112 protein-coding genes, 1 tRNA gene and 3 pseudogenes (2 of these 116 cut by a window edge) are annotated in these 110623 nt (G+C 59.7%); 59 read left to right on the top strand and 57 right to left on the bottom strand.

Features of this window, described 5'->3' with window-relative positions; genetic code table 11:
- Positions 1-726, bottom strand: partial view of a site-specific tyrosine recombinase XerD gene (gene xerD, locus ACQY8Q_RS07865; protein WP_428426095.1) — the 5' portion only. It extends 231 nt beyond the left edge of the window; the window shows 726 of its 957 coding nt (coding positions 1-726); it begins with the start codon at positions 724-726; its stop codon lies off the left edge, out of view.
- On the bottom strand, positions 723-872 hold the full coding sequence (locus ACQY8Q_RS07860) for a hypothetical protein (protein ID WP_037163889.1): 150 nt from the start codon (positions 870-872) through the stop codon (positions 723-725). The genes xerD and ACQY8Q_RS07860 overlap by 4 nt, the downstream gene beginning before the upstream one ends.
- Before the next feature lie 157 nt (positions 873-1029).
- On the opposite strand from ACQY8Q_RS07860, the gene ACQY8Q_RS07855 reads away from it, so the two are divergent.
- From ACQY8Q_RS07855 to ACQY8Q_RS07845, 3 genes are read left to right on the top strand one after another with little or no spacing between them, the layout of a single operon-like run.
- Positions 1030-1608 (top strand): shikimate kinase, encoded by a 579-nt coding sequence (locus tag ACQY8Q_RS07855; RefSeq protein ID WP_428426094.1) that lies wholly within the window; start codon positions 1030-1032, stop codon positions 1606-1608.
- Positions 1609-1612: 4 nt separating this feature from the next.
- Positions 1613-2743 (top strand): 3-dehydroquinate synthase, encoded by a 1131-nt coding sequence (aroB, locus tag ACQY8Q_RS07850; protein ID WP_428426093.1) that lies wholly within the window; start codon positions 1613-1615, stop codon positions 2741-2743.
- Positions 2740-4074: an HlyC/CorC family transporter gene (locus tag ACQY8Q_RS07845; RefSeq protein ID WP_428426092.1), complete on the top strand. Its 1335-nt coding sequence runs from the start codon at positions 2740-2742 to the stop codon at positions 4072-4074. Before aroB ends, ACQY8Q_RS07845 begins: the two co-directional genes overlap by 4 nt.
- A gap of 25 nt (positions 4075-4099) precedes the next feature.
- Here ACQY8Q_RS07845 and ACQY8Q_RS07840 read toward each other — a convergent pair whose 3' ends face one another.
- Both ACQY8Q_RS07840 and ACQY8Q_RS07835 read right to left on the bottom strand, forming a co-directional pair.
- Positions 4100-5680, bottom strand: coding sequence for a caspase family protein (locus ACQY8Q_RS07840; protein ID WP_428426091.1), 1581 nt, complete (start codon positions 5678-5680; stop codon positions 4100-4102).
- Between the two features lie 217 nt (positions 5681-5897).
- Complete coding sequence (locus ACQY8Q_RS07835; protein WP_426229565.1) at positions 5898-6179, bottom strand: BolA family protein; 282 nt, start codon at positions 6177-6179, stop codon at positions 5898-5900.
- Positions 6180-6331: 152 nt separating this feature from the next.
- Here ACQY8Q_RS07835 and ACQY8Q_RS07830 point away from each other — a divergent pair, with 152 nt between their 5' ends.
- The 4 genes from ACQY8Q_RS07830 (at position 6332) to ACQY8Q_RS07815 (ending at position 11078) form a co-directional block, all read left to right on the top strand.
- Positions 6332-6967, top strand: coding sequence for a J domain-containing protein (locus ACQY8Q_RS07830; RefSeq protein ID WP_428429706.1), 636 nt, complete (start codon positions 6332-6334; stop codon positions 6965-6967).
- Between the two features lie 93 nt (positions 6968-7060).
- Positions 7061-8056: a cobaltochelatase subunit CobS gene (cobS, locus tag ACQY8Q_RS07825; RefSeq protein ID WP_428426090.1), complete on the top strand. Its 996-nt coding sequence runs from the start codon at positions 7061-7063 to the stop codon at positions 8054-8056.
- A 3-nt stretch (positions 8057-8059) separates the two neighbouring features.
- The gene (cobT, locus tag ACQY8Q_RS07820) at positions 8060-9964 is read left to right on the top strand and encodes a cobaltochelatase subunit CobT (RefSeq protein WP_428426089.1); all 1905 of its coding nucleotides are present in this window, start codon (positions 8060-8062) and stop codon (positions 9962-9964) included.
- A gap of 91 nt (positions 9965-10055) precedes the next feature.
- Positions 10056-11078: an esterase-like activity of phytase family protein gene (locus ACQY8Q_RS07815; protein ID WP_428426088.1), complete on the top strand. Its 1023-nt coding sequence runs from the start codon at positions 10056-10058 to the stop codon at positions 11076-11078.
- A 69-nt stretch (positions 11079-11147) separates the two neighbouring features.
- On the opposite strand, the gene ACQY8Q_RS07810 is transcribed toward ACQY8Q_RS07815, so the two are convergent.
- Together ACQY8Q_RS07810 and rpmB are read right to left on the bottom strand one after the other, a co-directional pair.
- Entirely contained in the window at positions 11148-11786 is a 639-nt protein-coding gene (locus ACQY8Q_RS07810) for a queuosine precursor transporter (RefSeq protein WP_428426087.1), read from the bottom strand.
- A gap of 162 nt (positions 11787-11948) precedes the next feature.
- The gene (gene rpmB / locus ACQY8Q_RS07805; protein WP_428426086.1) at positions 11949-12251 is read right to left on the bottom strand and encodes a 50S ribosomal protein L28; all 303 of its coding nucleotides are present in this window, start codon (positions 12249-12251) and stop codon (positions 11949-11951) included.
- Between the two features lie 370 nt (positions 12252-12621).
- Between rpmB and ACQY8Q_RS07800 the strand changes: the two genes are divergently transcribed.
- Together ACQY8Q_RS07800 and yddG are read left to right on the top strand one after the other, a co-directional pair.
- Positions 12622-13398, top strand: a complete 777-nt coding sequence (locus ACQY8Q_RS07800; RefSeq protein ID WP_428426085.1) for a DUF3108 domain-containing protein — start codon at positions 12622-12624, stop codon at positions 13396-13398.
- Positions 13399-13426: 28 nt separating this feature from the next.
- Positions 13427-14317, top strand: a complete 891-nt coding sequence (yddG, locus tag ACQY8Q_RS07795) for an aromatic amino acid exporter YddG (protein WP_428426084.1) — start codon at positions 13427-13429, stop codon at positions 14315-14317.
- Between the two features lie 2 nt (positions 14318-14319).
- Here the strand turns inward: yddG and ACQY8Q_RS07790 are convergent, their stop codons facing one another.
- Positions 14320-14763 carry a cupin domain-containing protein gene (locus tag ACQY8Q_RS07790; protein ID WP_428426083.1) on the bottom strand — a complete coding sequence of 148 codons (444 nt, stop codon included), beginning with the start codon at positions 14761-14763 and terminating at the stop codon, positions 14320-14322.
- Positions 14763-15533, bottom strand: coding sequence for a hydroxyacylglutathione hydrolase (gene gloB, locus ACQY8Q_RS07785; protein WP_428426082.1), 771 nt, complete (start codon positions 15531-15533; stop codon positions 14763-14765). The genes ACQY8Q_RS07790 and gloB overlap by 1 nt, the downstream gene beginning before the upstream one ends.
- A gap of 92 nt (positions 15534-15625) precedes the next feature.
- Between gloB and ACQY8Q_RS07780 the strand changes: the two genes are divergently transcribed.
- The 3 genes from ACQY8Q_RS07780 (at position 15626) to ACQY8Q_RS07770 (ending at position 18660) form a co-directional block, all read left to right on the top strand.
- Positions 15626-16369: a class I SAM-dependent methyltransferase gene (locus ACQY8Q_RS07780; RefSeq protein ID WP_428426081.1), complete on the top strand. Its 744-nt coding sequence runs from the start codon at positions 15626-15628 to the stop codon at positions 16367-16369.
- Between the two features lie 261 nt (positions 16370-16630).
- The gene (hisC, locus tag ACQY8Q_RS07775) at positions 16631-17737 is read left to right on the top strand and encodes a histidinol-phosphate transaminase (protein WP_428426080.1); all 1107 of its coding nucleotides are present in this window, start codon (positions 16631-16633) and stop codon (positions 17735-17737) included.
- Complete coding sequence (locus ACQY8Q_RS07770; RefSeq protein WP_428426079.1) at positions 17734-18660, top strand: prephenate/arogenate dehydrogenase family protein; 927 nt, start codon at positions 17734-17736, stop codon at positions 18658-18660. Before hisC ends, ACQY8Q_RS07770 begins: the two co-directional genes overlap by 4 nt.
- A gap of 111 nt (positions 18661-18771) precedes the next feature.
- Here ACQY8Q_RS07770 and ACQY8Q_RS07765 read toward each other — a convergent pair whose 3' ends face one another.
- Entirely contained in the window at positions 18772-19815 is a 1044-nt protein-coding gene (locus ACQY8Q_RS07765; RefSeq protein ID WP_428426078.1) for a DUF2125 domain-containing protein, read from the bottom strand.
- Positions 19816-20018: 203 nt separating this feature from the next.
- Here ACQY8Q_RS07765 and ACQY8Q_RS07760 point away from each other — a divergent pair, with 203 nt between their 5' ends.
- Positions 20019-20558, top strand: coding sequence for a gamma-glutamylcyclotransferase (locus ACQY8Q_RS07760; protein WP_428429704.1), 540 nt, complete (start codon positions 20019-20021; stop codon positions 20556-20558).
- Here ACQY8Q_RS07760 and ACQY8Q_RS07755 read toward each other — a convergent pair.
- The 4 genes from ACQY8Q_RS07755 to ftsE all read right to left on the bottom strand — a co-directional run bounded on the left by ACQY8Q_RS07755 (position 20555) and on the right by ftsE (position 23904).
- Positions 20555-21349, bottom strand: a complete 795-nt coding sequence (locus tag ACQY8Q_RS07755; RefSeq protein WP_428426077.1) for a lysophospholipid acyltransferase family protein — start codon at positions 21347-21349, stop codon at positions 20555-20557. The genes ACQY8Q_RS07760 and ACQY8Q_RS07755 overlap by 4 nt on opposite strands.
- Before the next feature lie 93 nt (positions 21350-21442).
- Complete coding sequence (locus tag ACQY8Q_RS07750; RefSeq protein WP_428426076.1) at positions 21443-22138, bottom strand: YdcF family protein; 696 nt, start codon at positions 22136-22138, stop codon at positions 21443-21445.
- 100 nt (positions 22139-22238) lie between these two features.
- Complete coding sequence (locus ACQY8Q_RS07745; protein ID WP_428426075.1) at positions 22239-23252, bottom strand: cell division protein FtsX; 1014 nt, start codon at positions 23250-23252, stop codon at positions 22239-22241.
- Positions 23245-23904, bottom strand: a complete 660-nt coding sequence (gene ftsE, locus ACQY8Q_RS07740) for a cell division ATP-binding protein FtsE (RefSeq protein WP_162745284.1) — start codon at positions 23902-23904, stop codon at positions 23245-23247. Before ftsE ends, ACQY8Q_RS07745 begins: the two co-directional genes overlap by 8 nt.
- A gap of 277 nt (positions 23905-24181) precedes the next feature.
- Here ftsE and ACQY8Q_RS07735 point away from each other — a divergent pair, with 277 nt between their 5' ends.
- The 3 genes from ACQY8Q_RS07735 to ACQY8Q_RS07725 all read left to right on the top strand — a co-directional run bounded on the left by ACQY8Q_RS07735 (position 24182) and on the right by ACQY8Q_RS07725 (position 25981).
- Positions 24182-24850 carry a hypothetical protein gene (locus ACQY8Q_RS07735; RefSeq protein ID WP_428426074.1) on the top strand — a complete coding sequence of 223 codons (669 nt, stop codon included), beginning with the start codon at positions 24182-24184 and terminating at the stop codon, positions 24848-24850.
- A 68-nt stretch (positions 24851-24918) separates the two neighbouring features.
- Positions 24919-25464 carry a hypoxanthine phosphoribosyltransferase gene (gene hpt / locus ACQY8Q_RS07730; protein WP_428426073.1) on the top strand — a complete coding sequence of 182 codons (546 nt, stop codon included), beginning with the start codon at positions 24919-24921 and terminating at the stop codon, positions 25462-25464.
- Between the two features lie 157 nt (positions 25465-25621).
- Positions 25622-25981, top strand: coding sequence for a response regulator (locus ACQY8Q_RS07725; RefSeq protein WP_113315346.1), 360 nt, complete (start codon positions 25622-25624; stop codon positions 25979-25981).
- Positions 25982-26171: 190 nt separating this feature from the next.
- Here ACQY8Q_RS07725 and ACQY8Q_RS07720 read toward each other — a convergent pair whose 3' ends face one another.
- The 4 genes from ACQY8Q_RS07720 to argH all read right to left on the bottom strand — a co-directional run bounded on the left by ACQY8Q_RS07720 (position 26172) and on the right by argH (position 31925).
- Positions 26172-28808 (bottom strand): TIGR02302 family protein, encoded by a 2637-nt coding sequence (locus ACQY8Q_RS07720; RefSeq protein ID WP_428426072.1) that lies wholly within the window; start codon positions 28806-28808, stop codon positions 26172-26174.
- A gap of 143 nt (positions 28809-28951) precedes the next feature.
- Positions 28952-30220, bottom strand: coding sequence for a diaminopimelate decarboxylase (gene lysA / locus ACQY8Q_RS07715; protein WP_428426071.1), 1269 nt, complete (start codon positions 30218-30220; stop codon positions 28952-28954).
- Positions 30221-30232: 12 nt separating this feature from the next.
- A complete protein-coding gene (gene lptM, locus ACQY8Q_RS07710; protein WP_428426070.1) occupies positions 30233-30427 on the bottom strand; it encodes an LPS translocon maturation chaperone LptM in 195 nt (64 codons plus the stop codon).
- A gap of 94 nt (positions 30428-30521) precedes the next feature.
- Positions 30522-31925, bottom strand: a complete 1404-nt coding sequence (gene argH / locus ACQY8Q_RS07705; RefSeq protein ID WP_428426069.1) for an argininosuccinate lyase — start codon at positions 31923-31925, stop codon at positions 30522-30524.
- Between the two features lie 30 nt (positions 31926-31955).
- On the opposite strand from argH, the gene tlpA reads away from it, so the two are divergent.
- Positions 31956-32636 (top strand): thiol:disulfide interchange protein TlpA, encoded by a 681-nt coding sequence (tlpA, locus tag ACQY8Q_RS07700; protein WP_428426068.1) that lies wholly within the window; start codon positions 31956-31958, stop codon positions 32634-32636.
- A gap of 6 nt (positions 32637-32642) precedes the next feature.
- On the opposite strand, the gene ACQY8Q_RS07695 is transcribed toward tlpA, so the two are convergent.
- Positions 32643-33680, bottom strand: a complete 1038-nt coding sequence (locus ACQY8Q_RS07695; protein ID WP_428426067.1) for a GlxA family transcriptional regulator — start codon at positions 33678-33680, stop codon at positions 32643-32645.
- A gap of 111 nt (positions 33681-33791) precedes the next feature.
- Here ACQY8Q_RS07695 and ACQY8Q_RS07690 point away from each other — a divergent pair, with 111 nt between their 5' ends.
- Together ACQY8Q_RS07690 and ACQY8Q_RS07685 are read left to right on the top strand one after the other, a co-directional pair.
- Positions 33792-34262, top strand: coding sequence for an SRPBCC domain-containing protein (locus ACQY8Q_RS07690; RefSeq protein WP_428426066.1), 471 nt, complete (start codon positions 33792-33794; stop codon positions 34260-34262).
- 54 nt (positions 34263-34316) lie between these two features.
- Positions 34317-34901: a glutathione S-transferase N-terminal domain-containing protein gene (locus ACQY8Q_RS07685; protein ID WP_428426065.1), complete on the top strand. Its 585-nt coding sequence runs from the start codon at positions 34317-34319 to the stop codon at positions 34899-34901.
- Between the two features lie 88 nt (positions 34902-34989).
- Here ACQY8Q_RS07685 and ACQY8Q_RS07680 read toward each other — a convergent pair whose 3' ends face one another.
- From ACQY8Q_RS07680 to ACQY8Q_RS07650, 7 genes are all read right to left on the bottom strand, one after another.
- A complete protein-coding gene (locus ACQY8Q_RS07680; protein ID WP_428426064.1) occupies positions 34990-35862 on the bottom strand; it encodes a 3-hydroxybutyryl-CoA dehydrogenase in 873 nt (290 codons plus the stop codon).
- Between the two features lie 229 nt (positions 35863-36091).
- Entirely contained in the window at positions 36092-37021 is a 930-nt protein-coding gene (locus tag ACQY8Q_RS07675; protein ID WP_428426063.1) for an electron transfer flavoprotein subunit alpha/FixB family protein, read from the bottom strand.
- A gap of 27 nt (positions 37022-37048) precedes the next feature.
- Positions 37049-37798 carry an electron transfer flavoprotein subunit beta/FixA family protein gene (locus ACQY8Q_RS07670; RefSeq protein ID WP_428426062.1) on the bottom strand — a complete coding sequence of 250 codons (750 nt, stop codon included), beginning with the start codon at positions 37796-37798 and terminating at the stop codon, positions 37049-37051.
- Between the two features lie 289 nt (positions 37799-38087).
- On the bottom strand, positions 38088-38882 hold the full coding sequence (locus ACQY8Q_RS07665; protein WP_428426061.1) for a rhomboid family intramembrane serine protease: 795 nt from the start codon (positions 38880-38882) through the stop codon (positions 38088-38090).
- 39 nt (positions 38883-38921) lie between these two features.
- Positions 38922-39500, bottom strand: coding sequence for a cob(I)yrinic acid a,c-diamide adenosyltransferase (locus tag ACQY8Q_RS07660; RefSeq protein WP_428426060.1), 579 nt, complete (start codon positions 39498-39500; stop codon positions 38922-38924).
- Between the two features lie 3 nt (positions 39501-39503).
- A complete protein-coding gene (locus ACQY8Q_RS07655) occupies positions 39504-39701 on the bottom strand; it encodes a twin transmembrane helix small protein (protein ID WP_113246998.1) in 198 nt (65 codons plus the stop codon).
- 24 nt (positions 39702-39725) lie between these two features.
- Entirely contained in the window at positions 39726-40559 is an 834-nt protein-coding gene (locus ACQY8Q_RS07650; protein ID WP_428426059.1) for an SDR family oxidoreductase, read from the bottom strand.
- Positions 40560-40652: 93 nt separating this feature from the next.
- Here ACQY8Q_RS07650 and ACQY8Q_RS07645 point away from each other — a divergent pair, with 93 nt between their 5' ends.
- The gene (locus ACQY8Q_RS07645; RefSeq protein ID WP_428426058.1) at positions 40653-41594 is read left to right on the top strand and encodes a YihY/virulence factor BrkB family protein; all 942 of its coding nucleotides are present in this window, start codon (positions 40653-40655) and stop codon (positions 41592-41594) included.
- Here ACQY8Q_RS07645 and gluQRS read toward each other — a convergent pair.
- On the bottom strand, positions 41589-42476 hold the full coding sequence (gluQRS, locus tag ACQY8Q_RS07640; protein ID WP_428426057.1) for a tRNA glutamyl-Q(34) synthetase GluQRS: 888 nt from the start codon (positions 42474-42476) through the stop codon (positions 41589-41591). The genes ACQY8Q_RS07645 and gluQRS overlap by 6 nt on opposite strands.
- Positions 42477-42564: 88 nt before the next feature.
- Between gluQRS and ACQY8Q_RS07635 the strand changes: the two genes are divergently transcribed.
- Complete coding sequence (locus ACQY8Q_RS07635; protein ID WP_428426056.1) at positions 42565-43212, top strand: DNA-3-methyladenine glycosylase family protein; 648 nt, start codon at positions 42565-42567, stop codon at positions 43210-43212.
- Between the two features lie 108 nt (positions 43213-43320).
- A complete protein-coding gene (locus ACQY8Q_RS07630; protein WP_113246994.1) occupies positions 43321-43878 on the top strand; it encodes an HNH endonuclease in 558 nt (185 codons plus the stop codon).
- A 215-nt stretch (positions 43879-44093) separates the two neighbouring features.
- On the opposite strand, the gene ACQY8Q_RS07625 is transcribed toward ACQY8Q_RS07630, so the two are convergent.
- Together ACQY8Q_RS07625 and ACQY8Q_RS07620 are read right to left on the bottom strand one after the other, a co-directional pair.
- Complete coding sequence (locus ACQY8Q_RS07625) at positions 44094-44603, bottom strand: disulfide bond formation protein B (protein ID WP_428426055.1); 510 nt, start codon at positions 44601-44603, stop codon at positions 44094-44096.
- 19 nt (positions 44604-44622) lie between these two features.
- A complete protein-coding gene (locus ACQY8Q_RS07620) occupies positions 44623-45210 on the bottom strand; it encodes a YqaA family protein (RefSeq protein ID WP_428426054.1) in 588 nt (195 codons plus the stop codon).
- A gap of 177 nt (positions 45211-45387) precedes the next feature.
- Between ACQY8Q_RS07620 and ACQY8Q_RS07615 the strand changes: the two genes are divergently transcribed.
- A tRNA-Leu gene (locus ACQY8Q_RS07615) sits at positions 45388-45472 on the top strand.
- A 323-nt stretch (positions 45473-45795) separates the two neighbouring features.
- A complete protein-coding gene (locus ACQY8Q_RS07610; protein WP_428426053.1) occupies positions 45796-46746 on the top strand; it encodes a DNA adenine methylase in 951 nt (316 codons plus the stop codon).
- A 268-nt stretch (positions 46747-47014) separates the two neighbouring features.
- Here ACQY8Q_RS07610 and istB read toward each other — a convergent pair whose 3' ends face one another.
- The 6 genes from istB to ACQY8Q_RS07580 all read right to left on the bottom strand — a co-directional run bounded on the left by istB (position 47015) and on the right by ACQY8Q_RS07580 (position 54768).
- Positions 47015-47809 carry an IS21-like element helper ATPase IstB gene (gene istB, locus ACQY8Q_RS07605; protein WP_428423465.1) on the bottom strand — a complete coding sequence of 265 codons (795 nt, stop codon included), beginning with the start codon at positions 47807-47809 and terminating at the stop codon, positions 47015-47017.
- Entirely contained in the window at positions 47799-49319 is a 1521-nt protein-coding gene (istA, locus tag ACQY8Q_RS07600) for an IS21 family transposase (protein WP_428423463.1), read from the bottom strand. The genes istB and istA overlap by 11 nt, the downstream gene beginning before the upstream one ends.
- A gap of 527 nt (positions 49320-49846) precedes the next feature.
- A complete protein-coding gene (locus tag ACQY8Q_RS07595) occupies positions 49847-50515 on the bottom strand; it encodes a hypothetical protein (protein ID WP_428426052.1) in 669 nt (222 codons plus the stop codon).
- A 532-nt stretch (positions 50516-51047) separates the two neighbouring features.
- On the bottom strand, positions 51048-52730 hold the full coding sequence (locus ACQY8Q_RS07590) for a DUF262 domain-containing protein (protein WP_428426051.1): 1683 nt from the start codon (positions 52728-52730) through the stop codon (positions 51048-51050).
- Between the two features lie 372 nt (positions 52731-53102).
- Entirely contained in the window at positions 53103-54413 is a 1311-nt protein-coding gene (locus ACQY8Q_RS07585; RefSeq protein ID WP_428426050.1) for an alpha/beta fold hydrolase, read from the bottom strand.
- Entirely contained in the window at positions 54403-54768 is a 366-nt protein-coding gene (locus ACQY8Q_RS07580; RefSeq protein ID WP_428426049.1) for a hypothetical protein, read from the bottom strand. The genes ACQY8Q_RS07585 and ACQY8Q_RS07580 overlap by 11 nt, the downstream gene beginning before the upstream one ends.
- A gap of 333 nt (positions 54769-55101) precedes the next feature.
- Between ACQY8Q_RS07580 and ACQY8Q_RS07575 the strand changes: the two are divergent.
- The 3 genes and pseudogenes from ACQY8Q_RS07575 to ACQY8Q_RS07565 form a co-directional block, all read left to right on the top strand.
- Positions 55102-55249, top strand: a pseudogene (locus ACQY8Q_RS07575) (IS5/IS1182 family transposase); the annotation flags it as partial.
- Between the two features lie 269 nt (positions 55250-55518).
- Complete coding sequence (locus ACQY8Q_RS07570) at positions 55519-55677, top strand: hypothetical protein (protein ID WP_428426048.1); 159 nt, start codon at positions 55519-55521, stop codon at positions 55675-55677.
- A 436-nt stretch (positions 55678-56113) separates the two neighbouring features.
- The gene (locus tag ACQY8Q_RS07565; RefSeq protein WP_428426047.1) at positions 56114-56338 is read left to right on the top strand and encodes a hypothetical protein; all 225 of its coding nucleotides are present in this window, start codon (positions 56114-56116) and stop codon (positions 56336-56338) included.
- A 36-nt stretch (positions 56339-56374) separates the two neighbouring features.
- Here ACQY8Q_RS07565 and ACQY8Q_RS07560 read toward each other — a convergent pair whose 3' ends face one another.
- Positions 56375-57691, bottom strand: coding sequence for a calcium-binding protein (locus tag ACQY8Q_RS07560; protein WP_428426046.1), 1317 nt, complete (start codon positions 57689-57691; stop codon positions 56375-56377).
- A gap of 142 nt (positions 57692-57833) precedes the next feature.
- On the opposite strand from ACQY8Q_RS07560, the gene ACQY8Q_RS07555 reads away from it, so the two are divergent.
- Positions 57834-59462, top strand: a complete 1629-nt coding sequence (locus ACQY8Q_RS07555) for an AMP-binding protein (RefSeq protein WP_428426045.1) — start codon at positions 57834-57836, stop codon at positions 59460-59462.
- Between the two features lie 24 nt (positions 59463-59486).
- Here ACQY8Q_RS07555 and ACQY8Q_RS07550 read toward each other — a convergent pair whose 3' ends face one another.
- From ACQY8Q_RS07550 to secA, 3 genes are all read right to left on the bottom strand, one after another.
- Positions 59487-60770, bottom strand: a complete 1284-nt coding sequence (locus tag ACQY8Q_RS07550; protein WP_428426044.1) for a GNAT family N-acetyltransferase — start codon at positions 60768-60770, stop codon at positions 59487-59489.
- Complete coding sequence (locus tag ACQY8Q_RS07545; RefSeq protein WP_428429703.1) at positions 60767-62161, bottom strand: lipopolysaccharide biosynthesis protein; 1395 nt, start codon at positions 62159-62161, stop codon at positions 60767-60769. Before ACQY8Q_RS07545 ends, ACQY8Q_RS07550 begins: the two co-directional genes overlap by 4 nt.
- Before the next feature lie 448 nt (positions 62162-62609).
- Positions 62610-65321 carry a preprotein translocase subunit SecA gene (gene secA, locus ACQY8Q_RS07540; protein WP_428426043.1) on the bottom strand — a complete coding sequence of 904 codons (2712 nt, stop codon included), beginning with the start codon at positions 65319-65321 and terminating at the stop codon, positions 62610-62612.
- Positions 65322-65550: 229 nt separating this feature from the next.
- Here secA and ACQY8Q_RS07535 point away from each other — a divergent pair, with 229 nt between their 5' ends.
- The 6 genes from ACQY8Q_RS07535 to ACQY8Q_RS07510 all read left to right on the top strand — a co-directional run bounded on the left by ACQY8Q_RS07535 (position 65551) and on the right by ACQY8Q_RS07510 (position 69941).
- Positions 65551-66417 (top strand): peptidylprolyl isomerase, encoded by an 867-nt coding sequence (locus tag ACQY8Q_RS07535; protein WP_428426042.1) that lies wholly within the window; start codon positions 65551-65553, stop codon positions 66415-66417.
- A 254-nt stretch (positions 66418-66671) separates the two neighbouring features.
- Positions 66672-67913 carry a bifunctional glutamate N-acetyltransferase/amino-acid acetyltransferase ArgJ gene (argJ, locus tag ACQY8Q_RS07530; protein ID WP_428426041.1) on the top strand — a complete coding sequence of 414 codons (1242 nt, stop codon included), beginning with the start codon at positions 66672-66674 and terminating at the stop codon, positions 67911-67913.
- A gap of 5 nt (positions 67914-67918) precedes the next feature.
- On the top strand, positions 67919-68695 hold the full coding sequence (locus ACQY8Q_RS07525) for a GNAT family N-acetyltransferase (protein WP_428426040.1): 777 nt from the start codon (positions 67919-67921) through the stop codon (positions 68693-68695).
- Positions 68695-69108 (top strand): 8-oxo-dGTP diphosphatase MutT, encoded by a 414-nt coding sequence (mutT, locus tag ACQY8Q_RS07520; protein WP_428429701.1) that lies wholly within the window; start codon positions 68695-68697, stop codon positions 69106-69108. Before ACQY8Q_RS07525 ends, mutT begins: the two co-directional genes overlap by 1 nt.
- Before the next feature lie 194 nt (positions 69109-69302).
- Positions 69303-69623: a hypothetical protein gene (locus ACQY8Q_RS07515; RefSeq protein ID WP_426229500.1), complete on the top strand. Its 321-nt coding sequence runs from the start codon at positions 69303-69305 to the stop codon at positions 69621-69623.
- A 141-nt stretch (positions 69624-69764) separates the two neighbouring features.
- Entirely contained in the window at positions 69765-69941 is a 177-nt protein-coding gene (locus tag ACQY8Q_RS07510) for a Flp family type IVb pilin (RefSeq protein ID WP_428426039.1), read from the top strand.
- Positions 69942-69952: 11 nt separating this feature from the next.
- On the opposite strand, the gene ACQY8Q_RS07505 is transcribed toward ACQY8Q_RS07510, so the two are convergent.
- A complete protein-coding gene (locus tag ACQY8Q_RS07505) occupies positions 69953-70843 on the bottom strand; it encodes a methyltransferase domain-containing protein (RefSeq protein ID WP_428426038.1) in 891 nt (296 codons plus the stop codon).
- Between the two features lie 68 nt (positions 70844-70911).
- On the opposite strand from ACQY8Q_RS07505, the gene ACQY8Q_RS07500 reads away from it, so the two are divergent.
- The 5 genes from ACQY8Q_RS07500 to ACQY8Q_RS07480 are packed head-to-tail and all read left to right on the top strand — an operon-like array spanning position 70912 to position 73884.
- Positions 70912-71700: a ComF family protein gene (locus ACQY8Q_RS07500; RefSeq protein ID WP_428426037.1), complete on the top strand. Its 789-nt coding sequence runs from the start codon at positions 70912-70914 to the stop codon at positions 71698-71700.
- 48 nt (positions 71701-71748) lie between these two features.
- On the top strand, positions 71749-72006 hold the full coding sequence (gene grxC, locus ACQY8Q_RS07495) for a glutaredoxin 3 (protein ID WP_428426036.1): 258 nt from the start codon (positions 71749-71751) through the stop codon (positions 72004-72006).
- Positions 72007-72018: 12 nt separating this feature from the next.
- Complete coding sequence (locus tag ACQY8Q_RS07490) at positions 72019-72873, top strand: carbon-nitrogen hydrolase family protein (RefSeq protein WP_428426035.1); 855 nt, start codon at positions 72019-72021, stop codon at positions 72871-72873.
- Complete coding sequence (locus tag ACQY8Q_RS07485) at positions 72870-73298, top strand: DUF1178 family protein (RefSeq protein ID WP_428426034.1); 429 nt, start codon at positions 72870-72872, stop codon at positions 73296-73298. The genes ACQY8Q_RS07490 and ACQY8Q_RS07485 overlap by 4 nt, the downstream gene beginning before the upstream one ends.
- Before the next feature lies 1 nt (position 73299).
- Positions 73300-73884: a DUF3291 domain-containing protein gene (locus ACQY8Q_RS07480; RefSeq protein ID WP_428426033.1), complete on the top strand. Its 585-nt coding sequence runs from the start codon at positions 73300-73302 to the stop codon at positions 73882-73884.
- 35 nt (positions 73885-73919) lie between these two features.
- On the opposite strand, the gene ACQY8Q_RS07475 is transcribed toward ACQY8Q_RS07480, so the two are convergent.
- Positions 73920-74270, bottom strand: a complete 351-nt coding sequence (locus ACQY8Q_RS07475) for a hypothetical protein (RefSeq protein ID WP_428426032.1) — start codon at positions 74268-74270, stop codon at positions 73920-73922.
- Between the two features lie 476 nt (positions 74271-74746).
- Between ACQY8Q_RS07475 and ACQY8Q_RS07470 the strand changes: the two genes are divergently transcribed.
- The 3 genes from ACQY8Q_RS07470 (at position 74747) to ACQY8Q_RS07460 (ending at position 76174) form a co-directional block, all read left to right on the top strand.
- Positions 74747-75028, top strand: coding sequence for a ribbon-helix-helix domain-containing protein (locus ACQY8Q_RS07470; protein ID WP_428426031.1), 282 nt, complete (start codon positions 74747-74749; stop codon positions 75026-75028).
- Positions 75018-75332 (top strand): type II toxin-antitoxin system RelE/ParE family toxin, encoded by a 315-nt coding sequence (locus ACQY8Q_RS07465; RefSeq protein ID WP_428426030.1) that lies wholly within the window; start codon positions 75018-75020, stop codon positions 75330-75332. The genes ACQY8Q_RS07470 and ACQY8Q_RS07465 overlap by 11 nt, the downstream gene beginning before the upstream one ends.
- A 275-nt stretch (positions 75333-75607) precedes the next feature.
- Complete coding sequence (locus ACQY8Q_RS07460; RefSeq protein ID WP_428426029.1) at positions 75608-76174, top strand: GNAT family N-acetyltransferase; 567 nt, start codon at positions 75608-75610, stop codon at positions 76172-76174.
- 60 nt (positions 76175-76234) lie between these two features.
- Here ACQY8Q_RS07460 and ubiG read toward each other — a convergent pair whose 3' ends face one another.
- The 7 genes and pseudogenes from ubiG to ACQY8Q_RS07425 form a co-directional block, all read right to left on the bottom strand.
- Positions 76235-76981: a bifunctional 2-polyprenyl-6-hydroxyphenol methylase/3-demethylubiquinol 3-O-methyltransferase UbiG gene (gene ubiG / locus ACQY8Q_RS07455; RefSeq protein ID WP_428426028.1), complete on the bottom strand. Its 747-nt coding sequence runs from the start codon at positions 76979-76981 to the stop codon at positions 76235-76237.
- Between the two features lie 54 nt (positions 76982-77035).
- On the bottom strand, positions 77036-77422 hold the full coding sequence (locus ACQY8Q_RS07450; RefSeq protein WP_428426027.1) for a hypothetical protein: 387 nt from the start codon (positions 77420-77422) through the stop codon (positions 77036-77038).
- A gap of 514 nt (positions 77423-77936) precedes the next feature.
- Positions 77937-78707: an SDR family oxidoreductase gene (locus tag ACQY8Q_RS07445; protein ID WP_428426026.1), complete on the bottom strand. Its 771-nt coding sequence runs from the start codon at positions 78705-78707 to the stop codon at positions 77937-77939.
- Between the two features lie 175 nt (positions 78708-78882).
- A complete protein-coding gene (locus ACQY8Q_RS07440; RefSeq protein WP_428426025.1) occupies positions 78883-79191 on the bottom strand; it encodes a hypothetical protein in 309 nt (102 codons plus the stop codon).
- 77 nt (positions 79192-79268) lie between these two features.
- Entirely contained in the window at positions 79269-79802 is a 534-nt protein-coding gene (locus ACQY8Q_RS07435; RefSeq protein WP_428429700.1) for a sensor histidine kinase, read from the bottom strand.
- Between the two features lie 108 nt (positions 79803-79910).
- Positions 79911-80177: pseudogene (locus tag ACQY8Q_RS07430) on the bottom strand (histidine kinase); the annotation flags it as partial.
- Between the two features lie 279 nt (positions 80178-80456).
- Positions 80457-80618, bottom strand: a complete 162-nt coding sequence (locus ACQY8Q_RS07425) for a hypothetical protein (RefSeq protein ID WP_428426024.1) — start codon at positions 80616-80618, stop codon at positions 80457-80459.
- Positions 80619-80857: 239 nt separating this feature from the next.
- On the opposite strand from ACQY8Q_RS07425, the gene ACQY8Q_RS07420 reads away from it, so the two are divergent.
- From ACQY8Q_RS07420 to ACQY8Q_RS07410, 3 genes are all read left to right on the top strand, one after another.
- On the top strand, positions 80858-82495 hold the full coding sequence (locus tag ACQY8Q_RS07420; RefSeq protein ID WP_428426023.1) for a phosphoethanolamine transferase: 1638 nt from the start codon (positions 80858-80860) through the stop codon (positions 82493-82495).
- A 144-nt stretch (positions 82496-82639) separates the two neighbouring features.
- Positions 82640-83302, top strand: coding sequence for a response regulator transcription factor (locus ACQY8Q_RS07415; protein WP_428426022.1), 663 nt, complete (start codon positions 82640-82642; stop codon positions 83300-83302).
- A 26-nt stretch (positions 83303-83328) separates the two neighbouring features.
- Entirely contained in the window at positions 83329-84657 is a 1329-nt protein-coding gene (locus ACQY8Q_RS07410; protein ID WP_428429699.1) for a sensor histidine kinase, read from the top strand.
- Between the two features lie 169 nt (positions 84658-84826).
- Here the strand turns inward: ACQY8Q_RS07410 and ACQY8Q_RS07405 are convergent, their stop codons facing one another.
- Positions 84827-85486, bottom strand: coding sequence for a glutathione S-transferase family protein (locus tag ACQY8Q_RS07405; protein ID WP_428426021.1), 660 nt, complete (start codon positions 85484-85486; stop codon positions 84827-84829).
- A 90-nt stretch (positions 85487-85576) separates the two neighbouring features.
- Between ACQY8Q_RS07405 and ACQY8Q_RS07400 the strand changes: the two genes are divergently transcribed.
- Positions 85577-86098, top strand: coding sequence for a winged helix-turn-helix transcriptional regulator (locus ACQY8Q_RS07400; RefSeq protein ID WP_428426020.1), 522 nt, complete (start codon positions 85577-85579; stop codon positions 86096-86098).
- Between the two features lie 49 nt (positions 86099-86147).
- Here the strand turns inward: ACQY8Q_RS07400 and ACQY8Q_RS07395 are convergent, their stop codons facing one another.
- The 5 genes from ACQY8Q_RS07395 to ACQY8Q_RS07375 form a co-directional block, all read right to left on the bottom strand.
- On the bottom strand, positions 86148-86564 hold the full coding sequence (locus ACQY8Q_RS07395; protein ID WP_428429698.1) for a type II toxin-antitoxin system VapC family toxin: 417 nt from the start codon (positions 86562-86564) through the stop codon (positions 86148-86150).
- A gap of 406 nt (positions 86565-86970) precedes the next feature.
- Positions 86971-87873 (bottom strand): polyphosphate kinase 2, encoded by a 903-nt coding sequence (gene ppk2 / locus ACQY8Q_RS07390; protein ID WP_428426019.1) that lies wholly within the window; start codon positions 87871-87873, stop codon positions 86971-86973.
- Between the two features lie 193 nt (positions 87874-88066).
- Positions 88067-88471 (bottom strand): host attachment protein, encoded by a 405-nt coding sequence (locus tag ACQY8Q_RS07385; protein WP_113314412.1) that lies wholly within the window; start codon positions 88469-88471, stop codon positions 88067-88069.
- Positions 88472-88725: 254 nt separating this feature from the next.
- Complete coding sequence (locus ACQY8Q_RS07380) at positions 88726-89286, bottom strand: TetR/AcrR family transcriptional regulator (RefSeq protein ID WP_428426018.1); 561 nt, start codon at positions 89284-89286, stop codon at positions 88726-88728.
- A 5-nt stretch (positions 89287-89291) separates the two neighbouring features.
- Positions 89292-89753, bottom strand: coding sequence for a DUF1348 family protein (locus tag ACQY8Q_RS07375; RefSeq protein WP_428426017.1), 462 nt, complete (start codon positions 89751-89753; stop codon positions 89292-89294).
- A 238-nt stretch (positions 89754-89991) separates the two neighbouring features.
- On the opposite strand from ACQY8Q_RS07375, the gene ACQY8Q_RS07370 reads away from it, so the two are divergent.
- The 6 genes from ACQY8Q_RS07370 (at position 89992) to ACQY8Q_RS07345 (ending at position 97890) form a co-directional block, all read left to right on the top strand.
- Complete coding sequence (locus ACQY8Q_RS07370) at positions 89992-91245, top strand: aspartate kinase (RefSeq protein ID WP_428426016.1); 1254 nt, start codon at positions 89992-89994, stop codon at positions 91243-91245.
- 89 nt (positions 91246-91334) lie between these two features.
- Entirely contained in the window at positions 91335-93602 is a 2268-nt protein-coding gene (gene ptsP / locus ACQY8Q_RS07365; protein WP_428426015.1) for a phosphoenolpyruvate--protein phosphotransferase, read from the top strand.
- A gap of 229 nt (positions 93603-93831) precedes the next feature.
- A complete protein-coding gene (gene prfA / locus ACQY8Q_RS07360) occupies positions 93832-94914 on the top strand; it encodes a peptide chain release factor 1 (protein WP_428426014.1) in 1083 nt (360 codons plus the stop codon).
- Positions 94911-95774: a peptide chain release factor N(5)-glutamine methyltransferase gene (prmC, locus tag ACQY8Q_RS07355; protein ID WP_428426013.1), complete on the top strand. Its 864-nt coding sequence runs from the start codon at positions 94911-94913 to the stop codon at positions 95772-95774. The genes prfA and prmC overlap by 4 nt, the downstream gene beginning before the upstream one ends.
- Before the next feature lie 354 nt (positions 95775-96128).
- Positions 96129-97091: a DUF4167 domain-containing protein gene (locus ACQY8Q_RS07350; protein ID WP_428426012.1), complete on the top strand. Its 963-nt coding sequence runs from the start codon at positions 96129-96131 to the stop codon at positions 97089-97091.
- Positions 97092-97224: 133 nt separating this feature from the next.
- A complete protein-coding gene (locus ACQY8Q_RS07345) occupies positions 97225-97890 on the top strand; it encodes a DUF2268 domain-containing putative Zn-dependent protease (protein WP_428426011.1) in 666 nt (221 codons plus the stop codon).
- Positions 97891-97913: 23 nt separating this feature from the next.
- Here ACQY8Q_RS07345 and ACQY8Q_RS07340 read toward each other — a convergent pair whose 3' ends face one another.
- Positions 97914-98498 (bottom strand): TetR/AcrR family transcriptional regulator, encoded by a 585-nt coding sequence (locus tag ACQY8Q_RS07340; RefSeq protein WP_428426010.1) that lies wholly within the window; start codon positions 98496-98498, stop codon positions 97914-97916.
- Positions 98499-98636: 138 nt separating this feature from the next.
- Here ACQY8Q_RS07340 and ACQY8Q_RS07335 point away from each other — a divergent pair, with 138 nt between their 5' ends.
- The 5 genes and pseudogenes from ACQY8Q_RS07335 to ACQY8Q_RS07315 all read left to right on the top strand — a co-directional run bounded on the left by ACQY8Q_RS07335 (position 98637) and on the right by ACQY8Q_RS07315 (position 105373).
- Positions 98637-99656: an NAD(P)-dependent oxidoreductase gene (locus ACQY8Q_RS07335; protein ID WP_428426009.1), complete on the top strand. Its 1020-nt coding sequence runs from the start codon at positions 98637-98639 to the stop codon at positions 99654-99656.
- A 325-nt stretch (positions 99657-99981) separates the two neighbouring features.
- A pseudogene (locus tag ACQY8Q_RS07330) lies at positions 99982-100868 on the top strand (aminoglycoside phosphotransferase family protein).
- Between the two features lie 178 nt (positions 100869-101046).
- On the top strand, positions 101047-103653 hold the full coding sequence (clpB, locus tag ACQY8Q_RS07325) for an ATP-dependent chaperone ClpB (protein ID WP_428426008.1): 2607 nt from the start codon (positions 101047-101049) through the stop codon (positions 103651-103653).
- A gap of 76 nt (positions 103654-103729) precedes the next feature.
- On the top strand, positions 103730-104368 hold the full coding sequence (locus ACQY8Q_RS07320) for a glutathione S-transferase family protein (protein ID WP_428426007.1): 639 nt from the start codon (positions 103730-103732) through the stop codon (positions 104366-104368).
- A 249-nt stretch (positions 104369-104617) separates the two neighbouring features.
- Positions 104618-105373 (top strand): alpha/beta hydrolase family protein, encoded by a 756-nt coding sequence (locus ACQY8Q_RS07315; protein WP_428426006.1) that lies wholly within the window; start codon positions 104618-104620, stop codon positions 105371-105373.
- Positions 105374-105554: 181 nt separating this feature from the next.
- Here the strand turns inward: ACQY8Q_RS07315 and ACQY8Q_RS07310 are convergent, their stop codons facing one another.
- The gene (locus tag ACQY8Q_RS07310; protein ID WP_428426005.1) at positions 105555-106034 is read right to left on the bottom strand and encodes an Lrp/AsnC family transcriptional regulator; all 480 of its coding nucleotides are present in this window, start codon (positions 106032-106034) and stop codon (positions 105555-105557) included.
- A gap of 85 nt (positions 106035-106119) precedes the next feature.
- On the opposite strand from ACQY8Q_RS07310, the gene ACQY8Q_RS07305 reads away from it, so the two are divergent.
- Positions 106120-107064, top strand: coding sequence for a DMT family transporter (locus ACQY8Q_RS07305; RefSeq protein WP_428426004.1), 945 nt, complete (start codon positions 106120-106122; stop codon positions 107062-107064).
- 103 nt (positions 107065-107167) lie between these two features.
- Entirely contained in the window at positions 107168-108226 is a 1059-nt protein-coding gene (locus ACQY8Q_RS07300; protein WP_428426003.1) for an NAD(P)-dependent alcohol dehydrogenase, read from the top strand.
- On the opposite strand, the gene ACQY8Q_RS07295 is transcribed toward ACQY8Q_RS07300, so the two are convergent.
- Complete coding sequence (locus ACQY8Q_RS07295; protein ID WP_428426002.1) at positions 108214-109131, bottom strand: LysR family transcriptional regulator; 918 nt, start codon at positions 109129-109131, stop codon at positions 108214-108216. The genes ACQY8Q_RS07300 and ACQY8Q_RS07295 overlap by 13 nt on opposite strands.
- A gap of 187 nt (positions 109132-109318) precedes the next feature.
- Positions 109319-110623, bottom strand: the 3' portion of a protein-coding gene (locus ACQY8Q_RS07290) for a M23 family metallopeptidase (protein WP_428426001.1). It continues 663 nt past the right edge of the window; only the last 1305 of its 1968 coding nucleotides appear in the window; its start codon lies off the right edge, out of view; the stop codon is at positions 109319-109321.

Here is a 110623-nt window from a genome sequence, read left to right as displayed (position 1 = left end):
ATCCTTGAGATCGCGGGCAAAAACCTGGCGCGGCAGATAGCCCGCCTTGCCAGAGGAAGGGAACAGCCACGGGCTTTCTGGTGGCGGGGTTTTCTGGGCGGCATTGTCGCTGGCCATCGCCGTGCCATAGGCCTGCATCGCCCGGATCGCCGAGTGTGACAGCGGCACCATGCGTTCCTTGTTGCCCTTGCCGCGAACAACGAGAAAGCGGCCGTTCTGGGCAAGCACCGAGGCCGGTAGCGAGACAAGTTCGCTGACCCGCATCCCGGTGGCATAAAGCAGTTCGATCAGCGCGTGCATGCGCAGCCGCGCCACCGTATCATCTCCGCTTTTCGCCGCCTCCTGTTCTGCCTGTCCAATCAGCTTCGAGACATCGTCGATGCTCAGCACCTTTGGCAGCGAGCGGCCTTTCTTCGGCGCGTCGAGAACGCCGGTCGGGTCGTCGGTGCGCAGTCCTTCGGCATAGAGGAACTTGTAGAATTGCCGCAGCGCCGACAATCGGCGGGCTTGCGACGAGGCCTTGAAGCCCTGCTGCGCCAGATGCGAGAGATAGGCACGCAGATCATCAGAGGTCGCGGCGGTCGGCTTGATGCCGCGTTGCTTGAGGAAGGAATAGGCGTCTTCCAGATCGTGTTCATAGGAGATCAGTGTGTTGTTGGCAGCACCGCGTTCGGCGCTCATCATCTCCAGGAAGGATTCCATATGGGCGGCGGAGAGATCGATCATTGCGGCTTGTTGATCCGCTCTGAGGGGATGCGGATCGTCACGTCGCGCTCCACCGGATTGACGAAGGTCACCAGCGCCACCATCGTTCCATAGATCACGCCGGCGATCAGGGCGCAGATGAACAGGAACCGGAACAGGGTGGGCATTTTCAACTCCTAGGTCAGGGGTCTATATGACCATGCCTGTTTGCAAGTGCAAGAACCGCTGTATCGCACGGAATTCCCGTTGCCTTGTATGCCGTGAAGTCTTGACGCTTCCAGCTGTTTTGTCGATACCGGAACGGAACGGGGAAATTGAAACTGCATGAGCGACGTGATTGAACCGGTTTCCGAAGCGCTGATCGGGCGAGCGAAGGCCGCGCTCGGGCGACGAAACCTGGTCTTTGTCGGTCTGATGGGGGCCGGAAAATCGGCGATCGGCCGGATGACGGCATCGGCGCTCGGCATTCCCTTTGTCGATTCCGATCATGAGATCGAGCGCGTGTCGCGCATGACCATCAGCGAGCTTTTTGCAGCTTACGGCGAAGACGAGTTTCGTGCGCTGGAGGCTCGCGTCATCAAGCGGCTGCTGAACACAGGCCCGCGCATCGTCTCTACTGGCGGCGGTGCCTATATCAATGAGCGCACCCGCAAGCATATCAAACGAAATGGCCTGTCCGTCTGGCTGAATGCCGAACTCGACGTGCTGTGGGAGCGTGTCAACAAGCGTGACAGCCGTCCGCTGCTGAAAACAGAAAACCCCAAGCAGACGCTCGAAAACCTCATGCACGCCCGTTATCCGATCTATGCGCAGGCGGACCTGACGGTGCTGTCCCGCGATGTGAAAAAAGAGGTGATGGTGGAAGAGGTTCTCGCCGCTCTCGCCAGTCTCCCGAAAAAGTGAAGCCATGACCAGTGCCAGCCCATCCGCCCGCAAAACCGTTCGCGTCAATCTGGGCGACCGTTCCTACGATATCCTTATCGGCCCCGGCCTGATCGCCACTGCCGCCGGCGAGATCGCCGGGCGGCTGAAGGGCCGCCGCATGGCTGTCATCACCGACGAGCACGTCGCGCCGCTCTATCTCGAGCCGTTGATGGAAAGCCTGAAGGAAAAGGGCATCACGGCCGTGTCGCTGGTTCTGCCGGCTGGTGAAAAGACCAAGAGTTTCGAACACCTGATCCCCGTCTGCGAGGCAATCCTCGGCGCCCGGATCGAGCGCAACGATGCCGTCATCGCGCTCGGCGGCGGCGTCATCGGCGATCTCACCGGTTTTGCAGCCGGTATTGCCCGGCGCGGATCGCGGTTCATCCAGATCCCAACCTCGCTCTTGGCGCAGGTGGACAGTTCCGTTGGCGGCAAGACCGGTATCAACTCGCCGCACGGCAAGAACCTGATCGGCGTTTTCCACCAGCCCGACCTGGTGCTCGCCGATACCGATGTGCTGGATACGCTCAGCCCGCGCGAGTTCAGGGCTGGTTATGCCGAGGTCGCCAAATACGGACTGATCGACAAGCCGGACTTCTTCGCCTGGCTGGAAAACAACTGGCAGGCGGTGTTTGCCGGTGGTGACGCCCGCATCGAGGCGATCGCGATCAGCTGTCAGGCCAAGGCCGATGTGGTGGCTGCCGACGAGCGCGAGAATGGCCGTCGTGCGCTGCTCAATCTCGGTCACACATTCGGCCATGCGCTGGAAGCGGCAACACAGTATGATGGTACGCGTTTGGTCCATGGCGAAGGCGTGGCGATCGGCATGGTGCTGGCGTATCAGTTTTCGGCCCGCATGAATCTGGCAAGCCCCGATGATGCCAAGCGCGTCGAAGCCCATCTGAAGACAGTGGGTCTGCCGACCCGCATGGACGACATTCCCGGCACGTTGCCGCCTGTGGAAAAGCTGATGGACGCGATTGCGCAGGACAAGAAGGTCAGTGGCGGCAAGCTCACCTTCATCCTGACGCGCGGTATCGGCCAGTCGTTCGTTGCTGACGATGTTCCGGGATCGGAAGTCACCGCGTTTCTCAAGGAAAAATACCCGGGATGAGCAACGAGACATTCATGGTTTTCCTGGCGGACTATGGTCCGGGCATCCTGATCATCCTTTTGATGATCCTGCTGTCGGCGTTTTTCTCGGGCTCGGAAACCGCACTGACTGCGGCGTCACGATCCCGCATGCATACGCTGGAAAACAATGGTGATGAGCGTGCCGGGCTGGTCAACCGCCTGATCGAGCGCCGTGACCGGCTGATCGGCGTGTTGTTGATCGGCAATAACCTCGCCAACATCCTGTCGTCGTCGATCGCCACCAGCCTGTTCCTGCATTTCTTCGGTGCGTCCGGCGTTGCCTATGCGACGCTTGCGATGACCGTCATCCTGGTCATCTTTGCCGAAGTGCTGCCAAAGAGCTGGGCGATCGCATCGCCGGACCGGTTTGCGCTGACGGTGGCGCGGGTGGTCAATATCGTTGTCATGGTTGTCGGCCCGGTTTCAAGCCTGGTGAACTGGATCGTCCGGCGCATTCTTGGCCTGTTTGGCATCAATCTGTCTTCGGAAATGCCGATGCTGACCGCGCATGAGGAGCTGCGCGGTGCCGTCGATTTTCTCCACCGCGAAGGCTCCGTTATCAAGGCCGACCGCGATCGGCTCGGCGGTGTTCTCGATCTCGGCGAACTCGAAATCTCCGACATCATGATCCACCGCACCTCGATGCGCGGCATCAATGCCGACGATGCACCGGAAGTGGCGGTTCGCGCGGTGCTCGAAAGCCCCTATACCCGCATGCCGGTCTGGCGCGGGTCGACCGACAACATTATCGGCGTCGTGCACGCCAAGGACCTGTTGCGGGCGCTGGCGGAACCGGATGTCGAGCCGGAAAATCTCGATATTGTCCGTATCGCGCAAAAACCGTGGTTCGTGCCGGAAACCACCAATCTGAAAGAACAGCTGAACGCCTTTCTGCGCCGCAAGGTGCATTTCGCCATTGTCGTCGATGAATATGGCGAGGTGCAGGGGCTGGTGACGCTGGAGGATATTCTGGAAGAGATCGTCGGTGATATTTCCGATGAGCACGATATCGAAATTCAGGGCGTGCGTCAGGAAGCGGACGGCTCGATCGTCGTCGATGGTAGCGTGCCGATCCGCGATCTCAACCGTGCACTCGATTGGAACCTGCCGGACGAGGAAGCAACGACGGTGGCCGGTCTTGTCATCCACGAATCCAAGACGATCCCGGAAGAGCGGCAGGCGTTCACGTTCTACGGCAAACGCTTCACCGTGATGAAGCGGGTGAAGAACCGGATTACTCGGCTGAGGATCAGATCGGCCGATGATGTGACAATGCCTCCGCTCTCGATGAAGAGCGAAGGCATTGAATGATGCACAGAGGTAAGCCGCGTCAGTTTTAGCGGCTGCCGATGATGCCACCGAGAGCGCCGCCGAGAAGACCGCCGGCAAAAGCAGCTCCTGCGGGATCCATCCCACCATTGTTTCTTTCGACCGGGCCTTCCAGAGTCGCCCCGTCCTGCTGTCTCTTGACGCGCTGTCCGGCCACCTTCTGGCGGACCGGGTTCTGTGCTTTGCGAACAGCGATGGCTGCCTTCTGCGCTTCGTACTGAGCGCGGATTTGCGGCATCATCGGATCGGTCTGAACGACAAGGAACATGTGCTGCTGCTGTGTCAGGTAGGTTGTCTCGACCATGCCGTTCTGCTGCTGCCATGCGCCGATTGCCGTGCGGGAGCGGGCGCCGAGTGCGCCATCGGCACCACCGGTGACATGGCCGAGCGCGCCGAGCCGCAGCTGCAGATCGATCCTGCCTTCCTTGTCGAGGTTCAGCGCCGTTTCGGTTTCCGGTGTTCCGACGCTGAGCTTGACATCGTCGGGCATGGCGACGGCAGTGCGGACCTGCGAGGCGGCTGCCGTTGCCTCACCGGCCGGAGCAACGGACGCAACCTGCGTGGTCGCTGTTGCCCTCAGCTGGTCGAGATTGAGCTTTGCAAGGGTGGCAAAATTCCCGCTCGGATATTGCTGCAGGTAAAGCTCGTAATGTGCGACAGTGTTGCGCTTCGACGCCTCTTCCCAGAGTTTCTGCTCGACGGTCCAGTTGACATCATTTGCGCCGGTCGCCGTCGCTTCGTCTGCAGGCTTCACGTCGGCGGGGGTAGCGATTGCAGCCTCGGCCGCAGGCTCTCCACCGATGAACACTTCACGCGACAGCGAGGCATTGTGCCAGGGATGCTGGGCACCACCGGTTGCTTCCGAAACATCGGCGCGAACCCGTGTCAGAGCGCTCTGGATTTCCAGCCCAGGTGTGGTCAGATGCCGTGCAAGTGCGGTCGTGTAGGGGCTATTGATGCCCTTACCGTCATAGGCGACGGCGCCGGGATCTGTGGCGTAGGCGATCAGCAGTCCGCCGGCGCCTGCTGTCTGGTTATTGGCCTGTACCGGCGCCAGACCCACGCCCATCGAGGCGGAGCGGCTGGCCGGCATGACCTTTGCCAGCGAGCGTGCCAACGGATTGTCGCGGCAGGCATCCAGGATGATGATGCTGACGGCGGGATCCGGGGGCAGGGCGGCCAGGAATTTTTCGGCCGGCACCGTGCGGGTCTGCAACTGGGCTGCCTTTTCCAGCTGTGCGTCGATCGGCACGAGATAATTGCGCCCATCGACCTGCAGGCCGTGGCCGGCATAGTAGACGACAGCGATATCGGCGTCATAGGCAATCTCGGTGAACTGATCGACCAGTGCGGTCATCGCCGTCTTGTCGAGATCCTCACCCTCGATAACGGTAAAGCCTGCCGTGCGGAATGTTTCCGCCATCAGTTTGGCGTCGTTTTTCGGGTTCGGCAGCTCGACCGCATGCTTGTAGGCACTGTTGCCCATGACAAGCGCGACTTTCTTGGCTGACGGCGTTGCTGCAGATACCTCACTGTATGATAGAAACGCGGCGACGAACGCCGCGACAAGCCCAAACCTCCTGAGCATCGTCTTGACCCCAAAAAAAGAGGCTCCCCGGACAACCTTGAACCGGCTCCGCCTATGATTAACATTTTCTGTATGTCGTAATAACGGATGGATCGCTCGATCCGATAATTCTCTCGCCCCACCTGCGATTGTAGATGTTGGCTACAATCCGGTCAATTCGGCAGAGGTTGAACGCTTCGATCTACCTTCGTTGCTTCAATAAAGGCTATCTCTAACCTTACCAGCGGGTTGTTTCCCCGGGAACAGCTGGTTCAAGGGCGAGCGCATGCAGTCCGGCGTCGATTTCGGTCTTGAGGACATCATTGATCGCGCGGTGGCGGGCGATGCGGCTCATGCCGATAAACGCGCTGGAAACAATGCGCACCCGCATATGGGTTTCGCCGGTGCCGTCGATATCCGGATGATGGCCGGCATGCAGATGGCTTTCGTTGACAACGATCAGCCGTTCGGGCGAAAATGCCGCGTTGAGTTTTGTTTCGATGCGGCTTTGAAGCGACATGTTTTGGCCCCGTTTTTCTGGCTTTTCGGTCAGCATCGATCTCAAACGAGCGGCCCGTCCGGGATTGCGTTTTGCGCGGTGCAAAATAGCTTCACAAAGCCTGCAACATTCCCGTTTGTCAATTCTTGTTGTGGCGTCCGCCACGCACCATAATTAGCGCCATGAAACTTGATTCAAAATACTTTGACGGGATCCGGACGCGCCGCAAGGTGACCCAGAAACCTGAGCCAATGGCACCCAAGTGCCAGTGGGACGGGTGCGAGGAAAATGCCATCCATCGCGCGCCGGTCGGCCGCAATGCCGAAAACGAATTTTTCATGTTCTGCTTCGAGCACGTCAAGGAATACAACAAGGGCTACAACTACTTCTCCGGTCTGTCCGACAGCGAGATCGCCCGTTACCAGAAGGAAGCCATCACCGGCCATCGCCCAACATGGACGGTGGGGGTGAACAAGAATGCCAAGAATGCGCCGCAGCAGTCGCAGCAGCGCTCCGGGTCGGCCGGTGCCCAGGCCCGCATGCGCGACCCTTTCGGCTTTGTCGATCAGGCGCGGGCTCGCGCCAACCGGCAGGAACCGCGGCTGCGCAAACTGAAGACATTGGAGGCCAAGGCTTTCGAAACGCTCGGTCTGCATGCCAATGCGACTGCGGCAGATGTGAAGACGGCATACAAAGAGCTTGTAAAAAAGCATCACCCCGATGCAAATGGCGGAGACAGGGGATCGGAAGAGCGTTTTCGTGCCGTGATCCAGGCATATCAATTGTTAAAACAGGCTGGCTTCTGCTAGGAACCCGTTTTATTACGGTCACACTTTTATAAAGGCATAGACGGGAACGCCCCCGCCATTCGAGTCAAGGGGCTTTACCGTGCTGGAGACATGATGAGCAAGGTAGACCTCGATATTTCCAACCTCCCCGATACGACAGTTTCCGTCCGTGACGTTTTCCGTATCGACACCGATCTGCGCGTGCCGGCCTATTCGAAGGCCGATGCCTATGTGCCGGATTTCGATCCCGACTATCTCTTCGACCGCGAGACGACGCTCGCCATCCTCGCCGGTTTTGCCCATAACCGCCGCGTCATGGTGTCCGGCTATCACGGCACCGGCAAGTCGACCCATATCGAGCAGGTCGCGGCCCGCCTCAACTGGCCTTGCGTGCGCGTCAATCTCGACAGCCATGTCAGCCGTATCGATCTCGTCGGCAAGGACGCCATCGTCGTCAAGGACGGCATGCAGGTCACCGAATTCAAGGACGGCATCCTGCCCTGGGCTTACCAGCACAATGTTGCGCTGGTTTTCGACGAGTATGACGCCGGCCGCCCGGACGTGATGTTCGTCATCCAGCGCGTGCTGGAATCGTCCGGCCGCCTGACGCTGCTCGACCAGAGCCGCGTTATTCGCCCGCATCCGGCTTTCCGGCTGTTTTCGACGGCCAACACCGTCGGCCTCGGCGACACGACCGGCCTCTATCACGGCACGCAGCAGATCAACCAGGCGCAGATGGACCGCTGGTCGATCGTTACCACGCTGAACTATCTGCCGCATGACAACGAAGTCGATATCGTCGCTGCCAAGGTCAAGGGCTTCACCAAGGATCGCGGCCGCGACACCGTCTCGAAGATGGTCCGCGTTGCCGATCTCACCCGTGCAGCCTTCATCAACGGCGACCTGTCGACCGTCATGAGCCCGCGTACCGTCATTACCTGGGCTGAGAACGCGCATATCTTCGGCGATATCGCCTTTGCCTTCCGGGTCACCTTCCTCAACAAGTGCGATGAGTTGGAGCGGGCGCTGGTGGCGGAACACTATCAGCGCGCCTTCGGTGTCGAGCTGAAGGAAAGTGCTGCCAATATCGTGCTCGAAGCCACGGTCTGATCGATGGCAGGCCGGGGCGATAATTCGAAAGCAAGGCCGGCCGGTGTCGTGGACGTGGAGCCATTCCGCCGCGCACTGACCGGTTGCATCCGTTCGATTGCCGGGGATTCGGAAATCGAAGTCGTATTTGCCAACGAGCGTCCGGGGCTTTCCGGCGAGCGCGTGCGGCTGCCGGAAATCTCCAAGCGGCCGACGCGCCAGGAGCTCGCGGTCACCCGCGGGCTCGGTGATTCGATGGCGTTGCGCAAGGCCTGCCACAATGCCCGTATCCACGCGACCATGGCGCCCCAGGGCGCTGATGCGCGCGGTATTTTCGACGCCGTCGAACAGGCGCGCGTCGAGGCGATCGGTTCGTTGCGCATGAGCGGTGTTGCCAGCAACATCACCTCGATGCTGGATGAAAAATACGCCCGGGCCAATTTCGGCAATATCGACCGCCAGGCGGATGCCCCGCTCGAAGAGGCCGTTGCGCTGATCGTGCGCGAAAAGCTGACAGGCCAGAAGCCGCCGGCCTCCGCCGGTCAGGTGCTGGATCTCTGGCGCGATTTCATCGAGGAAAAAGCGGCCGGCGACATGAAGGAATTGTCTGCTGCGGTCAATGACCAGCAGGCGTTTGCCCGTGTCGTGCGCAATATGCTGACATCGATGGAGATGGCCGAAAAGTACGGCGATGACGATGTCGAGCCGGACGATCAGGAAAGCCAGACCGACGAAGACCAGCCGCGCAGCCAGGAGCAGGATGAAAACAGCTCCGACGAGGATGCCGGTTCCGACGCCGCGCCCGCCGACGAGAACGAATCTGCCGACGAGCAGATGGACGAAGGCGAAATGGATGGTGCCGAAATCTCCGAAGAGGAGATGTCGGACGACGGCGAGGATGACAGCGAAACGCCCGGTGAGGTCAAACGCCCAAGCCACCCCTTCGACGATTTCAACGAGAAGGTCGACTACGGCGTCTTCACCGAAGAATTCGACGAAACCACCACGGCCGAAGAGCTTTGCGACGAAGCCGAACTCGACCGCCTGCGCGCCTTTCTCGACAAGCAACTGGCCCACCTGCAGGGTGCGGTCGGCCGTCTGGCCAACCGGTTGCAGCGCCGCCTGATGGCGCAGCAGAACCGGTCCTGGGAATTCGACCTGGAAGAGGGCTATCTCGATTCGGCGCGGCTGACGCGCATGATCATCGACCCGATGCAGCCGCTTTCCTTCAAGCGCGAGAAGGACACCAACTTCCGCGATACGGTCGTGACGCTTCTGATCGATAATTCCGGCTCCATGCGCGGCCGGCCGATTACCGTCGCCGCCACCTGCGCGGACATCCTTGCCCGCACGCTGGAGCGCTGTGGCGTCAAGGTCGAGATCCTCGGCTTTACCACCAAGGCCTGGAAGGGCGGGCAGTCGCGTGAAAAATGGCTGGCCAGCGGCAAACCGCAGACGCCGGGCCGCCTCAACGATCTGCGCCACATCATCTACAAGTCCGCAGACGCCCCGTGGCGCCGCGCACGCCGCAATCTCGGCCTGATGATGCGCGAAGGCCTGCTCAAGGAAAACATCGATGGTGAAGCGCTGATCTGGGCACATAACCGGCTGCTCGGGCGCTCCGAACAACGCCGGATCCTGATGATGATTTCGGATGGTGCGCCGGTCGATGATTCCACCTTGTCGGTCAATCCGGGCAATTATCTCGAACGCCATCTGCGCGCCGTCATCGACCAGATCGAGACGCGCTCGCCGGTCGAACTGCTGGCGATCGGTATCGGTCACGATGTGACGCGCTACTATCGCAAGGCCGTGACCATCGTTGATGCCGACGAGCTTGCCGGGGCGATGACCGAGCAGCTGGCGTCGCTGTTCGATGATGAGAATTCCCGCCGCCGGGCCGCGCCTGCGCGCCGGCGTGCGAGCTGACAATATTGTCTGGCCGGGACATCCATTGTCCCGGCTTTGCCCGCCTATTGCTTGCTGATTTTTCCGGAGCCGCTTTGCGCTCCATGCCGGCATGCCGGAAGGACGTCTTTTGAAAGCGACACTGTTTCAGGCCGCCGCCTTTTCCCTGTTTCTGGCCGTCGTGCCGTCGGTTGCAGCACCGCTGGCGCCTTCGGAAATCGTTCCGGTCAAAAGCCGGCAGATTGAGAATTTCAAGATCGGTTCGGACCAGAAACTGTTCGGCAAGCTGGAGTTTATCGGCGGCATCGAGATGTCGTCGCCGAACGAGCTGCTCGGCGCGATCTCGTCGATCCGTTTTCGCCCGAACCGGAAATCGTTCCTTGCGATCATGGATACCGGCCATTGGGTCGAAGGCGAAATCGAGCGCGACCAGAAGGGCCGGCTGGCGGGTACGAGCGATCTGACGGTTACCTCGATGATCGATGCCAATGGCCGCTCCGAGCAGGTCAAGGAGCGCATGGACTGTGAAGGCGTGGCGCTGCGCGACGGGGAGGTTCTCGCCAGCTATGAGGGGCTCCACCGCGTCGACGTCTATCCGGACCCCGGCTTTGCCCAATCCGGGCCGGTCGCGACCCTGCCGCTCCTCATTCCGTTGAGGTCGCTGCGCGGCAATCGCGGGCTTGAAACCATCGCCGTTTCGCCAAAGGACAGCCCGCTTAAGGGCGGCGTCACCGTCGTGTCCGAGCTGAGCTTCGACAAGAACGGCCATCTGCTGGCCGCTGTCCTCGATGGTCCGCGCAAGGGTGTCTTCGGCGTTGTTCGCAAAGGCCCGTTTGCGGTCACCGATGGCGCGTTCCTGCCCAACGGTGACCTTTTGATTCTGGAGCGCCGCTTCAGCTTTGCCGAAGGCATCGGCATGCAGATCCGCCGCATCAAGGGTGACGATATCAAGCCCGGCGCGGTCGTCGATGGCGAAATCCTGCTGAACGCCGATATGGGCTACCAGATCGACAATATGGAAGGTCTGGACGTCGTGGTGGAGCCCGGCGGCGACATCCGCCTCATCCTCGTTTCCGACGACAATCACTCTATCCTCGAGCGCAACCTGATGCTGGAATTCCGGCTGGTCGAATAGAACCACGCGCAAGAAAAAACCCGCATCAAGGGGTGATGCGGGTTCGATTCTTTTAGCAGCTTTTCCGGGTTAGGCGTTTGCCTTCGCTCCCGGCATCGGCTTGATCACGTTCATCAGTGCGCCATAGGGCAACAGCATCACCAGGCCGACGATGATCTTGACGCTGAGGTCACCGAGCGCCCAGGAGATCCAGCGCGGTGCTTCTGCCGTCATCACGCCGAGGATCGGGGCGCTTTCCAGTGCGAAAGGCTCGTTCGGGCCGAAGAAGACGAAGAACGCGGCAAAGGCGAACGAGAAGAAGATTGCCGTGTCGAGGAAGGAGCCGAACAGCGAGCCGACCAGCGGCGCGCGCCACCAGCTCTGCATCCGCAGCTTGTTGAACACCGAGATATCCAGGAGCTGGCCGAGCAGGAAGGCCGAGCCCGAGGCGATGGCGATGCGCGGTGTGGCGACCAGCACCGACAGCACGATGGCGACGGCAAAGCCAGCGATCACCACCTTGCGTGCGGTGCGGGGTCCGAACTGGCGATTGGTCAGGTCTGTAACGAGAAAGGCGATCGGATAGCTGAAGGCGCCCCAGGTCAGGAGATCACCCAGCTGCATGCCGGCGATCGAGCCGGGCAGGGGGTATTGGACCAGGAAATTCGAGGCCACGACCACGAGGGTCATCAGCGCGACATAGGTAAGGAACGTGCGGTTTGTCAGCATTTTTTTATCCTGGGGTATGCCACCAGTTGGAGTCATCTAAGCCCGCAATTCACCGCACCTAGAGCCCGGCAATCCGCGAACGGTTAATTGTAATCTTACACGAGAAAAAGGCTCGCCGGTTGCCCTGGCAAGCCTTTTAATCTGTAGAGCCAAGTCTGCCGATTAAGCGGCGAGAGCGACGGCTGCAGCCGTCTTCTTGACGATCTGGCGGCGCAGCAGACGAGCGCGCATCGACAGCTCGATTTCGTCAGCCTTGATCAGGAATGCGTCGAGACCACCGCGGTGTTCAACCGAACGCAGGGCTGCGGCCGAAACGCGCAGACGGTAACGCTGGCCGAGCACGTCGGAAATCAACGTGACCTGGCACAGGTTCGGAAGGAACTTGCGCTTGGTCTTGTTGTTTGCGTGGCTCACATTGTTGCCCGACTGGACGCCCTTGCCGGTCAATTCGCAACTACGGGACATGATGCACCTATTTTCTTTTCGCCTTCGGTCCATGCGTTGGCGGGCCATATGCCCAGGCCGCATTCCGTTGGCCATGATTGGAAAGTTGCGGTTCTATAGTCAGCGAGAGCCGCGGCGTCAAGCCAAACCTTCGTTTTCCGGGAAAAACTCTTGAGAAACGCGGGGTCTTTCAAGCCGGAGATGCCGTTCGGTTTAGATTCTCTCCGTCCTATACATCTTTGCAGCCGCCAATTCCACTTTATTGGTCCATGGGTTAAGGCTTGTGGCAAAAGCAGGTTCCACGGCGCAGAAATGCCGCAAACCCGCCGTATCGCCTAGGGTTATACATGAACGGACGGGTCGCGTGAGCGAAAATGGAAGGGCATCTGGAATGAACTGCCGCATCGGTTTCTCGGCGCTTCTGGCGTTTGCCACGGCAACGTTTTCCACAGGCACGGCTTATGCCGTCGATGTGACGCACAACACGGATTACAGCATCTCGCTTGCCGGCCTGCCGATTGCAAAGGCTTCGTTCCACACGGCGTTGAACGACAAGCGCTACACCATTTCGGGCACGATGAGTTCGGCCGGGCTTGCCGATATCTTTGCCCAGACCTCGGGCGAGACCTCGGTCTCCGGCGTCATCGGCCGCGACCAGCTCACCGCGTCGGAATATCGGGTCAAGTATCAGACCGGCAAGAAGGGCCGGGCGATCGACGTCCAGTTCCGCGACGGTGATGTCGTGTCCGCCTCAATGAAGCCGCCGCGCAAGATCCCGAAAAACTGGGTACCGGTGACGCAGGCGGATATGCGCAATGTCGTCGATCCGCTCTCCGGTCTGATCTTTCCCGGCAATGCGCGGGTTTGCCCGAAAAGCGTGCCGGTCTTTGATGGCGAATCGCGCATGGACCTGAAGCTTTCACCGAAGGGTACCCGGCCCTTCAAGACCGAAGGTTTCCAGGGCGATGTCATCGTCTGCGGCATCAAGTTCGTGCCGAAATCCGGCTTCCGCAAGGGTCGCGATGACGTCGATTACCTACGCAAGCTGGAAACCATGGAGATCTGGTTTGCCAAGGCCGAGGCGGTGAATGTATATGCTCCGGTCTACGTCCGCATCCCGACGAACTATGGCCCGGTCACCATCTGGGCGACGCGTTTCGGAAGCTGACGATCAATCAAGGCCGGGGGGGCGGGGTATGAAAGTCAAGGCAACGCTGATTGGATTTTCGGCGATCCTGATGTGGTCGCTGCTGGCGCTGTTTACCGCCGCCTCCGGAACCATGCCACCCTTCCAGCTTTCGGCCATCTGCTTTTCCATCGGCAGCATTCCCGGCCTCGTCGTGCTGGCGCTCAAGCCCGAGCGGCTTGCGCTTCTCAAGCAGCCCGCCAAAGTCTGGATCGTCGGCATTGCCGGTCTGTTCGGCTATCATTTCCTGTATTTCACGGCACTCCGGAATGCCCCTGCAGTCGAGGCAGGCCTGATTGCCTATCTCTGGCCGCTGCTGATCGTCGTCGGCTCTGCGCTTTTGCCGGGTGAACGGCTGCGCTGGTATCACGTTGCCGGGGCCATCTGCGGTCTTGCCGGCACGATCCTGATCGTCGCGCGCAATGGCGTTCAGTTCGACGACGCTTATGTAATGGGCTACAGCGCGGCTCTGGCCTGCGCCTTCACCTGGTCCGGCTATTCGCTGCTGACGCGGCGGTTCGAGGCCGTCTCGACGGATGTCGTCACCGGCTTCTGCCTGGCAACAGCAGCGCTGTCGTTCCTCTGCCATCTTGGCCTCGAAACCACGGTCTGGCCGCAGACGGCAACGCAATGGATCGCCATTGCCGGTCTCGGCCTGTTGCCGGTCGGAGCTGCCTTCTATGCCTGGGATTTCGGCGTCAAGAACGGCAATATCCAGATCCTAGGCGTTGCCAGCTATGCCGCACCGGTGCTGTCGACGCTGGTGTTGATCGCTTTCGGTTTTGCCGAGCCATCGTGGCGTATTGCGCTTGCCTGCGTGTTCGTGACGGGTGGGGCAGTGCTGGCGGCCAAGGACATTATTTTCCGTGAGCGCTCCAATGCCGCGCAACCTGCCGAATAGGCTCACGCTTCCGGCGGTTGCCAGTCTGCTGGTGCCATCTCGAAGGCGGAGAAATCAAAACCGGGTGAGACGGTGCAGCCGACCAGCGTCCAGGCACCGAGCGAAACCGCCGATTGCCACCCGTTGGCCGGGACGATGGCCTGCGGCAGTTCGCCGATCAGTATGTTGGAGCCGAGCGTGACGGTCGTGGCCGGTTTACCGTCTTCGGCGATGCTGAGCGCCAGCGGCGCCCCGGCATAGAAGTGCCAGACCTCGACCGCATCGCGCACGCGGTGCCAATGCGAATGTTCGCCGCGCTCCAAGAGATAGTAGATCGCCGTCGAGTGGCCACGCGGACCGCCCGCCTTGTCCTTGAATGTCTGGATGTACCAGCCACCTTCCGGATGGCGCTCCATTTTCAGCGTCTCGATGATTGCCTGGGCCGACAGCGGCAGTTGAACGTCCATCAGAAATTATCCTTGCGCTTGCGGATCTCGGCAAAGACCTCGGCATCCGAGGCACTCTGCAGTCCCAGATGGGCCCGTATGCCGGCGTCGTGCGGCCGCAGGAAGGGGTTGGTGGCTTTTTCCAGCCCCAGCGTCGTCGGCGCGGTAAAGTCGCCCTCGGCGCGCAAAGCCTCGATCTCGGCCGCACGCGATTTCAGCGCCGCATTGTCGGGATCCACCGTCACCGCAAAACGGGCATTGGAGAGCGTGTATTCGTGGCCGAAATAGACGACGGTGTCGTCCGGCAGCGCCATCAGCTTCTGCAGCGAGGTCCACATTTGCGCCGGCGTGCCTTCAAACAGGCGACCGCAGCCGAGCGCAAACAGCGTGTCGGCGGAAAACAGCAGCTTGTCGTCGGGGAAGTAGAAACAGATATGTCCCGCTGTGTGCCCCGGCGTTTCGAAGACATGCACTTTGTGGCCGGCAAATTCAAAATCGCCGCCATCACCAATGGTCATGTCGAGACCCGGAATTTTCGAGGCCTCGTTTTCCGGGCCGATGATCGTCGCCTCATAGCGCGTCTTCAGCGCCAGGTTGGCGTCCACATGGTCGGGATGATGGTGGGTGGTCAGGATATGGGTCAGTGTCCAACCACGGCGTTTCAGCGCCGCCAGGATCGCTGCTTCTTCCGGCGCGTCGATCGAGGCGGTGGCGCCGCTTTCCGGATCGTGGATGAGCACGCCGAAATTATCGGTGCGGCACGGGAACAGTTCGATGTCGAGATTGGCCATGAAGAGGATTCCTGCGGAAGGGCGGCGGGTTGTTAAGGCGAATGTAGTGAGCGCCGCCTTGAAGTCCACCCGTTCCAGTCTAACATGAGGGTATGCACGCAGATATCGTTGACCTTCGCCAATTCTATCATTCCCGCCTCGGGCGCTTTGCCGAACAATCGATCGGCATGGCGCTGTCATCGGTCTGGGCCAGATTGCCGGAAGAGCGTCTGGTTGGGTTGGGATACGCCGTTCCCTATCTCGATCGTTTTCGTGCCGATACCGAGCGCACCTTCGCCTTCATGCCGGCGGGGCAAGGGGCGGTGAACTGGCCGGTCGCCGAGCTTTCCTCAACGGCGCTGATCTTTGACGAGGAATTGCCACTGCCTGATTCGTCGATCGACCGGGTGCTGATGGTGCATTCTCTCGAATTTGCGGAAAACCCGCGCGAGACGATGAAGGAACTGTGGCGCATTCTGGCGCCGGGCGGGCGCCTAGTGATCGTCGTGCCGAATCGCCGTGGCGTCTGGGCGCGCATGGAGCACACGCCCTTCGGTTCCGGCCGGCCCTATTCGCGCGGACAACTGACCGCGCTGTTGCGCGAAACCAATTTTACCCCCGGTGCATCTGCCGATGCCCTGTTCTTTCCGCCTTCGAAGCTGAAACTGATCCTGAAGATGCGCCAGGCGTTCGAGCGCATCGGCCGTTCGCTCTGGCCGGTATTTTCCGGCGTCATCATCGTCGAGGCGCAGAAACGCCTCTACCAGGGCCTACCGGTCGCCGCCCGCGCCTCGCGCCGTGTGTTTGTGCCGGTGCTGGCACCGCAGGGCGTGCCGACGACGCGGGAGAAGTCGTAGCGTTCCGATCGCTTGCGACGGAGCCCAGTCGCCCCCCTCTGTCAGCTTCGCTGACATCTCCCCCACAAGTGGGGAGATTTTTCCTTTCCCTTGCTTGTTCAGAAGCCGGAGGCAATCTCCCCCCTTGTGGGGGAGATGTCGGCGTCGCCGACAGAGGGGGGAGGTCACAAGCGCGAGCGAAGAAACAATGCCACACTCGACAAAAACCCGCTGCACCGGTATTGCCTGAGCGTCATTTCCCTGTCGCCGAAAGCTGATCCCATGAGCACAGACCTTACGAGCCCAACGCCACGCCCCGGTATCCTCGATATTGCCGCTTACGTGCCGGGCAAGGAGCATGCGCCGGGTGTCGCCAAGGTCTACAAACTGTCCTCGAACGAGACCCCGCTGGGACCGAGCCCGAAGGCAATCGAAGCCTTCCAGAAGGCAGCGGCCAAGCTTGAAATCTATCCGGACGGCCAGGCGATCGAGCTGCGTGAAGCCATCGCCTCCGTCTATGGCCTGAACACGGCCAACCTGATGTGCGGCAACGGCTCGGACGAATTGCTCGGCCTGCTCTGCCACGTCTATCTCGCCCCCGGCGATGAAGCCATTATCACCGAACACGGTTTTCTGGTCTACAAGATTCAGATCATGGGTGCAGGTGCGACGCCGGTCACGGTTCCGGAAAACGATTGCCACGTCACCGTCGATGCCATCCTTGCAGCCGTGACGCCGAAGACCAGGATGGTCTTCCTTGCCAATCCCGGCAATCCAACCGGCACCTATGTTCCTGTCGATGAAGTGCGCCGCCTGCAGGCAGGCTTGCCGAAGAATGTCATTTTGGTTCTCGATGCGGCCTATGCGGAATATGTTCGCCGCAACGATTATGAAGCCGGCCTCGAGCTGGTATCGTCCAACCGGAACGTGGTGATGACCCGCACTTTCTCGAAAATCCACGGGCTTGCTGCTCTGCGGGTTGGCTGGATGTATGCGCCGCTTGCCATCATCGATGCGCTGAACCGGGTGCGTGGGCCGTTCAACATGAATGCGCCGGCGATTGCCGCCGGTGCCGCCGCAATCCGCGATCAGGCATTTATGGCGACTGCGCTTGAGCACAATTCGCTGTGGCTCGGCAAGGTGACCGATGCGTTCTCTTCGCTCGGTCTGCGGCTGACGCCATCGGTGACCAATTTCGTGCTGATCCATTTCCCCGATATCGACGGCAAGCGCGCGCCGGAGGCTGATGAGTTCCTCACCAGCCGCGGGTTCATCCTGCGGGCGGTGCGCGGCTATGGCCTGCCCAATGCGCTGCGCATGACCATCGGCTCGGCGGAAGCCAATGAGGGTATGATCGCCGCGCTGACCGAGTTTATGGGCCGGGCGTGATGGCAAAGCAGTTTGAAACCATTGCGCTGATCGGCATCGGCCTGATCGGCTCGTCGATCGCCCGCGAGATCAAGGACAAGGGTCTTGCCGGGTCCGTGACGATCTCGACGCGCAGCGAAGAGACACTGAAGCGGGCACAGGCGCTGAACCTCGGCGACCGCTACACGATATCGGCGGCGGATGCGGTGAAAGATGCAGATCTGGTCATCGTCTCGGTGCCGGTCGGTGCCTCCGGAGCTGTTGCAGCCGAGATCGCTCCCAACCTGAAGCCGGGCGCCATCGTCACCGATGTCGGCTCGACCAAGGGCTCGGTGATTGCCCAGATGGCGCCGCACATGCCGCCAGGTGTGCATTTCATCCCCGGACACCCGATTGCCGGTACCGAATATTCCGGCCCGGATGCCGGCTTCATCGGCCTGTTCAAGGGCCGCTGGTGCATCCTGACGCCGCTGCCGGATACCGACGAAACCGCCAAGGCCAAGCTGCGGACGTTCTGGGAAACGCTGGGCTCGATGGTTGACGACATGGACCCGGAACACCACGACAAGGTTCTGGCGATCGTCTCGCATCTGCCGCACATCATCGCCTACAACATCGTCGGCACGGCGGATGATCTGGAAGCGGTGACCGAATCGGAAGTGATCAAATATTCGGCTTCCGGTTTCCGCGACTTCACCCGTCTTGCAGCGTCCGACCCGACCATGTGGCGCGACGTCTGCCTGCACAACAAGGATGCGATCCTGGAAATGCTGTCGCGCTTTTCCGAGGACCTCGCCTATCTGCAGCGGGCGATCCGCTGGGGCGACGGCGACAAGCTGTTCGACCTCTTCACCCGCACCCGCGCCATCCGCCGGTCAATCGTTCAGGCGGGCCAGGATACGGACATGGCCGACTTCGGGCGGCATGCGATGGATCAGAAGTAATCGGGCTATCGAACATGCCGATTGGCCCCTCACCCTAGCCCTCTCCCCGCAAGCAGGGAGAGGGCTAGGGTGAGGGGCCAATCAGGCAAAAGACTTGGTTTGGTCTGACCCTCAAAGCTGCGGCAGTTCCCCGATCGGAAAGAACGCCAGAAACGCAATCCCGTCGCGCACGTTGAGCTTGACCGTCGCCTCATTCTTGCCGTCGGCGAGTGCTGTCAGCATGTTGGCGATATTGTTGACCATGACCGTGTCGTCCTTGTCGGGAAAGACCTTGACGAGGTTCTGGCGCCAGCCCTCGATGTTTTTCATGGTGACGCTGAATTCTCCCGAGATCAGGCCCTGATCGTTGACGCTGAACGGGCCGGAGGCGGTCGTCACCATGCTGTTGCCGAGATCGAGCGTCACGTTGCGCATCTCGCCCTTGCTGCCCCGCAGCGCATCCGGCTTCCATCCCCCCTTTTGCATCAAACTGGCGCGATCGACGAAGGTCATGTCGGCACTGGCATTGACCGGCGGCAGCAGGCTCAATCCGTCGTCCAGTTTCAGATCGAACTTGTCGACACTGAGGGCCGCGTCGAGATCGGGGCCGTTCTGCCGCAGATGTGCTTCGCCATGTCCGGCATTGAAGATGAATTTATGCGTGTCGCCCGGTGCCGCATCGTCTTCGAAAGCGGGCAGCATCGCCGTACCGGCCAACTCGTCGTAGGTGATCGAGGTGCGGTTGAGGCCCGACAGTGTCGCCTGCACGCTTGCATGCAGCAACGTCCAATCGGCAGAGACAGTCATGCCGGGCGAAAAGCGGATTTCTGCCGGGCCGTCCAGTTCGATAATGGCATGGCCCGGGCGGTAGACCTGGGCTGCCGAGCGCAGTGCGCCGAAGGAGGCGGATGCGCCACGGCCAGCGTCATCGAGGCGCACGCTGTTGCAAAACAGGCCGATCCGGAACGGAAAGCCGCGCACGTCCATGCCATCGCATTCCGCCGATGAACCGTTCGCCTTCCTGTGGACGAGAAACGCTGCCAGCCGGGTTTCTATCTGGTTGGCCGCGAAGAACCATGCGCCGGAATAGGCAATGAGGAACAGTACGATACCGATCGCCAGCCGTCTGATCTTGCGGCTGCCGGGGGAGGGGGCGGCGATATCTGCTGCTGTCATGGTTTACTCCGGATCTGTCGTTCGTGCGTGATGGTGCGACACGAGAATTCTGGTCTGCCGATCTGGCCACCCATCGCCGTATGCTCCCCAAATCGTGCAGGAAATCGATTCCGATTACCGGGCATATGCGGTAGGAAAGCACCAGAGTGGACTGTCTGCCGCTCCTGGCCCCGTTTTGTGGCGCCGGGATGGCATGGATGCGAATGGCAGTGGATATGGACGATTTTTGGGTGTTTGGCTACGGTTCGCTGATGTGGAACCCGGGCTTTGCCTTCGAGGACAAGATGACGGCGCGGGCTTTCGGCTACCGGCGCTCGCTCTGCGTCCGCTCCTTCGTGCACCGGGGGACGCCGGAACGTCCCGGCCTCGTGCTCGGTCTCGACCATGGTGGCTCCTGCCGTGGCATGGCGTTCAAGGTGGGGTTGAAGGACAAGGATGACGTTATCGGTTACCTGCGCGAGCGCGAATTGGTCACCCATGTCTATCTCGAGCGCACCATGCCGATACTGCTCGCCGACGGCCGTCGCGTTGCCGCTTTGACATACACGATCGACCGGGCGCATGCGCAATATGCCGGCGCGCTTAGTGCCGAGGATGCGGCGGCCACCGTTGCCATCTCCCATGGCAAATCAGGACCCAATACCGACTATGTGGTCAACACGCTTGCCCACCTGAAGGAGATGGGCATTCGCGATCATTGGCTGGAAGAGGTGGTTGCTCTCGTCGAGAGAGCGAAGCGTTAGGCCTGAGCGTCGAGTTCCTTGAGCTCTTTCAGGCGTTGGACGGCGGTCGGCGGCAGCGGCACATGCGGATTGTTCTTTACCGTCTCGACCAGCAGCGCATCGCTGGCTGTTTCCATCATATCGACCAGCGTTTTCAGGAAAACTTCCGGATCGAGCCCGGCCTCGATCGGCGGCAGGATCTGCACCTTGAAATGGCCGGGATAGCGCAGGAACTTGCGGCGCGGCCAGAACAGACCCGGATGCATGACGACAGGAACCACGGGCATGTTCAGATCGCGGTAAAGCCTGGCGATGCCGTATTTGTATTCCGGTGGCGCGCCCGGCGGGCGGCGTGTGCCCTCGGGATAGATGATGAGCTGGCGGCCGGTTGACAACTCGTCCTTGGCGCGCTGCATCACCGCCGCCATCACCTTGCCGCGTGCACCGCGATCGACCGGGACCATGCGCTGCTTCTGCACATACCAGCCGAACAGCGGGATCCAGACGAGTTCGCGCTTCAGGATGAAAAACGGGTCCGCCAGCCAGGGCAGCAAGGCGTAGACGTCCCAGAACGACTGGTGCTTCGGCGCAAAGATGTATCCGCCCTTGGGGATGTTCTCCAGTCCCTCGATCTCGAAGGTCGTGCCGACCATGACCCGGAACAGCCAATGATTGCTGCGCGCCCAGTTCTTCGGAACGAACCACGAGGTCTTGCGCGGCGCCAGGAAATAGAAGGGCGTCATCACGACCATCTGGAGGATCAGATTGATGTAGAACACGATGTTGAACAGAACTGAGCGCAGGATGATCATCAGGCGGGCTTTCGCAGCAAAAATATTAGCCCGCTGCCTACACGAATATTCCGGCAAGGAAAACAGCTGCGTTGGCAGGATCAGCCACGATATCTATGGGCTGCTGCGGGTATCGTTCGTTTCGGTGCGTAATCCGCTTGCCGGATGGGCACCCAGCGCGTCGCGCGCAGACGCAATCGTCAGCTTGAGATATTCCAGCAGGATCGTCTTCAGCACCATCGGATTTGCCAGCCAGTTGGTGCTCTTCAGGTCGGAATTGACGACCGGGTAGGCGATGAATTCGATGCCCGGATTGGCCCGGCGCAATTCAAGCAGGCTGCGCGGCATATGGTAATTGTTAGTGACGACCAGAATGCTGCGGTAGCCGTTATCGCGGATCCAGTTGGCGGTCTCGTTGGCATTTCCGATCGTATCGATCGCATCATGACCGATATCGACGCAGCATTTGAACAGGTCGGCTGAGCTCTGGGTGTTGCGGCGAATCTGGCCGCCGGTCGTGGAAGGGTGGACGCCGGAGATCAATAGCCGTTTTCCGGCTCCGTTTTTCAACAGATCGACAGCCTGATCGATCCGCTGGAAACCGCCGGTCAGCACAACGATGGCGTCTGCCTTGGGATTGGCAGGCGGCTGAAGAGAGGCAACGGAATCGGCGAAATAGAGGAAGCCCGCAGCGGCAGCACCCGTAATCAGCAGAAGCACGTAAAATGTCAGCCGCACGATCCGGCGGCGCAGGCTCACATGCCGCCGCATCAGCGTTCCCTTCCGCCGTGTTTCGTCGCTGTCGCTCATTGCTGTTCCGGCTGCTCCGTCAGGACCAGGACTGATTCGAACTCTTCAATAGAAGCAGATTGCGGCAACGGATGGATGCAGGGCAACGCAATCATGGCAATCAGGTCTGGTTGCCGTCGATGCGTGCCGGATCGGACCGAATCAAATCGATCTCGTAGATCGTCCGCATCACGGTGAAGCGTGCCGTCAACGTCGTCAAAAGTGCGATGACGATCATGATGGTGACAATGCCGAGATAGCCGGAATAGCCGATGGAGAAGCTGCCGAACATGGCGTTCGTCTGGTCGCTCTGGGGCGTGGCCAGTGATCGCGACTGCCAGAAGCTGGCTGCAGCAAAGCAAGCGGCAGCCAGAAGGCCACCGGCACCGGCACCCTTCAGGCTGATCTTCAGAAAATGTTTCTGGAATTCCGACGCGACGAAGCCTGCTTCGGCCCCGACGAAATGCAGCACCTCGACGATGTGGCGGTTGCCGGACAGTGTTCCGCGCGTGGCAAAAACCACGGTCAGTACCATGGCGGAGAACACCAGCACCAGCACGCCGGTGCCGATCAGCGCCGTCGTGTGTGCCATGGCCACCAGCCGGTCGACCCAGGTGCGGTGATCGTCGAGATAGGCTTGCGGAATAGTTTCCGTCAGCATCGCCCGCATGGCGGCGAAGTCAGGCGGGTTCTGTTCGTCGATGGTGATGATCACCAGGCGCGGCACCGGCAGATCGTCGAGATCCAGGCCAGCCCCCAGCCATGGCTCCAGCAGCCGGGCGGTCGCAGCCTTGTCGACGATGGTGCCATTGGTGGTGCCCTGGAAGGTCAAGGCGAGGTCGCGGGCATCGGCCAGCGCCTTCTCCATGTCGAGTTTTTCATCCGGCTTGATCTGGATGGTGATCTCGCGGGAAATCTGGCTCTCCCAGCTTTGCGCCGTCGAACGTACCATGCTGACGGCACCGAGTGTCAGGCAGGCGAGGAACGCCATGATGGCAATCACGAGCACCAGCGCGTTGCCGGAGACGTTTCCCGGCGGCACAATCGGTGCTGTCGGGCGCACGCGCAGGGCTACCTTGCGCTCCTCCTTGGGCGCGGCAGGCTGGGAACGGTCGGTGGCGGAGGTGTCACTCATAGATATCGAGCCGCCCCTGGGAAAGAATCATCCGGCGCGCCTCGACCTGATCCATCAGCGAAAGATCATGCGTTGCGATGACGACGGCGGTGCCGAGCCGGTTGAGTTCGAGAAACAGGTTGAGCAGGCGGCGTGCCATCGGCGGATCGACATTGCCTGTCGGCTCGTCCGCCAGCAGGATTTCCGGCCGGTCGATCAAGGCGCGGGCGATGGCGGCACGCTGCTTCTCGCCACCTGACAGAACCGGCGGCAAAACGTTGATGCGCTCGCCAAGCCCGACCCAGCCAAGCAATTCGAGAACATCGGAGCGGTAGGACGATTCGTCCTTGCCGCGCACGCGCAGGGGCAGGGCGACATTCTCGTAGGTGGTCAGGTGATCGAGCAGCCGGAAATCCTGAAAGACGATACCGACGCGGCGGCGCAGCATCGGAAGTTCGTCGCGCGGAATAGTCGAGATATTGCGGTCGAACATGCGAATGAGCCCGCGCGTCGGCTGCAGCGACAGGAACAGCATCCGCAGCAGCGTGGTCTTGCCGGCACCCGAAGGGCCGGTGAGGAACTGGAAAGATTTTTTGGGAATGTCGAAGGTCAGGTCGCGGAGGATTTCCGGGCCCATTCCATAGCGCAATCCGACATTTTCAAAATGAATCAACGGGTCAGTGTCCAGCTTCTCTTTAATCCAGCATGCCACGTCTTCGCGGCGGGTTGATGGCTCTTGTTGCAGCATATAGCGCAGCGTTCGCTGTTACAGCGCCAACATGGTTAAACAGTGGTTAAATTTGCGTGAAAACCGGCGGCTCGGTACTGCCGTTTTCGAAGCATTAACCATTTAGGTTTACGTCTCGGAAAGGTTTGTTTCAATGCCCGAATCTGGCCTGCCGATGCCTTTGGCATTCTGGCGCGGCCAATGTAGCTGCGAAGGAGAGACGATGAACGCTTTCCGCTCCAACGGCACGTCCAGCCGCATGGATTTCCTGCCGCCGGAACGGCGCGGGCGAGCCGCTTCGACAGGGGGCATGCCGCATCGCGCCGATATCGTTGATGCCGAATTCGAGACCGTTGCTGCGAACGGCCGGCGCACCGTCTACCCGGTCTTCAACGACAATCGCGCGCGCACAGCCGTCCCGCCAGCGCAGACCCCCGGCCGTGTTGCATCGGTGTTCGGGTGGGCCGTGAACCATTTCGAGCGGTTGCTCCAGACGGCGTCCCCCAAGGCTTTTGCCGTCCTCGTCACCTGCCTGTGCGCTCCGGTGTTCGTATTGTTTGCCAGCCTGCCCCAGTATCAGCCTGCCATTGCCACTGTACCGGCCTTGTCGATCAGCGATGTCACGACGTCGCTGAATGATGCCAATGGCATGAAGATTCTCTCGGTCTACGGCGCGGTGCAAAATCACTCGGATGTGCCCAAGGTCGTTCCGGCGATCCTGGTCGATGTGATTGCCAACGGCCATCGGCGGACAGCCACCCGGATCGAGCAGGGCCAGCCCGCTCTTGGGCCGGGAGAGAGCCGTGCATTCTCCACGCGGCTGCTACACACAGGTGGAAAAGTGCCCGGTGTCGCGGTTTCCTTTAGTCAGCCGGGTGATTCGGCGCCCTGACTGTGCTAAGCGGCTAGCTTCCGGAGGCATAAAACGCAGTCTCCACTATCGTTCTGGAGACTATTCGTATGCCTGTCGTCCGTGGAAAAAATATCGATCCGCTCTATACCGCCGAAGTGATCGCGGCGCGTAATGTTGAAATGGCCGAGCAAATCGTCAAGGGTCCGCTCAACGACCTCCTGGTCATTGCCGTCCTCAAAGGCTCGTTCATCTTCGCCGCCGACCTGATCCGGGCGATGCATACCGTCGGCCTTGCGCCGGAAGTCGAGTTCATCACCCTGTCCAGCTATGGAACCGGCACCGTGTCGCAGGGCGTCAAGATCATCAAGGACATCGATAGCGATGTGCATGGCCGTGACGTTCTCCTGATCGACGACATCCTGGAATCGGGCCGGACCCTGAGTTTTGCCAAGGCATTGATGCTGGAACGCGGTGCAAAGTCGGTGACGATTGCCGTTCTTCTCGACAAGAAGGTCAAGCGCCAGACCGATCTCGAAGCCGATTATGTCGGTTTCGAATGCCCTGATTATTTCGTCGTCGGTTACGGCATGGATGTCGCCTATGCTTTCCGCGAACTGCCTTTCGTTGGCATCGTCACCGGTGACGCCGAATAGTCATCCGGCTGTGGACAGTCTCTGATCTGGTCATCCGCGTTTACGGAAAACAAACAAAACTCTGGTGGTGTTGAACCCGCAGCCTGTGCTGCGGGTCAGGGACCGGATGCTTTCAAGCTAACGTCCCGGCAGAGCTGTTGCCGAAACGGAGGCCATGATGGCGAAAATCCTGATTACCGAAGATGAGGACGGCCTGCGCCGTTTCGTTGCCCGCGCCCTGCAGCTGGATGGTCATGAGACCGTCGAGGCGGCGGATGGTGCCGAGGGCCTGGCCTGCCTTCAGGGCGAAAGTTTCGATCTGCTACTGTCCGATATCCGCATGCCGGTGATGGACGGCATCGAACTCGCCCATCAGGCCTCGGCCGCTTTTCCGGCGCTGAAAATCCTGCTGATGACCGGCTATGCCGAACAGCGAGAGCGAGCCGATAACCTGACCGGCAAGGTCATCGATGTCGTGTCGAAGCCGTTTACGTTGCCGGATATTCGCAAGGCAGTGGCTGTAGCGCTGGCGGCCTGAGCGCAGCCCTTTTCATTTTTGAATAGCCCCTCATCCGGCCTGTCGGCCACCTTCTCCCCGTAAACGGGGCGAAGGGACATGCGGCGACCTCTGTCGTCCCCTCTCCCTGCTTGCGGGGAGTGGGTTAGGGTGAGGGGCAATGAACAGCCTGTGAGCGCTGTCTTGAGTGATACGCCTCAGAAATCCCGCCTCACCTTATATCCAGCAACCGCTCCAGATACTGCCGTTCCGTCTCCGGCGATGAGTTCGTGCCGAGGCGGCGGCGGATTTCGTCGAGGATTTCGCGGGCGCGCTGGGTGTCGATCTCATCCGGCACCTTGACCTGATCGCCAAAGTCCGGGCCGGCATTCTGCTGGCGGCGGCCGAGCGGGTCGCGGCCGTTCTGGCCGTATTGCGGCATGCCCTGGCCTTGGCCTGGCCCCTGACCCTGGCTTTGCATCTGCTGCATCATGTCCTGCGCGCCGTCACGCAGCGCCTGCAGGGCGCGGCCCTGGTTGCCGACGGCCTGTTCGCCCTGTCCGTTGCCAAGAGCGCCTGAAGCGCCCTTCATCTCACGACCGGCCTCACCAAAACCCTTGCCGGGCTTGATGCCCATGCCTTCAAGGCCCTTTTGCAATTCGCCGAGCTGCTTGCCCAGCTGATCCTGCTGCGCCTGCATGTCCTTCAGCGCCTGCTCGAGCTGCTCGGCTGTCATGTTGTCGAGCGGGCCGGGCTGCTGGGCATTGTCGTCCTGCTGCTGCTGGCCGGGCTGCGGCGGCATGTCCTGCCCGAACAGTTCCTGGTCCTCTCCCTGCAGCGGGTCGCCGCGCTGCATGCGGTCGCGCATGGCCTGGTCGAACTTGAATGTCTCATCCATCAACCGCTGCTGCTCCTGCATCAGCTGGCCGAGTTTATCCATCTGCTTGCGCATCTCGCTGTTCTCCTGGCCCTGCTGGCGTTGCTGCGGCCGGCCGGCCTGGAGATTGTTCATCATACGCTGCATTTCCGACAGCATCTGGCGTGCCTGATCCTTGGCGCCGGATTTGGCCAGGTTCTCGATCTGGTTCATCATTTTTTCCAGATCCTGCTGACGCAGCACGTTGTTCTGGTTCGGATTGGCCGCCACCTGCGGGTTCTTTGCCGCCTGCTTGGCCAGCGCCTCCATGTAGTCCTTCATGGCATCGCGCAATTCCTGCATCAGCTTGGTGATTTCCTCGTCCGTCGCGCCTTTTTCCAAGGCCTCGGAGAGTTTCTGCTGGGCATCGCGCAGCCGCTTGTCGGCCAGTGCCATGTCGCCACCTTCGATGCCGAGCGCGATATCCCAGAGATAGCCCGCCGCATCGCGCAGCATGTCGTCGTTGCGTGAAAGCGCCATGCGGGTGCGGGCCGATTGCAGCAGCAGGAAATGTGTCAGGTTCGGGATGGTCTCGTCCGGCCGCACCGACAGCGCGTCATTGAGTTCAATCGCGCGCGGCAGGTCGTTGGCATTGAGCGCAAACACCTGCCGCTGTTCGGCGACGGCGCCGGCTAAGGGCTCGAAGAAGGGGCGGGCGGGCAGGATCATCTCCTGCGGCACGCTGCGGCCTTCCTGACCGGCGGCATCCCTGGCAACCAAGGTTACGCGCACGCGTTTTCCCGACAGCGGGTGTTCGCTGAGATTGCGGCTGGTCAGCCCCTTGGCCTCGCGTGCGTTGCGCTTGGGCAGGTCGAGGCGGTATTCGGGGAGCGGATAAAGTGGCCGCGCGTCTGCGGCCTGCTTGTCCAGAGGCACGATCTCGGCCCAGGCGTCCTGAATGCCGTAGTCGTCCTTGGCTGCAAAACCGATTTCGAGCGCGGCGTTGACGGTGGTGCGCGGTATGCCATCGAAGGCGATATCCGGTACGCTGTCCGGGATCACCGTGAAGGCCCATTGTTCGCCACCAACAGAAAGCGAACCGTCCTTGGTGATTTTCAGCACATGCGTGTCACTGCCGGGCTTTGCCGGATCGGCCGGTGCTGCTTCAGCGGTGGCCTTCCCGTCCTTGCCGGGCTTTGCCGCCTGCGCTGCGATAACCAGCGGCTGGGCCGCGCCATTTTCCAGGTAGGTGACGGGTGTGTCTTCACCGCCGCTGGTGATGCGCACGGTCAGTTCGCTGAATTGCGGGATGCGCAGCGGTTCAGTGCTATCGGTGGGCTGTTCCGTGCCCTGCCTGCCGGTCAGGAAAACCGGCGCACGGCCGGTATAGGCCGGAGGCGTCACCCAGGCGTCGATGCGGACATCCGGAATGGCGGCGATCTGCTGCGGCGGGTGGAAGGCATCGGAAATCAGGCCGGCGCGGTTGGAGTTGGAATAGGCAAAGGCAACGCAGGCAAGCAGCACCGGAACGGCGCGCAGGCCGTAGCTGTCTGTACGGGCGATGTCGGGCTTGGGCAGTCCGGCTTCCAGCGCGCCGATCATCCGCGCCATGCGCGTCTGGTGTTCCTGCCACAGCGCCTGGCCGAAGGCGCCGCTGGTGGCCGGTTGGTCGTCCTGAACGCGGATGGCCTGATGTGGCAGGTCGTTGCGTTCCTCCAGCATCCGGTCGGCTTCGGTATTGCCGGGAATGCGGATGCGCAGCAGCGGGATCAACAAGGCGATGAAGGCAGCGGCAAAGGCAACAAGAGCGGCCACATGTAGCCAGCCGGGGGCGGCGCGGAAAAATCCGAACCATGCGGCGGAGAGAAACAGCAGGACGATGGCAATAAGCGGCAGGGCGCGGGGGGCAATCTGTTCCGCAACGAGAACGATACGCGCAAGCGTCCGCTTGACGGCAAGACTTCTCATAAAGCCTGCCGCTGCCGTCGCGCTGTCCCGCCGGAGTTCCGTCATCCGTTCCCTTTCAACGTTTGAAACGTGCCGCGAAGGATAACACTCTTTGTGGCGAAGACGAGGGCGGCAACGCAATCGTGATCGATTTCGCAGCCTGCAGAGGCTCTATCAACAGCGCCAGATCGGGAGCCGCTGGCCTCGCATCAATCGAGCCAGTCGGGAACCGAGTCGAGACCGATCAGGTCTTCATAGGTCGTGCGCGGACGAATCACATGGAAACGATCGCCCTTGACCAGCACTTCGGGTATCAGCAGGCGGCTGTTATAGGTGCTTGCCTGCACCGCGCCATAGGCACCGGCTGTGCCGATCGAAATCAGGTCTCCGGGCTTTGGCATGGCCATTTCGCGGTCGAGCGCCAGGTAGTCGCCGGTCTCGCAAACCGGGCCGACGATGTCGGCCTTGATGCGCGGCGCATTGGCGGCCGATATGCGTACCGGCTGGATCTCGTGATAGGCCTCGTAGAGGGTCGGGCGGATCAGGTCGTTCATGGCGCCATCGACGATGACGAAGGTTTTCGAGCCGCCGTCCTTCACGTAGACGACTTCCGTGACCATGATGCCGGCATTGCCGACGATCAGTCGGCCGGGCTCCATGATGATCTTGCAGCCGAGTTCGCGCAGCTGGTCCTTGACGATCGTGGCATAGGCATCCGGCAGTGGCGGCGGGTTATTGTCCAACTTGTAGGGAACGCCAAGTCCACCGCCGACATCGACGTGAGCGATGCTGTGGCCGTCGGCGCGCAGGGTATCGACCAGTTCGCGCAGCAGCTTGAAAGCATCGGCGAAGGGCTGCAGCTCGGTGATCTGGCTGCCGATATGCATGTCGATGCCGGTGACCTGGATACCGGGCAGGGTCGCGGCATGGGCATAAACGGCGCGCGCGCGTTCATAGGCGATGCCGAACTTGTTTTCCTTCTTGCCGGTCGAAATCTTGGCATGGGTCTTGGCGTCGACATCCGGGTTGATGCGGAAGGAGACATGCGCCTTCTTGCCTTCGCGCACGGCGCGGGCATTGAGCACTTCCAGTTCCGGCTCGGATTCGACGTTGAAGCAGTAGATGCCGGCGTCGAGCGCCAGGTCCATTTCGGCAGCCGTCTTGCCGACACCGGAAAACATGATGCGGTTTGCCGGAATACCGGCGGCCAGCGCTCGGCGCAGTTCGCCGCCCGACACCACATCGACACCGGCGCCCAGACGCCCGAGTGTCTTCAGCACGGCCTGGTTGGAATTCGCCTTCATCGCATAGCAGACCATCGCGTCGATATCGGAAAACGCCTTGGAGAAGACCGAATAGTGCCGTTCCAGCGTGGCGGTGGAATAGCAATAGAAGGGAGTGCCCACCGCCTTGGCGATGTCGATGACGGAGACGTCTTCCGCAAACAGAATGCCGTCACGATATTCGAAATGGTTCAAGGGAGTGCTCTGTTACAGGAGGGGATCGAGGAAGAAGGGCTTGCCGCGCGCTTCGTCCTGTTTTTCGGTGCTGCCGGGTGCCGCCTTGGTGTTGATCGGCGCGCTTGAGCCCGGACGATCGAGGTCGCCCTTGCGGCCGCAACCGGTCAGCGTCAGGCCGGTAACGGCAAGCGCTGCAAGCAAAATGGTGGTGTTTCGTGACAGCATGAAGTGTTCCCGGTCCGGGCGATCAAGCCCTTCGTGCAAATTTGTCAGAACTCATATCGGCTTTTCAGGGCATTGTGCACCCTGAATCTTATCTTCAGTTGCGGGTCCGCCACCAGGCAATCTGCTTGCGCACTTCGCTGGGGGCGGTGCCGCCGAAGGAGGTGCGGCTGGCAACCGATGCCTCGACGGTCAAGACGCCAAATACCTTGTCGGTGATATCAGGATGGATTGCCTGCAGGTCTTCGAGAGAAAGCTCGGCCAGTTCGCAGGCCTTCTGCTCGGCCAGCGCCACGGCGCGGCCAGTGACGTGATGGGCGTCGCGGAAGGGCAGGCCAGCCTCGCGCACCAGCCAGTCGGCAAGGTCGGTCGCGGTGGAATAGCCGGAGCCGGCGGCGGCCTTCATCCGGTCCACCCGGATCGTCATGTCGCGGACCATGCCGGTCATCGCGGCAATGGCCAGTTCCAGGCTCTCGGCCGAATCGAACACCTGTTCCTTGTCTTCCTGCATGTCCTTGGAATAGGCGAGCGGCAGGCCCTTCATGACGGTCAAAAGCGCGATCAGCGAGCCGTTGATGCGGCCGGTCTTGGCGCGCACCAGTTCGGCAGCGTCCGGGTTCTTCTTCTGCGGCATGATCGAGGAGCCGGTCGAAAACGCATCCGACAGGCGCACGAAACCGAATTGCGGTGTCGACCAGATGACGATCTCTTCGGCGAGCCGCGACAGGTGTACGGCGCAGATCGAGGCGATCGACAGGAATTCCAGCGCAAAGTCACGATCCGAGACGGTATCGATCGAGTTGCGGGTCGGCTCGCGGAAACCCAGCGCCTTGGCGGTCATATGGCGATCGATCGGAAAGCCGGTGCCAGCAAGGGCTGCAGCACCGATCGGGCTCTCGTCCATGTGCTCGATGGCGTGGCGCACCCGCTGCCGGTCGCGGCCGAACATTTCGACATAGGCCATGCAGTGATGACCGAAGGTGACGGGCTGGGCTGTCTGCAGATGGGTAAAGCCCGGCATGACGGTTTCGGCATGCTCTTCGGCGCGATCGAGGAAGGCGGCGATCAGGCCTGTCAGCATGCCCTCGCACTTCTGCAGCTCTTCCTTCACCCACAGGCGGAAGTCGAGCGCGACCTGGTCGTTGCGCGAGCGTGCGGTGTGCAGGCGTCCGGCCGCCGGGCCGATCAGGGTAGCAAGCCGCGCCTCGACGTTCATATGGATATCTTCGAGCTGGCGGGAGAATGCGAACTGTCCGCTTTCGATCTCTGACAGGATCGTGTCGAGACCGTGAACGATCTTGTCTTTATCCTCTGCCGAAATGATGCCTTGATGGGCCAGCATGGTCGCATGCGCCATTGAGCCGCGGATGTCCTGGGCAAAAAGCTTCTTGTCGAAGCCGATCGAGGCATTTATCTCCTCCATGATCGCAGCCGGTCCTTGAGCAAAGCGACCGCCCCACATCTGGTTGGAGCTTTTGGTTTCAGAAGTGCCGTCAGCCATGAAAATGCCCGCCCTGGAGAATGACCCGTTTTGGAAAATGAAGTAAACGACAAGAAGAAACGCTTTCCTCCTGCCAGACTGGTGATGATCGCTGCCCTCGGAGGGCTGATCGCCGGTGCGGCAGCGGTATACGTCAGGGAAAGCGGGTCTGGCAATGGTGTGGCGGTGGAAACCGCCGATGCCAAGATCTGCGAAGCGGCGAAAGACAAGGTCGCAGCCATCACGCCGTTCCTCAAAGGTCAGGTCGCGGCCATGGCCCCGGCCAGCGAGCCCCGGCAACTGTCGGGCTTGAATTTCAAGGACAAGGACGGCAAGGATCTGACGCTTGCCGATTTCGGCGGCAAGACCGTCCTCCTCAATATCTGGGCGACATGGTGTGGTCCGTGCCGTGAAGAGATGCCGGCGCTGAACGCGCTGCAGAAGGTTGCGGGTGGCGACACATTCGAAGTCGTGGCCGTGAACATCGATGTCGGCGACGATACGAAGCCGACGGCCTTCCTCAACGAGACCGGTGTTCACGAGCTTGGCTATTACCGCGATGCGTCGATGGGCATCTTCAATGGGCTGAAGAGGGAAGGCCTTGCCTTCGGTCTGCCGGTGACGCTTTTGATGGACGACAAGGGTTGCCTGATCTCGTCGATGAACGGTCCTGCCGCTTGGGACAGCGACGATGCGAAGGCCCTGATCAAGGCGGCTACCGGTGGCATCTAGTTTTTATCAGGCCTCGGTGCGCAGTCCGGCCGGCTGAAAACGCTGCCGGTATTGCGCCGGGCTCAGGCTCGTGATGCGTTTGAACAGGCGGCGAAAGAAGGTCGGGTCCTCGTACCCGACCTCGGCGGCAATGCCGTCAATGCTGTCACGGGTGGTTTCCAGCATCTGTTTGGCCTCCTCGATGCGGATCGCCTGCACGTAATCGACCGGCGTATAACCGGTGGCCTTGGTGAAACGCCGTTTGAAGGTCCGCTCTGCCAAGCCGGATTGCTCGACCATTTTTGTCACCGGGTTCGGTTTCGGATAGTGATCCGCAATCCAGCTCTGGCTTTCGGCGATGACGGCATCGTCGTGCTGGCGAGGGCGCGTCATTGCGGCAAAGGGCAATTGTCCGCCGCTGCGATCACCGATCAGAAAGATCTTTGCGGCGCGCATGGCTTCCGCCGATCCGCAATAGCGTCCAATCAGGTAGAGCGACAGGTCCTGCCAGGAGGACGCGCCACCGGCGGTGAGCAAGCGGCCCTCATGGCCGCTGTCACAGAGAATGCGGTCGGGACGGAAACGAACGGCCGTGTAGCGGTCACGGAACAGTTCGGCCGCACTCCAGTGCGAAGCGGCATCACATCCGTCAAGCAATCCTGCCTCGGCCAATAGCACCGAGCCACTGCAGGTCGAGCACACCAGCGCGCCTCTCTCCAGCGCTGCCCGCACCCAGGCAATTTCCTGCTCCCACCGTCCTTCGGGACTGCCCCGTAGCGGCAGTTCAACATCGCAGACGATCACCACATCGGCATCATCACCGCCGCCGATCGACGCCTGCGGCGTAATCGGAACGCCGATGATAGAGGTGAATGGTTCGGCGGATTTCGCGACGATGCACGGGGCGATCTCCCGGACTTTCTCCGTCTCACCAGTCAGGCGCGGCCAGATTTTGCCAACGGAGCCCAGCACCTCATAGAGCCCATAAACGGCCATCGGTGCGGTTTCCGGCAGGACCAGAATGCTGACACGCAACGGCGGGGATGTGAACTGTTTTGGAAACATGTGGACAATTTGGCACGTATGCCCCGTTTTTGTCCATCCTGCCTCTGAGGGGCGGTCAGGTGAAAGGCTAGGGTTCCCAGGCAATCACGCAACGTCTTGAGGAGTAGGGCCATGAACGCGTCCAATATTCACCACACCACCCTCGTTTTCGAGCGCAGTTTCGCCACAAGCCCGGCAGAGGTTTTTGCCGCCTGGACCAGCCGGGATGCCCTTCTGGACTGGAGCGCGCCGGGGGAAGGCTGGGACATGACCTACCGGGCTTTCGACTTCCGGGTCGGCCATACCGATATCTGCGCATTCGGCCTCTCGGGCGAGGAGCCTTACATCAACACCGTGCAGTATCACGCCATTCGCCCAGATCAGTATTTCGTCTATGCGAGCACGATCTCCCACCGCGACGTCCTGCTGTTTGCCGGCACTGTCAGCGTCGTGTTCTCGGTTGCCGACGGAGGCACAACGCTGACCCTGACGGAGGCTGGTGTCTATTTCGATGGCGACAGCCCCGAGGGTCACCAGGAGGGCTGGGACGCCATGCTGAACGGATTGACCGCATATCTTGACGGCAACCGGCGCGCGGCCTGACGGTGTGTGCTCCCAAGACCCGACATCCATCTCGCCAACTGAAGGAATATCACCATGAGATACTACTATTCACCCGGCACCAGCGCGCTTGCCGGCCATATTGCCCTGCTGGAAGCGGGTTTTGAGCCGGAACTGTTCAAGGTCGATATCATGGCACGCAGGATTGAACGGGAGGGAGACTATCTCACGGTCAATCCGAAAGGATACGTGCCGCTTCTCGAAATCGGCGAAGGGGTAAAGCTGACGGAAACTGTCGCGATCCTGGACTGGATCGCCGAGAACATGCCCGGTCACGCTGCCCGCAGCGCAATGGAGCGCCACCGGCGGATCGAGATGCTGGCATTCCTGTCCAGCGAGGTGCAAAGGCCTTTTGCCTATTCCTTCTTTCTGCCGGGAGACGAGGCCGTGGCCATGCTTCGCGGCATGATCGAGGAACGCTTCGTGCTGATCGCCGATCAGGTCACGGGCGGCTATCTGCTCGGCCAGCTAGCCGGTGTCGAGGATGCGCTGCTGTATGTGATGCTGCGCTGGGCGCGGATGGTCGGCATGCCGGTTCCGAAAAATCTGATCGTTTATCGCGATGCCATGGAAGAGCGGCCAGCGGTCCGGCGTGCACTTCGCGAGGAGGGACTGATCTAGTTTTTCCGCTGCCGGAACTCACTACCCAGCAGCAGCGCGGTTATCGGCTCTTGCGTCCCGAGACCTTGGGTATCGCGATCAGGCTGGTTTAGCGTGTCGGAACGGGAACTTCGCCACGATAGTCATAGAAGCCGCGGCCGGATTTGCGGCCGAGCCAGCCGGCTTCGACATATTTCACCAGCAGCGGGCAGGGGCGGTATTTCGAATCCGCCAGCCCGTCATGCAGCACCTGCATGATCGACAGGCAGGTGTCGAGACCGATGAAATCGGCGAGCTGCAGTGGCCCCATCGGATGGTTGGCGCCGAGCTTCATTGCGGTATCGATGGCATCGACGCTGCCAACACCTTCGTACAGCGTATAGATCGCCTCGTTGATCATCGGCAGCAGGATACGGTTGACGATGAAGGCTGGAAAATCTTCGGCAACGGTGATCGTCTTGTCGAGCGAGGCGACGAATTGCTTGGCCGTGGCGAAAGTGCCTTCTTCGGTGGCAATGCCGCGCACCAGCTCGACCAGCTTCATCACCGGCACCGGGTTCATGAAATGGATGCCCATGAAGCGTTCCGGCCGGTCGGTCGCGGAAGCAAGCCGCGTGATCGACAGGGAAGAGGTATTGGTGGCGAGAATGGCGTCGGCCTTCAGGACTGGACAGATCTGGCCGTAAATCTTGCGCTTGACGCTTTCATCTTCGGTGGCGGCCTCGATCACCATGTCCATCGGCGACAAGTCGTTGACATCGGCGGAGCCCTTGATCAGCGACAGTGCTTTCTTGCGCTCTTCGTCGGTCAATTTGCCGGAGGAAACCTGGCGTGCCATGTTGCCGTTGATGGTTGCAAGACCAGCTTCAACGCGGTCGGCCGAAATGTCGTAGATATGCACCTTGTAGCCGGCCGAAGCCGATACCTGGGCAATGCCGCAGCCCATTTGTCCAGCGCCAACAATTCCGACATTCTTGATCATCGAGCCGATTTTCCATCATCCATACGAAACGGCGATTGCGCTTCCGTTCGTGCAAAAAGCAAAACGCCCGTGGGGGCAAGGTATTTAGATCCCAGTGATAAAGGCATCGCGGCCAATTTTCCAGCCTTTATTCACGGCGGATGCCATTGTCGGTTAAGGAAACGCATTGCTTCTAAAACGAAAAACGGCCGCGCAGAGCTGCGCGGCCGCATATGTCATTTTTTAAAGCTCAGAGTGCTTTTTCAAGCTCTGGCAGGATAGTGAAGAGGTCACCGACGAGGCCGTAGTCGGCGACCTGGAAGATCGGGGCTTCCTCGTCCTTGTTGATGGCGACGATGACCTTCGAGTCCTTCATGCCGGCCAGATGCTGGATGGCACCGGAAATGCCGACGGCGATATAGAGCTGTGGTGCGACGACCTTGCCGGTCTGGCCGACCTGCCAGTCGTTCGGGGCATAACCCGCATCGACGGCAGCGCGCGATGCGCCGACGGCAGCACCGAGCTTGTCGGCCACCGGCAGGATGACCTCCTGGAACTTTTCTGCGGAACCGAGCGCGCGGCCGCCGGAAATGATGATCTTGGCCGAGGTCAGTTCCGGACGATCCGACGAGGACAGCGCGTCCTTGACGAAGGTCGAGAGGCCGGGATTGGCGGCAGCCGAAATGGTCTCGACCGGGGCCGAACCACCGTCTGAAGCCGAGGCGAAGGACGCGGTGCGCACGGTGATGACCTTCTTGGCCTCGCCCGATTGCACCGTCTGGATGGCATTGCCGGCATAGATCGGCCGCTTGAACGTGTCGGCCGAGACGACTTCGGTGATTTCCGAGATCTGGGCAATGTCCAACAGTGCTGCAACGCGTGGAAGCACGTTCTTGCCGGTCGATGTGGCCGCCGAGATAATCGTGTCGTAGGAACCGGCGAGCGATACGATCAGGGCTGCCAGGGGTTCGGCCAGATTGTTGGCAAGGTCGTCGCTTTCGGCAAGCAGCACCTTGGAAACACCGGAAAGCTTTGCAGCAGCGTCTGCAGCAGCCTTGGCGCCCTTGCCAGCCACCAGCACATGCACATCGCCACCAATCTTGGCAGCAGCCGTCAGTGCCTTGGCGGTCTGGTCGGACAGGGTTGTATTGTCGTGGTCAGCCAGAAGAAGAATGGCCATGATGTTAGTCTCCTTATTCTGGAATTCTTAGAGGACGCCGGCTTCGTTTTTCAGCTTGTCGACCAGTTCAGCGACCGACTTGACCTTGATGCCGGCCTTGCGGCCACTTGGCTCCTCGGTCTTCAGAACTTTGAGGCGCGGCGTGGTATCGACGCCGAAATCGGCTGGCGTCTTCTTGTCGAGCGGCTTCTTCTTGGCCTTCATGATGTTGGGCAGCGAGGCATAACGCGGCTCGTTGAGGCGCAGGTCAGTGGTCACCACGGCCGGGAGCTTGATCTCGATGGTCTGCAACCCGCCATCGACTTCGCGGGTAACCGCAGCCTTGCCATCGCCGAGCTCGATCTTCGAGGCGAAGGTGCCCTGGGCCCAGCCAAGCAGTGCCGACAGCATCTGGCCCGTCTGGTTGCTGTCGTCATCGATCGCCTGCTTGCCGACGATGATCAGGCCCGGCTGTTCGGCTTCCGCTACACCCTTGATGATCTTGGCAACCGCCAGAGGTTCGACGGCATCGTCGGTCTCGACCAGGATCGCCCGGTCGGCGCCCATGGCCAGCGCCGTGCGCAAGGTTTCCTCGGCCTTGGCCGGACCAACGGACACGACAACCACTTCCTCGACCTTGCCGGCCTCCTTCAGCCGCAAGGCTTCCTCGACCGAAATCTCGTCGAACGGGTTCATCGACATCTTCACATTGGCAAGCTCGACACCCGATCCATCCGGCTTAACCCGGATCTTCACGTTGTAATCGACGACACGCTTGACGGTGACCAGAACTTTCATGATGTCCTTCCTTAACGAAACGTTGGCGAGAAAATGCGCTTTAACGCAGCGGCCTGATTGTCGGTTGGCGACATCGATACGCGTTTTTTCTCCAATTACAATCTTTGCCCAGTGCTCCTCCGCAAGATTGCCATGGGAAAAATACTGACGTTTACGTGCGCATCAATATTAAATTGGAAGAGCGCGGTCATCTTCTGCAAGGCGATGGAGCTCTGACGTGAGGTCGGCACTCGTAACGCGCTGATTTTCAATCGGATATTGCAGCACGCCCGCGCCTGTCAGGCCAATGTCAGTTGGGCCGGCCCCAGGGTGTTGGCTTGTTCACCGTCTCTGCGGCAGCGGCAGGGGCCGCCGCCGTTGTCGCTTCAACATGCCGCACCGCGCGTGGCGTAACGATCGTGCGGTCGAACAAGGGCACGTCGCGGCGTCGCAAAATGACCACCAGGATCAGTCCGGCAAGGATGCCGCCGACATGCGCACCCCACGACACGTCGCCTTCTGGGTCGATGAGCACCATGAAAAACTGCTGGCCGATCCAGAAGGCCAGCGGAATGAAGGCGGGCAGGGGCAGCGGAATGCGGAACATCACCAGCACCCAGACACGCACCTTCGGATGCAGCAGGAAATAGGCCGCGATGACCCCGGAAATGGCGCCCGATGCGCCGATCAGCGGCGCTTGCGATTCCGTGTTGATCAGGCCATGCGTTAAAGCACCGGCGGCCGCGCAGAGAAGATAGAAAAGCAGGAAGCGGAAATGCCCCAGCGCATCCTCGACATTGTCGCCGAACACCCAGAGGAACAGCATGTTGCCGGCCAGATGCCAGAAGTCGCCATGCAGGAAGGAATAGGTGAGGTAGGTTGCATCGTCGGGAACCAGCACGAGGTTCGGCGCCAGATGCGCATAGTCGAAGGCAATGGCCGGAATATAACCCAGACCCATCGTCGCGGCATTGGTGAATTCTTCCGGGACCAGCAGTGGCCCGGTGACCAGCCAGACGAGGGTATTGATGATGATCAGGCTGATCGTGACATACTGGACCTTGATATGCTTGAGGGAATTCGCGTCGTGCAACGGTATGAACATAAGCGCGTCAGTCCCTCGAAACGGTGATCCGTGTCATGCTTATCTGTTTTTTCCAGGAACCCAAAGCACATCCGACTTGCCCTTGCCGTTGGTCCAGCGGGCGGCAACGAACAGGAAATCCGAGAGCCGGTTGACATAGGCCAGCGCCTCGCTGCTGACGATCTCACCGTCCACCCGGGCCAGATCCACCATCAGCCGCTCCGCCCGCCGCGCCACGGTGCGGGCGATGTGCAATGTGGCCGCAGCGCCGCTGCCGCCCGGCAGAACGAAGGAGCGCAGCGGATCAAGGTCGGCGTTGAGTTGGTCGATCTCAGCCTCCAGCCGCGTGACCTGTGCGGCAATGATCCGCAGCGGCTCGTAGGCCAGCGTCTCGCCGGTATCGGGCGTCGAAAGGTCGGCGCCGAGATCGAACAGGTCATTCTGGATGCGCATCAGCATCGCATCAAGCGTTGCGAGGTCCTGTGTATGCTGGCGTGCCAGTCCGATGAAGGAATTTGTCTCGTCGATCGTGCCATAGGCATCGACGCGCAGGTCGCTCTTCAGGCGGCGCGGGCCGGTGGCGAGCCCCGTCGTGCCGTCATCGCCCGTCTTGGTGTAGATCTTGTTGAGCTTCACCATTCGTCAGCGTCCGCCGCCGGTGATCCACAGCGTCAGCATGATCAGAACGATCGCCACCGCCTGCAGGAACACGCGGGCCTGCATCAGCTTGTTGGATGTATTGCCGTCGCCACCTTTTGCCATGTGCAACAGGCCGCGGACCAGAACGATGGCGACAAGGCCCATGACGAGCAGTGTCAAACCGGTGAGAAAACTATGCATGTGACTTAACCCTTGCCTTTCAGCTCAGCCGAGGCGGCCAATAAAACGATAAAACAGCCCGGCCGGTAGCAGTTTCTTCAAAAGCGCACCCTGCTTGGCCGGCTGTGTCACGATGTAATGCGGCTTCGGCTTCTTCGCGGTCAATGCGCGTTTCAGCGCAGTATACACCGCATCGGGCTCGAGCTTGCCTCTTGCCGGGCCGCTCTCGCCCTTCAGCCGCCGCAACTGGCGTTCGTATTCCGCAGCATGCACCGAACCCTTGAGGTCGATGAAGCGTTCGATATTGATGAGCGCATTGGCAGTGAAGCGCGAGGTGATTGGCCCGGGTTCGATCAGGCTGACTTCGATGCCGCTGCCTTCAAGCTCCATACGCATGGTGAGCGTCAGTCCTTCCAGGGCGAATTTCGAAGCATTATACGCCCCCCGCCATTTATAGGGAACAATGCCGAGAATGGACGAGCACTGCACGATCCGACCGTGACCCTGTGCCCGCATCGCCGGGATGATCCGCCGTGTCAGGTCGTGCCAGCCGATGACATTGGTCTCCATCTGCAGCCGCAGCGCCTCCACCGGCAAATCCTCGACGGCACCCGCCTGGCCATAGGCACCGTTGTTGAACAGCGCGTCCAGCCTGCCGCCGGTGCGGGCAAACACCTCGTCGACAAGTTTGGATATGGTGTCCGGTTTGGTATAATCCATCAGCAAGGCCTCGATGCCGTCGTTTTCGAGGGCTGCGAGATCCTCCGCCTTCCGGACAGTGGCAAACACCCGCCAGCCGTCCTTTAACAGGGCGCGCGCGCACCAAGCACCGATGCCGGACGAGCAGCCGGTGACGATTATCGAGGGACGGTCGGTCATAATGGGTTGTTTCCTGTAGAAATTGCCGCCCGGTTTCCCATATTCATGAACGGGTTACAATCCGGGGAGCATGATGAGACAATTGGAGAGAGAATGCCGGCCTTCATTCGCATAGCCTGGAAGGTCGTCTTCGATGCCGTCTGGCATTTCAGCGAAGACGACGGCTGGGCCATGGCAAGCCATGTGGCGCTCTCCACCCTCCTGGCGATCTTCCCGTTTCTGATCTTCGGAACGGCGCTCGGCAGTTTTCTCGGCGCCGACCAGTTTGCCACGACGGCGGTGCATTTCATCTTCGATACCTGGCCCGAATCGATCGCCAAGCCGATTTCCGATGAGGTGGTGCGGGTATTGACCATTCCGCGTGGTGGGCTGCTGACCGTGTCGGTGCTGGCTGCCGCCTATTTCGCCTCCAACGGCGTTGAAGCGCTGCGGGTGTCGCTCAACCGCGCCTACCGGGTGGCCGAAAGCCGTCCGTGGTACAAGACGCGCGTCGCGAGCCTTGCCTTCGTCCTTGCCGGCGTGCTGGTTCTCGCTATCGTCAGCCTGCTTCTTGTCGCAGTGCCGCTCGCCATCCGCTATGCCGGAACCTATCTACCCTGGTTCAACGGCCTGTTGTCGATGATCGACAGCTGGAGCCTTGCCGGGGTCTTCGTCATGCTGACCACCGGCCTCATTGTCAGCCACCTTTGGCTACCGGATGGACGCCGCAAGATCATGGATGTCCTGCCGGGCATTATTTTGACGCTGATCGCCTGGTCGATCGGCGCCTATGTCTTTGCTTCCTACCTTTCGACCTTTGCCAACTATGTCTCGACCTATGCCGGTCTTGCCTCGATCATGATCGCGCTGGTCTTTCTCTATATCGTCGGCGTCATCTTCATCCTCGGTGCCGAGATCAACGCAGCGATCATGAAATACAAGGTCAAGCGTATGGTGATCCGCCACATCATGGGACCGCGCGAAGATGAGGTGAAAGCGGAAGACGTTCCGGCAGCACCCGGAGAGACGGACCTCCTCCTGAAAAAGGCCCTATAGGACCATCGCCCGTACATCGTCCGGCGTCTTGCCCGCCTCCCGGAAGGCGGCAATGCCGGTGTCGCGATTGCTCTTCGACAGCTTGCGGCCGTCGGGGCCGAGGATCAGCCGGTGGTGGTGATAGGCCGGCTGGGGGAGATCCAGCAGGCTTTGCAGCAGCCGGTGCACTGATGTGGCATTGAACAGATCGTTTCCCCGAACCACATGGCTGACACCCTGCAGTGCATCATCGACGGTGACGGCCAGATGATAGCTCGACGGTGCGTCCGAGCGTGACAGCACGACATCGCCCCAGGCAGCAGGGTCGGCCGTGATCACACCGGTTTGCCCATTCGGGCCGGTGCCGGTGTCCTGCCATGTCAAAGGCTCCTTCAGTTCGGCAAGCGCCTTGGCCATATCCAGCCGCCAGGCATGCGGTTTGCCACCGGCCAGCAAACGTTGACGGGCATCGGCTGAAAGCCTGCGCTCCTCGCCTGGATAAAGCGGCGCGCCATCCGGATCGCGCGGCCAGGCTTTGCCTTTCGCCTCGAACTCGCCGACCGCCGTTTTGATTGCCCCCCGCGTCAAAAATGCCGGATAGACCAGATCGCGGTCGATCAGTGTGCCGAGCGACTTTCGGTAGAGATCGAGATGTTCCGATTGCCGCCGCGCCGGTTTTTCCCAGTCGAGCCCCAGCCATTGGAGGTCCTCGACAATTCCGGCCTCGAATTCCGGTGTCGAGCGGGCGATGTCGATATCCTCGATCCGCAGCAGGAAACGTCCGCCCTTGGCCTTTGCCATGTCATGATTGAGGATGGCTGACAGTGCGTGGCCAAGGTGAAGTTGACCGTTCGGGCTTGGCGCAAACCGGAACACCGGTTGTTTTGACACAGTTTTGTTCATAGTTTCTTCTTGGCATGGAAGCGGGCTTCCGGCCATTGATTTTGCCCTTATATAGACCGGACATCGATGTCGCAGCGGAGGGCTGGAGATGCGGATCATCCGCACGCACGAGGATATCAATGCCGGTCTCAGCGGGCTGGTCATGCTGGATGCACGGTTGGAGCATGTCGTCTCGAAGGCAGGCCCGGTGCCGCTGCGCCGCACCAACCCCGGCTATCGCGGCATCGCCAACATCATCGTCTCGCAGATGGTCTCGAAAGCCAGTGCTGCGGCGATCTGGAGCCGCATGGAGGCCGCACTCGGCGCTATCGATGCTGCCAGCGTCATGGCCATGTCCGACGACGATTGCCGGCTGCTCGGGCTGTCGCGCGCCAAGGCCGATACGCTGCGACGTGTGGCGCGTGCTGTGCTTGACGGTGAACTCGATCTGGAGGCGATCTGTTCAATTGAGGGTCGTGCTGCGATCCGCGAGATGACCGCCATCAAGGGCGTCGGCCGCTGGACGGCGGAGGTCTATCTGCTGTTCTGCGCCGGCCATCCGGATGTGTTTCCGGTCGGCGATGTCGCTCTGCAAAATGCTGTCGGTCATGCCCTGATGCTGGAGATGCGCCCGTCGGTGCGCGAGCTTGATTCGTTGACCGAACTCTGGGCGCCGTGGCGCAGCGTCGCGGCGCGCCTGTTCTGGGCCTATTATGCCACGGAAATGCGCCGGGATGGCACGCCGGCCACTCCATAAGACAAAAAGCGAATCTTTTGTTTCCTTTTTCCTTTTGGCTTCACAATCCTGACGCAACGGGCCTAATATAGAAGGTGCAGGTGCCGAATCGAGCAGGAGTATACTGGCTTGACGATTGCAGTCTCACCACACGGCCTCCCAGCGCTCGTGCTGAACGCTGACTATAGGCCGCTGAGTTATTACCCCTTGTCGCTGTGGTCCTGGCAGGACGCGATCAAGGCCGTTTTCCTAGACCGTGTGCATATCCTGGCCGAATACGATCATCAGGTCTCTTCCCCCAGCTTCTCCATGCGCCTGCCGAGCGTCGTCTGCCTGAAAAGTTATGTGCAGCCATCCCGTCATCCGGCCTTCACACGGTTCAACGTCTTTTTGCGTGACCGGTTCGAATGCCAGTATTGCGGCTCGCCGGATGATCTGACCTTCGACCATGTGATCCCGCGCTGCAGCGGCGGTCAGACCACTTGGGAAAATGTCGTCGCCGCCTGCTCGCCCTGCAATCTGCGCAAGGGCGGGAAGCTGCCGCGCCAGGCCGGCATGTTCCCGCACCAGAAACCGTTCCACCCGACGGTGCAGGATTTGCACAACAACGGCCGCCTGTTCCCGCCTAACCATCTGCACGACAGCTGGATGGACTATCTTTATTGGGATGTCGAACTGCAGCCGTAGCGGTTTTGAGCATTTCTCGAGAGTAGATCGAGGCAGTCTGTCTCAACATCATCGCCATGCCTGTGCTTGTCGCAGGGATCCAGCCAGCCCGAGTGTTTGGGGTGAAAGGTCTTTTGACCCGACCGACATTGGGTCACAGGATCCCCGCCACAAAGGCGAGGAAGACGGAGAGTGGGGTTCGCTGATCGAAGGAGCCGTGCGCTCGTCGGCTAAGATTAAGCCTTGGTAGCACCGCGCAGCGCAATCCCAGCCAGGATCAGGCTGGCAATCACATTCCATCCGGCAAACGAAAGGCCAAGGACGCGCAGGGACGCATCTGTGCAGGATGGGCCGTGTTTGCTGTCGAGATCGCCGAGCAGGTCGCCGACATTGCCGGAAACGCCCGATGCCGATGTCGCACAGGTCGCCGGTCCTTCCCAGAAATGCCATTCGACACCAGCGTGATAGACGCCGGTTCCGGCCCCCACCAGCATCAGAATACCGATGACCACGAGCAGAGCGCGCGTCGTCCAGACGGGAAGCCGCAGAACTGAAGCGGCGATCGCGACGATGCCGATCGGGATGCCCCAATAGTAGGGCGTGCGCTGTATCAGGCAGAGCGCGCAGGGGATATAGCCGCCGATATGCTCGAAGGCGAGCGCGCCGCCGACGGTGCCCGTCATGCCGATTGTGGCGAGGATGGACGGCAAAAGGCCGCGGGGGGACTGGGTCAGGCTGTCGCTCACGGCGGGCTCCATCGGGATATCAGGCAAGGAAACGGTAGGCAGCAAACATGGCGATCAGCACGCCAGCGGCGGCGGCGGCCAAAAGCCCGAGGCGCTTTTCGATAAAATCGCGAATTTCCTCGCCGTAACGCTTCAGCAACCAGGCCAACAGGAAGAAGCGGGCGCCGCGGGCAACGATCGCCGTGATGATGAACAGACCAAGATTGATGCTGGCAGCACCCGCAAGGATCGTCACCACCTTGATCGGCGGCAGATGTGCCAGGCCAGAGGTGATGAGCAGCAGCACCAGCATCTCGTAACCGACCGAAGCTTTCATCGCCTCGAAAGCGTCGAGTTTGCCGTAGAAATCCAGGATCGGCCTGGCCAGCGCCTCGAAAGCGTAATGGCCGATATACCAGCCGGCAATGCCGCCTAGCACGGAAGCGATCGTCGCCACCAGCGCGTAACGGTAGGCGCGCTCAGGCCGGGCCAGCGCCATCGGCAGGAACAGGACATCGGCTGGAACGAGGAAGACGGAACTTTCGACGAAAGCAATGACTGCGAGCCACGCCTCGGCGGATTTCCGGGCGGCAAGCGACATAGTCCAGTCGTAAAGGCGTCGAAGCATCAAGCATTTCCAGTTTCGGTTCCCGCCTTTTAGGCAGGATTGGCCATGCTGTAAATGATTTGCTGCGGATGCGAATTGCACAGTTTTGTGATTCCCGCCTGCCGATCTTGAAAATCCCGGTTGACCGTTCCGAAAAGGTTCGTGTAAACGCTTTTTGCTACCCCGAAAGGTATCCGTGCCCCGTTGGCGGAATTGGTAGACGCGCCTGACTCAAAATCAGGTTCCGAGAGGAGTGCTGGTTCGATTCCGGCACGGGGCACCAGCACCTGAAAATCATATTGATTTTGCTCGCCTTTTCGCTACCGAATGCCCAGAAGCTCGGTATCAGGCGGGAGTCTGGACACTTATCCGTTCCACTTTCGTCCCATTCGTTGGCCTTGTCGGGCGAGTTAACAATTGCATCGCGCTTGATGGGAGCACCCGCGTACCTGAAAGGGTACAATGATCGGGGTGTTGATTCGAACACAGCTGGCCGAAAACTCCTTTGAGGCGTGTGGAAAAGTCTCAGTCCGTGGGGACGCCAAGGCTAACAATTTGCACTCAGAGCTTCACAGGCTGTATAGCGTGATTTGAAGCGCTTAATCGTTGGGTAAAGGCCGGCACAATTTTTACTGGTCAATCTCCAAAGTATTGCTCGAAATGCCACCGAAAGAGCCAACGAAGGGCAACGATTTGGATCACGTACCGCTGAACCCGAATGATCCGTCACTACGATCGATCTCACCATTCCGTTATCCTGGCGGAAAGGCGTTTTTAAGTGCATTTCTTGCTCAGCGACTTCCCGACGTCGAGGGCGAGCGCCACTACGCGGAGCCGTTTTGCGGCGGAGCTGGCGCGGCTCTGGTTCTTCTGAAGTCGAGACACGTGAACCACCTTCATCTCAATGATGCCGACATCAGGATATACTCGGCATGGCGCGCGATGCTCACGGAAACCGAGCGGTTCGTCGAGAAGCTTTTGACAACACCGGTTGCTATTGACGTTTGGCATTGGGCATCCGACTTGGCCAAACGAGGCTCACAGGGTGTTTATGACTTCGATTTAGGCTTCGCGACTTTCTTTCTCAACCGCACAAGTCGTTCTGGCATCATCGTCGGTGCCGGTCCAATTGGCGGTTACAATCAGACGGGAACTTGGAAGATCGACGCCCGTTTCAATGCCAGTCAATTGGCAGAGCGGATTAAATGGCTGGGGTCGGCCGGGCATAACATTTCCCTCACGAATGAGGATGGGTTGACGTTTTTGCATAGGTCTCTTACCCGCACTCCGCTGGAGAGGACACTATTTTTTGTTGACCCGCCTTATGTGCAGGCCGGTGGAAGACTTTACTTAAACGCCATGAATGAAGGAAAACACATCGCTCTCAGCGACATCCTTCAAGGTTCGGAATTAAAGCACTGGGTATTGACCTACGATGATCATCCGTTGATCCGTTCCCTCTACGATAAGCAGAATATATCGGACTTGAGTGTTACCTACAGCCTTCAGAACAAGCGAAAAGAAAAAGAAGTCGTTATTCAGCCGGTCTCAAGCTAGAGCAGCGGCACGGTATTCTTGAAGCCAAACAACAACGCTTCCAATTTGATCCGCCTCGTCCACCATCGTTCCAGCTTCGGCACGCCGAAGGCCTGAGTAAGCATGGGCTGGTAACCGAAGTCGATCGATCAGCGCCCGGTGAAACTGGTTCTGGGCTACCCAGGTTCTCTTATCCCACACCCGAAATGGAATGATTTGTTGGTTTTCACGCGGAACTGAGCCGGTTTTTCCACCGAGAAGTGAGCCACCTCTAAGTATGGTTTTTTGATCAGGCTCTGGTCAAGTGACTGGCTTTTTCTCCTCTCTTTTGCGCTGCTGCGGCCGAGCTGGCTTTGAAGCGGAAGCTGTCGTTCCCGGTTTCAAGGATATGGCAACGATGGGTCAAACGGTCGAGCAGAGCTGTGGTCATCTTGGCATCGCCAAAGACGGTGGCCCATTCGCTGAAGCTGAGGTTGGTGGTGATGATGACGCTGGTGCGTTCATATAGCTTGCTCAGCAGGTGGAAGAGCAGTGCTCCGCCTGAGGCACTGAACGGAAGATATCCGAGTTCGTCGAGGATCAGCAGATCGAGGCGAACCAGCGTCTCAGCGATCTGGCCTGCTCTGCCTTTGGCCTTCTCCTGCTCGAGCGCATTGACCAATTCAATTGTTGAGAAGAAGCGGACCTTTCGGCGATGATGCTCGATTGCCTGGACACCGAGGGCGGTCGCGACATGCGTTTTGCCTGTACCCGGTCCGCCGACAAGCACGATATTCTGCGCTCCGTCGATGAACTCGCATCGGTTTAGTTGGCGCACCGTCGCTTCGTTGATCTCGCTGGCGGCGAAGTCGTATCCGGAGATGTCCTTGTAGGCCGGGAAGCGAGCAGCCTTCATATGATAGGCGATGGAGCGGACCTCGCGTTCGGCCATTTCGGCTTTCAGCAATTGGGACAGGATCGGCACGGCGGCATCAAACGCTGGAGCGCCTTGCTCGATCAGGTCCGTGACGGCTTGAGACATGCCATACATCTTCAGGCTACGCAGCATGATGACGACGGCGGCGCTGGCAGGATCATGACGCATGACGACCTCCTACGATCCGGACCCGCAGACCGTCATAGCGTTCTACATTGGCCTTGGGTTCACGCAGCAAGGTTAGCGCCTGTGGCGTGTCGATATCGGGACCGTCTGTCGTCTTGCCGTCGATCAACCGATGCAGCAGGTTCAGCACATGCGTCTTGGTCGCCACGCCTTGATCCAGAGCCAGTTCCACAGCCCTGACGACAACCTGTTCGTCGTGATGAAGAACCAGAGCGAGGATGTCGGCCATCTCCCGATCACCACCGGGGCGGCGAAGCATCTGATCCTGCAGTTGTCGAAAGCCCGGCGGCAATTCCAGGAAGGGTGCGCCATTGCGCAAAGCACCGGGCTTGCGCTGGATGACGGCAAGGTAATGCCGCCAGTCATAAATCGTCCGTGGTGGTTTGTCGTGGCTGCGTTCTATGATCCGCGGATGTTCGCAGAGGATATTGCCCTCGGCCGCAACGACCAGTCGCTCGGGATAAATCCTCAGGCTGACGGGCCGGTTCGCAAAAGACGCAGGCACGCTGTAACGATTGCGCTCGAAGGTGATCAGGCATGTCGGCGAGACGCGCTTGCTCTGCTCGACGAAGCCGTCAAATGCGTTAGGCAATGCCATCAATGCTGCCCGCTCATCAGCCCAGACATCTGCAATCGTACCGGACAAGGTGCCATGCGCCGTCTCTCGCCACAGGTCCTGGCAATGCTGTTCCAGCCAGATATTCAACGCCGCCAGATCTGGAAAGTCCGGCATCTGTTGCCACAAACGTGGTCGGGCATCCTGAACGTTCTTCTCGACCTGCCCCTTCTCCCAGCCTGCGGCAGGATTGCAGAACTCGGGCGCAAAAACGTAGTGGTTCGTCATCGCCTGGAAGCGGACGTTGACCTGTCGCTCCTTGCCGCGGCCAACACGATCGACCGCGGTCTTCATGTTGTCGTAGATGCCGCGACCAGGTACGCCGCCAAACACACGGAACCCGTGCCAGTGAGCATCGAACAGCATCTCGTGCGTCTGCAGCAGGTAGGCTCTGACCAGAAACGCCCGACTGTGCGATAGCTTGATGTGTGCGACCTGAAGCTTGGTGCGCTCGCCGCCGATCACGGCATAATCTTCACTCCAATCGAATTGGAATGCTTCGCCTGCACGGAAAGACAGCGGAACGAATATGCCGCGGCCAGTCGTCTGCTGCTCAACCCGCCACTCACGGGCAAAGGCAGCGACCCGACCATAGGAGCCGGTAAAGCCGAGAACCACCAGATCGGCATGAAGCTGCTTCAGCGTTCGGCGCTGCTTGCGCGACCTCCCGGCCTCGGTCTTCAGCCAGGCCGCCAGTTTGTCGGCAAAAGGATCAAGCTTGCTCGGTCGCTCCGGTACCGTGAACGTCGGCTCGATCGTGCCAGCGTTCAAATACTTCGCAATCGTATTGCGCGACAAACCGGTATGCCGACTGATCTCGCGGATCGACTGCTTCTCGCGCAGCTTCATCCGACGGATGATGTTTAAAAGTCCCATGTGGATCACTCCGTTGCCCCCGTCGCTCACCGCGTTGGGGGGAAGGTCACATGGCTCAATTCTCAATGGAAATTATGCGTCTAACCGGCTCAGTTCTGAGTGGAAACCAACAGTCACTTTAAACAAAGGGGAGGTTAGCAACAGTTTCCGCAGCCTCGCACAGAAATTTTTAGAATCACCACGCCTCATAATTGCCACATTTTTTACACCGTCTTTTTCAGTGACATTGCTAATTGCTTCATTTTTAAATAACGTTAGAAAACAGCACGTTATAGCGAAGCAAAAGCGACGAAAAAAATGTTCTTGCATCGATGGGAGAAAAAGCACAAAAAGTGTAACGGGTTAACGGGATGTTATCGGCCGTTGCTGATTATATTGAACACGCAAATGGGGCATTGGCGGTGGTTCTTTTAAATCTGGTGTCATTGAAGACTTTGGGCCGACGGCGGGCCCCCTTCGATTCGCCATCGGCCCTAATAGAGATCGCCGCACCCGTGATAGGAGTGCGGCGAAGCTGTATTAAGGGCTCAGTTGATCTTTTGCCAAATGATCAAGATGAGCATAAGGATTTCGAAAGCTGCTTCACCTTCGTTACGTTCCTGCAGCGCTTTCGCAAGCTTCAGCAGTCGACCGGTAACGTTTATGATGAAGATCGCGTCGATCCCCTTTTCTTCGCGTCGGATTGTCTCAGGACTGTTTCTGGAAGCAACTTGCAACGGCTTCTTCCTGGGCAGGTCAGACTTCCGGCACGGCGGGGCCTGCCTTTTGAGGGGCGGGCCCCGTTTCCATCGAGTTTTTTTTCTTGGTTTCTTCATGCTTACGGTTCCTCTCTCAGGTTGATGTGTGGGGTCACCACACGCATAAAAGGCGCGTCCTACGGGATCACGCCTTTTAACTTGGTATAGCTCATGGATATTGATTTTCACGCTTCGCGCGGCAGCATCCTCGGCGGACCGCATGCAGATCGTGGAATGAAGACTAAGAATACGGGATTTGCGTTTGTCCAGCGGTCTGAAGTTTGGTGCTGTGTTGTGATGGGGATAATGGATGCCACGCTTCATTGAGCGAAGGAAGTGGAGTGTTCCGCAGCCGTTGAGTCGGCGATTGAGCACATGCGCCAATCGCTGTTCAACCTTAGGTTTTTCACCGCTCTTGGCCACCGAAAGCACCTTTGAACCTGCGTTAAACTGACGCAAGGGTCTCCCCTCAGGCACCCACAATGTATCATTTCAGGTGGAAGACAATACCTATTTTCCGGATGAAAGCCTTATCGTCTTCTCGGAATGGGTCAGACATTACGGTTTTGTGAAGGGTTTTCAGCAAGTTGATTCATCATATTGCGGGTGCGAAAAAAATTTATCGCAAGGCCTTTGAGCGGATTGCGGCGTGCCTTGTAGGGGACTTTGACTCAGGTACGCAATGAGCCGATCCTTGTCCCCTTATAGCAATTACGCCGATGTTCCCCGCTACCGGCGTCTATTATTCCGGCCGGTTATTGAGTTGGCCGCAGACGATGCTGATGGAATCAATCCACCCCGATGGCGCGGCGATACCCTCTTGGCTTTGCACTTATGCGTGTACGCCAGCGGCTTTGTCGCGTTGACTTCATGAACGCTCAAGGCGCGATGCTGCCGAGACGATTTAGCGGCTATCCGCCTTTTGCGAGGGGCGCGCTAGTGACTACGAGAGGTCTATGCGCAATCACCCCCTTAAAGACCGCGCTCAAAACTAAGCGAGCTCCCAGTTCTCCATGAGGACATTGATCAGCTTTTTCTGCCGATCCTTGATTGTCTTCGGTGCCCAATCCACTTGCGAAATAACTTGGCTCGTCAGTGCATAGGATGAAACGTTCTTTGTGCCCGAAAAATATAATTCACACTTGACCTTAAAATTGTAGTTCTGAGCGGCGGAATTTCGTTTTTTATTCAATGGAACAAGATTCGCAAGCCGATGGACCCACCGCCCTCTTTCGTCTTCGTCAGGCCACCACTCTGCCCATTCGCTGTCTTCGGACACTGTCTGTGGAAGAACATGTTCGATGGTCAAGACCTTGGGATCATACACGGCAGCGCCGTCGGAAATGAATGAATCAAGGCGAAGAATCAAATAATTGCGCCGACGCGGAGTCAGCTTATAAATGTCCCCGTCCAAGGCGCTGCGGAACTGCCTCGATGACTTCTTGTCAAAAGAAAGGGCTTCCATGGCATCTGGTTCGGTCCCGACTTCGATTTCCGAGATCAGGCCCGCGTAGACTTCTATCCGCTCGTTAACATTGAAACGGTCTATGTGCATGTACGCTGCCAAGCGTTCGAGCAATTGGAAGAACCGCGCCACTCGCAACGGCTTATGCCGGTTATTCTTCAGAAAGAGCATCGCCGGTGGAATCCAATCGGAGTTGTCAATCCGTTGGAGCCATCGAACATAATTATTGATGGATTCAGCATGCGTAGTCGCGACGAATGAGGCCGCACGTATATCGCTTAAAGCGTCAGCAAATGGGTCCAAGACGTCGTCGATAAATGCAGTCGGCTTGGGGTTTTTCGGGAGTACGTGAACCCGAAATTCTTCCAAGATCGAACGTTTTGCCTTCTCCCTTGAGTAAATCATACGGATGTAACTAAACAGGTCGTTGAAACCACTCCGAGTTAGTTCGACCTCCATTTCCTCCCATTTTTCGTTGTATTCTGCCCGAGTGGTCTCGTCCTTCATCTGGCCGATTATGTCAGCTTTGATGATATCTGTTGGCTGTAGATCAAGGCCACGACTATTCATCACGGAAAACACACGAAACGCAGATTCCTGGGTAGCCGTCGACACGGCCACAAGATAGCAGCGTGTGACGATGAACGAGACGAAAGCCTGCAGGTCTTCCACCGTTTGGAACCTTTTTTCGATCTCGGTCCGGAGATATTCGGCATTCGACCGGATGTTACGTTGGGCCTCATTCTCGAGTGACGACGCATCCAGTTCGGCCAGCTTTTCCAGCTGGAGGTTTTGGACATATTTTTTGAAGAATGGCGTATCTCGTTCTCGAAGTGAAAGTCGAGGTTTCGCAAGAATACCTTCAATTTTTTTTCCGGGTTCTATAATGTAAGATCTAAGTTCATCTTGGAGCTCGCCGTCGTGAGCACATGCGATTGCGGCGAGGAGTATCGTAAGGGTTGTCAATCGTTGCTGGCCGTCAATTACTTCAGCCAGCGCCTCGCCTTCGGACTTGATGAGGACAATACTGCCAAGAAAGTATCCTTCTTCGTCTTCGACGTCGTGGAATGCCGATAGATCATCCAGCAATTCCGAAGCTTGATCGACAGTCCATGCATACGGGCGTTGATAGGATGGAATTACGAACTCAAAGTCGGAGCTAAAGATCTTGGAAAGAGGATATTCTGCACCACTGATTTTCTTGGTCACTACTGCCTCCGGCGACGAGAAGCAAAGCGCTTCCTTGTCTGACAGCAGTAGAGCGATTCCCGCTGATATCTCAATCAAATGTTGTGTCGCGCATGTTTTTCAATAGAAATTCTGGGTCCGTATAAAGCCTCGGATTGCACCGCACGGAGATTTGCTTACGCAGTGTCCGCTGTTAGCGCATTCCTGCCGAGATGATTGACCCATCGGCCCTAAGCCGACATTCCAATTCACAAATCGGATTTGAGAAGTCGAAATCGTAGCGTTAGCCCGTCCAGACGAGCGCCGATTAGGTCCCCTATCGCACGCTTCCATCGCTTTTCGCGCTGATCAGACCCTAGCCTTCTGGCCCGTCGGATCTTCGCCGTGAATGTTCTATTTATCGAGAACGTTCGCGCGCCAGATCGCAAGCCGCTCGTCGCTCCATGTCCTCAATGCCGCGAGTGCGACCGGGTTAGTGTAAGTTCGACTGTGCTGAAGAAATTCTCCTGTCACATCGGCGCGCCAAGTGGCGTGAAAAAGAGTGTTTGCCGCATAAGGAAGTGGCTCGACCGAAAAGTCGATGAACATTGCTTCCTTGAGACCCCAACCGCCGAAAAGCCGAAAAGAGATTATTGAAAGTAGGAACCGTGCGACCAAGGCGCAAAACACGATAACCATCATGAAGCCCACAGCGGTTACTAAGAACGCTATCGGATAGAGGAATGCTCTCACGTACGGCGTGGACCAGGTCGGTGTCTTCCAGACAATAAGATCAATGTAGATGTTGTCCGGCACCGACCAGGGATAAAACGGCTCGGAGGGATTTCCGTAGTATCGAGCTGTGAGGATGATCCACATCTGCGCGCATACGACCAAGGCCCCGAAAGCCAGTTTGCCGAGCGATCCCGACGTGGCACGCCCGAATGCGTGATAAATTTGTACCAGTGCCCTGTCTGTAAAGCTTCCGAGCCTTGAAGTGACCAATCCAATGAACTGGAAAAAGGCGAGTAGTGACGTAGCCTCGTCCCCGGTGGCCCTTATGAAGAAAGTCCTCGCATCGACTTTGATCGACGCGGTCTCATTGTGATCACAGTAGTCAGAGACCAAGGTTTTCAACTTGGCCACAGACTGCTTGGCCAAACCCAAGCGACGGAATGTCATGGCGATCACCAGGCAAACGAATGTAGCCGGGCCAAAAAGAGAGATTGGCGTCAGTACATCGCTGTCGTACGTCCTAAAAGCCACAGCAAGTAATGCGGATGAAATGCCTACGGCAAATGCCAAGTATAAACCTGCCAGAATCGTCAAGCTCGACCACAGCTTGGCCAATTGCTCATTTTTGCGCAGCGCTATGAATGGTGTAGCTAGGTATGCGATCCCGCAAAGTCGAGAATGCAGATCAGGCCGCAATCTTAAAAGATGCGCTATCGCACTTCCCCCGTGGCTGTGGCCGATGACTATGATCGGCTGGTTCACTGAAACCTCATCAATGATCGTTTCAAGATCACGCGCGGCCTTTTGCCGTGCCGCAAAACGATTGTCACCCGTCCACTTGAGCGAAACGAATTCCGAGGCTGGTTCAGACTTCAGAAGCTCCGTGGTGAGTGCCGAGCCGCGCATTGTCCACGACGCGCCCCGTCCAAATGTGCCGTGCACCAAGACATAAGTTGGCGGTTCTGGCGGTCGCGCGTTGTCACTTGACATCAAAGCAACGTGGAAGCCGTTTCGACTCGATGATCGCGTGCAACTCCTTGATGGTGGTCGCAAAACCAACAGTTCGATCTTCATCGAAGGTATATATAACGCCGTTGATTTTTGCCATGCGAACCCCGCATTGTTCCCCGATCACCCGCAAGATCGCCAACGGAATTCTTTCGCTTTCAATGGAAACCGGAATCTTACCCCCCGGCTCGATCCTCTGCAAAAATCGGAAATGATTTTCCATTTCGTCGGCGTACTGCGTCGCAGTACGAAGCCCCGATCTGGCCTGAGTTACCGATACTACGCTGGTGATAAGCAATGCGGTGATTGCGCACAGGACAATTAGTCGATGAAGCATCAAGACCCCCGTTAACGACATCCTGTTGGAATTTGTGGCAAATAAGAGTTGCATAATCAATGGCGTCATTAGGCAAGGGCCAGAACTATTAGGAGGCTGCACTCCATAGGGGCGAAAAGAACGAGCGCGGGATATCAGACACACGACGCTGGTCCTACTCGATTTCCAGCATTATGTGCTCTGGAGGCCTCGACTGAAACGGTCTCGCGCCATGTTTGCTTCTGGCGTATACTGTTGAAAAACCGTTGTCGGAATGGGGATGTGGTAATTCAATTGTCGCATTGATTTGCGGAAGATTGAGTGATGATGGGATGTCAGTAAGATCCGGCACAAGTCTTCTACGACTTCTGCCTTGATGATCACGTTCCTGCCGACCACATGCCGCGCGGGATCGTACGAGCGCACTTGAAGCCTTTCTACAGCTACAGGTCGCCCCTCGATTGATCCCGAGCCAATAATGCGGATGCTGATCATCGGCTATTCTAGAAATAGCGGCTGGACACATTTTCGAAAAGCGTAATCATTGCTGACGATGGGGATGTGTCCAGAAAGCTGCTGAGTTACTGGAAAGATTCACTTTAGGCAGTCCGGCACGGGGCACCACTTCTTCACAAGCATCATTGTATTGCCGCCGTCGCGCTTGCAAAACCGCGTCTGCGGGATTTGCCGCTCGTTGCAAAATCGGATTGGTACACTTGTGTGTTGCTGGGGAGCCAACTAAGTTCGGCGGTAGAGGTAGGAGTGTATCGCATGTTGATAGCGAGAATGATGATGGCCATCTTCTTTGGCCTGCTATTTTTCGCCCGCGTCACCTCCGACGCCGGCGCATCTGCTGATGGATACTACACGACGGAAGCCTCCGACGAGGATGCGACCGATGAGGCCGACGGCGAGGATGTTCGCCGCTAAGCCGCCTCCGGCCGACTCTGTATTCAGGCTGATGATTGCCGCATGTCGCCAAGCTTCCTGTCACGATAGAGGCTCCGGGGTCAGTCATTGCGTGACCGGCGTTCCTTTGGTTCAAAACGATCGTTCTGACCATGTAGGGAGCCCTCGGCTGTCTATCCGCTTATGGTCATCAGCCTGTTCTTCTCGTCTCAAGCATACAGCCGATCCGGCCTCCATCAGTAGAGCCTACGCGTCATGCACAACTTGATGAATTGAAAATACAACCGTCCAGAGTGGGTGTTGTGGATATGGTTGGCGCAATGCGTCAAATCAGGACAGCGGCAGCAGCCTGTTAACCGCCAATCGGCATGGCGATTGCAAAACTGTCCGGCGCTGCCCAGTCTGGCACAAATCAATCCCTCATCGGCACACTTTGCCTGCAATCACGGAGTCGAGCATGTCCCTGTCTGCTACGTCCTGCGCCATTCTCGATGACGTTGATGCGCTGTCCGGCGCCTTGTTTTCATGGTGCGCCGAACGGGGCGTCCGCCTGCGCAGCCAGGAGGGCGTCAGTGCCGCCGGTGCCGTCATCGACCTGTTTTTTGCAGGCTACAGAACGCAGGACGAACTGCTTGGCGCATTGAGCGATCAGAGCGCTCGCGAGGTTGTGTTTGCGTCCTGATCGTGGTTTCTGTGTTGAACGGGCTTGCATGCCACGTCAGGTAACAACGAAGAAATCTGCCGACGTGAGGGCAAGGTTTGTGCCGATGGTCGCGAACAGCACGGAGCCACCGCTGGCATTGCCATTGCTGTCGTAAAACAGTTTTCCAGTATCGGTCTCATAGATGATGCGGTCATTTGCATCATGTGCGACCCCGGCAGCGCTCTTATAAAATTGGGCCGCCGTCAGTACGCCAGTCCCCACAAGAGTCGTGAAAATATCGTTGTCGAGACGTATCGTATCATCGAGCGCCACGAAATCGCCGATAGTATCGACATTGGTCGATGCGTTGAGCTTGGTGTCGAAAATGAAGGTGTCCTTGCCGCCTTCGCCTTGAAGACGGTCGTTCCCCAACCCGCCGGCCAGCAGATCGTTGCCGGCGCCCGCTCTCAGAAAATTTACGGCCGTACTGCCGGTCAGCTTGTCGGCGGCGTTGCCGGTACGGGCATTTTCGATGCTGATCAGTTTATCGGCCTTGCCGAAGCCATCGATCGCGTTGCCCGTTGCCAAGTTGACGGTGACGCTGCCGGTTCCGCCGCGCCGGTCATCACGGTGGTAGAGCACCGAGTCGTTACCGCCGCCGCCATTGATCGTATCGCGGCCGCCAAGCCCCATGAATTCCTCGTTCACGTTAGAGCCGGTAAAGATATCCGCAAATTGCGTGCCGCGAAACTGTTCAAACTGCGTGAAGGTTTCGCTGTTGCCCCATGGGTCGATCACCACGCCGGTGCTGGCATTGAGATTGATGCCGCGAAATGCAGTTGGGGTGTAATAGGCATCATTGAAATTGAGGGAATCGAAGGCTCCGCCATTGCCGTCATAGGTGTCCTTGCCTTCACCGCCGGTGACGAAGTCATTGCCGGATCCCCCGATGAACGTGTCATTTCCGGAATAGCCATTCAAGTCCTGATCGCCGGCACTGCCCTTAAGGACGTCGTTTCCGCGCATCAGGAACCGCGCCATCCCATATTGATCATAGGCCGCGATAGCATCATGGAACGATTCGAGACCGACACTGAGGCCCGTCAGTTCCTGCATTTTCGTGGTGCCGTTGTTGAGAAAAATGGACATGCCGGTGAGCGTGCCGCCGGTCGGGTTGCCGGCCGAATCGAATGTGAAGCCGGTACCCGCCAGTGTTAGCTTCAACCCATTGGACAGGTTGAACTTGATTGCCGTTGCGGATGCCGACGTTTGATTTGCCTGGTCGAACCGGACGATCTCATCGAAGAATGGCATGTAGTCGAAGCTTGGCAATGCGGGGCTGTAGTGATCCGGCGTTACGTTGCCCGGAAAATAAGATGTGAATGTTGCCATGTCGGGACCCCTGAATGTCTTGAATTAAAAAATTTAATATATCGCACGGGAGCATCGCAATCCGCCGGCGGCTTACCTCTTAGTTGAAGTCCTTGCGCCGAAAGTGTTAGGTGCGCTGCAGCGAAATTCTTGCGGCGGGCACATGCTTCCGATCAGCGATACCTATGACAATCTCCGCCGCGATTTTCGCTGGCAGATCCCGGAAAAATTCAATATCGGCGTGGCTGTTAGCGATGACTGGGCCGCACGCGAGCCGGAGCGTGTCTGCCTGCAGCATTTCAGCCCCGATGGTGCGCATCTGTCGCTGACCTACGGGGCTTTTGCGGCGCAATCTTCCTCCTTCGCCCAGGGGCTTCTGCAGCAGGGCGTCAGGCCGGGTGATCGCGTGGCAATCCTCCTGCCGCAGAGTTTCGAGACGGCAATCGCTCACGCTGCGATCTACAAGCTTGGCGGCATCGCTCTGCCGCTGGCGCTGCTGTTTGGTGTCGAGGCGCTGGAATACCGGCTGCGCGATGCGGGGGCTGTGGCCATTGTCACCAACCGTTTCGGCCATGAGAAGATTGCAGCGATCCGTCAGCAGCTGCCGGATCTGAAAATCGTTATTCTGGTCGATGGCGACGGGCTGGATACGATCCGTTTTTCAGCTCTTGCGCAAACGCCCGCACCGGATTTTATCCCTGCCGATACGACGCCGGATGATCCGGCTATGATGATCTACACGTCGGGCACGACGGGTCCGCCGAAGGGTGCCCTGCATGGGCATCGTGTTCTGCTCGGTCATATCCCGGGCTTTCAATTCCATCATGCCTTCCTGCCGCAACCGGGCGACCGGATGTGGACACCGGCCGACTGGGCCTGGGCGGGCGGGCTTCTGAATGCGCTTTTGCCCTCTCTGCTGCTCGGTGTTCCGGTGGTGTCCTCACCGGGCCAGAAGTTTGATCCGCACATGGCTTTCCGCATCCTGGAGGAGATGGACGTGCGCAACGCCTTTATCCCGCCAACGGCGCTGCGCTTGATGAAATCGGTCGACAATCCGCGTGCGCTCTACAAGCTTAACCTGCGCACCATCGGCTCGGCCGGAGAATCGCTCGGCCGCGAAACCTGGGAGCAGGCGAGCGCAGCTTTCGGGGTTCCGGTCAACGAGTTCTACGGCCAGACCGAGTGCAACATCGTCCTGTCGTCCGCTGCCAATCTCGGGGTGCTGAAGCCCGGCTCGATGGGCAAGCCGGCGCCGGGCCATGATGTCGCGATCATCGATGGAGAGGGCAGGGTGCTTCCGGTTGGTGCCGTCGGGCAGGTCGCCGTGCGCCGGCCCGATCCGGTGATGTTTCTCGGCTATTGGAACAATGATGCGGCAACAGCGGCAAAATTCATCGGCGATTGGATGACGACGGGCGATCAGGGCGTTCAGGATGAGGAGGGTTACATCACCTTCTTCGGCCGCGACGACGATGTCATCACCTCGTCCGGCTACCGGATCGGTCCGGGTGAGATCGAGGATTGCCTGGCCGGCCATCCGGCCGTGCAGCTTGCGGCCGCGATCGGCAAGCCCGATGCGGTGCGAACCGAGATCGTCAAAGCCTATGTGGTGCTGCGGCCGGGCTATGCTGCAAGTGAGGAACTTGCCGCCGATATCCGCGATTGGGTCAAGACGCGGCTGTCGATGCACGAATACCCGCGCGAGATTGAATTTCTCGACAGTCTGCCGCTTACCACCTCCGGCAAGGTTATCCGCCGCATCCTGCGCGACAGGGCGGTCGCTGAGCGCTGATCCCTTCTCCGGGTGAACTCCGGCCTATCGCAGGACGCGGGGTGCCAGAGAGCGGATTTTTTCGCGCAGCAGCCGCGCCATGTTGCGGGTGTTGCGGTAGAGGTGGAGCTGGGCCGCTACCTGCCGCACGTCGCGGTCGCGGTTTTGCTTGAGGCCGATCACCAGCGTTCCCATTTCCTCGCGTTCCTCCCAGAATCGGCTCATCACCGGATGATCGGGAACGGCGCAGCTGTCGGAGCGCATGATGTTGGCATCGTCGAGATGCCATTCCGTCAATTCGGCCAATAGCAGCTTGCCGGGTGAATATTTGGCATACTGCTCGTCATAGGCCGTTTTCCAGGTATAGGCCTCGCCCGCCATCATGAAGACGATCATCGACGCAATCGCCGTCCCGTCGAGATCGAGCGTATGAATGCGCACGCTGTCGGCTTCGGCAAGATTAGTGATCGCTTCGCGCGCAAAGGCGGCGCGGTAGCGGTCGAGTACCATGGCCGTGGAGGCCCGGCCTTTCCAGCCGCTCGCTTCCAGCGCCAGAAATTCCTCCATCCGAACGCGGATATCGGCCGGTTGTCGGGCGACGTTGTAGGAGACGCGGCCAACCCGTTCCAGCAGCTTCCACTGCCGGCGCAGTTCACGCAGGTGCCCGGCGCTGATGGCGTGGCGCAAATAGGTCTGGCCATCCTGAAGGCTTTCCAGCATCGGCCGGCTAAAGGTGTCGGTGACCGTCAGCGGCAGGTTGCGGCCAATGGCGACGGCGCGGGCCAGTTGGGCAAACTTGCCCTTGAGGCGAATATCGGGAAGCACGAGAACACCGGGCAGGTTCGCCGTCGGGGCTGTGAGCGCCTCATAGAGATTGTCGATGGTTTCGGCCGCATCCTCGGCATCGAGCAACGGCACGCCGAGCGGGCCGAACGGATTCGACCAGGCGCGGATGATCGGGGCGCCGATCGAAAACCCGGGCTTTTCAATCGAAAACGGCATCAGGAAGCGGATGCGGCTGCGGCGGGCGTCCGTATCACGGATCAGCGCCAGGCGGATGACGCGGTCTTCCAGGCGTGGCATGGCCGGTGCCAGGAAACGGCCGGTGAAGAAGACGTTCGGCTCCATCGCCCGGTTTGAAAGGAAATCCAGTTCCGTCTGCAGCTCATAGCCCTGGCGTGCCGGATAAAAGCACAGCTGGCGGCCGGGGCGGCCGATGGCGATGGTATTGTCGGCAACGGGCTGATCGGGCACCGGCTGCGCGAGGCCGCCGAGGATGCGCGCCGACCGGCTGTTGGCGTCGTCTGGAAAGTGGGGATTGCCGGTCATGAGCGAGGTGCCTCTGCTTTGATGGTTCTGGCATGCGGGTCGGCAAAGGCGAAGAGAACGATGCCGAAGGTGCGACGGACAGCGACGTGAAGGAGAATGGCCTCGACGAACATGGCGCCGGCCGTGGCGATCGCCGCACCCGTCAGCCCGAACATCGGAATCATCGTGACGTTGAGCGCCAGATTGCAGACAAGGGCTACCGCATAGAGTGCGACGCAGAGTTTTTGCTGACCGGCCATGGTGAGAAAGGCCTCGGCGGGGCCGACCAGCGCTTTTGCCATGATACCGGCAAACAGGATGGCCATCAGCGGATAGCCGGACACGAAGGCGGGGCCGAACAGCGATAACAGGAACGAGCCACAGGCAAGCACCATCAGGCCGACGGCCAGCGACGGCCAGAACGACCATTTGGCGCTCTCAATGGCGATGACGGCCAGCTGCTGACGGTCCGGATTGGCCATGGCCGCAGAAAAGCGCGGCGACGCTGCCGCTTTCACGGAAAACATCACGAAATGCACCAGAGCCATGGTCTTGGCGGCGGCGAAGTAGATCGCGACGCTGGCCGGGTCGAGATAGAGGCCGACGATGACGACATCGGAATTGGTCAGCATGAAGCCAAAACCCTCGATCAGGAAGATCGGCAGCGCGACGCGAAACCAGGTACCGAATTCGATGCGGCTCGGGCCTTTGACATAGCGCCGGCGCAGGCGCCAGGTCAGGATGAAGAACTGGCTGACGCTGGTCAAATAGGTCGCGGCCATCGCAGCGATCATCGCGGTGCGGGCGGTATGCGGTTCGCCCATCGTAACGGCCAGCATCATGAACCCAAGGATCAGAATGGGCCGGACGATATAGGTCGGGCTCATCGCCGAAAACGCCCAGCTGTGGGCCCGAGACGTGCCATCCATCACATCGCCGAGGGCGATCATCGGCAGCGAGAAGACGCCGAGGTAGAGCGGCACGAGATAGTAGCTTTCGATATGCTCACCGAACAGCCAGAGACCGCCGATGCCGATAACCGCGAGCACCGTTGCAGACAGAAGCGCGAAGATGCGCACCGTCGTCGTCATCCCGCGGATTTCGGCCAGCGCCTCGCGGGCATGGTATTGCGGCAGGAAGCGGATGATGGCGGTATGAAATCCGAGGCAGGAGAGATTGCCGAACAGGATGGCCAGTACCCAAACGAAAACGAAGATACCGTATTCGAACTCCCCCATGACGCGGGCGAGGATAATCTGCGATACGAAGGCGATGGCCGCACTGACGACGCGGATGGCAAAGGCGACAAGCGCCATGCGCTGCGCCAGGTGTTTGGGATCGTTGCTTGTCAATACAGGAATGAGCTTTTCAAGCAGCGGCGACAGCCGGTCCCTCATTGCGGGCGGCAAAATTCGACCAGCGGTTTGACAGGCTGCGATGAACACTGAAATACCCAAAACTACGCAAAACAGGCTGCCAGTCTTGACAGAACAGCGTTAACAAAGGGTGCAACAGGGGTGCATGGACCTGCAGTTTCGTCAGGCCTGACGCTGCTGACAACAATAATCGATATGCTATTATCGGTTGTATTCGGTGGCAGAAGCAGCGCGCGTAAAACCAGCTTGCGATACCGGGAAGATGGGCTTCCCGGCTGAGGCAACGGCCTTGCCGTCGAATCTGGAGGTGATCTATGTGGCAAAAACCATTTAGCGTCACGCTTACCCTGAGGAAAACCCGGACAGGCTGGTCAGTAGCTGTCCGGGTCAGTTTCTCAAGATAGGACTACGGCAGACGGGATTGCAGTCCCGTCTGCCACTTCAGAAATAAGCGATATTGCTGATAAAATCAAGTTTTCGGCGCTCAGGCCTCAAACGTACCGTGGCAGTGCTTGTATTTCTTGCCCGATCCGCACGGGCAGGCTTCATTACGCGAAACCTTGCCCCAGCTCGACGGATCCTGCGGATTGCGGTTTTCCGGCTCGACGAAGTTCAGGTTGACGCCTTCGGCGAAGTCATCGACACCCGTGTCCGGGTCAATGTGGTGACCGACCATTTCCGGCGGCACGGGCTGCGGCGCTTCCGCTGCTTCACGCACCAGTTCGACGCGCATCAGTTGTGCCGTTACGCCCTGGCGCAGGTTTGCCAGCAGAGCCTGGAACAGTTCGAAGGCTTCCGACTTGTATTCCTGCAGTGGGTCGCGCTGGGCGTAGCCACGGAAGCCGACGACGGAGCGCAGGTGATCGAGGTTGACGATATGCTCGCGCCAGAGATGGTCGAGCGTCTGCAGAACCACGGAGCGTTCGACATAGAGCATGATGTCCGGGCCGAAGCGCTCGGCACGATCGGCTGCTGCCTTGTCGGCTTCAGCGGTGATGCGCTCGCGAATATCGTTTTCGTCGATGCCTTCCTCAGCTGCCCATTCGATGATCGGCAGGTCGAGATTGAGCGAATTCTGCACGTCGGTCTTCAGGCCAACGGCATCCCACTGTTCGGCATAGGCCTTTTCCGGAATCCGCTTGGTAACTATATCCTCGATGACCTCATGGCGCATGTCGGCGACCGTCTCGGAAATGTCCGTTGCGTCCATCATCTCGATGCGCTGCTCGAAGATCACCTTGCGCTGGTCGTTGAGCACGTCGTCGTATTTCAGAAGGTTCTTGCGGGTGTCGAAGTTGCGGGCTTCGACCTTTTTCTGGGCGCGTTCCAATGCCTTGTTGATCCACGGGTGGACGATGGCTTCGCCTTCCTTGAGGCCGAGCTTCTGGAGCATCGAATCCATGCGGTCGGAACCGAAGATGCGCATCAGGTCGTCCTGTAGCGAGAGGAAGAACTTCGAGCGGCCGGGGTCGCCCTGACGGCCGGAGCGGCCGCGCAGCTGGTTGTCGATGCGGCGGCTTTCGTGACGTTCTGTCGCCAGAACATAGAGGCCGCCGGCACCCAGTGCGATGTCCTTCAGGCGCTGAACTTCAACCTTGATCGCGGCTTCCTTTTCGTCGCGGTCGGGGCCGTGTTCCATCTCGCCGAGTTCGCGCTCGACGCGCATTTCAAGGTTGCCGCCAAGCTGAATGTCGGTACCGCGGCCCGCCATGTTGGTGGCGATCGTCACGGCACCCGGCACGCCTGCCTGCGAAACGATGTATGCTTCCTGTTCGTGATAGCGGGCGTTCAGAACCTGGAAATTCTGGAAGCCCGCGTCCTTGAGCATCTTTGCCAGAAGCTCGGATTTTTCGATCGAGGTGGTGCCGACCAGAACCGGCTGCTGGCGGTCCTGCGATTCCTTGATCTCGGCGATGATCGCCTTGTATTTCTCTTCCACCGTCCGGTAGACTTCGTCGTCCTCGTCGATGCGCTTGATCGGCAGGTTGGTCGGGACTTCCACGACTTCAAGGCCGTAGATGTTGCCGAATTCCTCGGCTTCGGTCGAGGCCGTGCCGGTCATGCCGCCAAGCTTCGAGTACATGCGGAAATAGTTCTGGAAGGTAACTGACGCCAGCGTCTGGTTTTCCGGCTGGATGGTGACCTTTTCCTTGGCTTCCAGTGCCTGGTGCTGGCCTTCCGAGTAGCGGCGGCCCGGCATCATGCGGCCGGTGAATTCGTCGATGATGACGATCTCGTCGTTGCGGACGATATAGTCCTTGTCCTTCTGGAAAAGCTTGTGGGCCTTCAACGCGTTGTTGACGTGATGGACGATCGCGACGTTCTCGACGTCGTAAAGCGTCTCGCCCTTCAGAAGGTTGGCTTCGCGCAGCAGGTTTTCCAGCTTTTCGGTGCCGTCTTCGGAGAAGTTGGCGGAGCGCTGCTTTTCGTCGATCTCGTAGTCTTCCGGCGACAGCATTGGGATGAACTTGTCGATGGTGTTGTAGAGATCGGAACGGTCGTCGAGCGGACCGGAAATGATCAGCGGCGTGCGTGCTTCATCGACGAGGATCGAGTCGACTTCGTCAACGATCGCGAAGAAGTGGCCGCGCTGGACCATCTGGTTGCGCTCGTACTTCATGTTGTCGCGGAGATAGTCGAAGCCGAGTTCGTTGTTGGTCGCGTAGGTGACGTCGCAGGCATAGGCAGCCCGGCGCTGGTCATCGGTAAGCCCGTGGACGATAACGCCCGTCGTCAGGCCGAGGAACGAGTAGATCCGGTTCATCGTCGCCGAGTCGCGGCTGGCGAGGTAATCGTTGACCGTGACGACGTGAACGCCCTTGCTGGCGATTGCGTTGAGGTAGACCGGCAGCGTTGCCACCAGCGTCTTGCCTTCGCCGGTCTTCATTTCGGCGATCGATTTTTCGTGCAGGATGATCCCGCCGATCAGCTGGACGTCAAAAGGTCGCAGGCCAAGTGTGCGGCGTGCGGCTTCGCGGGCAACGGCAAAAGCAGGTATCAGCAGATCGTCAAGCGTCTTGCCGTCGGCGAACTGCTTGCGGAACTCGACGGTCTTGGCAGCCAGCGCTTCATCGGAAAGCGCTTTGGTTTCAGCTTCCAGCGCGTTGATGGCGTCTACCTTGGCTTTGTAGCCCCGCACACGGCGGTCATTCGATGAACCGAAGATTTTGCGGGCGATGCCGCCGAGACTGACCATAAGAATGGTCCTTTCTTCTATGTCGCCAACGCGGTCATTTTCCGCGAAATACTATGAAACGCCCGGAACTGTTCTGGACGCGAGGTTGCGTGACAGATAAGAGGGGGGTCGAATTATGTCAACGGAGTTGAGGCACGCCAAGGCTACAGAACGGCCACAATCTGATGATGTGGAACGTTTCAGGCCGGCCGTGACCGCGGTTTCGGATACCAGCGTGGAAGGTATGAGGATGTTGAAATACAAAATGCTTGCGGCGGTTGCCGTGATTGCTGTCATGGCCGCCCAAGGCCCGGCACGAGCACAGGACGCTGCCGATCCGGTTATCGCCAAGGTTGGCGACGCGGAAATCCACCAGTCGGAGCTTGATTACGCTCTGACCGGCCTCGACCCCCAGCTGGCCCAGCTGCCGGAAGACCAGAAGCGCGCTGCAGCCCTTTCCGGCCTGATCGACGTCAAGCTTCTGGCCAAGGATGCCGACAAGGAAGGCCTGCAGAACGACGCGGACTTCAAGAAGCGTCTCGCTTATCTGACGGATCGCGAATTGCACAACGCCTTCTTCAAGAAGCACGTTGTCGACGCCGTGAAGCCGGAAGAGGTCAAGGCCCGCTACGACGTGGAAATCGCCAAGATCCCTGCGCAGGAAGAAGCCAAGGCCCGTCACATCCTGGTGAAGACCGAGGAAGAAGCCAAGGCGATCATCAAGGATCTGGACGCAGGCAAGGACTTCGCGACGATCGCTAAGGAAAAGTCGACCGACCCGAACAAGGCTGACGGCGGCGATCTCGGCTATTTCACCAAGGACCGCATGGTTCCGGAATTCTCGGAAGCCGCTTTCAAGCTCGAGAAGGGCAAGTACACCGAAGTGCCGGTCAAGACGCAGTTCGGCTTCCATGTCATTCTGCTCGAAGACAAGCGCATGCAGCCACCGCCGCCGTTCGAGCAGGTCGAGCCACAGGTTAAGCAGCTTGTCATGCGTGACAAGTACATCGAACTTCTGGCCGCAGCCAAGAAGGAAGCCGGCGTCGATATTACCGATCCGGCCCTGAAGAAGGCCTATGACGACGCCAACAAGGCGGAAGCTGAAACTGCCAACTAAGCGGTCTCCGGCCTGTCGGCCCCTTCTCCCCGCAGCGGGGAGAAGGCTATGGTGGGGTGCTATTGCCAGCTCTTTCCGTCATTCCTGTGCTTATCACAGGAATCCAGCTGCCCAAATCCTTGGGCGAAGAGTCTTTTGACCCGACCGACGTCGGGTCGCTGGATCCCCGCCACAAGGGCGAGGATGACGAAGGGTGGAATTCCCCGTTTTATCCCAAATCTGTTCCAGATGGTTTTTCTTATCTGAGGTTGATCATGTCCGGTTCCGTTTCCCCGCTTGCTCCGAAATCCTTCGCCGACATGCCGCCCGTGCGCGGTGTCCGCATGGCAACCGCCGCAGCGGGTATCAAGTACAAGAACCGGACCGATGTGCTGCTGATGGTTTTCGATGAACCGGCCTCTGTCGCCGGCGTCTTTACCAAGTCGCGCTGCCCGTCGGCTCCGGTCGATTTCTGCCGTCAGAATCTGTCTGGCGGCATCGCCCGCGCCGTGGTGGTCAATTCTGGCAATGCCAATGCCTTTACCGGCAAGAAGGGCAGGGCTGCGACCGAACTCACGGCACAGTCGGCTTCGCAAGCCGTCGGCTGCTCGACGGGCGAAGTCTTTCTCGCCTCCACCGGCGTCATCGGCGAGCCGCTCGATGCGACTAAATTTGCCGGTGTTCTCAGCGACATGACCGTGCAGGCGACCGGCGATTTCTGGTTCGAGGCCGCCAAGGCGATCATGACGACGGATACCTATCCGAAAGTGTCGACCCGTACCGCCGAGATCGGCGGCGTTGCGATCACCATCAACGGCATTGCCAAGGGTGCCGGCATGATCGCGCCGGATATGGCGACAATGCTGTCTTTTGTCGTTACCGATGCGGATATAGCACCGGATGCTCTTCAGGTTCTGTTGTCGGAAGGCACGGGGCCGACCTTCAATTCTGTTACCGTCGATAGCGATACCTCGACATCCGATACGCTGATGCTGTTTGCCACCGGTGCTGCCGGCAAGGACGGCCAGGCAAAGATTGTCAGCCCAACGGATCCGGCACTCGATGGTTTCCGTGCAGCGTTGAACGATCTCCTGCGCGATCTGGCATTGCAGGTGGTCCGCGACGGCGAAGGCGCCCGCAAAATGGTTGCGGTCACAGTCGAAGGCGCGGAGAGCGACGCTGCTGCCAAGCGTATCGGCCTGTCGATTGCCAATTCACCGTTGGTGAAGACGGCGGTTGCCGGCGAGGACGCCAATTGGGGCCGCGTGGTCATGGCTGTCGGCAAGGCTGGCGAACTGGCGGATCGCGACCGGCTGGCGATCTGGTTCGGTGATGTGCGCGTTGCTGTCGATGGCGAGCGCGACCCGACCTATTCGGAGGCCGCTGCAACGGCCGTGATGAAAAAAGAAGATATCACTATTCGTGTCGAGATCGGTCTCGGATCCGGCAAGGCGACTGTCTATACCTGCGATCTGACGAAAGAATATATCGAGATCAATGGCGACTACCGGAGCTGATGGCAGTGCAGGACACAATTTCGAAGGCTGATCTGCCGAATGTGCGCCGCCTGGAAGCCGTCGGTTTTCGCGCCTGGCCCGCAGCGTCGGTGCAGTATGATGGCAGCTGGCTGATCCGGCTGACGGCGGGCCATGATTCCAAACGGCTGAATTCGGTCAATCCGCTCGATCCGTCCGACAGCCGCGATATCGAGATCCGGCTGCAGAAGGCCGCCAAGCGCTTTTCCGACTATGGCCGGCCGCTGACCGTTCGCCAGACGCCGCTGACGCCACCGCAGCTGATTGCCTACATGGATGAGCATCACTGGCCGGTATTTTCCGAGACTATCGTGATGATGGCGGATATTCCGCCGAACGACACGACGGAATCGATTGAGCATCTGCCGCTGCGCGATGTTGGCCGTTTCGTTGATGCCCGGCTGCAGATTTGTGGTGAAAGCAGCCAGGACAAGGCGGGTCTCACCGAAGTCATCAACGCGATCAAGCCGGAATGCGGGCTGTTTCTGTTCGAGGCGCAGGACGAAGGACCGATCGCGGTGTCGCTCGCCGTTCACGATAATGATCTTGCCGGTATTCTGCAGGTTGCTGTCGCCGAGAGCGCCCGGCGGCAGGGCGTCGGCAGTGCTATCGTCAATGCGTCGCTGCGCTGGGCCAGACTTCGTGGCGCCCGCACGGCCTGGCTTTCGGTCGAGAGCGACAATGATGCCGCCATCACGCTCTATCGCAAATTCGGCTTCAGGGATGTCTACCGGTATGCCTACCGGCGCGAAGGGGCACGATGATGGATGTTGCCGGCCGAAAGATTCTTCTGGTTGCGGCCTGCGCGCTGGTCGACAGCGACGGCCGCATCCTGCTTGCCCAGCGTCCAGAGGGCAAGTCGCTGGCAGGGCTGTGGGAGTTTCCCGGCGGCAAGGTTGAGCCCGGCGAAACGCCGGAGGAAACGCTGATCCGCGAGCTGGACGAGGAACTGGGAGTGCGCACCAAGGTCGCGTGCCTGGCTCCCCTGACGTTCGCCAGCCACACCTATGACGATTTTCACCTGCTGATGCCGCTCTATGTCTGCCGGCGCTATGAGGGCGTCGCCTATGGCCGGGAAGGCCAGGCGGTGAAGTGGGTTCGCCCGAAAGCTCTGCGGGATTATCCGATGCCGCCTGCCGACGAGCCGCTTATCCCCTACTTAATGGATTTGCTCTGATCTAATCCTCAAAATTTCTGTTTTATTAATCGAACATTTATCACCCTCCCGCAAAATCAGCTTCGAGTAAGTACCGGTGTCTATTGGTTTGGGGATGATTCCCGTAGCCGATGCCGGTTTTTTATAGGCGTCGACATGGTGAAGTGGTGCGTGAGCCGGCTTCAGGGAAACGCACGTATTCGAAGAGGCAGACGATGGTCGACGACGATTTTTGGAGAACGGTTCAGGACAAGGATCTGGTGACGACCCAGAGCCGCCGTACCGGTGCGCTTAATCTGTCGCTGCTGTTCGGTACGGCCGTCATTGCGCTGACCCTCATCCTGACACCGATGCTGACGTCGAAGACGGACAACAAGGTGCTGGCCGACGCGCCGATCGACTACGATAATATTCAGACCGGCTCGATCCCGAGCAGCCCGCCGGCCAAGCGCTATACCGTGCGCCGCAGCGTGCTGCAGGAAATGCCGGGTGCCGTCTGCATCATCGACGGTGATGGAAGCAAAAGCGGCTGCTGACGCTCTTGGAGCCGGGATATCCCGGCCGTCCTGTTCGTTGCCAGCCGGGGTCGGAACCGACCGATAACGATGGTGCGCATATTCGTGCTTTTCGGGTGATCTCACCTGGCGGGGCAATGCGCAGGACAGGCTGGGGAGCCCATGACGACACTGATCCGGTTTCTGAACGACAAATCCGCAGCGACAGCGGTCGAATACGGTCTGCTGGCCGCCTTGATTTCGATCGGCATGCTGGTCGGGCTGGGGTCGTTCTCGGATGCCCTGCTGGCCGTCTTCCAGACGATCACAAATGCCATCATCGGCGCCGGGCCTGTCTAAAACATCCCCTCTTACCGTTCATCTTTCAACGGCAGTTCGCGCGTGCTCAGCGCATCCGATAACCTCTGCTTTGCCGAGCCGGGTTTCAGCGGCTTCTGCTGGCTTTCGTGCGGGGCCCAGCCGGAAATATAGATGATCGAGAAGGTCGCCCGGATGCGGCCATCCGGGTCGCCAAAACGCTCGGCATAGATTTCGGCGGCACGCACGAAAAAGCGGCGGGTCAGCGGCTTGCGGCTACGGGCTGAAAGCGGGTTGGTCATGCCCATCGACCGCAGGTCTTTCAACAGCGAAAACAGCGACGCATAACGCACCGTGTAGCTTTCGGTATCGGCAACCGGCAGACTGAAGCCGGCGCGTTGTAACAGCGCGCCGATATCGCGGACGTCGGCAAAGGGGATGACGCGCGGGCTGGCGCCGCCGGTCAATTCGCTTTCGGCAGCAAGAAGCACTTCGCGCAGTTCCTGCAAGGTGCCTGAGCCGGGAATGGCGGCGAGAAACAGGCCATCGGGTTTCAAAGCACGGCGCACCTGGATGAACACGCCGGGCGTATCGTTGGTGAGGTGCAACGACAGCGGCGAGACGATCAGGTTTGCCGATTCCGCTGCAAGCGGCACCGTCTCCAGCGATGCGGCGGAGACTTTTTCATCCGTGGCGGCAAAAGCTGCATCGGTTTCGATCCGTTCGATTTCGGTGACCTTGCCGGTGTTGGCGATATAGCGGGCGGTGAGGCCGGTATAGCCGTGCAGTTCGACGGCCTTATCGAAATGGCGTTCGACCACGCTCAGGCGTTCGGACAGTTCTTGTGCTGCGATCTCCAGCAGGAATTGGGCCTTCGGATCGCCGTTGCGAAAGGCGCGCTTGCGGCGGGCCTCGATGAGCGTCTGGTCGAAAACGATATCCATGGCTTTGCTTTCCTGATCGCTCGAAAATCTGATCGCAATGAAACCCGGCTCGCCGTAAAGTCAACCTCATGGAGGATGAAGAGGCGGAAAATCCGGGGTGGCGGCTGGCCAAGAGCTTGCGTGGAGGTCTGCGCGGGCTGTGGGCTGGCGCGGTCGATGCGGTCTATCCGCCGGTCTGTGCCGGTTGCGGCCGGATGACCGGGCGCCATCGCGGCGTCTGTCCCTCTTGCTGGGCGACGCTGCGGCTGATCGAGCGGCCCTATTGCGAGGTTCTCGGGCTGCCGTTTTCGCATGATCTCGGCACCGGTATCCTGTCGGCCGACGCGATTGCCAATCCGCCGGTGTTCGAGCGGCTGCGCTCCGTCGCCATCCATGACGGCATTGCCAAGTCGCTGGTCCATGGCCTGAAATACCGTGACCGCACCGATCTGGCGGTGATGATGGCGGAGTGGATGATCCGGGCCAGCGATGGCACTGTCGGGACCTGCGATGCGGTCGTTCCGGTGCCGCTGCATGCTTTTCGCCTGTGGAGCCGCAAATTCAATCAGTCCGCCGAGCTTGCCCGGGCGATTGCCCGCAGTTCGGGTAAACCTTTTCTGGCCACCGCTCTGATCCGCAACCGGCGTACCGCCCAGCAGGTGGGGCTGGGTGCAAGCCAGCGCGAGGAGAACGTGCGCGGCGCCTTCTCGGTGACGGAGACCGGCAAGGCGGCACTGTTTGGCAGGCGGATCGTTCTGGTCGACGACGTCTATACCACGGGGGCGACGGTATCGGCTGCCACAAGGGCACTGAAGAAGGCGGGGGCGGCGGATGTCACCGTTTTGACCTTTGCAAGAGCCGTGTCCGGTCTTATATGACACGGTATGTGATGCTGGCGCAGGGCCGGCGAAGGAGCAGATCATCTCATGGCTTCGGTCGTCATTTATACCCGTCAATTCTGTGGCTATTGTTCAGCTGCAAAGAAGCTTCTGGAAACCAAGGGCGTGAAGTTCGAGGAGCATGACGCGACATATGCTCCCGAGGTTCGCCAAAAAATGATCGAGCGCTCGAATGGCGGCACGACCTTCCCGCAGATCTTTATCAACAATGCCCATATCGGCGGCTGCGACGACCTGCATGCGCTGGAACGCGCCGGCAAGCTGGACGCGATGCTTGCCGCGTAAGGAGACGCTTTCATGACCTTCAAGGCCGCAGCGATCCAGATGTGTTCCGGTGTCGATCCGGCAAGGAATGCCGAGACCATGGTGCGGCTTGTGCGCGAGGCTGCAGCACAGGGCGCTACCTACGTGCAGACGCCGGAAATGACCGGCGCGCTGCAGCGGGACCGTGCTGCGATGAAGGCGGCGCTGCGTGACGAGAGCAATGATCTGATCGTTGCGGCGGCATCGAAGCTTGCCGGCGAACTCGGCATTTACCTGCATGTCGGCTCGACGGCGATCGGGCTTGCCGATGGCAAGATGGCCAATCGCGGCTTTTTGTTCGGGCCGGACGGCAAGAAGATCACCCATTATGACAAAATCCACATGTTCGATGTCGATCTCGACAACGGCGAGAGCTGGCGGGAAAGTTCTGCCTATACGCCGGGCGGCACCGCGCGGCTGGTGAGCCTGCCGTTCGGCAAACTCGGCTGCGCCATCTGCTACGACGTTCGTTTCCCCGAACTTTTCCGGGCGCAGGCTGCGGCCGGAGCGCAGATCATGTCGGTGCCGGCAGCCTTTACCCGCCAGACCGGCGAGGCGCATTGGGAAATCCTGCTGCGCGCACGCGCCATCGAAAATGGCATGTTCGTCATTGCAGCGGCCCAGGCAGGCGTGCATGAAGACGGCCGCGAGACGTTTGGCCATTCGATGATCATCGATCCGTGGGGCGTTGTTCTCGCGTCGGCCGGCGGCACGGGCGAGGGCATCGTTGTCGCCGATATCGATGTTGGCGCGGTTGCGGCGGCGCGGGCGAAAATTCCGAACCTGAAGAACGGCCGGGCGTTTACGCTGGAGGAAGTGCCCAGCGCTTCCAAGGACGTGGCCGCTTGATCAAATACACGCTTGCCTGCGACAACGGCCATTCGTTCGAAGGCTGGTTTTCCTCGAGCGCCGACTTCGACCGCCAGGCGGAACTCGGGCTGGTTTCCTGTCCCGTCTGCGGTTCGGCCACTGTCGGCAAGGAACTGATGGCGCCTTCGGTTTCGACCGCCCGCAAGAAGGACGAGACCAAGGTGCTGATGATGGATCAGGCCCGCAAGGAAGCGGTGGCCAAGATCCGCGAACTGGTCACGTCCATTCGCGAAAACGCCGAGGATGTCGGGGCGAAGTTTCCCGAGGAAGCCCGCAAGATCCATTATGGCGAGGCCGAACAGCGCGGGTTGATCGGCCAGGCGACGGTCGAGGAGGCCAAGGCTCTGCTCGAGGAAGGCATCGAGATTGCCGCTCTGCCGGTGCTGCCCGACGATGTGAACTGACATGGCGACCGGCGGGTACCGTCTGGCCATCTACAATTTCGGCCTGCATGTCGGGTCTGAAGGCGATCCCCGCGTCGAGGGTTTCGTGTCGCGTGAACCGGCCAATTTCGAGGCAGCATCGCGGGCGTCCGGTTTTATCGGCCGCTCCGGTTATCGGGGTGTGCCTGGACCACGCAGCTGGGGCAGGCAGGTTTTTCCACGTTTCATCGATGGCAGCGGTTTCGACAGCGCGCCGTCGTCGCTGTCGCTCTGGGCCGATATCGAATCGCTGATGGCGTTTTCTTATAATGGCGTTCATGCCGATGCGCTGAAACACGGGCGCAACTGGAATATCAAACCCAGCTGGCCGCCGCTGGTGCTGTGGTGGGTGGGGGAGCACAGCGTTCCCGACTGGCAGGATGGTGCCGGGCGGCTGGAATATCTTCACGATCACGGTGTGTCAGCCAGAGCCTTCACCTTCAAAGAACCCTTCACCGCTGATGGCGAAGCCTATGCAATCGACCGGGAAAAAGTCCGGCGGATTGCGGAAGAAAATGCCGAAGGGCAGGCCGATCTGCTGGCGCATGTGTTGGCGTTGAAAGTTTAGCACGAGTGCGAGGGGCGGGAAGATGTTGAGCGGGTTTATTGAAGGCGCTTAATCCAGTTGCCCGTTCCGTCGCTTGTCCAATCCTTGTATTGCTCGTAGGTCAACCTGCCGTCCGCCACGGCATTGATGAAAAGTGCGCAGACATGGGCGATGACCTCAGAAGCCGGAACCGTGTTCATTGACTCGATCTCTTTTCGCATATCGGGCGAAATTGTATCGTCAAACGTGGATATGCAGGAGGCGATGCGATCGTGGCGCAAGAGAGGACGCGTTTTCAGACGCCCATATGCCCGGTTCCATTGTTCCTTGGTGAATGCTTCGGCACTTGCCGGCAAGGATAGGGCGAAGCAAAGCGCACTGATGATCATGATGGCCGAGCGTATCAATGCGATCTCCTTCTGAGGACTGCCATACGTTGTATCGGCGGTGTTCTTGCATACTGGAAGCTTACGCGGGTTGCTCGGTCAAATGACGCCTATGAGGCCAAGGCCCTGGCTGATGATGTGAACTGGCAAGAGGGCTGCAGGGTATCGTCTGACCTCTGCCCCTTCGCCGGTATCCAGTCGCCCGACGTCGTGGCGTTAAAGGGGCTTTTGCGCCGCGGACGCGGCGCTGCTGGATCCCCACCACAAGGGTGAGGATGACGGAGGGTGGGGAGCCGATTGGTCGTTTACGGATAAGCATGGGCTCGCAGGAAAACTCCTATTTTCAAGGCAGAGAATGACCCAAAATGCGATTACCGCCCGGGTCGATAATCGCAGTCTAGCAGGGCGGCGGGGCAGGGGATGATGATATCGGATTTTCTTGGCAATGCCGACAATCGGTAGTAATATTTACTACCACTCAAGCTTGGAGACCTCTGATGTCCAACGTAGAGAAAGTCAGCGTTGCGCTGACAACGCAGCAAGCAGCGATGCTTCGCGATGCCGTTGGAACCGGTGCCTATGCCACAACCAGTGAAATTGTCCGTGAAGCTGTGCGTGACTGGTCTGCGAAATGGGAGGCCCGCCAAGCCGATACACGCAGGCTGACAGAGTTGTGGAATGAGGGCAAGGCGAGCGGCAAGCCTACTGCCGTCGACTTTGACAAGCTGCGCGAGGAAGCCCGCCAAGAACTCCGCGCCGCGCAGAAACATGCCGGCTGATTTGGTCTGGTCGCCTCTGGCGCAGGCGGATATCCGCCGCATTTACGTGGAAATCGGCCAGGAGCAGCCACAGGCAGCCGAGCGATTCTATGAGCGTTTTCAACACAAAGCCAGCCTTCTGATCGACCAGCCGCGCCTTGGTATGCGCCATCCGGAGATTAGTCCGGCTGCTCGAATGCTTGTGGAGACGCCTTTTGTGATTCTCTACGAGACGATACCCGATAACGACGAAGGCCCAGTGAAAATGGTGGAAATCGTGCGCGTCATCGACGGCCGACGCGACCTGAAAAATCTCTTCTCATAAGCGTTCTTACAGCCGACGGGCGGAATTGAGTTCGGCTATCTGCAAGACTTTACATGTCAAAGAACGGAACGAACCAAGACGTGATTTCTCCCGGCTGGCTCGATCTTTTACAGTCTAGCATCGCGGCGAGGGGCGGGGATGATGCTGTGCGGATTTATTGAGGCAACTCGGCATGCGTCGGGTTTTCCCGATCGCAGGAAAGGTTGCTGCAGTCTTTTAATTCAGCGGCTTGATACCCATCTGCGAGCCGTATGCAGAATGGAGTTTCGAGACTGATGGATTTTTCCGACCTTCGCTTTTCGACCGGACGCCTTGAGATCAGGCGGTTCGTGCCCGGTGATCTTGCTGCCTTTCAGGCCTATCACAGCCAGCCGGAGGTCTATCGTTATCTCTATGCCGATCCGCTTAATGAGGTTGAAGCCACCGAAAAGTTTGCGAAGGCGAGCGTGCCGCGGCTTCGCACGGACGGCGATGCCGCCGTGTTTGCCGTCGAGCGCCGTGAGGACGGTGCCGTCGTTGGCGAAGTGGTGCTGAAGCTTGAAAGTGCGATCGAGCGGCAGGTGGAGGTCGGCTATATTTTCAATCCGGCCTTTGCGGGCAACGGCTATGCCACCGAGGCGATGCAAGCCCTTCTGGAGTTTGCGTTTTCGCGGCTGAATTTCCACCGTGCCTTTGCCCGGCTCGATGCTGCGAATGCCGGTTCGGTCGGGGTCGTCGAGCGGCTGGGGATGCGGCGCGAGGCCCATCTGATCCAGAACGATCAGTTCAACGGCATCTGGGGCGACGAGTTCATCTATGCGCTGCTCAGGGATGAGTGGATGGCGCGGCAGGGCGGCGTTTGAAGACCCGCTAAGATGGCCTCTCCCGCAAACTCGATGGCGGGAGAGGAGGGGAATATGTGTTTACGCAGGACGCTTTGCGACGATCATGTAGTTGACGTCCATGTCCTTCGACAGGTTCCACTGGTTCGATAGCGGATTGAAGAACACGCCGGTGCGTTCCGTCACCTCCATGCCGCTTGCCGTAATCGGCTTTTCCAGCTCTTCGGGGCGGACCAGTTTTTCATATTGATGGGTGCCGCGCGGCAGCCAGCGCAGGACATTTTCGGCGGCGAAGATGGCGAGCGCTGCTGCCTTCATCGTGCGGTTGATGGTGGCGACGAACATCAGGCCGCCGGGGCGCACCATCGAGGCGCAGGTGCTCATGAAGAATTCGACATCGGAAACATGCTCGACCACCTCCATGTTGAGCACGACATCGAAGCTCTCGCCGGCTTCGGCAAGCGATTCTGCCGTGACAGCGCGGTAGTCGACCGCGACGCCGCTGCCAGCTGCGTGAGTCTTGGCGATCATGATGTTCTTTTCCGAGGCGTCGGCGCCGACCACATCGGCGCCCATGCGGGCCATCGGTTCGGACAGCAGGCCGCCGCCGCAGCCGATATCAAGGACCCGCAGTCCTTTCAGCGGTTGCAGCGCCTTGGCCTCGCGGCCGAAATTGTCAGAGACGCGGTCGCGGATATAGGTGAGGCGAACCGGATTGAATTTGTGCAGCGGCCGGAACTTGCCCTTCGGATCCCACCACTCGGCGGCCATGGCGGAAAACCGGTCGACTTCGGTCTGGTCGATGGTGCTGCGGGGCTGTTCGGTCATGGTCGGAACTCCTTGGATCATACCCTTGTGAAGTCGGATGATCGGCCGTGAAAGTCAAGGGTTGGCAGTGTCGCGCTGTGGTTGACGGCCTTTCAGGCAACGATCGAATTTCGGCAGGTCTTCATCCGGATAGGCAATCATGTCTCTTTGAAGATCATCGAGGCATTCCGCAAATGTCTCGAAAGCTGCGGCGCTGGCTGTTGCCATGCAGCGTGGCAGTTTTGCGCAGGCGTTGCCGGACAGGCCGGTTTCGCGCTGGGCGCGGATTTTGCGCTCCTGGTGCGCAGAGGCGAGCATTTCCCCGCTGCAGGCGTTATCGCGGCGGCATTTGCGGATTGGGCAAACGCGCCATGCGCTGTGAATGGTCAAGGTGGTGCGGCATTGGCGTTCGTGATCGGCGGACACGCGTTTTTCATATTCGGAAAGATCCGGTTTTGGCATGGGATGTTCCTTTGGCTACGGGATCAGACAAGACAGGCGTTCGCATTCACGCGGCGTGTTTCGCCCGTGGCATGCCGTTGCGGTGATCTTTTTGCGCCGGGGCGCCGGCAGGATCGGCCGGGGCACATCGTGTGCCGAAGTGTTTGGTAGTAAATGACACGCGATGTGCCCCGTCTCGGTGGTTTTTACCTGCAACTTCGATTTCTCTGCGGGGATGACGGCACCCTTTTGATACGGGGCGGCGCTTACGGCTGTTCGCCGTCTCGCCACGAACGGCCTGTCTCTCGACACACCCGTCGCCGGTCCTCATGTGTGCCTCACAGGCACGCCCCGCCATTTTTCAGACGGGAGGGAAACCACTTTCTGCAGGCCCCAACAGCCGCGCCTGCGTTTCAAACACAGACCGAAGGCACCGGCCCCACCTCGCCGGCAACGCTTTCCGGTGTATCCGATGGCAGGACGAGATGATTGTGCCACGGTTTTTGGGGGCGGGGATTTGCGGGGATAATTTTTTTTACGTCCGGTTGATCGAGACGCCGCCGTCGACAAGCATGGCGGTGCCGGTTGTGAAGCTGGACGCATCCGAGGCGAGGTAAAGGACGGAGCGGGCAATTTCTTCCGGTTTGGCCATGCGTTTCAGGGCATGCAGGCCTTCGACGAAGGCGAGAACCTCCGGTCCGGCACCGGGCGCATTGATAAAGCTCATCGGCGTATCGGTGCCGCCGGGCAGGATCGCGTTGACGCGGATGCCTTTTGGTCCAAGCTCTGAGGCAAGGCTCTGTGTCAGGCCGATCAATCCAGCTTTTGCAGCGGCATAGGCGCTGGTGTTCGGCATGCCTGCGGTATGCCCAACGAAGCTGGAGGTGAAGATCAAAGAGCCGGCACCTCGCGCTGCCATGGCGGGGACCTGATATTTGGCGCCGAAGAAGGCGCTGGTGAGGTTGGTGTCGATGGTGTCCTGCCAGCCGGAGGTCGAGAGGTCGGCGATCGCAGCCATTTTCCCGGTGGTGCCGGCATTGTTGAAGGCTATATCGAGACCGCCGAATTTTTCCGTGGCAGCTTCGACCAGGGCACGGGCATGGGCCTCGTCGCGGACGTCGCCGTCGATGGCGACAGCCTTGCCGCCTTCGGCCTCGATCTCTGCGACGAGTTCGTCGAGCGCGGCGCGGCGGCGGCCGGACAGGACAAGGCTTGCACCTTCGCGGGCAAACAGTTTTGCCGTTGCCCGGCCGATGCCGGAACTGGCACCGGTGATGATGGCGACCTTGTTGGAAAGCGTGGTCATGATTGAAACTCCTCTTGATTGCGGAGCTTCAATCGCAGCAAGGGGCAGGGTGCGGCCACCCGTTTCCTGCGCAGCGTTTTCGTGTTCGCTCGCCAGGGTGGCGGCGAGCGGGGATAGTTTTTTACACCCGGTTGATTGTGGCGGCGCCATCGACGGGCATGCGCGTTGGTAAAGCTCAGGCGTGGAGCGCACGGACGGCGGCCACGAGGCGCATCAAATCCGTTGGTTTGCCGAGATTGGCGATATTCTCAAGCACAGCATAGCGTGCCAATTCGGCAGCACTGCTGGCACTAGCAAGCACAAAGGGCACGCCCAGAGATTTCAATTGCAGGGCGACAGGGGTGACTTTTTCCCTACCGAGATTGAAATCGAGAACAGCGGCGTCGGGGCATTCGCCGCCGAGAAGTTCAAGCGCATCCTTGACCGAGGCCGCCGGACCCAGAACGCGGAAGCCGCCTTCGATCAAGGCGGATTCAAGTTCCATGGCCAAAAAAACCTCATCCTCAACGATAAGAACGCAGGTCCTATGTTCGAGATCTCCCATAGGATTGCGCATTATCATCACACCGGTATCTTGAGGACGGCGGTTAAACCGCCGGGGGCATAGATAAGTTCCACCTCGCCACCCAGTTGAGCCGAGGTTCCCTTCATTAATTTGGTGCCATAGCCCTTCCGTTCTGGCAGTTTGACGGGAGGGCCGTTTTCTTCGCGCCATTCGCAACTCAGATATGGCCGATCCCGCGACGCTGTATCCAGCGTCCATGTGACGTGGACTTGCCCTTCGGGTGTGGAAAAGGCACCGTATTTTGCGGCATTGGTGGTCAGTTCATGGAAAATCAGGCTGACCGAGAGCACCTTCGGGCTTTCGAGTTCGATAGCCGGACCCTCACAGAGGAGGCGGGTTCCTCCCAGCTCGCCGACAGCCAGTCGCAGGATGTCTTCAAAATCGGCGGCGTCATTGGTCGCGGCGATTTCCTGCGCACGAAAGGTCGTTGCCAGGCGGCCGAGCAGCGTTTCGCGATACTCGGCCGCCGTGCGGTCTTCGACGCTGGTCTGCATTGCGACTGAACGGACCACGGCAAAAAGATTGTTCATCCGATGCCGCGTTTCCGAGACAATGAACTCCATCTCGGCATCGTGGTGCTGACGGTCTGTCACGTCATCGAAGAGGACGAGGATATTCGTGCCGTTATCATTCGGGTGGATGAGGCGGCGGGCATCGACCAGAAAGGTTCGCGGCCCGATGGTTGGAAAGTCGTGCTTCACCTCGAAGCCGATCACGGCTGCGGCTTTCGGGATGACCGATGCTATCAGATTTTTCAGCTCGGCAATGTTCCACTGGCCGTCACCGAGTCTGAAGAAGCTCTCGCCGAGGATATCGTCGCGATTGACTTTGAATGTCCTGATGAAGGCGTTGTTCGCGGTGCTCACGGAGAAATTCTGATCCAGAACCACGATGGGCTGCGTCATCGTATCGACGACGCCCTGTGCCTGGACGTGTCCGCTTTTCAACAATCGATAAAGGTCTTCCAGCATCATCTCTGTTTATCTTCCTGAGCAATTTCAGGTCGATGTGCTGCTTAATCGCGTCGACCTTGGGGTGCTTAAGTTGGATTTCGACAGAAATACTAGGGCACAACTCCGTTTTGAAAAGGGTTTTGAAGCGTCATTTTTGGCGATATTCGACGAAGTAAGCCGCCACCCTTTTCCTGCACGAAAGACAGTCGTCGGTAAGGGGTGGCGGATACCCTAGGGGTTTATCTTGTCCATGCGAAGCGTCGTTGCCGAGGACAGGCGGTGTGCCAGCGCCGAGGATTGCGATCCGGAAAACTGGATCAGCGGGATCAAAACGATCACCAGAACAAGGGTGGCGATGTAGAGCAATCCAAGAGGAATTCGACGCGCTTTCAAACAGCAATCTCCGGTGTCGTGCGCAAACGTGCCTGTATATGCTGACAGCAGCCTGAACGAGGGTCTTCTGTTCTGCTGCACGTTCAGGTTCCTGTCAGAAAACCGGACCAGATGTCCCGCCCTGGAGACGGCTGCATCCGTGCGCCCGGCGAACGGACCGTCATTGCGGTTTGGACAGCGCCGGGACGTTTTGCGGGCGTATCCTTCGCTTTGATATGCTGCAGGAGAGTTCTTTGTCGGTGGAAAGCCTACCAATCGCCACGCCACGCACACTGCGCCCGGTTATCGGCAGCGTCACGCTGAGCCTGATCGTGGCATTCTATCTCGTTTTCGTCACCAACATGACGTTCTGGTCGAAGGCCGTGGAGTATCTCGGTGCCCCGAGCACCGCGCTGCTCTTGCTCGGTATCGGGCTGTTTTCGTTGTTTGCAGCGATCTGTGTCACGGCTTCGGTGAAGTATCTGACAAAGCCGTTTTTCATCCTGCTGATCATGATTGCTGCGGCCAGCGCACGCTTCATGGATACGTTCGGCACCATCATCGACGTCGACATGATCCGCAATGCCGCGCAGACGACCAACTCGGAGGCCGGCCATCTGCTGACCTCGGGCTTCCTCACCCATATGTTCCTGTTCGGGATCGTGCCGTCGTTGCTGATCGTGCTGGTGCGCATCAAGCACCGGCCGTTCCCGCAGAAGTTCAAGCACAATATTGTATTGATCCTGTGCCTGCTTGCCGTTTTCACATCGGTCGGCATTGCCAATATAAGGACATTTGCAGCGACGCTGCGGCAGCATCGTGATCTCGTGGCCACGTTGAACCCGGCCGCGCCGATCTTCAATGCCGTGCGCTATGTCGTGGCGACGGGGGCGGAAAAGAACATCGTCGTTCAGCCGATCGGCACCGATGCGCGGGTGATTGCCCCGATGCAATCCGGAAAGCCGCGCGTCACCATCGTCGTTGCCGGAGAAACGGCGCGGGCGGAGAATTTTTCGCTGGGCGGCTATGACCGGGAAACCAACCCGCTGCTTGCCCGGCAGGATATTCAATACTTTACCAACACGTCGAGCTGCGGCACGGCGACGGCGGTCTCTCTGCCCTGCATGTTCTCGGTCTATACCCGTGCGAACTATACCCACCGCAAGGGGCTTTCGACGGAGAACCTGGTCGATGTGCTCAGCCGTGCCGGCATCAAGACGGAATGGTGGGAGAACAATACGGGCAGCAAGGGCATTGCCGATCGCATCGCCTATACCTCGTTTTCCGACATCAACGATCCACGGTTCTGCAAGAACAACGAGTGCATCGACGACGTCGCCCTGGACGGGCTGGGCGCCTGGCTCGATGGCGTCAAGGGCGACAGCGTGCTGGTCATCCACCAGCAGGGCAGCCACGGGCCGGCCTATTACCTGCGCTACCCGGAAAAATTCCGCCGCTTTACCCCGGATTGCCGAACCGCCGAGCTTGGCAGCTGCTCGCGTCAGGAGGTCGTCAACGCCTATGACAATTCGCTGCTCTACACCGACTACATTCTCTCGTCGGTCATCGACATGCTGAAGGCCCGCGAGGACAAGATGGCGGGATCGATGATCTATATGTCCGACCACGGCGAATCGCTCGGTGAGCGTGGGCTCTACCTGCATGGCGCGCCGTATTTCATCGCACCGTCACAGCAGACACAGATCCCGTTTGTGCTTTGGACCGGCAAGGAAACCAAGGCCGGCATCGACCAGGCCTGCCAGCAGGCCACGCTGAATGATCCGCGTTCGCATGACAACCTGTTTCACACGGTGCTTGGCCTGATGAACGTCTCGACCAAGGTTTACGAGCCGGCGCTCGACGCTTTGGCGTCGTGCAGGCCCCGCACAGGGTCCTAAGCGGCCAGCAGGACGGTTGGACAGGATAGGCCTGCTCCTGCAAGGGACGCGGGCCTATCGCATTGGCTTCAAAGCCATTTGACGGCGCAGTTTAAAGAGGAAATAAGAATGCCGGTGGAGCTGACCGATAAAAGGACCAGCGGCTTGCGTGTTCTGCTTGTCGAGGACAATGAGATACTGGGAGAGGCCGTTCGCGATCATATCGCCGCCGCCGATCATGCCATCGACTGGATGAAGACGCTGGACGATGCACGGATGTCGCTGCGCACGGTCTCCTATGGTTTGATTCTGCTGGATCTGCGCCTGCCGGATGGCAGCGGTATCTCCCTTCTGAAAGAATTGCGGGCAAGCGGAAACGCGACGCCGGTGATCATCCTGACTGCGCACGACCAGATTTCCGACCGGATCGAAGGGCTGAACAGCGGCGCCGACGACTATCTCGTCAAGCCGTTCGATCTCGGCGAATTGTCGGCGCGCATGCTTGCCGTCATCCGCCGTTATGGCGGCAATATTTCGCCGGTGATCCGCTTCGGTGAGCTGAAAATCAGCGCGGTCGACCGGCGGGTGTTTGCCGGTGACGTGGAGGTCGGGCTTTCAGGGCGCGAATGGGCGGTGCTCGACACGCTCTTGTCACGGCCGGGCGCGATCATCTCCAAGGCGCAGATCGAGGAAGCGCTTTATGCCTTCGGCTCCGAGATCGAGAGCAACACGGTGGAGGTCTATGTCAGCCGGCTGCGCAAGAAGCTCGGGCGGGATTATGTCGTGACGGTGCGCGGTGTCGGCTACAAGATCGGAGCGCCGGCGTGACGCCGCAAAAACCCCGCACGCGCAGCATGACCGGCCGGTTGATCCTGTGGCTCACCGGCGTGACGGTGGCTTTCTGGCTGATCGCGGCGGGCCTTGGCGTTGCGGTCATGAAGGATGAGTTCGACGAATTCTTCAACGGTTCTCTGCAGGAAACGGCCGAGCGGCTGATGCCTCTGGTGCTGGATGACCTTGCGCGGCGCGAGGGGCCGCCGTCGCCGCGGCATTTTCAAAGCGAAGCCGACGATCTGGGCGAGGAATATCTGGTCTATCAGGTCCGCGATGCGACCGGAAAAATCCTCATCCGCTCGCATGACGCGCCGATGGAACCGTTCGACGTGCCGCTGAAGCGCGGTTTCTGGGAAAACGGCACCTATCATTTCTATACGGCAAGGGCGGCCGACGGCATGACTTTCGTGCAGGTTGCCGACGCCATGGACAATCGCACCGAGGCGGTGATGGAAGGCAGCATGGCGCTTTTCCTGCCGGTGCTGGTACTGATCCCGGTCAGCATTCTGCTGATCTGGCTGATCGTGCGCCGGGCGCTTGCCCCGGTCGATGACCTGCGCGAAGCCATCGAGGAAAAGGACGGCGGCAACTTGGCGCCGGTGCCATCCAGCATGCTGCCGCGCGAACTGCGGCCGATTGCCAGCTCCGTCAACCGGCTCCTGAACCGGCTGCATGCGGCTTTCGATGCGGAGCGCGAGTTTACCGCCAACAGCGCGCATGAGCTGAGAACGCCAATCGCCGGCGCGCTGGCACAGACGCAGATGCTGATTGCCGAGCTGGAGGGGCCACGCAAGCGGCGGGCCCAGCAGATCGAACTGTCGCTCGCCAATCTTGGCCATACGACCGAAAAGCTGTTGCAGCTGGCGCGGGCCGAAGCCGGCATCGGCGCGGGTACCGTCACCGTCGATCTGGCGCGTGTCTTGGAGCTGGTGGTGACCGATTTCGAGCGCAGCGATCCGGGCGCGGGGCGGTTGCATCTCACCCGCGAACCGGGGGCGGCGCTGAAGGGACACTACAGCGAAGACGCCTTTGCGATCGTGTTGCGCAACCTGATCGAGAACGCCCTCTTGCATGGCGACGAGGACGAACCGGTGACCATTCGGCTGGAGGCCGACGGTGTTGTCCGCATCGTCAATGGCGCTGCGGCTCTTTTGCCGGACGAGCTGGCGGCGGTCCGCAAACGTTTCGGGCGCGGAGCAACGACATCGCCGGGCTCGGGGCTTGGCCTGTCGATCGCCGAGCGGTTGCTGCAGCAGATGAATGCCGGTTTCGAAGTGCGTTCCCCGGCCCGTGGCCGGGCGGACGGGTTTGAGGTGGTGTTACGGTTCAAGACCGAGGATGCTGCGTAGCGCGGCGGCGGAATGACGCGGGCTGTTCCTCTTCTCCCCAGCGGGGAGAAGGTGGCCCAAAGGGCCGGATGAGGGGGCGGGACGCTCCGAATTTGCGGAAAGACCCCCTCATCGCCTCGCGTGCGCTCGGCACTTCTCCCCACTGGGGAGAAGAGAAAAAGCGGCTCCCTCAATCCCTGTCTGGTGCACCGAGCGGAAAGAACGACCGGTAGGGGCGGCCTTCGTCGACGGCGCGGGCGAAGGAGGGGCGGGCGAGAAGGCGGGCGCGGTAGGCGCGCACATTTGCGAACCGCTCGGCGATCGGATGCACCCAGTCGGCATAGAACAGCGAGGGGCAGGCGGCGCAATCGGCAAGGCTGAACGTGTCGCCGGCCGCCCATTCGGTCTTTTCGACGACGCCGTCGAGCCAGCCATAGGCATCATCCAGCATCGCCCTGGCCTCGGTGACGCCGTAGGGATCACGATCGGCCTCCGGGCGGATCTGGTTGAACACCACCTTCTGCATTGGCGTCATGACGTAATTGTCGAAGAACCGGTCCATCATCCGGGTGCGCAGTGCCGCCTGCGGATCATCGGGGATCAGGCGGGCGCTGCCAGGATAGTTCAGCATCAGGTATTCGATGATGATGGTTGCTTCCATCACCGCGTTTTCACCGTCTTTCAGCACCGGAAAGCGCTTGATCGGCCAGATCGACTGCCATTCCTCGACGGTGCCTGCCTCCTCGGGGCTGAGCATGCGGTAGTCGAAATCGGTACCGTTCTCATAGATCGCCACCAGCACTTTCTGGCAGTAGGACGAGAAAGGGTGGGCAAAGAGCTGCGGTTTCATCATATCCTCCAAACTGATTTCAATCTGCAACTGGTTGTTTTGTAAAATAACTGGTCCTATGTTGCAAGCGGTTTCGACAAGGGGCGCGATGTGGACACTGTGCAGCGATCGGGATGTCCGATCAATCTTACACTGGAAATGCTGGGCGATCGCTGGAGCCTGATCATCATCCGCGATCTGATGTTCGGCAACCGGCGGCATTTTCGCGAACTTTTGACCCACTCGGAAGAGGGGATCGCCTCGAATATCCTGGCCGACCGGTTGAAGCGGCTGACCGAAAGCGGGCTGCTCTCGCGCCGTGACGATCCGAGCCACAAGCAGAAGGGCATCTATAGCCTGACCGAACCCTCGATCCAGCTGGTGCCGCTTCTGGCGCAAATGGGTGCCTGGGGCAGGCGGCACACGCGGGTGTCCGAAGAACTGTCGATCCGCGCCGAATTGCTGGAAGAGGGCGGGCCTGACATGTGGGCTGCATTCATGGAGGAATTGCGGGCACTGCATCTGGATGCGCCGGTGCCGCAGCGGTCGGTGTTTGCGGAACTGCAGGCGGCGTATCTGGCGGTGGTGGCGAAGAATGTGGGGGCGGGTTATGCCGATACAACATCGTCGTAAATGCCCACTCCCGTTTTAAGAGTGGCAAGGATTGCCGCTGCGCGGCGGTTCAGCAGCCGACAACTTCAATGTAACCTGTTTCAGCTATCTGACTCATTATTCCGTCCCGGCTCACAACCGGGACTTTTTTATATCTGGCGGTTGCTATAATGTAGCAGTCTCCAGGGTCTTTGTGAGCAGTCGTTGTAATCATGTTGGCCGCTTCAAGCGCTACCGCTTGACTTATAGGCACAATCTTGGAGGACGTGGCTGCGACTGCCGCTTTGAACCAGTCCTTTACTGTGAAGTTGCCGATGTTCGGGGCATTTGCTCTCTTATTGACAGCTATGGCCAGTTCCCAGGCCGTAATAGGTGAAACAAAAAGCTTGCCGGTCTCTTGAGCGGCGGCTATCGCTACTAAGGCGTCTTCGTGGAGCGTTTCCGGCTGTGTCACCAACCATAATAGAGCGTGCGTATCAAGGACCACTCCTGCCAATTACTTGGCTTTCGGTTTGCGAGTGTCTCTAAGCGCCTGCTTTGCGATGGGCTTGGTGAGGTCAACGCCGCGTTTAATGGAAAGCTCACTACCTTTGAGTGCGCCAGCACCCTTGACGGTTACGAGCTGTCCAGTTCGCGAATTGCGAACTGTTACGCTTGACGATGATGTTTTTAGCTGTGCCATGTTGATAACATGAGCCCAAAAGATGCGCAGTTCAAGTCAAGCCTCAACCAAAATAACTGCCAACATCTGTAGAATTTTCGCGTTAATCTTCAGTTCAAGAGCCGAAGGTGGATGAGGGGCGGATTCTCTGGAATTTGCCATCCCACCCTCCCTTCTGCCAGCGATACTAAAATCTCCCCCCGTAAGGGGAGATTGGATCAAGCCGCCTCAATCAATACACTTCCGGCACATACAGTTCCGGCGGCACCGGGTGGCGCTGGTAGTCGTCGTGGCGGACGCGGTCGGGGAGGACGAGGTCGGGTTTGGGGACATCCTCGTAGGGGATCTGGGCGAGCAGATGGGCGATGCAGTTGAGCCGGGCCTTCTTCTTGTCGACGGCCTGGACCACCCACCACGGGGCCTCCTCGATATGGGTTTTCGCCAGCATCTCTTCCTTGGCTTTGGTGTAATCTTCCCAGTGGATGCGGCTTTCCATGTCCATCGGCGACAGCTTCCACTGTTTCAGCGGATCGTGGATGCGCATCTGGAAGCGGAATTCCTGTTCCTCGTTGGTGATCGAGAACCAGTATTTGATCAGGATGATGCCGGAGCGGACCAGCATGCGTTCGAATTCCGGAACGGTGCGGAAGAATTCGTCGAGCTCTTCCGGCGAGCAGAAGCCCATGACGCGCTCGACGCCAGCGCGGTTGTACCAGGAGCGGTCGAACAGCACCATTTCGCCGGCGGTGGGCAGCTGCGAGACGTAGCGCTGGAAATACCACTGGTTTTTTTCGCGCTCGGTCGGGGCGGGCAGAGCAACGACGCGGCAGACGCGCGGATTGAGCCTCTGGGTGACGCGCTTGATGGCGCCGCCCTTGCCGGCACTGTCGCGGCCTTCGAACAGCACGACGACCTTGAGCTTCTTGTACTGGACCCAGTCCTGCAGGCGCACCAGCTCATGCTGTAGCCGGAACAGCTCGCGGAAATAGGTCTTGCGTTCGAGCGTTGGCTCGTCCGGTCCCGACATGCCCTCGGCAACCAGCTCGTCAAGCCGGTCTTCTTCCATCTGCATTTCCAGCTCTTCGTCAAAGCTGTCGGCAATTTCCGCCTTGATGCGGTCGAGTTGGTCGATCATTGGTCACACATCCCTGTTGGTCGTCGGCACAGGAGCAGGTCTTCATGACAGGTCTATGACAGGTGGTGGCGCCGGTTGCGGAAATCGGCGAGATGGCGGAAAGCGGCGTTGTTCCGATCCTTCGCGTCGACGCGAAAGACCCGCCATCGCTGGCGGGCCGTTGAGGTGTCATCAGTGCCGGCCGGACAGAGCCTTAGGCTGCAGCGAGCGCTTTTTCGATGTCCTGGATGGAATGGCCGGTCAGGTCCTTGTCGAGCTCGCCGACGAGAATATCGGACAGGGATTTGTGGTAGCTCTTGCGCATCTCCCCCAAAGTCCGGGGTGCTGCGATGATGACCAGGCTCTTGATCTTGCCGTCGAGCACCTGCTTGTTGAGCATATTCGCGACGCCGTTGCCAAAGCCGTCTTCTTCCTGCTGGCTGTCATCCGGATTGGCGGCGCTGCTGGAATGGCGGCCGCCGGAGGAGATTTTCGAAGCGTCGATATCTTCCGCCGGCATAGCCTTCAACTTCACATTGGCCGCATCGCCCTCGTTTTGAAACAGGCTCAGTTTTTCGCCATCGGCCACGGCAATAATCGTATTCTGGGGAAGGTTCATATCTGGTCTCCATACTGCGCAATGCGTGTTCCACCGGTCGGCGGCAATGCTTTGTTTCAGGGCTACAGGAACCCCGCTGGCCGGGGATCGTTCCATGACACCTCGCCTGCGGACCAAAAGCGCCATCCGCTGTCATTGCACGCCGCCATCAGACACAGGACCGCGCAGGCGCCGATATTGTGAGCCGCCATGATTGTCCGGTGTCAGAGCCTGCCGACTGAATGGGCGAGAATGCGGCGGACGGATAACGTCCTTCAGGCTGTATGAGAAGCGAGCCGGAGACGCATGCGGGTGAGGGATCGTTCAAATACGGTCTCGTCGGCCATGGCGCGTGCCAAAACCAGCGCGCCCTGAATGCCGGAGACGGCGTCTTCTGCAAGCTGCCCGGCGTGATCCGTCGGAACGCCGTGGCGTAACAATGCGGCTTCGAGCGCGTTCGTCCAGCGCTCGAAATAGGACCGGATCGGCCTTGCGAAACGGTCGCGGGTTTCATCCAGCGCAAACGCGCCGATCAAGCAGATGCGTTTACCGGAGCGAAAATAAGCATCCACGGCTTCCCACATCCGGTCAATTGCGGCACCTGGCTCGACTGTTTCAAGCGGCACGAAGATTTCCCGCGCAAACCACGCGTCGACATGGGCGAGAACTTCCGTCGCCATCTGTTCCTTTCCGCCGGGAAAGAAATGATAGAGGCTACCCTTGGATAGCCGGGTGCGCGCGGTGATCGTGCTCATCGATGCGCCTTCATAGCCGCACTCGCGAAACACTTCGGCGACCAGCGCGATGGCGTCGCTTTTTTCGAAAACGGTTCGCATGCCGCTCAGAGGCCGAGATCGGAAAGTCCGGGATGATCGTCCGGGCGCCGGCCGAGCGGCCAGTGGAACTTGCGCTCGCTCTCGGCAATCGGCAGGTCGTTGATCGAGGCGAAGCGGCGTTGCATCAGGCCGTCGGCGGCAAATTCCCAGTTTTCGTTGCCGTAGCTGCGATACCATTGGCCGCTGTCATCATGCCATTCATAGGCGAAGCGCACGGCGATACGGTTTGCTTCGAAAGCCCAGATTTCCTTGATCAGCCGATAATCGAGTTCGCGCTGCCATTTTCGTGTCAGGAACTCGACAATCTGCGGCCGACCGGCGGGAAATTCGGCGCGGTTCCGCCAGCGGCAATCTTCCGTGTAGACCTTGGAGACGCGGACGGGATCGCGGCTGTTCCAGCCATCTTCGGCCATACGCACCTTGGCGACGGCGGTTTCATGTGTGAAAGGCGGTAGCAAAGCGGTCATTGCGGGCTCCTTCTGACTGATAGGTATTCTGTAGACCGATCGTTTTAGAGGTGCAAGTGCGGTGCGAAACTTGCGCTTGCCCTCGTTGATGCGGGGAGCGTGCCGAACTTCCATGATGGATGTCGCAAATGCGGCAGGCGCGGCCATTGCACGTGAGCTGCAATTTCGCTAAGAGACCCGCGACTTCAGACGACAGTGGCGCGGGTTTGCGCGCAGTATTTTCGACCGGTAGAGGCATATGGCACGCATCGTGATGAAATTCGGCGGCACGTCCGTCGCGGATATGGATCGCATCAGGAATGTGGCCCGCCATGTGAAACGGGAAGTCGATGCCGGCCACGAAGTTGCGGTGGTGGTTTCGGCGATGTCCGGCAAGACCAACGAACTGGTTGCCTGGACGCGCGATGCCTCGCCGATGCACGATGCGCGCGAATACGATGCCGTGGTTGCCTCCGGCGAACAGGTGACCTCCGGTCTTCTGGCGCTGGCGCTGCAGAATATCGGCATCAACGCCCGCTCCTGGCAGGGCTGGCAGATCCCGATCAAGACCGACAACGCGCACGGCGCGGCCCGTATTCTGGAAATCGACGGTTCCGAGCTGATCCGCCGCTTTGGCGAGGGCCAGGTGGCGGTCATTGCCGGCTTCCAGGGACTGGGGCCGGACAACCGGATCGCCACGCTCGGCCGCGGTGGCTCCGACACGTCGGCGGTGGCGATTGCAGCTGCGGTCAAGGCCGACCGGTGCGACATCTATACGGATGTCGACGGCGTCTACACCACGGACCCGCGCATCGAGCCGAAGGCCAAGCGCCTGAAGAAGATCGCCTTCGAGGAAATGCTGGAAATGGCGTCGCTCGGCGCCAAGGTCCTGCAGGTTCGCTCGGTCGAACTTGCCATGGTATTCAAGGTTCGCACCTTCGTGCGCTCCAGTTTCGTAGACCCCGACGCGCCGGGCATGGGCGATTTTTTAAATCCCCCCGGTACGCTGATTTGTGATGAGGAAGAGATTTTGGAACAGGAAGTCGTCACCGGCATCGCCTATGCCAAGGATGAAGCGCAGATCTCGTTGCGGCGCCTGGCCGACCGGCCCGGCGTATCGGCCGCCATCTTCGGCCCGCTGGCCGAAGCCCATATCAATGTCGACATGATCGTCCAGAATATTTCCGAAGACGGTTCCAAGACGGACATGACGTTCACGGTGCCGTCCACCGACGTCGACAAGGCCTTGAAGGTTCTCAACGATTCGCGCGACAAGATCGGCTTCGACGTCATTCAGAACGAATCAGGCCTGGTCAAAGTCTCTGTCATCGGCATCGGCATGCGCAGCCATGCGGGCGTGGCAGCCTCCGCTTTCCGCGCACTTGCTGAAAAAGGCATCAACATCAAGGCCATCACCACCTCGGAAATCAAGATTTCGATCCTGATCGACGGCGCTTATGCCGAATTGGCCGTTCGCACTTTGCATTCCGTCTACGGTCTGGATAAGAGTTAAGGCGGCGGTTGCGACGACGTTTCGGAGCCAATGCACTGGAACAAATTGCCGCCTGCCATTGTTGACTTTCATTCGGGAGACGTTGTGCGATGAGAGACCTCTCTGCGGGTCCGCGCGTCCTCCTCAAGCGGTTGCGCGAACTGATGGCGGAACCGCTCGAGCCGCAGGATCGCCTTGACCAGATTGTTCGCCAGATTGCGCAGAACATGGTCGCAGAAGTGTGTTCGGTCTATGTGCTGCGTTCCGACGGCGTGCTCGAGCTCTACGCCACCGAAGGTCTGAACAAGGACGCCGTGCATCTGGCACAATTGAAGATGGGGCAGGGCCTCGTCGGCACCATTGCAGCGTCCGCCCGGCCGCTCAATCTTTCCGATGCACAGGCGCATCCCGCTTTCACCTACCTGCCGGAGACCGGCGAAGAAATCTATCATTCTTTCCTGGGTGTGCCGATCCTGCGCACCGGCCGCTCGCTCGGCGTTCTCGTCGTGCAGAACAAGGCGAGCCGCACCTATCGCGACGACGAGGTCGAGGCGATGGAAACGACGGCGATGGTGCTGGCCGAAATGGTCGCCACCGGCGAGCTGAAGAAGCTCACCCGCCCGGGACTGGAACTCGACCTGTCGCGGCCGGTGACGATCGACGGTTCGAGCTTCAACGACGGTATCGGCCTTGGCTATGTCGTGCTGCATGAGCCGCGCATCGTCGTCACCAACCTCCTGAACGACGATACCGATCATGAGCTTGGCCGGCTGGCGGAAGCGCTGGGCTCTCTGCGCATCTCGATCGACGACATGCTGTCGCGCCGCGACGTTTCCATGGAAGGCGAACACCGCGCTGTTCTGGAAGCCTACCGGATGTTTGCGCATGACCGCGGCTGGGTGCGGAAGCTCGAAGAGGCGATCCGCAACGGCTTGACGGCGGAAGCGGCGGTCGAGCGGGTGCAGAGCGAGACCAAGGCGCGGATGATCCGGCTGACGGACCCCTATCTGCGCGAGCGCATGCATGATTTCGACGATCTGGCCAACCGGCTGCTCAGGCAGTTGACCGGCTACGGCGCCAAGATGTCGGCGACGGATTTTCCCAACGACGCGATCGTTGTGGCGCGTGCCATGGGCGCGGCCGAGCTGCTCGACTATCCGCGCGAAAACATCCGTGGCCTTGTGCTGGAAGACGGTGCGGTGACCAGCCATGTGGTGATTGTCGCGCGTGCCATGGGCATTTCGGTGGTCGGCCAGGCGGCGGGCGTCGTGGCGCTGGCGGAAAATGGCGATGCGATCATCGTGGATGGTGACGACCCGCAGGTGCATTTGCGGCCGATGGCCGATCTGCAGCGGGCTTACGAAGAAAAGGTGCGGCTGCGCGCCCGCCGCCAGGAACAATACCGGGCTCTGCGGGACGTCGAGCCGGTAACGAAGGACGGCAAGCGCATCAAGCTGCAGATGAATGCCGGCCTTCTGGTCGACCTGCCGCAGCTGTCGGAATCCGGCGCTGAAGGCATCGGCCTGTTCCGCACGGAATTGCAGTTCATGATCGCCTCGACCATGCCGAAGATGGAAGAGCAAGAGCTGTTCTACCGCAATGTCATGAAGCAGGCGGCCGGCAAGCCGGTGACGTTCCGCACCCTGGATATCGGCGGCGACAAGGTTGTGCCCTATTTCCGCGCGGCGGAAGAGGAAAACCCGGCGCTCGGATGGCGCGCAATCCGCCTGTCGCTCGACCGGCCCGGCCTGTTGCGCACGCAGCTGCGCGCCATGCTGCGTGCTTCGGCGGGGCAGGAGCTGCGCATCATGCTGCCGATGGTGACGGAGGTTTCCGAGCTGCGCACCGTGCGCGAGTTGCTGCAGAAGGAAATTCAAAGGCAGTCGAAGATCGGCGAACAATTGCCGCGTAAGCTGCAGTTCGGCGCCATGCTGGAAGTGCCGGCACTCTTGTGGCAGCTGGACGAGCTGATGGACGAGGTCGATTTCGTCTCGGTCGGATCCAACGACCTGTTCCAGTTCTCGATGGCGGTCGATCGCGGCAACGCGCGGGTGGCCGACCGGTTCGACGTGCTCGGCCGGCCGTTCCTGCGTATCCTGCGCGATATCGTCCGGGCGGGCGACCGCAACGAGACTTCGGTAACGCTGTGCGGCGAGATGGCGAGCAAGCCGCTGTCGGCGATGGCGCTGCTTGGCATCGGCTACCGCTCCGTCTCGATGTCGCCGACGGCGGTCGGGCCGGTCAAGGCCATGCTTCTGGCGCTCGATATCGACAAGCTCTCGGCCATGCTGCATGCGGCGCTGGACGACAAGCGCAGCCAGACATCGGTGCGCGAGATGCTGGTGGCATTCGCGACGGAGACTGGAGTTCCGTTGTAGCTTCTGAGATTGCTGAGGGTACCCCCTCTGTCGGCGACGCCGACATCTCCCCCACAAGGGGGGAGATTGACCGCTGGCGTTGTGCCTCCCTTACTCGGATGTCATAGAGAAAAGAATGATCTCCCCCCTTGTGGGGGAGATGTCACGAAGTGACAGAGGGGGGTAAACTCTCCTCAACCTCAATTGAATAGGACTGGCGCGTCTCGCGACTGTTCCCACGGAGCACACATTGGCAACCTTACCTGTTGAAAAAATGCGCGAGCTGGAGCGCCGGTTTTCCGAGATCGAGGCTCGGATGGCCGAAGGGCCGCCGGCGGACGTCTATGTGAAGCTGGCGTCGGAATATTCCGAGCTGCAGCCGGTGGTGACGAAGATCAGGTTGTATGAGAAGGCGCAGGCCGAGCTTGCCGACGTCAACACGCTCTTGACCGCCAAGGATACCGATCGCGAAATGCGCGATCTCGCCGACATGGAAAAGCCTGAGATCGAGGAGCGCATCGAAAAGCTTGAGCAGGAGATGCAGATACTGCTTCTGCCGAAGGATGCGGCCGATGAAAAGAGCGCCATCCTGGAAATTCGTGCCGGGACCGGTGGTTCGGAAGCCGCCCTTTTTGCCGGCGATCTCTTCCGGATGTACGAGCGCTATGCAGCCGGCAAGGGCTGGAAGGTCGAGGTGCTTTCGGCCAGCGACGGCGATGCCGGTGGCTTCAAGGAAATCATTGCGACCGTGACCGGGCGCGGGGTGTTTTCCAAGCTGAAATTCGAATCCGGCGTGCACCGGGTGCAGCGCGTTCCCGACACGGAAACGCAGGGGCGTATTCATACCTCGGCAGCGACCGTCGCTGTTCTGCCCGAGGCCGAGGATATCGACATCGAAATCCGCCAGGAAGACATTCGTATCGACACGATGCGCTCGTCGGGCGCCGGCGGCCAGCACGTCAATACGACGGACTCGGCGGTGCGTATCACCCATATGCCGTCCGGCATCGTCGTCACCTCGTCTGAAAAATCCCAGCACCAGAACCGCGCCAAGGCAATGCAGGTGCTGCGCTCGCGGCTCTACGACATGGAGCGGCAGAAGGCCGACAGCGAGCGCTCGGCTTCGCGCAAGAGCCAGGTCGGTTCGGGCGACCGGTCGGAGCGTATCCGAACCTATAATTTTCCGCAGGGTCGCGTCACCGATCACCGTATCAACCTGACGCTCTACAAGATCGACCGGATGATGATGGGGGAAATCGACGAAGTGGTCGATGCACTTTTGGCCGATTACCAGGCCGATCAGCTGGCGCAGCTGGGCGAGGTCAAGGGATGACCGATACGCTCGACAGCCTGTTTGCCGAGGCGCGATCGCGCTTTCTGCAGGCTCATATCGGCGAGGCGGCGCTTGATGCGCGCGTGCTGATTTCCGGCCTGCTCGACCTGCCGGCGGTGGCGTTCATGACGCGCGGAAACGAGATCGTTTCGGAAAAGGATGCGCAGCGCATTCGCGATGCGATTGAACGGCGCGCGGCGCATGAGCCGGTTCACCGCATTCTGGGTCAACGCGAATTCTACGGCCTGACACTCGGCATGTCGGAAGAGACGCTGGAGCCGCGGCCGGATTCGGAGATGATCGTCGAGGGGCTTATTCCCTTCGCGCAGAAATTCGTGGTGGAGAAGGGATTTTGCCATCTGATCGATCTTGGTACCGGGACCGGAGCAATCTGTCTGGCGCTGCTCAGTGCGGTGCCAGAAGCAACCGGGGTTGGGTCGGACCTGTCGGCCGGTGCTGTCGAGATGGCCAAGGCCAATGCCGAACGCAACGGGTTGAGCGCGCGTTTTGCCGGTGTGGAAAGCGACTGGTTTGCCGGGATTGTCGGCAAGTTCGATATCATCGTGTCAAACCCGCCCTATATCCGCACGGACGTCGTCGCATCGCTTGCGCCTGAGGTGCGGGATCATGACCCGGCCTTAGCGCTTGATGGCGGTGCCGATGGTCTGGATGCCTATCGCACGATCGCTGAACATGCCGCGCGCCATTTGGCAGACGACGGTATTGTCGGTGTCGAGATCGGTTACGACCAGCTGCAGGTGGTGGGTGCGCTTTTCGAAGATGAGGGCTTCCGGGTCATCGACCGGGTGAAGGACCTGGGCGGAAACGACCGTGCCATCCTGTTCACCTTCGGCCGCTAACCCCTGTAAACCGGCGGATATTGCAATGTTCTTTTTTGAAAGCATGAAGAAAAGGCTTGGAATCGCACGGGAAGCGGGCTAGGTTCCTCTCACGCACTGGGCAGAAGGTCAAAGATCAGAGATTCGTTCCGGTCAGACTTTGCCGCAGGGATTACTCTCAAAAAAGAGTTGCTGAGGTTCGACAGTGCCTGGTGCGGGTACCTGTTAATTTGACTTTAACCAGCGACGGTACCGTCAAGAGGCGGTTGGGTCGCGGCGCGTGTCTGCTTGATGCGGAATCCGTTGAGACGGAATTCCTGGCAAGCCGCGAAGCCACAAGATCATCAATATAAAGAGAATCCAGGTGAGTGAACGATGAGGCCAGGACAGCAGAACAAGCGCGGCCGTGGGCGTAACAACAACAATACCAGCAGCAACAACAGTGGCGGCGGTAACAACAATAACAATAATCATAACCGGAAGGGTTCCAACCCGCTGACCCGGACCTATGACAGCTCCGGCCCAGATGTAAAAATCCGCGGTACCGCCCAGCACATCGCCGAGAAATACTCGACGCTCGCGCGCGACGCGCAGAGCTCCGGTGACCGTGTCGTGGCTGAAAACTATCTGCAGCACGCCGAACATTACAACCGCATCATTGCGGCCGCACAGGCGCAGATGCAGGAACGCTTTCAGCGTGATGACCGGGGCGAATTCAACGATCGCAACGAATTCCAGGATCGCGACGGCAACGAGCGCGACGACGATATGGATGGCAATGACAACGACGAGAATTCCGTCGGTCAGGACCAGCAGGTCGAGCAGGAGCGTCATCACCAGCAGGCCGAGCGGCAGCAGCGTCAGCAGCGCCAGCAGCCGGAAGGTGAGCGCCAGCCGGAACAGCAGGACCGCCAGCCGCGTCAATCCGACCAGCCCCGTCAATCTGATCAGCCACGTCAGGCGGATCAAGAGCGCCAGCCTGACCAAGAACGTCCGCGCCAGGATCGTCAGCGCCAGCAGGACCGCCCGCGTCCGCCGCGCGCCGAACGGACTGAGCAGCCCCGCGCCGAGCAGGCACAGCCGCGCCCGGACCTTGCTCCGCAGCCTGTGATCGACGGCTCCGGTCCGCAGCCGATCATTGAAGGCACGCCGGTTGAGGTTGCGCTGGAGGAGGAGGCACCCACGGGTCGCGCTCCGACACGCCGCCGCACAGCTCCGCGTCCACGCCGCCAGCCGCGCCGCGGCGAGGCCGGTGGTGACGACGCTGCTGCAACCGGCGAAGCCGGTGCAGAGCCAGCTGGCGACCCGCCGTCGCTGGAACCCGTCACGACGGAATAATCTGCAAAAGGCTGCCGGTAGGCGGTTTTTGCAAGACCTATTGAAGAACCCGGTTCGCTTTGCGGCCGGGTTTTTTGTTGCAATGATCTGACGTAGACACAGGCATAACGGGGATCGATAAGGGGATGTTTGAATGGATGGCTGGACTTTACACTGGCTGGAGGCCTCGGGCTATCTGTCCGGCTACCGCACTGAGATAACCGCCGCGTTCGAACAGGCGTACCGGACTGTTTCGACGATGATGCCGCCGCCGCGCCTCGATATCATCGTCCAGCGGCTTGCCGGTGAAACGATCCCGGAAATGGGCCTCGTCGGGCGCGCCTATCGCAGCACGATGTTTTCTATGACGGTCGATCCGGACAACCCGAATTTCATCCGCAGCCTTAGCGAGGGCGCGCTTCACCGGCAGATCGTCCATGAGGTGCATCATTGCATGCGCATGGCGGGACCCGGTTATGGTTTTACGTTGGGGGAAGCGCTGGTCAGCGAGGGACTTGCCGGACAGTTCGTGCGCCATCTGCTGGGCAGCAAACCGGAGTCATGGGAATGCGCCATGACGCTGGAGGTACTGCAGGCCGATCTGCCCGGCGCGGAGGAGCTTGCATCGTTTCACTACGACCATAGTGGCTGGTTCTTCGGCACAGCCGCGCGCCCGCGCTGGCTCGGGTATTCGCTGGGATACCAGATTGCCGGGCGTTGGCTGGCAAAAGCGGGAGCGGTCGATGCCGCCACCTGGGTGAATGTGCCGGCGGCCACCGTGCTGGCTATGGGACTGGAGCGGGCCGCGCAAGATTGCTGATCTTGCGGTTGTGTAACGGGTATTCAGGCGGCGATGCCGTGGACGATCAGGGCGGCCAGATTGGCAGATGCGGTATTTTCATCGATGCGGCCGCGGATGAGTTCCCGGGCGATGGTTTCGGCAGCCCCTGCAAGACCGGCGCAGCGTAGCCGCAGGTCATTTGGCGGCAGGCTCGAGAAACGGGCAAGTGCCGCAGCGATAATGGCGACGTAATCGTCGGCAAGCGCCTGCTGGACGGCATCCATCTGCGCATTGCCGCGCAACGCTCCCGACATGGCCAGCCATTCGGGACCGCTTTCGAGCGCACAACCGATATAGGCGGAGCTGATGACATCGGCAATCGCGGGCAGGGATGGAGGCGCCGTCTCAAGCCCCGCTTCCAGCTTTGCGATATGGCGGGCTTCGATTTCTTCCGACAGGGCGATCAACAGACCTTCGCGGGTACCGAAATGTTCATAGGCGATCGGCTTGCTAACGCCTGCGCGCTCCGCCAGATGGCCGAGCGTCAGGGCATCGGCGCCGGATTCGCGCAGGATGTCCCTTGCCGTATCGAGCAGCTGTGTGCGCCGCTCCGGCTTGGGGAGCTTGCGCATTTCGGGCTTCGCCATCGGCGCCATCCTTTATTTCTTTGCCACGGGCCGGTTTGCCCCTTGAAAGCGGTATTTTCCAAATTACCTACTAATAGTAACTTACTATTGGTAACATTGGCAATGCGCCGATGTCTCAGTGTCCCAGGAGATAAGATCATGTCGAGCACATTAAACCCAGTCCTGATCATCGGCGGCTCCGGCGTCGTCGGCAGCTGGACGGCAAGGACCATCCGCAAACTGCATCCCGGACTGCCGCTTGCCATCGGCGGGCGCGACCTCGCCAAGGCAGAGGCGGTCGCCCGGGAGATTGGTGGTGCCACGGGCATCACGATCGATCTCGACCGCCCGGATCTCGGGCTTGCTGGCAATCTGGCTTTCAGCGCGGTCGCGGTATTCGTCAAGGACGATAGGCTTTCCTCGATGCGCTATGCGCAACATCACCGGATTCCGTATATCAGCATATCCAGCGGTACGTTCGAAATCGGGCCGGAGGTGGCGCAATATATCCACGCGCCGGACCGCGCGCCGATCCTGCTCGCGAGCCATTGGCTGGCAGGGGCCGCGATCTTCCCGGTTTTGACGTTTGCCAGGGATTTCCAGCGGATCGACGCGATCCGCATCGGCGTTCTGCTCGATGAACAGGATATGGGCGGGCCGGCAGCGCTGGCCGACTATAATCGTATCACCGGCGCTGCCCCCGCCGCACTGACTGTCAAGGATGGGCGGATGCATTGGGCGAGTGGCGACGAAGCCAAGGCAACGTATGTCAGTGTCGATGGCGTTGAACTGGAGGCGCAGGCCTACTCGCCCTTCGACATCATGGCGCTGGCCGCCCGCACCGATGCCAAGGCGATCCGGCTCGATCTCGCCTACAGCGAATCCGCCAGCCGCCGCCGTGGTGAACCGTTCTCGACAGAAATCACCATCGAGATCGAAGGGCAGGGGAAGGACGGCAAGCACCGGCTGGACCGGCACGAGATCGTTCATCCACAGGGACAGGCGCCGCTGACGGCATTGGGCGTTGCGCTCGGCGTGGAACGGCTGCTCGGACTTGCGGGCGGGGATACGCCGAAGGCCGGCCTCTATTTGCCGGAAGTGCTGATCGAGCCCGGCTATTATGTTGGCCGGATGAAGGAATTTGGGGCGTCCTTTGAAGACAAAGGGATAGTAGTCTAACGGCGGCAGGGCTCCTGCCGAAGTCATTTTTTGTTATTGAAAGGTTATTGGGAAAACGAAGGGGTAACCAAAACCTCCGTCATCTCTGTGCTTGTCACAGAGATCCAGCCAGTCCAAGTCATTGGGCTGAAACGATCTTTTGACCCGACAGACGTCGGCTCGCTGGATCCCCGCCACAAGGGCGAGGAAGACGGAGAGTGGAGGTCCGTTTCCTCAAGTTATCGGTTCTAGCATTTGTCAGCACGAAACCTTCGCCGGTGAGTACGGCGAGGGTTTTGTCTTCTGGAGGGTTTTTTCCCATCGGGGCAGCCGCTATATCCCGGGCATGGAAGCATCTGATACCGATCATTTTCGCAGCATCATCACCACGACATTTCCGCAGTTTGCCACGTCGCGGTTCGAGCTGGCGACGGCTGGCTGGGATTCGGTGGTCGTCGATGTCGACGACCGGCTGATCTTCAAGTTTCCGCGCCATGCTGTTGCCGAAAAGGCATTGCTGCGCGAGGCTCAGCTTCTGGCCGTCATCCGGCCGCAGATCGAGATGCCGGTTCCCGCTTTGCGCATCGAGCCGGGGCCGCCGCTGTTTTCCGTGCATGAGAAGCTGAAGGGTGTGCATCTGATCACCGCCGATTACGAGCGTCTTCCGGAAGTTGCCCGGCAGCGGCTGGGCAAGAGGCTCGGGCGGTTTTATGCCGAGCTTCACCGGCTGGATCAGGCCGTGATGCTGGCGGCCGGGGCAGGATCTGTCGCGCCATGGCAGCCGGTGACCGCGATGCGGGAGAGGGCGCTGCCGTTGCTAACGGCCGATATTCGGCAAAGGGCTGCCGTCGCGATCGATGCCTTTGAACAGCTGCCGCCGGATCCCCTTGGCAGGACCTACGGTTTCTTCGATGGTCATGGCTGGAACATGGCGTTTGACCACGAAAACCAGCACTTGACCGGCATGTATGATTTTGCTGATTCCGGCTTTGCGCCGGTGCATCAGGCGTTCATCTATGCCGCTTCGTTTCGCCGGATCTGACCGAGCGGATCATTGCATCCTATGAAACACAGACGGGCCGGGCGATCGACCGGCAGCGGGTGGATATCCTGACAGCCGCGCACCGTCTGTCCGAGCTGGCGGAGCTTGCCGATAATCCGGAGCATGTGCGCATCATGATCGACAGCGTCGAACGCTGGGCGCGGACGGTGAATTTGCAAAGCTTGCGATGAAATCGGCAACCGGAGCGTTTCATCCTCTTTAATTTCGAAATTTCCGGCCCCATATTCACTCCAGACGGCCGGTCCTGCAATGCAGGGGGTGGCTGACACGGGCTTGCCTTTTCAGGGAGCCTCATTCCAACTGTCGGCAGTGCCAAATGTGGGCTGACCGATTACCGGAGGTTGACATATGAATATCGAAAAATACTCAGAGCGCGTGCGCGGTTTTCTGCAATCGGCTCAGACCTATGCGCTGGCCCAGGGTCATCCGCAATTCGTTCCCGAGCATGTGCTGAAAGTCCTGCTCGATGACGACCAGGGCATGGCGGCATCGCTGATCGAGCGGGCCGGCGCCAGCGCCAAGGACGCCAAGCTTGCCAATGACAGCGCGATTGCCAAGCTGCCGAAAGTCTCGGGCGGCAATGGCTCGATCTCGCTTTCGCAGCCGCTCGCCAAGGTCTTCACCACCGCCGAAGAGGCAGCCAAGAAGGCGGGCGACAGCTTTGTCACCGTCGAACGGCTGCTGCAGGCGCTGATCATCGAAACCTCGGCTGCCACGTCCGGCATCCTGTCGAAGGCAGGGCTGACGGCGTCGAAGCTCAATCAGGTGATCAATGAGATCCGCAAGGGCCGCACCGCCGATGGCGCCAATGCCGAAGCGGGTTTTGACGCCCTGAAGAAATATGCGCGTGACCTCACGGCGGATGCCCGTGACGGCAAGCTCGACCCGGTGATTGGCCGCGACGACGAAATTCGCCGCACCATCCAGGTCCTGTCGCGCCGCACCAAGAACAACCCGGTGCTAATCGGTGAACCCGGCGTCGGCAAGACGGCGATAGCCGAAGGCCTGGCCTTGCGCATCATCAATGGAGACGTGCCGGAAAGCCTCAAAGACAAGAAGCTGATGGCGCTCGACATGGGCTCGCTGATTGCCGGCGCAAAATTCCGCGGTGAATTCGAAGAGCGGCTGAAGGCCATTCTCTCCGAGGTTCAGGCGGAAGCCGGCGAGATCATCCTGTTCATTGACGAGATGCACACGCTGGTCGGTGCCGGCAAGGCGGATGGGGCCATGGATGCGTCCAACCTCCTGAAACCTGCGCTTGCGCGCGGCGAATTGCACTGCGTTGGTGCCACCACGCTTGATGAATACCGCAAGCATGTGGAAAAGGATGCGGCTCTGGCCCGCCGGTTCCAGCCGGTGATGGTCAACGAGCCGAATGTCGAAGACACGATCTCGATCCTGCGCGGATTGAAGGAAAAATACGAACAGCATCACAAGGTGCGGATCTCGGATTCGGCGCTGGTGGCGGCTGCGACGCTGTCCAACCGCTATATCACCGACCGGTTCTTACCCGATAAGGCCATCGACCTTATGGACGAAGCCGCATCGCGGCTGCGCATGCAGGTGGATTCAAAGCCGGAAGAACTGGACGAGCTCGACCGCCGCATCATGCAGCTGAAGATCGAGCGCGAGGCGTTGAAAAAGGAAACCGACCGCGCCTCGAAGGACCGGCTGGAAAAGCTGGAACTGGATCTAACCGGGTTCGAGGAGCAGGCGGATGCGCTGACCGCGCGCTGGCAGGCGGAAAAATCGAAGCTTGGTCTGGCTGCTGACTTGAAAAAGCAGTTGGAAGAGGCCCGCAACGAGCTGGCGGCCGCCCAGCGCAAGGGTGAATTCCAGCGCGCTGGCGAGCTTGCCTATGGGGTGATCCCGAAGCTCGAAAAGGAGCTGGAGGTTTCCGAAAGCCAGGATTCGTCGGCGCTTGATCCGATGGTTCAGGAAGTCGTGACACCCGATAACATTGCCCATGTCGTCTCCCGCTGGACGGGTATTCCGGTGGAGAAGATGCTCGAAGGCCAGCGCGACAAGCTGTTGCGCATGGAAGACGAGCTGTCGCAATGGGTGGTTGGCCAGGGTGATGCGGTTCAGGCCGTTTCGCGCGCGGTTCGCCGCTCGCGGGCAGGCCTACAGGATCCAAACCGTCCGATCGGTTCGTTTATCTTCCTCGGCCCCACAGGCGTCGGCAAGACGGAGCTTACCAAGGCTTTGGCACGCTTCCTGTTCGACGACGATACGGCGCTGGTGCGCATGGATATGTCCGAGTACATGGAGAAGCATTCCGTCTCCCGGCTGATTGGTGCACCTCCAGGCTATGTTGGCTACGAGGAAGGTGGCGCTCTGACCGAAGCGGTGCGGCGCAAGCCCTACCAGGTCGTGCTGTTCGACGAGATCGAAAAGGCGCATCCGGATGTGTTCAACGTTCTGTTGCAGGTTCTCGATGACGGCCGCCTGACCGATGGTCAGGGCCGCACGGTCGATTTCCGCAACACGATGATCATCATGACCTCCAATCTCGGGGCGGAATATCTCGTCGGGCTTGGCGAGAACGAAGACAGCGACATGGTGCGCGATCAGGTGATGGACGTCGTGCGCGGGCATTTCCGGCCGGAATTCCTCAACCGGGTCGACGAGATCATCCTGTTCCACCGCCTGAAGCGCGGCGAAATGGGCGCGATCGTCGATATCCAGCTGACGCGCCTGCGGCATCTACTGGCTGATCGCAAGATCACGCTCGAACTCGACGACGAGGCGCGTGCCTTCCTCGCCGACCGGGGCTACGATCCGGCCTATGGCGCGCGTCCGCTGAAGCGGGCCGTGCAGAAATATGTCCAGGACCCGCTCGCCGAGCAGATCCTTCAGGGCAATTTCCCGGACGGTTCGACGATCAAGGCCTTCGCCGGCTCAGATCGCCTGAACTTCAAGCTCCGGGACGGTGGCGACAAGGCTGCAGCCTGATCCAAGGCATAAGAAAGAGGCCGTCCTTCGGGGCGGCCTTTTTCGTTTGGACTGATGAAATGCGGAGGAGGGGCGGATGGGAAAACCGGTATTGTTCGGCGCTGATTACAGCGTCTATGTGCGCGCAGCCCGGCTTGCCCTTTATGAAAAGGGTGTCGCCTACGATCTGGTACCGGTCGATGTCTTTGCCGAGGGAGGACCGCCACCATCCCATCTTGCCCGGCAACCTTTCGGCCGCATTCCGGCCTTCGCGCATGATGGGTTTGAACTCTACGAGACTGGCGCGATTACCCGTTATATCGATGAGGCTTTCGAAGGGCCAAGTCTCCAGCCTGCCGATCCGCAAACCCGCGCCCGCGTCAACCAGATCATCAGCATTGCCGACGGCTATGTCTATCCGGTGCTGGTCTGGGGAATTTATGTCGAGCAGGTATCAAAGCCTGCACGCGGTGAACCGAGCGATGAGACACGGCTCGCGGCATCCCTTTCCAAGGCACCGGTCATCCTGAAGGCGCTTGCCGATCTGATGGGCGATGGCCTGTGGCTTGGCGGTCCGGCTCTGACGCTCGCCGATCTGCATGTCGCACCAATGTTTGATTATTTTGTCAAAGCTCCGCAAAGTCTGCCGATGCTCGGCGGTCACGTCAATCTTACGGGCTGGTGGTCGCGGATGCTGGAGCGGGAGAGCATGTGGCAGACGCAACCCGTAGGGTAGGGGAAACGTATGCAGGTAGGGTTCAGAGAGGGTAGCAGCTTTGATGGAGTAAGACGGAATTGGGATGATTCCGGTCTCCGGCCGCTGGTATGGTCGGCTTGGTACCCCACCGACGAGAATGCGACGGCCGCCTCCCCAACTTCATCCTCCTGGTTCAAGAGGGAGGTTCTGGCGTGTGGTGCACCGCTTTTGCCATCTGAAAAACCATGTCCTCTGGTGCTATTGTCTCACGGAAGCGGTAGCAGCGCGATGGCGTTGGAGTGGCTAGCCTATCGGCTTGCTCAACGCGGATACGTCGTTCTGGGTGTCAATCATCATGGCCATACCAATGGCGAGCCATATCGCGCCGAAGGATTTCTCTGCTTGTGGGAGCGTGCAAGAGATCTGAGCGCACTTTTAGATGATCCTTCCTGGCGAAGCGCTATCGGTGGCGTCATCGATGATGAGGCAGGCGTTGCCGGTTTTTCGGCTGGAGCCTATACAGCCATGCTTCTTATGGGCGCGCGTGTTGCCTATTCACAATTTGAACCGGACAATCCCGTTAAAAGCCCGATCCGGGGGCCGAGAGAGTTCCCTGATCTCATAGATGAATTACCATGGCTCAAAGATCGCCCGGTTTTTCGGGAATCGTGGGAGCGGCGGCGGAGCGACTATACCGACCCGAGGATCAAGCGAGCCGCAGTGATTGCGCCGGGCCGTTCGGTGCTGGGCTTTGCCCATGACAGCCTGCAAACTATCCACAAGCCAATCCAAGTGTTCGGTGGAGATGCCGACACGGTTGCTCCCCCAGCGGATTGCTGCGCATGGATCAACAAACACGTGCCTGGCAGCACACTTGAAATCATCAAGGGTGGAGTAGGGCACTATACTTTCCTGCCGGAAGGAACAGAAATTGGCGAGCATGCTGCCGCAGAACTCTTTCAAGACAAGCCCGGCGTCGTGCGCGCAACCGTCCATGCCTATGTCGCGCAGCGTATAGCGAACTTTTTTGACTGCGCTCTATAAGCGTAGCGTCGGAACTAGCTTACTCGAATGTAATCTCTTGGCCACGCGCTGCCTTTTCGTTTCTCCTCCACAGCCCGGGAAAAGCGAAGGAATGCCGGCGTGGATGAGGCAAACCGGACAGCGGTCATTCTATCATGCCGGCCATTTTAATGGGCCGATCGGCCCGGATAGCGCGTTTTTCCTAAAGCCGTGGTAGGCGCCGTTTGACTGACGTTCCCTTGATGACGGCGGTACTGGTAACGGCGTGTTCGGAAAGAGCTTCGAGAACATCGTCCATCTGTTCAATCGAATTGACGACCAGGCGGGCGAGAAAGGGATCGTCACCGGTGATCTTGTCGCATTCGACAAATCCCGGCTGCTCCTGAATCAGCCGTTCGACAAGATGCAGCTTGCCCGGGAGCGGCCTGATTTTCACCATGGCCCGTATTGGATAACCGATCGCTCGCGTATCGACGTCGATCGTAAAGCCGCGGATGACGGCAGCGGCTTCCAGTTTGCGAACCCGCTCCGATACGCTGGGTGCCGACATGCCGACGGCGCGAGCCAACTCGCTCATCGATAACCGTGCATTGGCGTCAAGCGCCATCAAAATTCGTGTGTCCGTCTCGTCGAGCGACGATTTTCCAGATTGAACGTTCGTCTGTGCTTTTGCCTTTGCCATAGAAGGTAGAATAGGATTGGGGTCGCATAGTTTCCATATAAAACTGCCGATAGATATTAAATGATTGCCCAAACAGGAGATAAAAATGCTGTTAGGGATCGTTGCCGGCGTTGCCACTTGCGCGTTGTGGGGCCTCACGTTCGTTGCACCACGGGCCGTCGAGCCGTTTACGGCATGGGATTTAACGGTCGCCCGTTACGGCATTTTCGGGCTGGCTTGCGCTCTGTTGATGGTCGACCGGCGATTCCGTCCGACCGGCATCGCACCTTCCCGATTGCTGATTGGTTTGCTTCTGGGCGGTGCGGGTTATGTCGGCTATTTTGTCTGTGTTGCTTTTGCGGTGCAGTTCGCAGGAGCGGCCATCCCGCCGGTGATTATCGGAACCATGCCGGTGTTCCTCGCTATCATAGGCAACCTGCGCGATCGCTCCGCCCCGTGGCACGCACTTGCCTTGCCTCTTCTGCTGACGGCGATCGGGGTGGCGATCGTCAATGCTGCGGCACTTCGTGAGGCCGATGTCTTCGACGTGCGATCCGTCCGCCTCGGTATCCTGGCAAGTCTGGCCGCGCTGGCGATATGGATTGTCTACGGGCTGGTGAATGCCGCAGTTATGCGGTCGGCCGACGCTCCAGATGGATTGCGGTGGACGGGGTTACAGGGGATAGGTGCCGCTGTTGGAAGCCTTACTCTTCTGCCTCTGACCTCCCTGTCATCGGCAAGTACATTCCTGGCACCTGATCTCTACCGCTTTGCGGCATGGGCCTTGATTATGGGGCTGGCCGGTTCCTGGTTGGCGACGTGGTGCTGGGTCGTCGCCTCCCGCCGGCTACCGCTTGCTCTCGCTGCCCAGCTCATTGTTGCCGAAACGGTCTTTGGTATCGCCTATGGTTTCACGTTCGAGGGACGATGGCCGTCGGTCTGGGAAGCACTCGGGGGTGGGTTGCAATTTGTCGGAGTTTGTTCCGCGATCGCGGTTTTTTCCCGGCGATCACAAAGCGCTTACGCCTCCATTGCTGAGCTGCGCTCATAAGCGCATCCGGAAACGGGCGGCTAATGCCGGCGGATCTTCGCGCCTATATCCTTCCTGGCAGGCCAGCACGGCCGTCGTTCAACAGCTATGCAAGGATGAACCATTGAAAACGTCTGGATATGCCGCAACCGATGCGAATGTGCCGTTGCAGCCCTTTTCGTTCGATCGCCGGGCCTTGCGTCCCGGGGATGTCGGTATCGATATCCTCTATTGCGGGGTCTGCCACACCGATCTGCATATGATGCGTAACGACTGGGGCTTTTCGGTCTATCCGCTGGTGCCGGGCCACGAGATCGTCGGCCGGGTTTCCTCGATCGGCAGCGGTGTCTCGCGTTTTAAGGTCGGCGACAATGTCGCCATCGGTACCATGGTCGACAGTTGCCTGGACTGCGACCAGTGCCGCCGCAACGAAGAACAGATGTGCCGCAAGGGCGTAACCATTACCTATAACGGCAAAGACCGGGTGAGTGGCGACATCACCTATGGCGGCTATTCGAACTATATCGTTGCCCGCGAAGAATTCGTGCTGCGGGTGCCAGACGGGCTCGACCTGTCACGGGCCGGGCCGCTGCTCTGCGCCGGGATCACCACCTATTCGCCGCTGCGCAACTGGAATGTTGGGCCGGGAAGCCGGGTGGGCGTCATCGGACTGGGCGGTCTTGGCCATCTGGCGGTCAAATTCGCGTCGGCCCTTGGTGCCGAGGTCACCGTACTCACCCGCTCCGAAGGCAAGATCGAAACGGCGCGCGAACTCGGTGCCGATCATGTGGTGCTTTCCACCTCCGGTGAACAGATGGCCGCGGCGGCTTACGCCTTCGACATCATTATCGACACCGTGCCCTATGAGCACGATCTTGGCCCTTACATTGATCTTCTCGATGCCGACGGCACGTTGGTGATTGCCGGATCGTTGGTCGATACCCCGGCTTTCAGCAATCTGCGCCTTCTCATGGGGCGCCGCAGGATTGCAGGCACGCCCAGCGGTGGTCTGAAGCAAACCCAGGAAATGCTGGATTTCTGCGCCCGCAAGAACATCCTGCCAGAATGCGAGATGATCGCGATCAACGATATAGGCACGGCGTTCGAGAGGCTTGAGCGCGGCGACGTGCGCTACCGGTTTGTCATCGATATGGCAACGCTACCCGCCGCTCAGGCCGCCTGAACCGGGGCATGACGGCTGTTTGATCGCAGCGCCTCGATAAAGGCGGCAAGCGCTGGCGGCATTTGCCGCCGGCTCGGATAATAGATGGAATAGCCGGTAAACGGCTTGCAGAATGTCTCCAATACCCGGACCAGCCGGCCGCTGCGCAGATGTTCCTCGACGACATCCTCGAACAGATAGACGAGGCCGATGCCTGAAAGGGCCGCCGACAGCATCATTTCGAGATCGTTGACCACCAGGCTGCCGTTGACGCGGACATCGACATCGCGGCCATCCACCTCGAACTCCCAGGCATAGGGCGCGCCGGCCGAGGACATGTGATAGTTGACGCAATCGTGGTCGACGAGGTCCTTCAGGGTTACAGGCGGCGGACGGCTGGCGAAATAGGACGGCGCGGCGACGATGGCTGCCCGCAATTGCGGGCCGACCCGGACGCCGATCATGTCCTTGTCGATCCGCTCGCCGAAGCGGATGCCCGCATCGAAGCGCGACGCAACGATATCGTCAAGCCGGTCATTGACGATCAGTTCGACCCGGATATCGGGGTAGTCCCGGTGGAAGCGCGGCAGCATCGGTGCCACCAGTGACAGGGCGGCGTGTTTACCTGTGGTTATCCGCACCGTGCCGGAGGGCTTTTCCCGCCATTCACTCAGCGACTGCAGTCCCCGGTCAATATCTTCAAGCGCAGGGCGGAGCGTCAGAAGCAACCGCTCGCCCGCATCCGTTGTCGAAACGCTGCGGGTCGTGCGTGCCAAAAGCCGCACGCCGAGGCGGTCTTCAAGAAGCCGCATCATATGACTGAGGCCGGATGGCGATATACCGAGACGGGCGGCGCCGCGGGTAAAACTGCGCTCCTCGGCGACAATGGCAAAGGCGGCAAGGTCGTCCAGATCATGGCGTTTCATTGTTGATCAGCCTTCATCAATGGCGCGTGATTGCAGCGAGCTCCATTGATCTACGGTGGTTTCGCCGCTGTTTCAACGGCAGACGACGGCTGAGCGGCGCAATAACGCGCACGCCCACAATGCGGGGAGGGGATACGCTTTGCGGAAAGTGGGACGAACGCGCGGCGGACAGGGTGGAAAACCAGTGCTACTGTGCGGCGGCCACTTCGGCACTGCCATTGTCCTTGGCCAGCAGTTCGTCGATGCGGCCGCGTTCCTTGTCGAACTGGGCCAGAGCCTGGCCGTCGAGCGATTTGCCGCCGGGCAGGCGGATGCGCAAGGGATCGACGCGGTTGCCGTTGACGATCAGTTCGTAGTGCAGATGCGGGCCGGTCGATAGGCCGGTGGTGCCGATCCAGCCGATCACTTGGCCCTGCACGACTTTCGCGCCGGCTGTGACATTCTTGGCGATCGCACTCTGGTGATTGTAGGACGAGACATAACCATTGGCATGGCGGATCAGCGTCTGGTTGCCATAGCCGCCGGAATCCCAGCCTGCCTTTTCGACAATGCCGTTACCGGCTGCGATGATCGGCGTGCCGCGGGGTGCGGCCCAGTCGACACCGGTGTGCATGCGCGAAAATCCAAGGATCGGATGGCGGCGCATGCCGAAGCCGGAGCGGAACGTGCCGTTCGGAACCGGGTTGCGCAGCAGGAACTGGCGGATGCTCTTGCCCTGCTCGTTGTAATAGTCGATCGAATTGTCGTCCGGATCCTGGAACCGGTAGAAACGCGTCTCGGCATCGCCGAACTTGGCATTGACGTAGAGCAATTCTGAATCGTCGGTTGCCTTGCCGCTGCTGTCGGCGACCGAGAAGAATGCTTCGAGACGGTCTGTCGGCTTCAACTGCGCCTGGAAATCGACATTGCTGGCGAGCAGCTTGATGATCTGGGCGATCATCGTCGAATTCATGCCGTAGGAGAGGGCGGCGCGATAGACGCCGTCATAGACGCGCGGCAGGTCGTGGCCGGAGGTGATCACCGGGGTGCCGTTGTCGTCGAAGGCGCTGGCAACGGCTGCCAGCTGCGGCGGTTCGTAAGCCTTGACGAAGTTGCCCTTGTCGTCCAGCGCCATGGTGAACACATGGGCGCCGCGCGTGTAGACGGTGGCCCGCACGACCTTGGCCTCGTCGTTCTCACCCTTCTGGATGATGCCGATGCGCAGCACGTCGCCTTCCTGCAGATCGGTGGCGTCGAGGGCCGGCCGCAGATAGCCGGCGATGTCCTCGGCCTGGGCTTTGCCATAACCGGCATTGATCAGAACGGCGGCGATCGGTGTTGCCCGGCGCACGGGAATGACGTCGTCGGCATATTCGGTTGTCTGGTCGGTGATCGTCTCGAAGGCCGAGACCGTCATGTTCTCCTCGACCACCCGGGCCGACAGGCCCTGGATCAGGTCGAGATCGGAGGCGTTCGAGGCAAAGCGGCGCGGATCGATATAAAACAGCGAGGC

This window comes from Pararhizobium sp., from assembly GCF_965279435.1.
In the GTDB taxonomy this organism is placed as follows: Bacteria; Pseudomonadota; Alphaproteobacteria; order Rhizobiales; family Rhizobiaceae; genus Pararhizobium.
Note: the sequence above shows the minus strand (reverse complement) of the source record. Positions and strands in the feature narration are given on the sequence as shown.

Excerpts from the sequence above, each read along its gene's own strand:
- ACQY8Q_RS07505 (WP_428426038.1), bottom strand. The coding sequence starts at position 70,843 with ATGGATATCGTTTTCGACCAGACGCTCATCGAGGCCCGCCGCAAGCGC.
- ACQY8Q_RS07435 (WP_428429700.1), bottom strand. The coding sequence starts at position 79,802 with ATGAACAATCTTTTTGCCGTGGTCCGTTCAGTCGCAATGCAGACCAGC.
- ACQY8Q_RS07375 (WP_428426017.1), bottom strand. The coding sequence starts at position 89,753 with ATGACCGCTTTGCTACCGCCTTTCACACATGAAACCGCCGTCGCCAAG.
- argH (WP_428426069.1), bottom strand. The coding sequence starts at position 31,925 with ATGGCTGACGGCACTTCTGAAACCAAAAGCTCCAACCAGATGTGGGGC.
- istB (WP_428423465.1), bottom strand. The coding sequence starts at position 47,809 with ATGCGTCATGATCCTGCCAGCGCCGCCGTCGTCATCATGCTGCGTAGC.
- ACQY8Q_RS07720 (WP_428426072.1), bottom strand. The coding sequence starts at position 28,808 with ATGACGGAACTCCGGCGGGACAGCGCGACGGCAGCGGCAGGCTTTATG.
- ACQY8Q_RS07465 (WP_428426030.1), top strand. The coding sequence starts at position 75,018 with ATGCCGGCTGATTTGGTCTGGTCGCCTCTGGCGCAGGCGGATATCCGC.
- ACQY8Q_RS07755 (WP_428426077.1), bottom strand. The coding sequence starts at position 21,349 with ATGATCATCCTGCGCTCAGTTCTGTTCAACATCGTGTTCTACATCAAT.
- ppk2 (WP_428426019.1), bottom strand. The coding sequence starts at position 87,873 with ATGATCGACCAACTCGACCGCATCAAGGCGGAAATTGCCGACAGCTTT.
- rpmB (WP_428426086.1), bottom strand. The coding sequence starts at position 12,251 with ATGTCCCGTAGTTGCGAATTGACCGGCAAGGGCGTCCAGTCGGGCAAC.
- gloB (WP_428426082.1), bottom strand. The coding sequence starts at position 15,533 with ATGGCCAATCTCGACATCGAACTGTTCCCGTGCCGCACCGATAATTTC.
- ACQY8Q_RS07620 (WP_428426054.1), bottom strand. The coding sequence starts at position 45,210 with ATGCTTCGACGCCTTTACGACTGGACTATGTCGCTTGCCGCCCGGAAA.
- ACQY8Q_RS07790 (WP_428426083.1), bottom strand. The coding sequence starts at position 14,763 with ATGGACGTTCAACTGCCGCTGTCGGCCCAGGCAATCATCGAGACGCTG.
- ACQY8Q_RS07845 (WP_428426092.1), top strand. The coding sequence starts at position 2,740 with ATGAGCAACGAGACATTCATGGTTTTCCTGGCGGACTATGGTCCGGGC.
- ACQY8Q_RS07555 (WP_428426045.1), top strand. The coding sequence starts at position 57,834 with ATGCTTCCGATCAGCGATACCTATGACAATCTCCGCCGCGATTTTCGC.
- ACQY8Q_RS07335 (WP_428426009.1), top strand. The coding sequence starts at position 98,637 with ATGTCGAGCACATTAAACCCAGTCCTGATCATCGGCGGCTCCGGCGTC.
- ACQY8Q_RS07840 (WP_428426091.1), bottom strand. The coding sequence starts at position 5,680 with ATGCTCAGGAGGTTTGGGCTTGTCGCGGCGTTCGTCGCCGCGTTTCTA.
- ACQY8Q_RS07560 (WP_428426046.1), bottom strand. The coding sequence starts at position 57,691 with ATGGCAACATTCACATCTTATTTTCCGGGCAACGTAACGCCGGATCAC.
- ACQY8Q_RS07470 (WP_428426031.1), top strand. The coding sequence starts at position 74,747 with ATGTCCAACGTAGAGAAAGTCAGCGTTGCGCTGACAACGCAGCAAGCA.
- ACQY8Q_RS07815 (WP_428426088.1), top strand. The coding sequence starts at position 10,056 with ATGCCGGAAGGACGTCTTTTGAAAGCGACACTGTTTCAGGCCGCCGCC.
- ACQY8Q_RS07480 (WP_428426033.1), top strand. The coding sequence starts at position 73,300 with ATGGCGACCGGCGGGTACCGTCTGGCCATCTACAATTTCGGCCTGCAT.
- ACQY8Q_RS07810 (WP_428426087.1), bottom strand. The coding sequence starts at position 11,786 with ATGCTGACAAACCGCACGTTCCTTACCTATGTCGCGCTGATGACCCTC.
- ACQY8Q_RS07310 (WP_428426005.1), bottom strand. The coding sequence starts at position 106,034 with ATGGCAAAGGCAAAAGCACAGACGAACGTTCAATCTGGAAAATCGTCG.
- ACQY8Q_RS07445 (WP_428426026.1), bottom strand. The coding sequence starts at position 78,707 with ATGACCACGCTTTCCAACAAGGTCGCCATCATCACCGGTGCCAGTTCC.
- ACQY8Q_RS07635 (WP_428426056.1), top strand. The coding sequence starts at position 42,565 with ATGCGGATCATCCGCACGCACGAGGATATCAATGCCGGTCTCAGCGGG.
- hisC (WP_428426080.1), top strand. The coding sequence starts at position 16,631 with ATGAGCACAGACCTTACGAGCCCAACGCCACGCCCCGGTATCCTCGAT.
- aroB (WP_428426093.1), top strand. The coding sequence starts at position 1,613 with ATGACCAGTGCCAGCCCATCCGCCCGCAAAACCGTTCGCGTCAATCTG.
- mutT (WP_428429701.1), top strand. The coding sequence starts at position 68,695 with ATGGATGTTGCCGGCCGAAAGATTCTTCTGGTTGCGGCCTGCGCGCTG.
- ACQY8Q_RS07450 (WP_428426027.1), bottom strand. The coding sequence starts at position 77,422 with ATGCCAAAACCGGATCTTTCCGAATATGAAAAACGCGTGTCCGCCGAT.
- cobT (WP_428426089.1), top strand. The coding sequence starts at position 8,060 with ATGGCAGGCCGGGGCGATAATTCGAAAGCAAGGCCGGCCGGTGTCGTG.
- ACQY8Q_RS07765 (WP_428426078.1), bottom strand. The coding sequence starts at position 19,815 with ATGACAGCAGCAGATATCGCCGCCCCCTCCCCCGGCAGCCGCAAGATC.
- ACQY8Q_RS07650 (WP_428426059.1), bottom strand. The coding sequence starts at position 40,559 with ATGACCGACCGTCCCTCGATAATCGTCACCGGCTGCTCGTCCGGCATC.
- ACQY8Q_RS07645 (WP_428426058.1), top strand. The coding sequence starts at position 40,653 with ATGCCGGCCTTCATTCGCATAGCCTGGAAGGTCGTCTTCGATGCCGTC.
- ACQY8Q_RS07685 (WP_428426065.1), top strand. The coding sequence starts at position 34,317 with ATGAGATACTACTATTCACCCGGCACCAGCGCGCTTGCCGGCCATATT.
- ACQY8Q_RS07585 (WP_428426050.1), bottom strand. The coding sequence starts at position 54,413 with ATGTCAAGTGACAACGCGCGACCGCCAGAACCGCCAACTTATGTCTTG.
- secA (WP_428426043.1), bottom strand. The coding sequence starts at position 65,321 with ATGGTCAGTCTCGGCGGCATCGCCCGCAAAATCTTCGGTTCATCGAAT.
- ACQY8Q_RS07570 (WP_428426048.1), top strand. The coding sequence starts at position 55,519 with ATGTTGATAGCGAGAATGATGATGGCCATCTTCTTTGGCCTGCTATTT.
- ACQY8Q_RS07670 (WP_428426062.1), bottom strand. The coding sequence starts at position 37,798 with ATGAAAGTTCTGGTCACCGTCAAGCGTGTCGTCGATTACAACGTGAAG.
- ACQY8Q_RS07315 (WP_428426006.1), top strand. The coding sequence starts at position 104,618 with ATGGCGTTGGAGTGGCTAGCCTATCGGCTTGCTCAACGCGGATACGTC.
- argJ (WP_428426041.1), top strand. The coding sequence starts at position 66,672 with ATGTCCGGTTCCGTTTCCCCGCTTGCTCCGAAATCCTTCGCCGACATG.
- ACQY8Q_RS07350 (WP_428426012.1), top strand. The coding sequence starts at position 96,129 with ATGAGGCCAGGACAGCAGAACAAGCGCGGCCGTGGGCGTAACAACAAC.
- ACQY8Q_RS07305 (WP_428426004.1), top strand. The coding sequence starts at position 106,120 with ATGCTGTTAGGGATCGTTGCCGGCGTTGCCACTTGCGCGTTGTGGGGC.
- prmC (WP_428426013.1), top strand. The coding sequence starts at position 94,911 with ATGACCGATACGCTCGACAGCCTGTTTGCCGAGGCGCGATCGCGCTTT.
- ACQY8Q_RS07655 (WP_113246998.1), bottom strand. The coding sequence starts at position 39,701 with ATGCATAGTTTTCTCACCGGTTTGACACTGCTCGTCATGGGCCTTGTC.
- ACQY8Q_RS07510 (WP_428426039.1), top strand. The coding sequence starts at position 69,765 with ATGACGACACTGATCCGGTTTCTGAACGACAAATCCGCAGCGACAGCG.
- lptM (WP_428426070.1), bottom strand. The coding sequence starts at position 30,427 with ATGCTGTCACGAAACACCACCATTTTGCTTGCAGCGCTTGCCGTTACC.
- ACQY8Q_RS07690 (WP_428426066.1), top strand. The coding sequence starts at position 33,792 with ATGAACGCGTCCAATATTCACCACACCACCCTCGTTTTCGAGCGCAGT.
- ACQY8Q_RS07800 (WP_428426085.1), top strand. The coding sequence starts at position 12,622 with ATGAACTGCCGCATCGGTTTCTCGGCGCTTCTGGCGTTTGCCACGGCA.
- ACQY8Q_RS07295 (WP_428426002.1), bottom strand. The coding sequence starts at position 109,131 with ATGAAACGCCATGATCTGGACGACCTTGCCGCCTTTGCCATTGTCGCC.
- ACQY8Q_RS07760 (WP_428429704.1), top strand. The coding sequence starts at position 20,019 with ATGGCAGTGGATATGGACGATTTTTGGGTGTTTGGCTACGGTTCGCTG.
- ACQY8Q_RS07370 (WP_428426016.1), top strand. The coding sequence starts at position 89,992 with ATGGCACGCATCGTGATGAAATTCGGCGGCACGTCCGTCGCGGATATG.
- ACQY8Q_RS07410 (WP_428429699.1), top strand. The coding sequence starts at position 83,329 with ATGACCGGCCGGTTGATCCTGTGGCTCACCGGCGTGACGGTGGCTTTC.
- ACQY8Q_RS07460 (WP_428426029.1), top strand. The coding sequence starts at position 75,608 with ATGGATTTTTCCGACCTTCGCTTTTCGACCGGACGCCTTGAGATCAGG.
- ACQY8Q_RS07695 (WP_428426067.1), bottom strand. The coding sequence starts at position 33,680 with ATGTTTCCAAAACAGTTCACATCCCCGCCGTTGCGTGTCAGCATTCTG.
- ACQY8Q_RS07515 (WP_426229500.1), top strand. The coding sequence starts at position 69,303 with ATGGTCGACGACGATTTTTGGAGAACGGTTCAGGACAAGGATCTGGTG.
- ACQY8Q_RS07780 (WP_428426081.1), top strand. The coding sequence starts at position 15,626 with ATGCACGCAGATATCGTTGACCTTCGCCAATTCTATCATTCCCGCCTC.
- ACQY8Q_RS07380 (WP_428426018.1), bottom strand. The coding sequence starts at position 89,286 with ATGCGAACCGTTTTCGAAAAAAGCGACGCCATCGCGCTGGTCGCCGAA.
- ACQY8Q_RS07385 (WP_113314412.1), bottom strand. The coding sequence starts at position 88,471 with ATGAACCTTCCCCAGAATACGATTATTGCCGTGGCCGATGGCGAAAAA.
- ACQY8Q_RS07580 (WP_428426049.1), bottom strand. The coding sequence starts at position 54,768 with ATGCTTCATCGACTAATTGTCCTGTGCGCAATCACCGCATTGCTTATC.
- ACQY8Q_RS07860 (WP_037163889.1), bottom strand. The coding sequence starts at position 872 with ATGCCCACCCTGTTCCGGTTCCTGTTCATCTGCGCCCTGATCGCCGGC.
- ACQY8Q_RS07340 (WP_428426010.1), bottom strand. The coding sequence starts at position 98,498 with ATGGCGAAGCCCGAAATGCGCAAGCTCCCCAAGCCGGAGCGGCGCACA.
- ACQY8Q_RS07535 (WP_428426042.1), top strand. The coding sequence starts at position 65,551 with ATGTTGAAATACAAAATGCTTGCGGCGGTTGCCGTGATTGCTGTCATG.
- ACQY8Q_RS07725 (WP_113315346.1), top strand. The coding sequence starts at position 25,622 with ATGGCGAAAATCCTGATTACCGAAGATGAGGACGGCCTGCGCCGTTTC.
- ACQY8Q_RS07745 (WP_428426075.1), bottom strand. The coding sequence starts at position 23,252 with ATGAGTGACACCTCCGCCACCGACCGTTCCCAGCCTGCCGCGCCCAAG.
- ACQY8Q_RS07855 (WP_428426094.1), top strand. The coding sequence starts at position 1,030 with ATGAGCGACGTGATTGAACCGGTTTCCGAAGCGCTGATCGGGCGAGCG.
- ACQY8Q_RS07675 (WP_428426063.1), bottom strand. The coding sequence starts at position 37,021 with ATGGCCATTCTTCTTCTGGCTGACCACGACAATACAACCCTGTCCGAC.
- gluQRS (WP_428426057.1), bottom strand. The coding sequence starts at position 42,476 with ATGAACAAAACTGTGTCAAAACAACCGGTGTTCCGGTTTGCGCCAAGC.
- grxC (WP_428426036.1), top strand. The coding sequence starts at position 71,749 with ATGGCTTCGGTCGTCATTTATACCCGTCAATTCTGTGGCTATTGTTCA.
- ACQY8Q_RS07565 (WP_428426047.1), top strand. The coding sequence starts at position 56,114 with ATGTCCCTGTCTGCTACGTCCTGCGCCATTCTCGATGACGTTGATGCG.
- ACQY8Q_RS07680 (WP_428426064.1), bottom strand. The coding sequence starts at position 35,862 with ATGATCAAGAATGTCGGAATTGTTGGCGCTGGACAAATGGGCTGCGGC.
- clpB (WP_428426008.1), top strand. The coding sequence starts at position 101,047 with ATGAATATCGAAAAATACTCAGAGCGCGTGCGCGGTTTTCTGCAATCG.
- ACQY8Q_RS07440 (WP_428426025.1), bottom strand. The coding sequence starts at position 79,191 with ATGGAACTTGAATCCGCCTTGATCGAAGGCGGCTTCCGCGTTCTGGGT.
- ACQY8Q_RS07835 (WP_426229565.1), bottom strand. The coding sequence starts at position 6,179 with ATGTCGCTTCAAAGCCGCATCGAAACAAAACTCAACGCGGCATTTTCG.
- ACQY8Q_RS07490 (WP_428426035.1), top strand. The coding sequence starts at position 72,019 with ATGACCTTCAAGGCCGCAGCGATCCAGATGTGTTCCGGTGTCGATCCG.
- ACQY8Q_RS07405 (WP_428426021.1), bottom strand. The coding sequence starts at position 85,486 with ATGAAACCGCAGCTCTTTGCCCACCCTTTCTCGTCCTACTGCCAGAAA.
- yddG (WP_428426084.1), top strand. The coding sequence starts at position 13,427 with ATGAAAGTCAAGGCAACGCTGATTGGATTTTCGGCGATCCTGATGTGG.
- ACQY8Q_RS07345 (WP_428426011.1), top strand. The coding sequence starts at position 97,225 with ATGGATGGCTGGACTTTACACTGGCTGGAGGCCTCGGGCTATCTGTCC.
- ACQY8Q_RS07735 (WP_428426074.1), top strand. The coding sequence starts at position 24,182 with ATGAACGCTTTCCGCTCCAACGGCACGTCCAGCCGCATGGATTTCCTG.
- cobS (WP_428426090.1), top strand. The coding sequence starts at position 7,061 with ATGAGCAAGGTAGACCTCGATATTTCCAACCTCCCCGATACGACAGTT.
- ACQY8Q_RS07665 (WP_428426061.1), bottom strand. The coding sequence starts at position 38,882 with ATGTTCATACCGTTGCACGACGCGAATTCCCTCAAGCATATCAAGGTC.
- ubiG (WP_428426028.1), bottom strand. The coding sequence starts at position 76,981 with ATGACCGAACAGCCCCGCAGCACCATCGACCAGACCGAAGTCGACCGG.
- ptsP (WP_428426015.1), top strand. The coding sequence starts at position 91,335 with ATGAGAGACCTCTCTGCGGGTCCGCGCGTCCTCCTCAAGCGGTTGCGC.
- ACQY8Q_RS07750 (WP_428426076.1), bottom strand. The coding sequence starts at position 22,138 with ATGAGCGACAGCGACGAAACACGGCGGAAGGGAACGCTGATGCGGCGG.
- ACQY8Q_RS07550 (WP_428426044.1), bottom strand. The coding sequence starts at position 60,770 with ATGACCGGCAATCCCCACTTTCCAGACGACGCCAACAGCCGGTCGGCG.
- hpt (WP_428426073.1), top strand. The coding sequence starts at position 24,919 with ATGCCTGTCGTCCGTGGAAAAAATATCGATCCGCTCTATACCGCCGAA.
- ACQY8Q_RS07660 (WP_428426060.1), bottom strand. The coding sequence starts at position 39,500 with ATGGTGAAGCTCAACAAGATCTACACCAAGACGGGCGATGACGGCACG.
- istA (WP_428423463.1), bottom strand. The coding sequence starts at position 49,319 with ATGGGACTTTTAAACATCATCCGTCGGATGAAGCTGCGCGAGAAGCAG.
- ACQY8Q_RS07320 (WP_428426007.1), top strand. The coding sequence starts at position 103,730 with ATGGGAAAACCGGTATTGTTCGGCGCTGATTACAGCGTCTATGTGCGC.
- ACQY8Q_RS07500 (WP_428426037.1), top strand. The coding sequence starts at position 70,912 with ATGGAGGATGAAGAGGCGGAAAATCCGGGGTGGCGGCTGGCCAAGAGC.